The sequence below is a fragment of the Pseudomonas sp. BGI-2 genome (assembly GCF_004310295.1).
Taxonomy (GTDB): Bacteria; Pseudomonadota; Gammaproteobacteria; order Pseudomonadales; family Pseudomonadaceae; genus Aquipseudomonas.
On record NZ_SISB01000022.1, the window covers coordinates 1 to 107461 of the forward strand.

General features: G+C 58.4%; 97 protein-coding genes, 2 tRNA genes and 3 pseudogenes. 48 read left to right on the top strand and 54 right to left on the bottom strand.

The features are described from left to right. Positions 1-158 precede the first annotated feature (158 nt). The 13 genes from EYC95_RS16005 to hutC all read right to left on the bottom strand — a co-directional run bounded on the left by EYC95_RS16005 (position 159) and on the right by hutC (position 16083). Entirely contained in the window at positions 159-1106 is a 948-nt protein-coding gene (locus EYC95_RS16005; protein ID WP_131061231.1) for a choline ABC transporter substrate-binding protein, read from the bottom strand. Between the two features lie 246 nt (positions 1107-1352). Beyond that, a complete protein-coding gene (hutG, locus tag EYC95_RS16010) occupies positions 1353-2153 on the bottom strand; it encodes an N-formylglutamate deformylase (RefSeq protein ID WP_131061232.1) in 801 nt (266 codons plus the stop codon). Between the two features lie 10 nt (positions 2154-2163). After that, positions 2164-3369, bottom strand: coding sequence for an imidazolonepropionase (gene hutI / locus EYC95_RS16015; protein WP_131061233.1), 1206 nt, complete (start codon positions 3367-3369; stop codon positions 2164-2166). A 17-nt stretch (positions 3370-3386) separates the two neighbouring features. Then, the gene (locus EYC95_RS16020) at positions 3387-4796 is read right to left on the bottom strand and encodes an amino acid permease (RefSeq protein ID WP_131061234.1); all 1410 of its coding nucleotides are present in this window, start codon (positions 4794-4796) and stop codon (positions 3387-3389) included. Between the two features lie 72 nt (positions 4797-4868). Further along, positions 4869-6401: a histidine ammonia-lyase gene (gene hutH / locus EYC95_RS16025; protein WP_131061235.1), complete on the bottom strand. Its 1533-nt coding sequence runs from the start codon at positions 6399-6401 to the stop codon at positions 4869-4871. 133 nt (positions 6402-6534) lie between these two features. Beyond that, the gene (gene hutH, locus EYC95_RS16030) at positions 6535-8058 is read right to left on the bottom strand and encodes a histidine ammonia-lyase (RefSeq protein WP_131061236.1); all 1524 of its coding nucleotides are present in this window, start codon (positions 8056-8058) and stop codon (positions 6535-6537) included. A gap of 168 nt (positions 8059-8226) precedes the next feature. Next, positions 8227-9057, bottom strand: coding sequence for a glycine betaine/L-proline ABC transporter ATP-binding protein (locus EYC95_RS16035; RefSeq protein WP_131061237.1), 831 nt, complete (start codon positions 9055-9057; stop codon positions 8227-8229). After that, positions 9054-9905 (bottom strand): proline/glycine betaine ABC transporter permease, encoded by an 852-nt coding sequence (locus EYC95_RS16040; protein WP_053153259.1) that lies wholly within the window; start codon positions 9903-9905, stop codon positions 9054-9056. Before EYC95_RS16040 ends, EYC95_RS16035 begins: the two co-directional genes overlap by 4 nt. 70 nt (positions 9906-9975) lie before the next feature. Continuing rightward, complete coding sequence (locus EYC95_RS16045) at positions 9976-10944, bottom strand: ABC transporter substrate-binding protein (RefSeq protein ID WP_131061238.1); 969 nt, start codon at positions 10942-10944, stop codon at positions 9976-9978. 68 nt (positions 10945-11012) lie between these two features. Then, positions 11013-12485 (bottom strand): cytosine permease, encoded by a 1473-nt coding sequence (locus EYC95_RS16050; RefSeq protein ID WP_131061239.1) that lies wholly within the window; start codon positions 12483-12485, stop codon positions 11013-11015. A 165-nt stretch (positions 12486-12650) separates the two neighbouring features. After that, positions 12651-14339 (bottom strand): urocanate hydratase, encoded by a 1689-nt coding sequence (gene hutU / locus EYC95_RS16055; protein ID WP_131061240.1) that lies wholly within the window; start codon positions 14337-14339, stop codon positions 12651-12653. A gap of 467 nt (positions 14340-14806) precedes the next feature. Further along, positions 14807-15376 carry a HutD family protein gene (locus tag EYC95_RS16060; RefSeq protein ID WP_131061241.1) on the bottom strand — a complete coding sequence of 190 codons (570 nt, stop codon included), beginning with the start codon at positions 15374-15376 and terminating at the stop codon, positions 14807-14809. Further along, positions 15373-16083, bottom strand: coding sequence for a histidine utilization repressor (gene hutC / locus EYC95_RS16065; RefSeq protein ID WP_177326944.1), 711 nt, complete (start codon positions 16081-16083; stop codon positions 15373-15375). The genes EYC95_RS16060 and hutC overlap by 4 nt, the downstream gene beginning before the upstream one ends. 146 nt (positions 16084-16229) lie before the next feature. Here hutC and EYC95_RS16070 point away from each other — a divergent pair, with 146 nt between their 5' ends. Then, entirely contained in the window at positions 16230-17594 is a 1365-nt protein-coding gene (locus EYC95_RS16070; RefSeq protein WP_131061242.1) for a formimidoylglutamate deiminase, read from the top strand. 129 nt (positions 17595-17723) lie between these two features. On the opposite strand, the gene EYC95_RS16075 is transcribed toward EYC95_RS16070, so the two are convergent. Continuing rightward, positions 17724-18293 carry a lipocalin family protein gene (locus tag EYC95_RS16075; protein ID WP_131061243.1) on the bottom strand — a complete coding sequence of 190 codons (570 nt, stop codon included), beginning with the start codon at positions 18291-18293 and terminating at the stop codon, positions 17724-17726. Between the two features lie 31 nt (positions 18294-18324). Then, positions 18325-18579, bottom strand: a complete 255-nt coding sequence (locus tag EYC95_RS16080) for a hypothetical protein (RefSeq protein WP_131061244.1) — start codon at positions 18577-18579, stop codon at positions 18325-18327. A gap of 30 nt (positions 18580-18609) precedes the next feature. Between EYC95_RS16080 and EYC95_RS16085 the strand changes: the two genes are divergently transcribed. The 3 genes and pseudogenes from EYC95_RS16085 to EYC95_RS31075 all read left to right on the top strand — a co-directional run bounded on the left by EYC95_RS16085 (position 18610) and on the right by EYC95_RS31075 (position 20751). After that, positions 18610-18819: a hypothetical protein gene (locus EYC95_RS16085; RefSeq protein ID WP_131061245.1), complete on the top strand. Its 210-nt coding sequence runs from the start codon at positions 18610-18612 to the stop codon at positions 18817-18819. Between the two features lie 51 nt (positions 18820-18870). Beyond that, positions 18871-19893, top strand: a pseudogene (locus EYC95_RS31070) (cache domain-containing protein); the annotation flags it as partial. 93 nt (positions 19894-19986) lie between these two features. Further along, positions 19987-20751, top strand: coding sequence for a methyl-accepting chemotaxis protein (locus EYC95_RS31075; RefSeq protein WP_370694726.1), 765 nt, complete (start codon positions 19987-19989; stop codon positions 20749-20751). 125 nt (positions 20752-20876) lie between these two features. Here EYC95_RS31075 and EYC95_RS16095 read toward each other — a convergent pair whose 3' ends face one another. The 5 genes from EYC95_RS16095 to EYC95_RS16120 form a co-directional block, all read right to left on the bottom strand. Then, positions 20877-21479 carry a DUF924 family protein gene (locus tag EYC95_RS16095; RefSeq protein ID WP_131061247.1) on the bottom strand — a complete coding sequence of 201 codons (603 nt, stop codon included), beginning with the start codon at positions 21477-21479 and terminating at the stop codon, positions 20877-20879. 3 nt (positions 21480-21482) lie between these two features. Then, on the bottom strand, positions 21483-22493 hold the full coding sequence (locus EYC95_RS16100) for a class 1 fructose-bisphosphatase (protein ID WP_131061248.1): 1011 nt from the start codon (positions 22491-22493) through the stop codon (positions 21483-21485). 241 nt (positions 22494-22734) lie between these two features. After that, a complete protein-coding gene (locus EYC95_RS16105; RefSeq protein WP_131061249.1) occupies positions 22735-24108 on the bottom strand; it encodes a DUF3999 domain-containing protein in 1374 nt (457 codons plus the stop codon). Continuing rightward, a complete protein-coding gene (locus tag EYC95_RS16110; RefSeq protein ID WP_131061250.1) occupies positions 24105-27692 on the bottom strand; it encodes a DUF2339 domain-containing protein in 3588 nt (1195 codons plus the stop codon). Before EYC95_RS16110 ends, EYC95_RS16105 begins: the two co-directional genes overlap by 4 nt. Positions 27693-27980: 288 nt before the next feature. After that, on the bottom strand, positions 27981-30431 hold the full coding sequence (locus EYC95_RS16120; RefSeq protein WP_131061252.1) for a glycogen/starch/alpha-glucan phosphorylase: 2451 nt from the start codon (positions 30429-30431) through the stop codon (positions 27981-27983). 260 nt (positions 30432-30691) lie between these two features. Between EYC95_RS16120 and EYC95_RS16125 the strand changes: the two genes are divergently transcribed. Then, positions 30692-31132, top strand: a complete 441-nt coding sequence (locus EYC95_RS16125; RefSeq protein WP_131061316.1) for a YkgJ family cysteine cluster protein — start codon at positions 30692-30694, stop codon at positions 31130-31132. Between the two features lie 206 nt (positions 31133-31338). Here EYC95_RS16125 and typA read toward each other — a convergent pair whose 3' ends face one another. Together typA and thiI are read right to left on the bottom strand one after the other, a co-directional pair. Next, the gene (gene typA / locus EYC95_RS16130) at positions 31339-33159 is read right to left on the bottom strand and encodes a translational GTPase TypA (protein ID WP_131061253.1); all 1821 of its coding nucleotides are present in this window, start codon (positions 33157-33159) and stop codon (positions 31339-31341) included. Between the two features lie 139 nt (positions 33160-33298). Next, a complete protein-coding gene (gene thiI / locus EYC95_RS16135) occupies positions 33299-34753 on the bottom strand; it encodes a tRNA uracil 4-sulfurtransferase ThiI (protein ID WP_131061254.1) in 1455 nt (484 codons plus the stop codon). A 330-nt stretch (positions 34754-35083) separates the two neighbouring features. On the opposite strand from thiI, the gene glnA reads away from it, so the two are divergent. The 5 genes from glnA (at position 35084) to ntrC (ending at position 40666) form a co-directional block, all read left to right on the top strand. Beyond that, entirely contained in the window at positions 35084-36490 is a 1407-nt protein-coding gene (gene glnA / locus EYC95_RS16145; RefSeq protein ID WP_131061256.1) for a glutamate--ammonia ligase, read from the top strand. 300 nt (positions 36491-36790) lie between these two features. Beyond that, positions 36791-37300 (top strand): DUF4124 domain-containing protein, encoded by a 510-nt coding sequence (locus EYC95_RS16150; RefSeq protein WP_131061257.1) that lies wholly within the window; start codon positions 36791-36793, stop codon positions 37298-37300. After that, complete coding sequence (locus tag EYC95_RS16155) at positions 37297-37917, top strand: DUF4124 domain-containing protein (protein ID WP_131061258.1); 621 nt, start codon at positions 37297-37299, stop codon at positions 37915-37917. The genes EYC95_RS16150 and EYC95_RS16155 overlap by 4 nt, the downstream gene beginning before the upstream one ends. 230 nt (positions 37918-38147) lie before the next feature. After that, complete coding sequence (gene glnL, locus EYC95_RS16160) at positions 38148-39233, top strand: nitrogen regulation protein NR(II) (RefSeq protein WP_008024908.1); 1086 nt, start codon at positions 38148-38150, stop codon at positions 39231-39233. Then, on the top strand, positions 39230-40666 hold the full coding sequence (ntrC, locus tag EYC95_RS16165; protein WP_131061259.1) for a nitrogen regulation protein NR(I): 1437 nt from the start codon (positions 39230-39232) through the stop codon (positions 40664-40666). The genes glnL and ntrC overlap by 4 nt, the downstream gene beginning before the upstream one ends. A gap of 523 nt (positions 40667-41189) precedes the next feature. Here the strand turns inward: ntrC and EYC95_RS16175 are convergent. Beyond that, positions 41190-41630: a hypothetical protein gene (locus EYC95_RS16175; protein ID WP_131061260.1), complete on the bottom strand. Its 441-nt coding sequence runs from the start codon at positions 41628-41630 to the stop codon at positions 41190-41192. Here EYC95_RS16175 and EYC95_RS16180 point away from each other — a divergent pair. After that, on the top strand, positions 41629-42084 hold the full coding sequence (locus EYC95_RS16180; protein ID WP_007949025.1) for a tRNA (cytidine(34)-2'-O)-methyltransferase: 456 nt from the start codon (positions 41629-41631) through the stop codon (positions 42082-42084). The two genes, EYC95_RS16175 and EYC95_RS16180, sit on opposite strands and share 2 nt — an antisense overlap. Positions 42085-42214: 130 nt before the next feature. Here the strand turns inward: EYC95_RS16180 and secB are convergent, their stop codons facing one another. The 3 genes from secB to EYC95_RS16195 are packed head-to-tail and all read right to left on the bottom strand — an operon-like array spanning position 42215 to position 43411. Next, positions 42215-42700 carry a protein-export chaperone SecB gene (gene secB / locus EYC95_RS16185; protein WP_131061261.1) on the bottom strand — a complete coding sequence of 162 codons (486 nt, stop codon included), beginning with the start codon at positions 42698-42700 and terminating at the stop codon, positions 42215-42217. Between the two features lie 41 nt (positions 42701-42741). Then, the gene (grxC, locus tag EYC95_RS16190) at positions 42742-42996 is read right to left on the bottom strand and encodes a glutaredoxin 3 (RefSeq protein ID WP_131061262.1); all 255 of its coding nucleotides are present in this window, start codon (positions 42994-42996) and stop codon (positions 42742-42744) included. 1 nt (position 42997) lies between these two features. Beyond that, positions 42998-43411, bottom strand: a complete 414-nt coding sequence (locus tag EYC95_RS16195) for a rhodanese-like domain-containing protein (RefSeq protein ID WP_131061263.1) — start codon at positions 43409-43411, stop codon at positions 42998-43000. 418 nt (positions 43412-43829) lie between these two features. Here EYC95_RS16195 and gpmI point away from each other — a divergent pair, with 418 nt between their 5' ends. From gpmI to EYC95_RS16220, 4 genes are all read left to right on the top strand, one after another. Next, on the top strand, positions 43830-45359 hold the full coding sequence (gpmI, locus tag EYC95_RS16200; RefSeq protein ID WP_131061264.1) for a 2,3-bisphosphoglycerate-independent phosphoglycerate mutase: 1530 nt from the start codon (positions 43830-43832) through the stop codon (positions 45357-45359). Between the two features lie 240 nt (positions 45360-45599). Further along, positions 45600-46895, top strand: a complete 1296-nt coding sequence (locus EYC95_RS16210) for a murein hydrolase activator EnvC (RefSeq protein ID WP_131061265.1) — start codon at positions 45600-45602, stop codon at positions 46893-46895. A 34-nt stretch (positions 46896-46929) separates the two neighbouring features. Continuing rightward, a complete protein-coding gene (locus EYC95_RS16215) occupies positions 46930-48249 on the top strand; it encodes a S41 family peptidase (protein ID WP_131061266.1) in 1320 nt (439 codons plus the stop codon). A 1-nt stretch (position 48250) separates the two neighbouring features. Next, positions 48251-49018: a divergent polysaccharide deacetylase family protein gene (locus tag EYC95_RS16220; protein ID WP_131061267.1), complete on the top strand. Its 768-nt coding sequence runs from the start codon at positions 48251-48253 to the stop codon at positions 49016-49018. Between the two features lie 51 nt (positions 49019-49069). On the opposite strand, the gene EYC95_RS16225 is transcribed toward EYC95_RS16220, so the two are convergent. The 7 genes from EYC95_RS16225 to EYC95_RS16260 form a co-directional block, all read right to left on the bottom strand. After that, a complete protein-coding gene (locus EYC95_RS16225; RefSeq protein ID WP_131061268.1) occupies positions 49070-49825 on the bottom strand; it encodes an ABC transporter substrate-binding protein in 756 nt (251 codons plus the stop codon). Positions 49826-49903: 78 nt separating this feature from the next. Beyond that, a complete protein-coding gene (gene hisF / locus EYC95_RS16230) occupies positions 49904-50674 on the bottom strand; it encodes an imidazole glycerol phosphate synthase subunit HisF (protein ID WP_121731627.1) in 771 nt (256 codons plus the stop codon). Between the two features lie 9 nt (positions 50675-50683). Continuing rightward, a complete protein-coding gene (gene hisA, locus EYC95_RS16235; RefSeq protein WP_010464588.1) occupies positions 50684-51421 on the bottom strand; it encodes a 1-(5-phosphoribosyl)-5-[(5-phosphoribosylamino)methylideneamino]imidazole-4-carboxamide isomerase in 738 nt (245 codons plus the stop codon). A 42-nt stretch (positions 51422-51463) separates the two neighbouring features. Next, on the bottom strand, positions 51464-51721 hold the full coding sequence (locus EYC95_RS16240; RefSeq protein WP_008024930.1) for a DUF2164 domain-containing protein: 258 nt from the start codon (positions 51719-51721) through the stop codon (positions 51464-51466). After that, the gene (hisH, locus tag EYC95_RS16245) at positions 51722-52360 is read right to left on the bottom strand and encodes an imidazole glycerol phosphate synthase subunit HisH (RefSeq protein ID WP_131061269.1); all 639 of its coding nucleotides are present in this window, start codon (positions 52358-52360) and stop codon (positions 51722-51724) included. After that, positions 52360-52953, bottom strand: coding sequence for an imidazoleglycerol-phosphate dehydratase HisB (gene hisB / locus EYC95_RS16250; RefSeq protein WP_123367004.1), 594 nt, complete (start codon positions 52951-52953; stop codon positions 52360-52362). Before hisB ends, hisH begins: the two co-directional genes overlap by 1 nt. Positions 52954-53230: 277 nt before the next feature. Beyond that, on the bottom strand, positions 53231-54895 hold the full coding sequence (locus tag EYC95_RS16260; RefSeq protein WP_131061270.1) for an OFA family MFS transporter: 1665 nt from the start codon (positions 54893-54895) through the stop codon (positions 53231-53233). Positions 54896-55118: 223 nt separating this feature from the next. On the opposite strand from EYC95_RS16260, the gene EYC95_RS16265 reads away from it, so the two are divergent. The 6 genes from EYC95_RS16265 to EYC95_RS16290 all read left to right on the top strand — a co-directional run bounded on the left by EYC95_RS16265 (position 55119) and on the right by EYC95_RS16290 (position 60133). Next, positions 55119-55523: an acetyl-CoA sensor PanZ family protein gene (locus EYC95_RS16265; protein ID WP_131061271.1), complete on the top strand. Its 405-nt coding sequence runs from the start codon at positions 55119-55121 to the stop codon at positions 55521-55523. Between the two features lie 78 nt (positions 55524-55601). Beyond that, the gene (locus tag EYC95_RS16270; protein ID WP_131061272.1) at positions 55602-57833 is read left to right on the top strand and encodes an AsmA family protein; all 2232 of its coding nucleotides are present in this window, start codon (positions 55602-55604) and stop codon (positions 57831-57833) included. Beyond that, positions 57830-58897 carry an A/G-specific adenine glycosylase gene (gene mutY, locus EYC95_RS16275; protein WP_131061273.1) on the top strand — a complete coding sequence of 356 codons (1068 nt, stop codon included), beginning with the start codon at positions 57830-57832 and terminating at the stop codon, positions 58895-58897. The genes EYC95_RS16270 and mutY overlap by 4 nt, the downstream gene beginning before the upstream one ends. Then, positions 58894-59166: an oxidative damage protection protein gene (locus EYC95_RS16280; RefSeq protein WP_008149405.1), complete on the top strand. Its 273-nt coding sequence runs from the start codon at positions 58894-58896 to the stop codon at positions 59164-59166. The genes mutY and EYC95_RS16280 overlap by 4 nt, the downstream gene beginning before the upstream one ends. Before the next feature lie 103 nt (positions 59167-59269). Then, positions 59270-59345: transfer RNA gene (locus tag EYC95_RS16285), tRNA-Phe, on the top strand. Positions 59346-59671: 326 nt separating this feature from the next. Continuing rightward, positions 59672-60133, top strand: coding sequence for a DUF4234 domain-containing protein (locus EYC95_RS16290; RefSeq protein WP_131061274.1), 462 nt, complete (start codon positions 59672-59674; stop codon positions 60131-60133). Between the two features lie 37 nt (positions 60134-60170). Here the strand turns inward: EYC95_RS16290 and EYC95_RS16295 are convergent, their stop codons facing one another. Then, entirely contained in the window at positions 60171-60620 is a 450-nt protein-coding gene (locus EYC95_RS16295) for a carboxypeptidase regulatory-like domain-containing protein (protein WP_131061275.1), read from the bottom strand. A gap of 262 nt (positions 60621-60882) precedes the next feature. Here EYC95_RS16295 and EYC95_RS16300 point away from each other — a divergent pair. From EYC95_RS16300 to EYC95_RS16315, 4 genes and pseudogenes are all read left to right on the top strand, one after another. Further along, positions 60883-61942: pseudogene (locus EYC95_RS16300) on the top strand (YhcG family protein). 69 nt (positions 61943-62011) lie between these two features. Then, a complete protein-coding gene (locus EYC95_RS16305) occupies positions 62012-62986 on the top strand; it encodes an alpha/beta fold hydrolase (RefSeq protein ID WP_131061276.1) in 975 nt (324 codons plus the stop codon). Positions 62987-63024: 38 nt separating this feature from the next. After that, positions 63025-63441, top strand: a complete 417-nt coding sequence (locus EYC95_RS16310; protein WP_131061277.1) for a hypothetical protein — start codon at positions 63025-63027, stop codon at positions 63439-63441. Between the two features lie 6 nt (positions 63442-63447). Continuing rightward, entirely contained in the window at positions 63448-63900 is a 453-nt protein-coding gene (locus EYC95_RS16315; protein ID WP_131061278.1) for a hypothetical protein, read from the top strand. A 78-nt stretch (positions 63901-63978) separates the two neighbouring features. Here EYC95_RS16315 and EYC95_RS16320 read toward each other — a convergent pair whose 3' ends face one another. Together EYC95_RS16320 and gabP are read right to left on the bottom strand one after the other, a co-directional pair. Continuing rightward, positions 63979-64305, bottom strand: a complete 327-nt coding sequence (locus tag EYC95_RS16320; RefSeq protein WP_131061279.1) for a hypothetical protein — start codon at positions 64303-64305, stop codon at positions 63979-63981. Positions 64306-64667: 362 nt separating this feature from the next. Then, the gene (gene gabP / locus EYC95_RS16325; protein ID WP_131061280.1) at positions 64668-66068 is read right to left on the bottom strand and encodes a GABA permease; all 1401 of its coding nucleotides are present in this window, start codon (positions 66066-66068) and stop codon (positions 64668-64670) included. Positions 66069-66620: 552 nt separating this feature from the next. Between gabP and EYC95_RS16330 the strand changes: the two genes are divergently transcribed. The 17 genes and pseudogenes from EYC95_RS16330 to EYC95_RS16410 all read left to right on the top strand — a co-directional run bounded on the left by EYC95_RS16330 (position 66621) and on the right by EYC95_RS16410 (position 81266). Beyond that, a complete protein-coding gene (locus EYC95_RS16330; RefSeq protein ID WP_007897462.1) occupies positions 66621-67394 on the top strand; it encodes an ABC transporter ATP-binding protein in 774 nt (257 codons plus the stop codon). A 13-nt stretch (positions 67395-67407) separates the two neighbouring features. Then, positions 67408-68154 carry an ABC transporter substrate-binding protein gene (locus EYC95_RS16335; RefSeq protein WP_131061281.1) on the top strand — a complete coding sequence of 249 codons (747 nt, stop codon included), beginning with the start codon at positions 67408-67410 and terminating at the stop codon, positions 68152-68154. A 78-nt stretch (positions 68155-68232) separates the two neighbouring features. Next, positions 68233-68928, top strand: coding sequence for an ABC transporter permease (locus tag EYC95_RS16340; RefSeq protein ID WP_010464638.1), 696 nt, complete (start codon positions 68233-68235; stop codon positions 68926-68928). Next, positions 68925-69614 carry an ABC transporter permease gene (locus tag EYC95_RS16345; RefSeq protein ID WP_131061282.1) on the top strand — a complete coding sequence of 230 codons (690 nt, stop codon included), beginning with the start codon at positions 68925-68927 and terminating at the stop codon, positions 69612-69614. The genes EYC95_RS16340 and EYC95_RS16345 overlap by 4 nt, the downstream gene beginning before the upstream one ends. Then, complete coding sequence (locus EYC95_RS16350; RefSeq protein WP_131061283.1) at positions 69595-70824, top strand: methyltransferase; 1230 nt, start codon at positions 69595-69597, stop codon at positions 70822-70824. Before EYC95_RS16345 ends, EYC95_RS16350 begins: the two co-directional genes overlap by 20 nt. A 343-nt stretch (positions 70825-71167) precedes the next feature. Then, complete coding sequence (locus tag EYC95_RS16355) at positions 71168-71992, top strand: FkbM family methyltransferase (RefSeq protein ID WP_131061284.1); 825 nt, start codon at positions 71168-71170, stop codon at positions 71990-71992. Positions 71993-72070: 78 nt separating this feature from the next. Then, positions 72071-72146, top strand: a tRNA-Thr gene (locus EYC95_RS16360). Between the two features lie 171 nt (positions 72147-72317). Beyond that, positions 72318-72557, top strand: a pseudogene (locus tag EYC95_RS16365) (Arm DNA-binding domain-containing protein); the annotation flags it as partial. Between the two features lie 884 nt (positions 72558-73441). After that, positions 73442-74365 carry a LysR family transcriptional regulator gene (locus EYC95_RS16370; protein ID WP_131061285.1) on the top strand — a complete coding sequence of 308 codons (924 nt, stop codon included), beginning with the start codon at positions 73442-73444 and terminating at the stop codon, positions 74363-74365. 279 nt (positions 74366-74644) lie between these two features. After that, positions 74645-75670 carry a nucleoid-structuring protein H-NS gene (locus tag EYC95_RS16375; RefSeq protein WP_131061286.1) on the top strand — a complete coding sequence of 342 codons (1026 nt, stop codon included), beginning with the start codon at positions 74645-74647 and terminating at the stop codon, positions 75668-75670. Further along, a complete protein-coding gene (locus EYC95_RS16380; protein WP_131061287.1) occupies positions 75667-76857 on the top strand; it encodes an isocitrate/isopropylmalate dehydrogenase family protein in 1191 nt (396 codons plus the stop codon). Before EYC95_RS16375 ends, EYC95_RS16380 begins: the two co-directional genes overlap by 4 nt. Then, positions 76841-77554, top strand: a complete 714-nt coding sequence (locus EYC95_RS16385) for an RraA family protein (protein ID WP_131061288.1) — start codon at positions 76841-76843, stop codon at positions 77552-77554. The genes EYC95_RS16380 and EYC95_RS16385 overlap by 17 nt, the downstream gene beginning before the upstream one ends. After that, entirely contained in the window at positions 77551-78114 is a 564-nt protein-coding gene (locus tag EYC95_RS16390; protein ID WP_131061289.1) for a flavin reductase family protein, read from the top strand. Before EYC95_RS16385 ends, EYC95_RS16390 begins: the two co-directional genes overlap by 4 nt. 31 nt (positions 78115-78145) lie before the next feature. Then, positions 78146-78514, top strand: a complete 369-nt coding sequence (locus EYC95_RS16395; protein WP_131061290.1) for an antibiotic biosynthesis monooxygenase — start codon at positions 78146-78148, stop codon at positions 78512-78514. A 72-nt stretch (positions 78515-78586) separates the two neighbouring features. Next, the gene (locus EYC95_RS16400) at positions 78587-79558 is read left to right on the top strand and encodes a nitronate monooxygenase family protein (RefSeq protein WP_131061317.1); all 972 of its coding nucleotides are present in this window, start codon (positions 78587-78589) and stop codon (positions 79556-79558) included. Positions 79559-79626: 68 nt separating this feature from the next. After that, positions 79627-80400: a hypothetical protein gene (locus tag EYC95_RS16405; RefSeq protein ID WP_131061291.1), complete on the top strand. Its 774-nt coding sequence runs from the start codon at positions 79627-79629 to the stop codon at positions 80398-80400. Continuing rightward, complete coding sequence (locus EYC95_RS16410; RefSeq protein WP_131061292.1) at positions 80397-81266, top strand: DUF6282 family protein; 870 nt, start codon at positions 80397-80399, stop codon at positions 81264-81266. Before EYC95_RS16405 ends, EYC95_RS16410 begins: the two co-directional genes overlap by 4 nt. A gap of 43 nt (positions 81267-81309) precedes the next feature. On the opposite strand, the gene EYC95_RS16415 is transcribed toward EYC95_RS16410, so the two are convergent. The 4 genes from EYC95_RS16415 to EYC95_RS16430 all read right to left on the bottom strand — a co-directional run bounded on the left by EYC95_RS16415 (position 81310) and on the right by EYC95_RS16430 (position 86291). After that, positions 81310-82500, bottom strand: a complete 1191-nt coding sequence (locus tag EYC95_RS16415; protein WP_131061293.1) for an LLM class flavin-dependent oxidoreductase — start codon at positions 82498-82500, stop codon at positions 81310-81312. Between the two features lie 17 nt (positions 82501-82517). Further along, complete coding sequence (locus EYC95_RS16420) at positions 82518-83681, bottom strand: MFS transporter (protein WP_131061294.1); 1164 nt, start codon at positions 83679-83681, stop codon at positions 82518-82520. A 67-nt stretch (positions 83682-83748) separates the two neighbouring features. Further along, positions 83749-84723: an LLM class oxidoreductase gene (locus tag EYC95_RS16425; RefSeq protein ID WP_371928421.1), complete on the bottom strand. Its 975-nt coding sequence runs from the start codon at positions 84721-84723 to the stop codon at positions 83749-83751. 8 nt (positions 84724-84731) lie between these two features. Further along, positions 84732-86291, bottom strand: coding sequence for an MFS transporter (locus tag EYC95_RS16430; protein ID WP_131061296.1), 1560 nt, complete (start codon positions 86289-86291; stop codon positions 84732-84734). Positions 86292-86449: 158 nt separating this feature from the next. Here EYC95_RS16430 and EYC95_RS16435 point away from each other — a divergent pair, with 158 nt between their 5' ends. Further along, complete coding sequence (locus tag EYC95_RS16435) at positions 86450-87349, top strand: LysR substrate-binding domain-containing protein (protein ID WP_131061297.1); 900 nt, start codon at positions 86450-86452, stop codon at positions 87347-87349. 160 nt (positions 87350-87509) lie between these two features. Here EYC95_RS16435 and EYC95_RS16440 read toward each other — a convergent pair whose 3' ends face one another. The 3 genes from EYC95_RS16440 to EYC95_RS16450 are packed head-to-tail and all read right to left on the bottom strand — an operon-like array spanning position 87510 to position 89138. Next, a complete protein-coding gene (locus EYC95_RS16440) occupies positions 87510-88220 on the bottom strand; it encodes an SDR family NAD(P)-dependent oxidoreductase (RefSeq protein WP_131061298.1) in 711 nt (236 codons plus the stop codon). 43 nt (positions 88221-88263) lie between these two features. Beyond that, a complete protein-coding gene (locus EYC95_RS16445; protein WP_131061299.1) occupies positions 88264-88920 on the bottom strand; it encodes a DsbA family oxidoreductase in 657 nt (218 codons plus the stop codon). After that, a complete protein-coding gene (locus tag EYC95_RS16450) occupies positions 88917-89138 on the bottom strand; it encodes a 4-oxalocrotonate tautomerase family protein (protein WP_131061300.1) in 222 nt (73 codons plus the stop codon). The genes EYC95_RS16445 and EYC95_RS16450 overlap by 4 nt, the downstream gene beginning before the upstream one ends. A 332-nt stretch (positions 89139-89470) precedes the next feature. Between EYC95_RS16450 and EYC95_RS16455 the strand changes: the two genes are divergently transcribed. The 3 genes from EYC95_RS16455 to EYC95_RS16465 all read left to right on the top strand — a co-directional run bounded on the left by EYC95_RS16455 (position 89471) and on the right by EYC95_RS16465 (position 93763). Beyond that, positions 89471-90628, top strand: coding sequence for an AAA family ATPase (locus EYC95_RS16455; RefSeq protein WP_131061301.1), 1158 nt, complete (start codon positions 89471-89473; stop codon positions 90626-90628). Between the two features lie 228 nt (positions 90629-90856). Next, positions 90857-92409, top strand: a protein-coding gene (locus EYC95_RS16460; protein ID WP_131061318.1) for an IS3 family transposase whose coding sequence is annotated in 2 segments (ribosomal slippage) — positions 90857-91319 and positions 91319-92409 — 1554 coding nt in all. Because the reading frame shifts where the segments join, the coding sequence is not laid out codon by codon here. A 427-nt stretch (positions 92410-92836) separates the two neighbouring features. Next, the gene (locus tag EYC95_RS16465; protein WP_131061302.1) at positions 92837-93763 is read left to right on the top strand and encodes a LysR family transcriptional regulator; all 927 of its coding nucleotides are present in this window, start codon (positions 92837-92839) and stop codon (positions 93761-93763) included. Here EYC95_RS16465 and EYC95_RS16470 read toward each other — a convergent pair. The 7 genes from EYC95_RS16470 to EYC95_RS16500 all read right to left on the bottom strand — a co-directional run bounded on the left by EYC95_RS16470 (position 93680) and on the right by EYC95_RS16500 (position 98741). Next, complete coding sequence (locus EYC95_RS16470) at positions 93680-93997, bottom strand: AzlD domain-containing protein (RefSeq protein ID WP_131061303.1); 318 nt, start codon at positions 93995-93997, stop codon at positions 93680-93682. The genes EYC95_RS16465 and EYC95_RS16470 overlap by 84 nt on opposite strands. Continuing rightward, positions 93976-94692 carry an AzlC family ABC transporter permease gene (locus EYC95_RS16475; protein WP_131061304.1) on the bottom strand — a complete coding sequence of 239 codons (717 nt, stop codon included), beginning with the start codon at positions 94690-94692 and terminating at the stop codon, positions 93976-93978. Before EYC95_RS16475 ends, EYC95_RS16470 begins: the two co-directional genes overlap by 22 nt. Then, complete coding sequence (locus EYC95_RS16480) at positions 94689-95102, bottom strand: GNAT family N-acetyltransferase (protein WP_178083839.1); 414 nt, start codon at positions 95100-95102, stop codon at positions 94689-94691. Before EYC95_RS16480 ends, EYC95_RS16475 begins: the two co-directional genes overlap by 4 nt. 46 nt (positions 95103-95148) lie before the next feature. Beyond that, positions 95149-95898, bottom strand: coding sequence for a 2OG-Fe dioxygenase family protein (locus EYC95_RS16485; protein WP_131061305.1), 750 nt, complete (start codon positions 95896-95898; stop codon positions 95149-95151). A 231-nt stretch (positions 95899-96129) separates the two neighbouring features. Beyond that, positions 96130-97416: an OprD family porin gene (locus EYC95_RS16490; protein ID WP_131061306.1), complete on the bottom strand. Its 1287-nt coding sequence runs from the start codon at positions 97414-97416 to the stop codon at positions 96130-96132. Between the two features lie 240 nt (positions 97417-97656). Next, the gene (locus EYC95_RS16495) at positions 97657-98052 is read right to left on the bottom strand and encodes a nuclear transport factor 2 family protein (protein WP_131061307.1); all 396 of its coding nucleotides are present in this window, start codon (positions 98050-98052) and stop codon (positions 97657-97659) included. A 17-nt stretch (positions 98053-98069) separates the two neighbouring features. Then, positions 98070-98741 carry a DsbA family protein gene (locus tag EYC95_RS16500; protein WP_131061308.1) on the bottom strand — a complete coding sequence of 224 codons (672 nt, stop codon included), beginning with the start codon at positions 98739-98741 and terminating at the stop codon, positions 98070-98072. Positions 98742-98993: 252 nt separating this feature from the next. On the opposite strand from EYC95_RS16500, the gene EYC95_RS16505 reads away from it, so the two are divergent. Further along, positions 98994-101084, top strand: a complete 2091-nt coding sequence (locus tag EYC95_RS16505; protein WP_131061309.1) for a TonB-dependent siderophore receptor — start codon at positions 98994-98996, stop codon at positions 101082-101084. Positions 101085-101328: 244 nt separating this feature from the next. Here the strand turns inward: EYC95_RS16505 and EYC95_RS16515 are convergent, their stop codons facing one another. From EYC95_RS16515 to EYC95_RS16530, 4 genes are all read right to left on the bottom strand, one after another. Then, positions 101329-101541, bottom strand: a complete 213-nt coding sequence (locus tag EYC95_RS16515) for a hypothetical protein (RefSeq protein WP_131061311.1) — start codon at positions 101539-101541, stop codon at positions 101329-101331. A 245-nt stretch (positions 101542-101786) separates the two neighbouring features. Further along, the gene (gene aguA / locus EYC95_RS16520; protein ID WP_131061312.1) at positions 101787-102893 is read right to left on the bottom strand and encodes an agmatine deiminase; all 1107 of its coding nucleotides are present in this window, start codon (positions 102891-102893) and stop codon (positions 101787-101789) included. 4 nt (positions 102894-102897) lie between these two features. Beyond that, complete coding sequence (gene aguB / locus EYC95_RS16525) at positions 102898-103776, bottom strand: N-carbamoylputrescine amidase (RefSeq protein WP_131061313.1); 879 nt, start codon at positions 103774-103776, stop codon at positions 102898-102900. Positions 103777-104072: 296 nt separating this feature from the next. Continuing rightward, complete coding sequence (locus EYC95_RS16530) at positions 104073-106985, bottom strand: aminotransferase (RefSeq protein WP_131061314.1); 2913 nt, start codon at positions 106983-106985, stop codon at positions 104073-104075. A gap of 175 nt (positions 106986-107160) precedes the next feature. On the opposite strand from EYC95_RS16530, the gene EYC95_RS16535 reads away from it, so the two are divergent. Next, a partial coding sequence (locus EYC95_RS16535) for a GDP-mannose 4,6-dehydratase (protein ID WP_131061315.1) occupies positions 107161-107461 on the top strand: 301 nt, incomplete at its 3' end.

A 107461-nucleotide genomic window follows, 5' to 3' on the forward strand; every position in this document is an offset into this window, starting at 1 on the left:
GCGTAATCATCGAGTGCTGCGCGAGCATATTCGTAGCCCACAGGTGCATGTTCCTTCCTCGCCGACAACTGACTTCCAGCGATATCAGTATGGAAGAGAAAGGAACGGACTACCTATATCGCGAGCAGGCTCGCTCCCACAGGGTTTTGCGGTTACGGTCAGTTTTTCAAACTGGCCTGAACGGTCGCCACTCCATCCTTGCCATCAAAACCGGTGACACCGGCGAGCCAGCGCTGCAGATCCTCGGGATGATCACGCAGCCATTGCTTGGCAACGTCCTGAGGCGTTTTACGCTCCATGATCGGCACCATCAACTGGCTTTCCTGGGCGGCGGTGAAGGTCAGGTTTTCCAGCAGGCGATTCACATTCGGGCAGCGCTGGGCGTAGTCCGGGGAGGTCACGGTGGAGACGGTGGCGGCGCCTTCGTTCGGGCCGTAAACGTCTTCGCTGCCGATCAGGTAGGCGATCTTCATGTTGATGTTCATCGGGTGCGGGGTCCAGCCGACGAACACCACGAATTCCTTGCGATTCACCGCCCGTTGTACGGCGGCGAGCATCCCGGCCTCCCCGGACTCGATCAACTTGAAGTCCTTCAGGCCAAAGCGATTGGTCTCGATCATGGTTTTGAGGGTGGTGTTGGCGCCACTGCCCGGCTCGATGCCGTAGATCTTGCCGCCGAGCTGATCCTTGAATTTGGCAATGTCGGCGAAGGTTTTCAGGCCCGCTTCGGCGACGTACTCAGGTACGGCGAGGGTTGCCTGAGCGTCGGCCAGGCTCGGCTTGTCCATGACCTTCACTTGATTGGCGGCCACGAACGGCGCGATGTTTTTGTCCATCGCCGGTTTCCAGTAACCGAGGTAGATGTCCAGACGCTTGTCGCGGATGCCGGCGAAGATGATTTGCTGCACGGCGCTGGTTTGCTTGCTTTCGTAGCCGAGGCCGTTGAGCAACACATCGGCCATGCCACTGGTGGCGATGACGTCGGTCCAGTTGACCACGCCCATGCGCACGGCCTTGCAGGAAGCGTCGTCACGGGCCAAGACGCTGGTGCTCAGAAGAGCGGTGCCGCAGAGGATTGAGAGACAGCGGGTGAACAGTCTTTTCATTGGGAGGGTCTCGTGCGGCAGCGGATTATTATGGGCCCGGTGTCTTCATGCACCGTGCCCAGAACAATACGCAGCGTCGAGAGGGTAAAAGCGACCTGTAGCGACCGTGTTTTGCACGGTGGCGACAGTTTTTTGCACGATGATCGTTCCCACGCTCTGCGTGGGAATGCAGCCCGTGACGCTCCGCGTCACTGGACGCGGAGCGTCCCTTGAGGCATTCCCACGCGGGAGCGTGGGAACGATCAGTCACCGGTAGTGCTTCTGGCCCCAGGCCAGCAGCCCTTGCAGCAATTCCTTGAGCACCACCTGGGTCGGTGCCGCCAGATCCGGGCGGTAACGGAACGGCTCGAACTCTTCCATGTACGTGCACTGGCCCAACTCCAGTTGTACCGCATGGATGTTCTCGGCCGGATTGCCGTAATGGCGAGTGATGTGACCGCCCTTGAAACGACCGTTCAGCACATGGCTGTAGTCGCCGTGGCGCGCGCAGATGGCTGCCAGCTGAGTGGCCAACTGTGGATCGCAACTGGCGCCGTTAAAGGTGCCGAGGTTGAAGTCCGGCAGCTTGCCGTCGAACAGGTGCGGGATCACCGAACGGATCGAGTGCGCATCGAATAGCAATGCGTAACCAAACTCGGCTTTCAGTCTTGCCAGTTCCTGCTGCAAGGTGGTGTGGTACGGCGTCCAGATCTGCTCCAGATAAGTCGCGCGTTCTGCGGCCGATGGCTCATGCCCTTCGCGGAACAACGGAATACCGTCGAACAGCGTCGCCGGGTACAGGCCGGTGGTGGCGCCGACATACAAAGGCTTGTCGTCAGACGGTCGGTTCAGGTCGATGACAAACCGCGAGTACTCGGCGGCCAAGGTGCTGGCGCCCAGCTCGGCAGCAAATTCGTATAGCTGCGGGATGTGCCAATCAGTGTCCGGCAGGCTTTTCGCGTCGGGGATCAACCCCGCTTCCACCGCCGGAGTCAGGCGCAGACCGGCGTGGGGCATGCTGATCAGCAGCGGCACGCGGCCTTGTTTGAAGTTCAGAACCTTATCCACAACTGCTCTCCTAAACGCTCGTTTCGACGCCGTGACGCACGACGCGTTTTTCCAGGTCACCGCCCAGCCAGTACGACAGATCGGCCGGACGATCGATTTGCCAGGCGACGAAATCCGCGACCTTGCCGACTTCCAGCGAGCCGTGAGTCTCGGCCATGCCCAACGCGGTGGCAGCATGAATCGTTGCACCGGCCAGCGCTTCCTCCGGGGTCATGCGGAAACAGGTGCACGCCATGTTCAGCATCAAGCGCAACGACAGCCCCGGTGAGGTTCCAGGATTGAGGTCGCTGGCGATGGCGATTTTCACCCCGTGTTTGCGCAAGGCGTCCATCGGCGGCAACTGGGTCTCGCGCAGGAAGTAGAAGGCGCCGGGTAGCAACACCGCGACGGTGCCGGACTTGGCCATGGCGATGGCGTCGTCTTCGGTCATGAATTCCAGGTGATCGGCCGACAATGCGTGGTAACGCGCCGCCAGACTCGAACCGTGCAGGGACGACAACTGTTCGGCGTGCAGCTTCACCGGCAACCCGAGTTGTTGTGCGGTGACGAATACGCGCTCGACCTGGGCCGGCGAAAACGCCAGGTACTCGCAGAACGCATCCACCGCATCCACCAGACCTTCGGCGGCCAGGGCCGGGAGCATCTCGGCACAGATGTGATCGATGTAGTCGTCGGCACGGTCCGCGTATTCCGGCGGCAAGGCGTGAGCAGCCAGGCAGGTGCTGCGCACGCTGACCGGCAGTTCGGCGCCGAGACGGCGAATGACCCGCAAGATCTTGCGTTCGCTGGCCAGGTCGAGACCGTAGCCGGATTTCATCTCGACCGTGGTCACGCCGTCACGCATCAGGCTCTTCAGGCGTTTGGCGGCGCTGGCGAACAGTTCGTCTTCAGTGGCCGCGCGGGTGGCGCGTACGGTGCTGGCAATGCCACCACCGGCCGCTGCGATTTCGGCATAGCTGACGCCTTGCAGACGCTGTTCGAATTCACCGCTGCGGTTACCGCCGAACACCGTGTGGGTGTGGCAATCGATCAGACCCGGCGTCACCCAGGCCCCTTTTAGGTCATAGACCGCCGGGTATTCGCCCGCCGGCAGCTCACTGCGCGGGCCCACCCACTCAATGTGCGCTCCTGACGTCACGATGGCCGCATCCTCGATGATCGAGTAGACGCCTTGCGCCATGGTTGCGACGTGGCAGTGTTGCCAGAGAGTTTTCATCCGTGGCCTCCGTTAGGTTATCGATGAGAAAAAGAAGGTTCCCGCTCCACCGGTACTGCCTTCCCTGCCGCCGGTTTCACCCACGTCAGGTAGGCCAGCACCAGCAACACAATCCAGACCACGCCGACGATCAGAGCTGCCTGGGTGTCCGGGAAATAGCCCAGCACGCCGAAGATGAACAGCATGAAGGCAATCGCCGCCATCGGTGCATAGGGCCAGAACGGCACCGGGAATTTCAACTGTGCGACCTGCTCCGCGCTCATGGAACGACGCATGGCCACTTGGGTGAACAGAATCATCAACCAGACCCACACCGTCGCAAAAGTTGCGATGGAGGCGATCAACAGAAATACGTTTTCCGGAATCAGGTAGTTCAGCAACACGCCCAGCAGCAGCGCACTGCTCATCACCACTACCGTCAGCCACGGCACGCCATTGCGCGACAACCGGGCGAAGCCCTTGGGCGCGTGCCCTTGCAGGGCCAGGCCGTACATCATGCGGCCAGCGCCGAAGATGTCGCTGTTGATCGCCGATATCGCCGCCGAAATCACCACGATATTAAGAACAGTCGCCGCCGAACTGATCCCCAGATTGTCGAAAATCTGCACAAACGGGCTGCCCTGGCTGCCGATCTGCTGCCATGGGAAGATCGACATCAGCACGAACATGGTCAGCACGTAGAACAGCAAAATACGCAGCGGTACGGCATTGATCGCCCGGGGCAGCACGTGCTGCGGGTCTTTGGCTTCACCGGCCGTCACGCCGATGATTTCAATGCCGCCAAATGCAAACATCACCACCGCGAACGAAGCAATCAGGCCGCCCACGCCATTGGGCATGAAGCCGCCATGGCTCCAGAGATTGCTGATGTCGGTCGCCTGGGCGCCGGGCGCAGTGCTGATGCCGAACAGCATGATACCGAAGCCACCCAGGATCATCGCGACGATGGCCGCGACCTTGAGCAGCGACAGCCAGAACTCCATTTCACCGAAGACTTTGACGTTGCACAGGTTCAAGCCGCCGACCACCGAAACGATGCCCAGTACCCAGATCCAGCGGTCGACTTCCGGAAACCAGAAGCCCATGTAAATACCGAACGCGGTGACGTCGGCCATACCGACGATGACCATTTCAAACGCGTAGGTCCAACCGAGGATGAAGCCCGCCATCGGTCCAAGGTAAGTGCTGGCGTACTGGCCGAAAGACCCGGTCACCGGATTGTGCACCGCCATCTCGCCGAGGGCGCGCATGACCATGAACACCGCCGCGCCACCGATCAGGTAAGCCAGCAGTACCGCAGGCCCGGCCATTTGAATGGCCGAGGCAGAACCGTAAAACAGCCCGGTGCCGATCGCCGACCCCAGTGCCATGAAGCGAATATGTCGGGCAGAGAGCCCGCGTTTCAAACCCTTTTCTGGCTGTTGCATTGCTCGTCCCTAATTATTCTTATTGGCGGAAATGATCGTTCCCACGCTCCCGCGTGGGAACGATCAGCAGACTTACAGGCTAGGCAGCAATTTCGCCGGTACCAGCGCGTTCAGGCAACGGGTCGCCAACAACTCGCTCGCCGCGTTGATGTCCGGCGCAAAGAACCGGTCCTTCTCATAGAACGGCACTTCTTTACGGAGAATCGCCCGGGCCTCTTCCAGCTTCGAAGAAGTCTTCAAACCATCACGCAGATCCAGACCCTGGCACGCCGCCAGCCACTCAACCGCCAAAACGCCGCGAGTGTTTTCGGCCATTTCCCACAGACGCTTGCCGGCAGCCGGGGCCATCGACACGTGGTCTTCCTGGTTCGCCGACGTCGGCAGGCTGTCCACCGAATGCGGATGGGACAACGCCTTGTTCTCGCTGGCCAGTGCCGCCGCTGTCACCTGGGCGATCATGAAGCCGGAGTTCACGCCGCCATTGGCCACCAGGAACGGCGGCAGTTGCGACATGTGCTTGTCCATCATCAGCGAGATACGACGCTCGCTCAGGGAGCCGATTTCAGCGATGGCCAGGGCCATGTTGTCAGCGGCCATGGCCACTGGTTCGGCGTGGAAGTTACCGCCGGAGATCACGTCGCCTTCAGCAGCGAAGACCAGCGGGTTGTCAGAAACCGCGTTAGCTTCGACGACCAACACTTCGGCGGCTTGACGGAACTGAGTCAGGCAGGCGCCCATGACTTGCGGCTGGCAGCGCAGGGAGTACGGGTCCTGAACCTTTTCGCAGTTCTGGTGCGAGTCGGACACTTCGCTGCGCTCACCCAAAAAATCGCGGTAAGCGGCAGCGGCGTCGATTTGGCCTTTCTGACCGCGAGCGGCATGGATCCGTGCGTCGAACGGCGAGCGCGAGCCCAGCACGGCTTCGACGGTCAGGGCGCCAAGCGCCACAGCGCCAGCGAACAGGTCTTCACCTTCGAACAGACCACGCAGCGCGTAAGCGGTGGAAACCTGAGTGCCGTTGAGCAGCGCCAGACCTTCTTTCGCCGCCAGGGTCAGCGGGGTCAGACCGGCGACTTTCAGCGCTTCGGTCGCTTCCAGCCATTCGCCTTTGTAGCGAGCCTTGCCCTCACCCAGCAGCACCAGCGACATGTGGGCCAAAGGCGCCAGGTCGCCGGATGCACCGACCGAACCTTTCAATGGGATGTGTGGGTAAACCTCGGCGTTGATCAGGGCGATCAGCGCGTCAATGACCTTACGACGAATGCCCGAGAAACCACGGCTCAGGCTGTTGACCTTCAGTACCATGACCAGCCGAACCAGCGCGTCGCTGATCGGCTCGCCGACACCGGCGGCGTGGGACAGCACCAGCGAGCGCTGCAGGTTTTCCAGGTCTTCACTGGCGATACGGGTCGAAGCCAGCAGGCCGAAACCGGTGTTGATGCCATAAGCGGTGCGGTTCTCGGCGAGGATCTGTTCCACGCAGGCAACGCTGGCTTCAATCTGTTGCGAAGCGCTGTTGTCGAGGGTGATTTTGACCGGCTGCTGATAGATATCACGCAGTTGGGCAAGGCTCAGTTGGCCGGGAATAAGGTTTAACGCAGTCATTTTCGTGCTCCTTTTGAGAGTTTGTCTTCTTCTTAGGTGAAGAGTACTCACCAGACGCTCCGGAGATGTCCGTTGTCCGTCGCTTCCCACCTTTTGGGGGGCTGCGCCTTGGCACGCTGGTGTTTTGTGGAAATCAGTTCAGGTTCGGTAAAGCCTTGTGCAGCAAAATCGGGTCTTTCAACACGCTGGCAGCCGCCGCAATATCTGGAGCCAACCAACGGTCCTGATCGTAGGCCGGGACGCGTTCACGCAGCAGACGCCACGCGGCATCTGTGCCTGCGCCAAAACGTTGTTCTTTCAAAAATTCAAATGCCTGAGCCGCCAGCAAATATTCGATCGCAAGAATCTGCGTGCAGTTTTCCAGGGCGCGATGCAGCTTCAGCGCGGCGTTGGTGCCCATGCTCAAGTGGTCTTCCTGCAGGCCCGAGGTGACGTAGTTGTCGAGCACCGCCGGTTGCGCCAATTGGCGGTTTTCCGCGCACAGGGAAGCGGCGACGTACTGGACGATCATCATTCCGGAATTAACCCCCGGGTTAGCCACGAGGAATGCCGGCAAACCGCTGACATGCGGGTTGATCAAGCGGTCCAGGCGACGTTCGGCGATAGAGCCGATTTCCGCCATGGCAATCGCCAGCAAATCTGCCGCCATCGCGACCGACTGGCCATGCGGGTTGGCCTGGGACACCACTCGGAAGTCGTCCGGCGTACCCAGCAGCATCGGGTTGTCGGTGACAGAGTTGAGTTCGGTTTCGATCTGCTTTTTCGCGTGCTCAAGCTGATCGCGAGCGGCGCCGTGGACTTGCGGGATCGAACGGATGCTCAACGCATCTTGAGTGCGAATACCTTTGCTGCTGGCAATCACTTCACTGCCGTCGAGCAACGCCCGCAGGTTGATGCCGACTTGCTGCATGCCCGGGTGAGGCTTGAGCGCGATGATCTCGGCATCGAACGCAGCAATCTGACCGCGCTGGGCTTCGAAGCTCATGGCACCAATCACATCAGCCCATTGCACCAAACGCGTCGCGTCGGCGATTGTCAGGCAACTGAGGCCGGTCATGCACGGCGTGCCGTTGACCAGGCACAAACCATCTTTGGCGCCGAGCTGGACCGGCTGCAGACATTCTTCGGCCAGGGCTTGCTGCGCGGAAACGATCTGCCCGCGATAGCTCACATTGCCAACGCCCAGCAGCGCGATGCCGACGTGCGCCATGTGGGTCAGGTAACCCACCGAACCCTGGGACGGCACTTGCGGGGTGATGCCGCGATTGAGCAGCGCCAGCAGCGCTTCGACCACTCGACGATGAATGCCGGATTTGCCTTGGCTGTAATTGAGGATTGCCGCACACATGATCGCGCGGGTCTGCTCGTCGGCCAATGGAGCGCCAACGCCACAGGCGTGACTGAGCAACGTGTTACGCGACAGTTGGCTGAGTTGCTCGTCTTTGAGCGAGACATTGCACAACGCGCCAAGACCGGTGTTGACGCCATAGGCGCGCTCGCCGCTGGCGACGATGCGCTGGACGATGGCTTGGGCATTCTCGATCCGCGCCCAGGCTTGGGCAGACAGCTCAAGCTGTGCGCCATGGCGGGCTACGGCAACCACATCCTGCCAACGCAGGTGGTCGCCTGCGATAACGATTTTTTCAGCCTGGGACATCATTGACCTCGTGCGTACAACCTTAAAATTGATACAGCTTCACCAGCCTCTTCGCGGGCAAGCCTCGCTCCTACAGGTTTTGTGTCGCTCCCACATTTCTGTGGCAAATAAGAAACCTGTAGGAGCGAGGCTTGCCCGCGAAGGCGTCCGAACAGCCTCCGCAAACCTTTAAACCACCGCAGTCCGCCGCTGGACAAAGCGGTCGACATACTCATCCGCCGGCGAATGCAGGATCTCTCTTGGCGTACCCACCTGAATCAGGCGCCCGTCCTTGAGAATCGCAATCCGGTTACCAATCCGCACCGCCTCATCAAGGTCGTGGGTGATGAAGACGATGGTCTTGTGCAGGGTCTTTTGCAGCTCCAGCAACTGGTCCTGCATCTCGGCGCGGATCAGCGGATCGAGCGCACTGAACGCTTCGTCCATCAGGATGATGTCGGTGTCTGCCGCCAGGGCACGGGCCAGGCCCACACGCTGACGCATGCCGCCCGAAAGCTGGTGCGGGTATTTGTTTTCGTAGCCCTTGAGGCCCACGGTGTTGATCCAGTGCAGCGCGCGTTCGGAGCACATTTGCTTGCTCTCGCCACGCACTTTCAGGCCGTAGGCAACGTTATCCACCACGGTCTTGTGCGGCAGCAGGCCGAAGCTCTGGAACACCATGCTGATCTTGTGCCGACGAAATTCGCGCAGGGCTTCCATGTCGTATTGCAGGATGTCCACGCCGTCCACCAGGATCGCGCCGCTGGTCGGGTCGATCAGGCGATTGAAGTGGCGTACCAGCGTCGATTTGCCGGAACCCGACAGGCCCATGATCACGAAGATCTCGCCGGTAGCGATGCTCAACGACAAGTCGTTCACGCCGACCACGCAGCCGGTTTCGAACAGCACCTGATCTTTGGTTTTGCCCTGACCAATCATGGCCAGCGCATCCTTGGAACGGTTGCCGAAAATCTTGAAGACGTTTTTGACTTCGATCTTGCTGATGGCTTCGTTGCTCATTTGCTCACCTCATGCCGTGGCCGACCATACGCCTGAGTAATGCGGTCTATAACCACTGCCAGAATCACGATCGCCAGACCGGCTTCAAGACCACGTCCGACGTTGAGGGTCTGAATCCCCACCAACACGTCTTCACCCAGGCCACGGGCACCGATCATCGAGGCAATCACCACCATCGACAGGGCCATCATGGTCGTCTGGTTGATCCCGGCCATGATGCTCGGCAGGGCCAGCGGAAGTTGCACGCCAAACAGTTGCTGCCAACGGTTGGCACCGAAGGCATTGATCGCTTCCATCACTTCACCGTCGACCTGGCGAATACCCAGATCGGTCAAGCGGATCAGTGGTGGCGCGGCGTAGATCACGGTGGCGAAAATCGCCGGAACCTTGCCCAGACCGAACAGCATCAGCACCGGGATCAGGTACACGAAACTCGGCATGGTCTGCATGATGTCCAGCAGCGGCATCAGCACCGAACGCAAGCGATTGCTACGTGCCGAAAGGATGCCCAACGGGATGCCGATCAGCACCGAAATGACCGTCGCGACCATCATCAGCGCCAGCGTCTGCATCAGCTTGTCCCAGAGGCCGACAGCGCCTACCAAAAACAGCAGACCGACGATGACAGCGGTGGTCACGACCTTGCGGGTCGCGTGCCAGGCAACGCCCGCCACGATCGCCAGCATCAGCCACCAGGGCGCCGCACGCAGCAGGCCTTCAAGATTGACGATGGCCCACAAGAGGGTGTCGGAGATGCTGCGGAACACGTCGCCGTAGTTGGTGACCAGCGAATCGACCCAACCGTTGACCCAGTCGGCGATGGAAAAGGTAAAGCTTTCGGGAAACATAAGAGACTCTCAATCAAGGGGTTGCGATCAAGCGTCCGACTGCCGCTCAGGGCAGTCGGAGAGGCTCAACCTACAAGGCCGCGTCGATCTTTTTGGCTGCGTCTTCGCTCACCCATGCATGCCAGACTTCAGGATGTTCCTTGAGGAAGATTTTCGCCAGTTTTGGTGACTCGATCCGCTCTTTGGCCATACGCCCGAGATTCTGGTTGAGCAGGTCGATTGGCAGGTTGACCTTTTCCAGCACAGCCACCAGTTCCGGGGCTTGCTCGTGGAAGGTCTTGGACAGGCCGACCTTGATGGTCACGCGCTTGTCCACGCCTGGCTTCTCTTCGAGTTTAACCAGGTCCACCTGGCCCATCAGCGGGGTTGGCGACCAGTAGTAGAACAGGATCGGCTCGCCACGCTTGTAGCTCGACAGCACGGCGGCATCCAGCGCCGGGCCGGTGCCTGGGCGGAAGTTGGTGTAGGTGCTTTCCAGGCCGTAGCTTTTGAGCATTTCGCTGTTGTCCAGTTCACAGGTCCAGCCGGCCGGGCAGTTGTAGAAACGGCCCTTGGATGGCTCTTCCTGATCCTTGAACACGGCGGCGTACTTGGCCAGGTCGGCGATGTTTTTCAGGTCCGGCGCCTTGGGTTCCAGCTTGCGCTTGGCGTCGCCTTCGATCACGTAACGCGGCACGTACCAACCTTCGATCGCACCAACGACCGGAGCGCCGACACCGACCACTTTGCCGGCCTTCTCGGCCTTGTTCCAAACCTCGCTACGGCCGACCCATTCTTCGGCGAACACTTGAATGTCGTTGCTGCTCAGGGCGTTTTCCATGGTGATGGAGTTCCCTGGCAGGCTGTCGACCTTGCAGTCGTAACCTTTCTCCAGCACGACCTGCATCACGTCGGTCAACAGCATGCCGCTTTCCCAGTTCAGGCCGGCGAATTTCACCGGTTTGCCCGACTCGCACCAACCGGCTGCCTGAGTAGCGCCGGCACTGGCCAGCAGGCCCATGGAAAGCAATGTGGTCAGCAGGGTCTGATTCGATTTCATTGTGTGACGCTCCTAATCATGAATTGGCTTACGGCAGTCAAGAGGCATCCAGCCCTGTCCACGTCCAATCAGGCCTGCGCCGCAGCGCGACCGGCCCCGCTTTTTTTAGGTTGTACAACGCTGTCCTGCTCGACCGGCAGAATCAGTTGATTGGGTACGGCGCCATGCCATTTTTTTGCGCACACGTAATACAGGGCTGCGGGAAGCACCAGACCGATGATCCAGGAAATATCCACACCACCCAGGGCGTCTACCAGCGGACCGGTATAGAACTTGGTGGAGATGAACGGCAGTTGCACCAGTACACCGAAGACATAGACGCTGATACCGAGGGGGTTCCAACGGCCGTAGCGACCGTTCGGATCGACCAACGCCGGCACGTCATAGCGCTCGCGGGTGATGCAGTAGTAGTCCACCAGGTTGATCGCGCTCCATGGCGTAAAGAACGCCAGCAGGAACAGGATGAACGACTTGAACGCACCGAGGAACGAGTGCTGACCGAGCAGCGCGATCAGGGTCGCAGTACCGACGATGACCAGCACGAAGACCAGACGCTGCAAGCGCGTGACCTGCAGGTGACCACGGAAACCGCTGATGATGGTCGCGATGCACATGAAGCTGCCGTAGGAATTCAGCGTGGAGATGGTGACCTTGCCGAACGCGATGCTGAAGTACAGCAGCGCAGCGGTGGCACCGGTACCGCCCAAACCAACGATGTAGGCTACTTCGTGGCCGGCGAATTGCCCATTGGCCGTGGCGGCGGCAAACACGCCGAGGATCATCGCCACTTGTGCGCCAATCACCGAACCGGCGCCAGCGGCGAAAAAGGTTTTCACCGAGGACGTCTTGCTCGGCAGGTAGCGTGAATAGTCAGCCACATAAGGACCGAAGGCGATCTGCCAGGACGCCGCAAGCGACACCGCCAGCAGGAAACTGCTCCAGCTGAAGTGACGGATTTGCAGGAGTGCGCCAACGTCGGTCTGGCTCATCAGACGGCTGAACAGGTAAACGAAGGCGATCACACCAATGACACTGGCAACACGGCCAATCCAATGGATCACCCGATAACCGAGCACCGTGACCAGCACGATGACACTGGCGAAAATCAGGATGCCGACGCTGTCGCTGACGCCAAACAACTGGCCCAGCGCCTGACCGGAAAGCACGGTTCCCGTTGCCGTGAAGCCGAGGTACATCAAACAGACCAGCACGATCGGGATGGCCGCGCCATAAACCCCGAACTGTACCCGGCTGGAGATCATCTGCGGCAGGCCAAGCTTGGGCCCTTGCGCTGCGTGCAGCGCCATGACACCGCCGCCGAGCAATTGGCCGATCAGCAAACCGATCAACGACCAGAACACATCGCCACCGAGTACCACCGCCAATGCACCGGTAACAATCGCAGTGATTTGCAGGTTGGCACCCAACCACAGGGTGAATTGGCTCAACAGACGACCGTGTCTCTCCGCTTCCGGGATGTAGTCGATCGAACGTTTCTCGATCAACGGTTTACTGCCTGCACGATCGTCATTAACAGCCATTGTTCAACCTCTGTGGATTGTTATTAGGGGTTCAACGTGGAAACCGCTTTATGTGGGAGCGGGCTTGCTCGCGAAAGCGGTGGGTCAGCCAGCACAGATGTTGAATGTGCCGGCCTCTTCGCGAGCAAGCCCGCTCCCACATAAAGCAGCTCCACAGGTACTGCGTTATTTGCCGGTGATCATCGGCAGGTTCAGCCCTTGTTCCTTGGCGCAGTCGATCGCGATCTGGTAACCCGCATCGGCGTGACGCATGACACCGGTAGCCGGATCGTTGTGCAGTACGCGAGCGATACGCTCGGCCGCTTCGTCAGTACCGTCGCAGACAATCACCATGCCCGAGTGCTGGGAGAAGCCCATGCCGACGCCGCCGCCGTGGTGCAGGGAAACCCAGGTCGCGCCGCTCGCGGTGTTGAGCAGAGCGTTGAGCAGTGGCCAGTCGGACACGGCATCGGAACCGTCCTGCATGGATTCGGTTTCGCGGTTCGGGCTGGCGACAGAACCGGAGTCCAGGTGGTCGCGACCAATCACGATTGGCGCGGACAATTCACCGCTGCGAACCATTTCGTTGAACGCCAGACCGAGCTTGGCGCGCAGGCCCAGGCCAACCCAGCAGATACGTGCCGGCAGACCCTGGAAGCTGATGCGCTCGCGCGCCATGTCCAGCCAGTTGTGCAGGTGGGCGTCGTCCGGGATCAGTTCTTTTACTTTGGCGTCGGTTTTGTAGATGTCCTGCGGATCGCCCGACAGTGCAGCCCAACGGAATGGACCGATGCCGCGGCAGAACAGCGGACGGATGTAAGCCGGTACGAAGCCTGGGAAGTCGAATGCGTTTTCCACGCCTTCTTCTTGCGCCATCTGACGGATGTTGTTGCCGTAGTCGAAGGTCGGAATACCCATTTTCTGGAAGTCGAGCATCGCTTTAACGTGCACGGCCATCGATTGCTTGGCGGCTTTGACCACGGCAGCAGGCTCGGTCTTGGCGCGAGCGCGGTACTCGTCCCAGGTCCAGCCGGCTGGCAGGTAACCGTTGAGCGGGTCGTGGGCGCTGGTCTGGTCGGTAACCATGTCCGGGCGCACGCCGCGCTTGACCAGTTCCGGCAGAATTTCAGCCGCGTTGCCCAGCAGCGCGATGGAAATCGCCTTGCCTTCTTTGGTGTATTTTTCGATGCGGGCCAGCGCGTCGTCGAGGTCGGTGGCTTGCTCATCGACATAACGGCTGTTCAAACGGAAATCGATACTGACCTGCTGGCATTCGATGTTCAGCGAGCAAGCGCCGGCCAGGGTCGCGGCCAGTGGCTGAGCGCCGCCCATTCCGCCTAGACCTGCGGTCAGGACCCAACGACCTTTCAGGTCATCGTTGTAGTGTTGGCGACCGGCTTCGACGAAGGTTTCGTAGGTGCCTTGAACGATGCCCTGGCTGCCGATGTAGATCCAGCTGCCGGCGGTCATCTGGCCGTACATGGCCAGGCCTTTGGCGTCGAGTTCGTTGAAGTGTTCCCAGCTTGCCCAGTGTGGCACCAGGTTGGAGTTGGCAATCAGTACGCGCGGGGCGTTGCTGTGAGTCTTGAACACGCCGACCGGCTTGCCGGATTGCACCAGCAGGGTCTCGTCGTCGTTCAGGTTGGTCAGGCTTTCGACGATCTTGTCGTAGCATTCCCAGTTACGCGCCGCACGACCGATACCACCGTAAACCACCAGTTCTTTAGGGTTCTCGGCGACTTCCGGGTCGAGGTTGTTCATCAACATGCGCAGCGGCGCTTCGGTCAGCCAGCTCTTGGCGGTCAGCTTGTTGCCACGGGCAGCGCGGATTTCGACATTGCGGTATTTAGTAGGTTTCTGGGTATTGTCAGTCACGAAAAAGACTCCTCAGCGATCAATCCAAACCAACCCTGGCGGTGGGTAAGCCAGCTTGTGCGCATCGTTGCGCCACAAGCGAATCAGTGGACGCTGCGGAGAGTCTCAGTCGACTCATACGCATACGTCTTTACTTGTACATACAAGCATATGCAATCAAGCGGCCAACTTGCTGGAAGGCTGTTCAAGAAAAGTTTTGAAAGGGCTGGAAAGCGCATGGATCAAGGGTTTTGGCAAAGATGAAATTTTTCGGGGGGATTTTGCGAGAGGGATTACAGCTGTTACTTGAGCGGGGGTTTGCGCCACGCTGGGGCGTTCGGTAACAAGTTGGTGCGCATTTGGGAACGGATTTGCTCGGTGAAAAAGCTTCGCGGGCAAGCCTCGCTCCAGGTTTTGCGTCGATCACCAATAGTTGGATCGACATCAATCCTGTAGGAGCGAGGCTTGCCCGCGAAAGGGATTTTGAATCAGCGTGTGATCAGCTCAATCACACAGCACGAGCCGTTAATGGAGACTTCCAAAAGCCCGGTATTACCGTCAAGTTGCAGGCAATCATGGCGGCCAAGATGTGAGGCGCTGTTACCGACCTTCACTTCAAGCTCGTCGGTGACACTGAACACGAGCACAGTGCCCGCCGAGGTGAAAAACCGCTGCTCGCCGTCCAGCCTCTGCAACCGCGCGTTGTAACGCTGCGGCGCATAAATCAGGTTGAAATCGCGGATCGGCCCGCCGAGCAATGTGCAGGACACCTGGCTCTCGCCACTAAAGGCAAATGGATCGAGCGGTAACAATGAACGCGTGATCTGACCATCAACCGATAAGGTCATACCGTCGCCTTGCAGCACGGTGATGATCCGCTCGTAACCGGCGAACATTGAAAAGCCGCCCGACTCACCAATATCGGCAATCGACAGGCGCCAGCCGAAACCGTCGAGGCCTGTACCTGCATCACGGGTGATTTCTTCAGTGCTGCCGCCGCCGTTTTTCCACGGCATGCGCGGGTAATCTTTTGCGCGTAGAACCTTTACTTGACTCATTTATGAAAGCGTCCTTCCAGACGATGACGGGAACCAGGGTGGATCAAACGGGCGGCGGTCACCGGCTGACGACCGGACCAGGTGCGGCGACGAATCAGCAGGCACGGCTCGCCTTTCTCAATCTGCAGCAACTTGCATTCGCTGGCCTCGGCCAGAATCGCCTCGACCACATGCTCGCCTTCAGTCAGCGGCGCGACCTGGTTCAGATAGGCGTATGGCGTTTGCAGGGTGAAGTCCTGCTTGAGGTAGTCCGGCGCCACCAGCGCGTTGACGAAACGGTCTTCGATTTGTACCGGGATATCGTTTTCGAAATGCACGATCAGCGAGTGGAAAACTTTCTGGCCTTCGCGCATGTCCAGCGCCAAGGCGCGCTCGGAACCGGCGGCCTCTTCTTCGAGGGTGATGACCTTGCAGGTATGACGATGGCCACGGGAGGCGATTTCGTCGGCGATGTTGTGCACTTCAAACAGCGCGGATTGACTTTTCGGCTCGGCGACAAAAGTCCCGACACCTTGCATGCGCACCAACAGACCGTCGGCGGTCATCTCGCGCAGGGCACGGTTGATGGTCATGCGGCTGAAGCCCAGCTGGTTGACCAGCTCGCTTTCCGACGGAACGCGGTAGTGCGGCGGCCAGTTTCCACTGTCGATTTGCTGGGTGATCATCTGTTTGACGCGGGCGTACAAGGGCGCCGGGCTGTCGCCCATGTGTGCGGCCAACGGAGAGACTGCAGGCGGAGTCGGCACGGTTAATCCTTGTTCGTTTAGTAAAGGTTGCTAGCTTGCCGGAGTTTACCGAGCAGGCAAACGTCTGTATATGTATATACAAATAACACACGATGGGGTGCTGAACCATGTCCGCCTTCTTTGCCGAACGCGCGCTGCTGCCTAGTGGATGGGCCAATAATGTACGTCTTGAGGTCAGCGCCGATGGCGTGTTGACCCATATCCAGGCCGATTCCCACGCAGATGGCGCCGAACGGCTGAGCGGTCCGCTGCTGCCGGGCATGCCGAATCTGCACTCCCACGCCTTCCAGCGGGCCATGGCCGGGCTGGCGGAAGTGGCGGGCAATCCTAATGACAGTTTCTGGACCTGGCGCGACTTGATGTATCGCCTCGTCGGAAAAATCAGCCCGGAACAGCTCGGCGTCATCGCTCGTCAGCTGTACATCGAAATGCTCAAGGCCGGTTACACCTCGGTCGCGGAATTTCACTACGTACATCACGACACCAACGGCCAGCCTTACGCGGACCCAGCCGAACTGGCACTGCGCATCAGCCAGGCCGCCAGTTCTGCCGGCATCGGCCTGACGTTGCTACCGGTGCTCTACAGCCATTCCGGTTTCGGCGGCCAGGTCCCGAACGAAGGTCAGCGTCGCTTTATCAACAGCACCGAAAACTACCTCAAGCTTCAGTCGCGCTTGCAGCCGATCCTGGCGCAGCAACCGGCGCAGTCGTTGGGTTTGTGTTTCCACTCGTTGCGCGCGGTAACACCGCAGCAGATCAGCGAAGTGCTGGCGGCCAGCGACAAGCAGTGCCCGGTGCACATTCATATCGCCGAGCAGCAGAAAGAAGTCGATGACTGCCTGAGCTGGAGCGGTCGTCGCCCGCTGCAATGGCTGTACGAAAACACCGAGGTCGACCAGCGCTGGTGCCTGGTCCACGCGACCCACGCCAACCCGGAAGAAGTCGCGCTGATGGCCAAGAGTCGCGCCATCGCCGGTCTGTGCCTGACCACCGAAGCGAACCTTGGCGACGGAATTTTTCCGGCGGTGGATTTCCTCGCGCAGGGCGGACGCATGGGTATCGGGTCCGACAGCCATGTGTCATTAAGTGTGGTGGAAGAATTGCGTTGGCTGGAATACGGCCAGCGCCTGCGCGATCAGCGGCGCAATCGCTTGTATGGCGCGGATCAGCCGATGGTTGGCCGCACACTGTATGACGCAGCACTGGATGGCGGCGCTCAGGCGCTGGGCCAGCCGATTGGTGCATTGGAAGTCGGCAAGCGTGCGGACTGGCTGGTGCTGGACGGCAACGATCCGTACTTGGCAACAGCCAGTGGTGACGGGATTCTCAATCGTTGGCTGTTCGCCGGTGGCGATCGCCAGGTACGGGATGTGCTGGTCAATGGCCAGTGGGTTGTGCGTGACGGGCATCATGCCGGGGAAGAAGAAAGTAACCGCGCGTTCACCCAAGTCCTGCGCGACCTTCTGAGCTAACTCCCCCACTGATCGTTCCCACGCTCTGCGTGGGAATGCCTCAATGGACGCTCTGCGTCCGCTTTGGGACGCGGAGCGTCCCGGGCTGCATTCCCACGCGGAGCGTGGGAACGATCATTAGCGGAGTAATCAGTTCGAGGTCTTGGCCATCTGCGTATCCGACGCGCGCCAGATCAGCCGCGTGGTGTCGTAGCCCTGCTGACGCGCCTTGCTCAGCAGTTCTTCACGCACTACACCGTTAACCGACGGAGTTCGCGACAGCAGCCACAGATACTTGCGGCTCGGGTCGCCGACGATGGCGGTCTTGTAATCTTCGCTGACGTACAACACCCAGTATTCCCCCTTCGCCACACCCGGCAGCAATCGCGAGAACCAGGTATCGAACTCGACCCACAATTTGTCGGTCTTGCCCGGCACTTGCGGATAAGCCACGCCCTTGGCTTCTTCCCATTGCCAATCCGCCGTCAGGCAGCGGTTCAGCACCAACACGTTGCCGTCAGGCTTGAGCGTGTAATGGGCTTCAGATTGCGCGCAGTTGCGCTGGAAATACATCGGCAGACGGGCCAACTCGTACCAGGTCCCTTGGTACTTCTTAAGATTGACGCTGTTGTCAGTTTTCGGTGCCAACGGATCTACGCCGGAAGTGGCGCAGCCAGCCAAAACCAGGCCGGCTAAAAGGACTATCAGTAACCGTTTCATTGTTTTTCTCCCGTGGGCGCTTAGCCCCGGATTACTTCAGGCCTTGGCCGGAAAACATCAGCACTTGGTCACCGGCGTACTGCACGCTGATAAAACTGTTCTTGTCACCCCAGGTACAACTGGACATGCCGAGCGCGCCCGAGCAGTCGGTGGGTTTGCCCAGCAAGGTTTCTACCTCGGCCTTTGGCATGCCTGACGACAGCTTCGAGTAGTTTTCCTGATTGACCTTGCTGCACGCGGCCAACAACACGCAGAACGAAAGCAGGGCGATAGAACGCAGCGACATTGTGTAGCTCCTGGGGCGAAGGGGAATGGCATGACTGCCAAGCTGAAGCTTAGAAGAGAAAACCCCTGTCTGGTTCCGTGGCTGGCCGGCTATTTGTGGGCCGCTCGTCTGTCTTTCGTGAAATATCAGGAACTTTCGTTGGTTGTTGAGTGTTTCGTCGGTTTTCGTAAAAGCCGCCTAATCTTTGCCGCCGCTCAGTCGACATATAAGCAGCGCAAGCCCACGACTGTGGCAAATTGACGCCCCTCGCTGACCAGCCCCTCCGCGGTAGTGCATTTAATGACCAGAAACATGAAATTCAGCCACAAGATCCTGCTGGCAGCCGCCCTCGTGGTCGCCGTTGCGTTCGCCTGCTTTATCCTGTTCAACGACTACCGCCAGCGCCAGACATTGCGCAGCAGTACCGAATCATCGATGCAGGAACTCGGCAGCCTGACCACCAGTAACATCCAGACCTGGCTGGAAAGCCGCATCCAGTTGCTGCAATCGTTGTCCCAGCAGATCGCCGTGGACGGCAGCGTCCCGGCCAACCTCAAGCGCGCCATCGACTTGCCGGCCTACACCGGCAACTTCCAGTTGAGCTACTTCGGTGGCACTGACGGCGTGATGTTCTCGGTCCCGGCCGGCAATCGTGCGGCGGATTACGACCCCCGCGCCCGCGGCTGGTACAAGGCGGCCAACAGCGCGCAGCAGACCATCGTCACCGAACCGTATATCGCCGCATCGTCGGGCAAACTGGTGATCACCGTCGCCACGCCGGTCAAACATCAGAATCAAATGATCGGCGTCGCCGGTGCGGACATCGACCTGTCGAGCGTCAGCGCGATCATCAACTCGCTCAACTTCGGCGGTCACGGCCACGCGTTCATCGTCAGCGCCGACGGCAAGATCCTGATCCACCCGGACAGCAAACTGGTGCTCAAGAGTCTCGCCGAGGCCTACCCGAACGGCGCGCCGAAAGTCAGCCCAGGCATGAAAGAAGTCGATCTCGACGGCAAGACCCAGTTCATCTCCTTTACCCACGTCAACGGTGTGCCGTCGGCAGACTGGTACGTGGCGCTGGTGCTGGACAAGGAAACCGCGTTCTCGATGCTCAACGAATTCCGCACTTCGGCGATCATTGCCATGGTCATCGCCGTGGTGATCATCATCGCGCTGCTGGGCATGCTGATCAGCTTCTTGATGCAACCGCTGCTGACCATGGGCCGCGCCATGCATGACATCGCCGAAGGCGAAGGTGACCTGACCAAACGCCTGACCATTCATGGCCAGGACGAGTTCGGTGCGCTGGGCACCTCGTTCAACCGCTTCGTGGAACGTATTCACACGTCGATTCGCGAAGTGTCCTCGGCCACCGGCCAGGTCAACGAAGTGGCGCTGCGTGTGGTGGCGGCCTCTAACTCATCGATGTTCAACTCCGACCAGCAAGCCTCGCGCACCAGCAGCGTCGCTGCAGCGATCAACGAACTGGGCGCCGCCGCCCAGGAAATCGCCCAGAACGCCGCCCTCGCCTCCCAGCACTCGAGCGATGCCCGAGCGTTGGCCGAAGACGGTCAGCAAGTGGTAGATAAAACCATCGCAGCGATGCAACAGCTCTCGGCGAAGATCAGCGATTCGTGCGGCAACATCGAAACGCTCAACAGCAACACCGTGAACATCGGGCAGATTCTGGAAGTGATCACCAGCATCTCGCAACAGACCAATTTGCTGGCATTGAACGCAGCGATCGAAGCAGCGCGTGCCGGTGAAGCCGGCCGTGGTTTTGCCGTGGTCGCGGACGAAGTGCGCAACCTCGCCCACCGCACTCAGGATTCGGCGCAGCAAGTGCAGAAGATGATCGAGGAACTGCAAGTCGGCGCCCGTGAAGCGGTGAGCACCATGACCGACAGCCAGCGCCAGAGCGAAAGCAGCGTCGGCATCGCCAACCAGGCAGGCGAACGCCTGGGCAGCGTAACCCAGCGCATTGGTGAGATCGACGGGATGAACCAGTCCGTGGCGACAGCGACTGAAGAGCAGACCGCTGTGGTGGAGTCGATCAACGTCGACATTACCGAGATCAACACGCTGAACCAGGAAGGTGTGGAGAACTTGCAGTCGACCTTGCGTGCGTGTGCGGATCTTGAGCAGCAGGCGGCGCGGTTGAAGCAGTTGGTGGGCAGCTTCAGAATCTAAGGCGCTCTCACTGGCCCTTTCGCGGGCAAGCCTCGCTCCTACAGGATTGGTGCAGCATTTGAGACTGTGCATAACCTGTAGGAGCGAGGCTTGCCCGCGAAGGCGGCGTCTGCAACAACGAAGAGTTAGAACCGAGACCCAGGCCCGCTCAGAAACTCCATTTCCTCAGCTGTCGACTCCCTTCCCAACACCGCATTCCTGTGCGGAAACCGTCCAAACCGCGCAATCACCCGCTGATGCTTCTCGGCATAACTTAGGTAATCGGTAAACAGCTTCTGATCCGCCTCCGGCTGCTGCGCTACCAGATCGATATAGCGGGAAATCGCCTCGTTCTGCATCGCCAGATTCTCGCAGTGCTCAAACACCAAGTAGATAAACACCCGCTGGATCGGCCGCAACTGCCGATCGAAATCCGCAGCAATGCCTTGCGCCACCAGTGCCTGAGCCCTGAAATCGCCTGAAAAGGATTTTGGAGAGTCGCGATAGATCATTCGCGGGAGTTGATCGAGCAGCAGCACCAGGGCCAGCCAACCTTCGGGGCGTTGCGCCCAGTCGGTCAATCCGCCGGCCAGTGCCTGCTCGACCCAGTCCCCGAAACGCGTCTGCGCTTCGAGGTCCTGGCTGTCGCGCTTGCCGAACCATAACTTGCCCTTGTCAGCCGCTATTTCGTTGGGGGATTCGAGCGTTCCGAACCACCATTCGAGCAACGGCTGCCAGGGCGCGGTCATGGTTTATTCCTTGTGGTAAGCCGTGACGCGTGCGACTTCTTCTTTCGAGCCGAGGTACACCGCTACGCGTTGGTGCAGGCCTTCAGGCTGAATGTCGAGGATGCGCTGGTGACCGTCGGTGGAGGCGCCGCCGGCCTGCTCAACCAGGAACGACATCGGGTTGGCTTCGTACATCAGACGCAGCTTGCCCGGCTTCGACGGCTCGCGGCTGTCGCGTGGGTACATGAACAGACCACCACGGGTCAGGATGCGGTGCACGTCCGCGACCATCGCCGCGACCCAACGCATGTTGTAGTTCTTTTTCAGCGGGCCTTCATCGCCCGCCAGCAATTCGCCGACATAGCGTTGTACCGGTGCTTCCCAGTGACGCTGGTTGGACGCGTTGATCGCGAATTCCTGAGTGGACTCCGGGATCGTGATGTCTTCATGGGTCAGTACGAAGCTGCCCATTTCACGGTCCAGCGTAAAGCCTTTCACGCCATCACCCAGGGTCAGCACCAGCATGGTCTGCGGGCCGTAGATCGCATAACCGGCAGCGACCTGCTGGGTGCCTGGCTGCAAGAAGGCCTTTTCGTTCAAGGCTTCGTTCTGGCTCAGGTATTCGCTCGGGCAACGCAGCACCGAGAAGATCGTGCCGACCGGTGCGTTGATGTCGATGTTCGACGAGCCGTCCAGCGGGTCGAATACCAGCAGGTACGCGCCTTTCGGGTATTTGCCCGGGATCTGGTAGGCATTGTCCATTTCTTCGGACGCCATGCCGGCCAGGTGACCGCCCCATTCGTTGGCTTCGAGCAGGATCTCGTTTGAGATCACGTCGAGTTTCTTCTGCACTTCGCCTTGGACGTTTTCAGTGCCCATGCTGCCCAGAACGCCACCCAGGGCGCCTTTGGACACGGCGTGGCTGATTTCCTTGCAAGCACGCGCCACCACTTCGATCAGGAAACGCAGATCGGCAGGGGTGTTGTTGCTACGGGTCTGCTCAATCAAATAGCGACTCAGGGTAACGCGAGACATGGAAGGCTCCGGTGGAATGGGGGGCTAAAAACCCGCGCAGTTTAACGCGAGTCGAGGCGCATTTCCTCCTATCAGACGTGATACGCCCAAGAGAGTTCATGCACCGGGTTGAGCGTAGTTCGAAACGGACATTTTTACCGACCGAAGAACCGCATTCGCGAGCAAGTTCGCTCCCACAGGTTTGCGCATTCCACTGTAGGAGCGAGGCTTGCCCGCGAATGGCGCGCAGCGCCAGCCATTCTCAGGATTTGACCGGCGGTTTACGCAGCAAGCTGAACGCCATCGCCGCCAGGAATAAAACGCTCAACAACAACACCGCCCACAACCCGAACTTCTTCCAGTTCGCGTCCGTTGCCGCTGCTGCGGTCACCGTGGATGTGCTGCTCACCACCGCCGCACCTTCCACCGAAGCCTTGCCCAGCGCCGCCCACTTCGCCGCGCTGTAATCCGGAATCAGCGTCGACAACGACAGGTTCGCCGCCTTCACCGTCGCACTCCCGAGCGCCAGCGTATAAGGCCCCGCCCCGCGCGCCAGGAACACCAATTGCGTCGAGCGCACGGCAAACTTCACCGTCGGCGCTTCAGCGCCCAAGCCACCGCCGCGCTCATCCACGACAAGCTTCAACTGCTGCACGGTCTGCCCCGACAGCTGCAATTCGTTTTGCACCACGTCCTGGCCACTCTGGGTCAGGCGATAGAGCAAACCGCTGGTCAGCGGCTGCCACGGCAGACTGCTTTCGCGACGACCGGACAACGTCACCGGCGCCAGGCTGTTGGGCTGACTCAGCTCAATCTGCACCCGTTCGACATTCAGCCCCATCGGCAACTGCCACGTGTACTCCCCCGCCTTCACGCTGTTGCCCGCCAGCGGTTGCGACCAGACCAACGGCAGCGGCAGGCTGCGGGGGCTCGCGCTTTGCAACTGCGCGGACGTCAGCGCCGGCGCCGATTGCGGTGAATTCCACAGCAAGCGCAGGTAACGCGCCGATTGCCCGGGCAAGCCAACTTCATGCTGCTCGACCCGCTCGTCAGCAAACGTAAGCCGCGCCACCTGCCCTTCGCCCCACGACTGCCAATGCTGTAAGTCGTCGCTGGCCTCGATGGTGAAACGCTGAAAGCCATCGCGCTCGCTGGTCCAGTCAAGGATCAACTGCTGCAACGGCGCCTTGATGCCGCTGGCGTCGAGCAACCAGCCGCGCAGCACTTCTTCACCCGCCTCCAGCTGACTGGAAGGCTGCACTTCGACCAACGTGCCGTTCGCGCTCGATTGCACGCGTATGCCCGGCACGCGTTCCGTGGCGTCCGCCGAGGTGTACAGCGGGAACCATTTCACATCGGTCAACGTTCGATTTTCACGGGTTGACGCTGCTTCGCGAGCCAAGGCGTAGGCCTGCGCTTCGCCGACAGCGTTGAAGACCCGAACATCGCTGAGATCCGTTTGCCGCGCATTCAGTTGCACGGCCAAGGGCAATTCGAGACGATACCAAGGTCCCTCGCCGCTCAGCGACAACGGCACCTGTGTGGCGAAGTCCGCCGGTTTTTCCTGAGCGCTGGCGGACAGCGCCACACCCAGCGCAACAGCGCCCAACCAGCCCAGGTTCAGCTTCTGACTCAAGACGACACTCCTTCGGTTTCTGGGGCCGGCCTATCAGCATCCGGCGCAGCCTCGGCACGCTTGGGTGGCAGCGGAGCGAAATACCCCACCACCAGCAGCAACACGCCGACGCCGATAAACGACACGATCCGCGCAAGTCCGCCGCGGTTACTCAATTCGACAAAGAACAGTTTTGCCACCACCACGCCGATCAGCGCGGCACCGATCAGCCACACTTCGCGGCGATGGCGCAGATGGCCGCCGATCATCAGACTCAGCGCCATCAACGTCCAGACGATGGACAGACCGGCCTGCACCAGCATCGACTCAAGCAACGCATCCATCTCGAACGGCACACCGCCCCAATGGTGCGCGGTGCGCATCACCAACGCAGTGAAGAAAACAAACAGCGAACCCCCGGCGATCAGTTGGGTGGCGTGATCCACGTAGTCCTTGCGAATCGTCAGTTGCGCCACGGCGCTGCGGGACCAGACGTAGACGCCGAACAGCGCAAACAGCAGGCCCAGTTCCAACGGATTGATCAGCGGCACATACGGCAGAGGCTCGGCCGTGCCGTCGCTGACTATATTCGCCAACCAGAACCAGCCGAGCATCAGCACTGCCAACGGAGCCGCCGCGTAGAAGCGGTATTCGCGAGGATAGGCCGCCACTGGCCAAGGCCAATTGCGCGGCACCGCCATAAGCACCAGATACAGGCTCGGCAGGATCGCCCAACCCAGCCAGCGCCAGGCGTTGTACTGCTCGGACAACAGCAGCAAACCGTAACGCAGCTCCAGCGCCAGCACGCCGATCAACAGCCAGCAGCCGAGCACATGGGCGGTGCTCAGGGCGCGTGCCGGCAACATCGGCGCCAAGCGGCGCAGGGAGATGAAGTGCACGACGACCACCGCCGTCCACACCAGCCAGCCGAAGTTGGCGGCGGGGTGATAACGCGAGTGCCACGCAGCCAGCAGTACCAGACCGGCAGCAGGAATCAGCAATGTGCAGAGCAGGCCCAGCGCTGACCATTTCAAACGCAACGCCAACACCGTCCACAGCGCCACGCTCACCGCGGCAACAGCCAGCAGCAAGGTCGCTTGCAGATTCAGCGGTGCAAAGCGCAACACTTCGCTGATCCACGCCACCGCCCACCAACCCGCGCCCCACACCAGCAACACTTCGGACAAACGCTTCAAGCTCAGCACATCGAACGCCGAGACATGGTTGCCAAGCTGCAAGCGCCACGCCCCGACCATGGCGGCCAGGCCCAATACCAGCGGTGTCCAGAAGCCGCTATGGGCCAGCGGTTTCAAACCTTCGCTGGCCAGCGGCCCGAGCAGGTCCGGCCCGGCGAACAGGAATGCCGCGCCGCCAATCACCTGCAACAGCAGGCCGAAGACAAAACTCACACGCTGCTTGAGGTACAGACTGAGCCAAATGATAAACAGGCCACTGGCCGCCCACACCGCACTCGCGGTTTGCCATGGCAGCACGAACAGCACCGCCAGATTGATCAGCACCAGTCCGGCCAGCAACACCACCGACAAGCCGCGCAGCAGTCGAATGTCGTTGCGCACCATCTCATCGCGAGCAGCGAGCAACATGCCGGCGATCAACGCCAGGCCAATTAACGACGCGCTGAGCAAACCGCTCCAGCCCGCGCTGAACACGGCAGCCGACTCACCACTGGAACCTTGCAAGCGCAGCAGGAACAACGCACCACCGAGCAACTGCACGGCGAACGCGGTGAACAGGAACGTGCGCGATTGCAGACGCAGGCCGACAAACAACGTCGCCAACCCCGCCAGCGCCCAACTGATCGCGGTGCCGTGAGTCAGGAAGAACAACGGAGCCAGCAGATAGAGGAAGATCAGGCCGAGGCAGGCCAATACCGGCAGCCCTTTGCGTTCCCATGCCGATGTTTGTTCGGGCAAAGCTTTGCGCAATTGATAGAAGCTGAACAACAAGGCTGCGCCGAGCATCAACGCGCCCAGTGGAGCGCCGTCGAGCAAACTGCCGTCGCCGATCCGCAATTCGCTGACAAACGCCAGCGCCGAGCCCAGTTGCAGCAGCAAGGCAAACGCGCGAGCCAGCGGTCGTTGCTGACGCAGGCCATGCCAGAAAATACCAGCGCCTTCGACGGCCCAAGCGGCAGCCGTCCAGCGAGCATCGAGCCCCAACGGAATCGCGAGGCTGGCGAAGATTACGCCCAGCGCCAGGCAGGTTTCCGCGAGCAGCAATGCACGGCCGCCCATCAGCAACCGGGCCAGTCCCATGTAGATCATGCCCAACGCCAATGCGCTGAACGCCGCGGCAAACTCCAGGTGTTGGACCAACGCAAACTGCAAACCGAAACCCACCAGCGGCGGGCCGAACAGCATCGTGCCGTCGACGTAATCACCCTTACGCGCGGACCAGCGCAGCAGTGCCTCGCGACTGCCGTCCTCGGGGGCGTCGCTCATCTCCAGCAGCTTGCGTCGGGCGAACAGCAGGCCGATGGCCAGGTACATCAGGAAGAACAGGATCAGGAAGGGCTCGGTGCTCCACAGCAATTCCGGTGTGTAGGAGCGCAGGCCCCAGGCGAAACCGATGCCGAAGGTGCCGACGAAACCGATCAGGTTCAGCAGTCGCCAGGCCTTGAACCAGGCGATGGCGAGGATGCCGGCGTTGAGCAAGGCGAAATAACTGAACAGCGCGACGTGGTTGCCGGCGCCGGTCGATGTCAGGATCGGTGCGGCGAAACCGCCGAGTGCCGCGGCAACCGCCAGGCCCAACGCATCCTGAGTGATGGCGAGAATCGCCGAGAACACTGTCACCGCGACCAGCAGACCCAGCGCGGCTGTAGGATCGAGCAATGGATGCAGGCGCATCGCGGCAAACACCGTCAGGTACAACACGGCAATCCCGGTGCCTTGCAGCATCAGCGCGTAATTGCTGTTGCGTGTTCTGAGCCACCAACCCAGACCAAGCAAGCCCAATGCAGCCGCCGCAACCCCGGCGTAACGCAGTTCGATCGGCACCACCATGCCTTCGGTGGCATAACGCAGCAGGAACGCCAGACCGATGAACAACAGCACCACGCCGACCCGCAGCACGGTGTTGCCACCGAACAGCCAGTTGCGCGCGCCACTGATGGCCCGCTCGATGAAATTCGGGCCGCGAGGGATCGCAGGTTGTTGCGGTTCGCGGGCGACCGGTTCGGGTTTCCAGACATCGTCGGGCAGCGGACGGCTGGGTTGCGACGCCGTTGCGGCCATCGGTTCAAGTTCGGGTGGGAGCTCCCAGATCATCTCCGGGGATTCGAGAGGAATTTCATCCAGTGTGAATTCTGGAGACGGGGCGGCTTCGCTGGCAATCGGTTCGCTTATTTGCGGCGCTGTGACGCCAGACACCACCAGCAATGCCAGGCGTTGCTGCACCCCATTCAGCGCAACCTGCGCCTGCTCCAGCAGGCGGCGCTGCTCGGCCGCTTCTGAATCCAGGCGGCCGAGGCGAATGGCCTGGCCAATAACCAGCCCGAGCAACGCGCCCAACAGCGCATCGCTGAACGACTCATCGAGTGTCCAGCCCAGCACCAGCCCAATCAGCATGAACATCCATTGCATGGTCGATATCCCTAAGCAGCCCCGCTGCGGGGCGAATCCGGGCGAAGCAGCCTCTGCTCCAGTCTAGTGACCAGACACCCGGAATCCAGTGTGAAAGCAGATTGCATCTGCACCACAAATCCAATGTGGGAGCGGGCTTGCTCGCGAAGGGGCCATCACATTCAATATTGATGTTGAATGTGATGGCCCCTTCGCGAGCAAGCCCGCTCCCACAAGGGTCAAGTTGGCGCCTAGTATATCGATCAGGCCCAACGGACGTTGGGCCTTGCGCACATTTGTCGCTAAAAGTTACTCCAACGCCTTCCAAATCTCCGTGGCGTACTCGCGAATGGTCCGGTCGGACGAGAACCAGCCCATCCGGGAAGTGCTCAACACCGCCGACCGCCACCAGGCTTCAGAATCGTGCCAATGGGCTTCCACGCGCATCTGCGCGTCCCAGTAGGAATCGAAATCGGCGCAGACCAGGAAGCGGTCGTAGTCGATCAACGAATCGATCAAACCTGCGTAACGGGACGGATCATCCGGCGAGAACACCCCGCCGCGAATCGCTTGCAGCACGTCGTTAAGCCGATGGGACGCGGCAATGTCCGGCGTCGCATTGAACTCATGGTTCTGCTTGCGCGCTTCAACCTGCTGGGCGCTGAGGCCGAAGATGAACATGTGCTCGACGCCGATGCGCTCGCTCATTTCGACATTGGCACCGTCCAGCGTACCGATGGTCAGCGCGCCGTTGAGGCCGAATTTCATGTTGCTGGTGCCCGAGGCCTCGAAGCCTGCAGTGGAAATCTGCTCCGACAAATCCGCCGCCGGAATAATGCTCTCCGCCAGGCTGACGTTGTAGTTGGGCAGGAACACCACTTTGAGCAGGCCGCGCACCGTGGGGTCGTTGTTCACCACCCGGGCGATGTCGTTGGTCAACTTGATGATCAACTTCGCCTGGTGATAACTGGCTGCGGCCTTGCCGGCGAAGATCTTCACCCGCGGCACCCAGTCGATTTCCGGCTCGGCACGAATCGCCTGATACAAGGCGACGGTATGCATCAGGTTGAGCAGCTGACGCTTGTATTCGTGGATCCGTTTGACCTGCACGTCGAACATCGCCGCCGGGTTGACCGCGATCCCCAATCGTTCATGAATCAGGTAGGCCAAGGCTTTTTTGCTGTGCAGACGCTGCTCGGCGAAGGCTTTGCGGAACGCACTTTTCTCGGCGAAGGGCTCCAGTTCCAGCAGGCGTTCTTCTGCGTTGTCCAACAGATCCGGGCCGAGGGCATCGACCATCATCGACGTCAGTTCAGGGTTGGCCTGATAGAGCCAGCGGCGGAAGGTGATGCCGTTGGTCTTGTTGTTGATCCGCTCCGGGTAGAGCTTGTGCAGTTCGGAGAACACAGTTTTGCGCATCAGTTGCGTGTGCAGACCGGACACGCCGTTGACGCTGTGGGAACCGAGGAACGCCAGGTTGCCCATGCGCACGCGGCGGCCGTTGTCTTCTTCGATCAGCGACACCGCGCGCAGCACGTCGAAGTCGTGAATGCCTTTGGCGCGCAACGAGTCGATGTGCTGAGCGTTGATCAGGTAAATGATCTGCATGTGCCGAGGCAACATCCGCTCCATCAAACCGACTGGCCAGGTTTCCAGCGCTTCCGGCAACAGCGTGTGGTTGGTGTACGAGAGCGTGTCGACGGTGACCTGCCACGCGGCGTCCCACGCCACGTCGTAGACGTCGACCAATTGCCGCATCAGCTCAGCCACGGCAATAGAAGGGTGCGTGTCGTTGAGCTGGATCGCCGCGTGGTCACCCAGGGTCAGGACCGAGGTGTGCATGTTGCGATGGCGGCGCAGCAAATCCTGCAAGGACGCGGCGACAAAGAAGTATTCCTGGCGCAGACGCAATTCCTGACCGGCTTCGGTGCTGTCCGCCGGGTAGAGCACGCGGGAGATACTTTCCGCCCGGGCGACTTCTGCCACGGCGCCCAAGTGGTCACCGGCGTTGAAGCGTTCCAGGTGCAAATCTTCCATGGCACGGGCACGCCACAGGCGCAGCGTATTGACGCTCGCCCCGCGCCAGCCGACCACCGGCGTGTCGTAAGCAATCGCCCGTACGGTTTCCCCCGGGGACCAGACTTGCTTGGACTTGCCGGCCTCATCGGTCACGGTTTCGACACTGCCGCCAAAGCCGATCGGGTAAACAACTTCAGGCCGCTCAAATTCCCACGGGTTGCCGAAATCCAGCCAGTGTTCGGTCTGCTCCTGCTGCCAGCCGTCGACGATGGCCTGACGGAACAAGCCGTGTTCATAACGAATGCCGTAGCCATGGCCTGCGATGCCAAGGGTCGACATGCTTTCCATGAAACACGCCGCCAGACGACCAAGGCCACCGTTGCCCAAGGCCGCGTCGGGCTCCAGCAGGCGGATGCGCTCAATATCGACGCCGAGTTCGGTCATGGCTTCGCGGGCGACGTCGAGCAGGCCGAGGTTGCTCAGGCTGTCGTAGAGCAGCCGGCCGATGAGAAATTCCAGGGAGAGGTAGTAAACCCGTTTCTGACCTTTGCGGTAAATCTGCCGGGTGTGATCCATCCAGTGCTCGACCATGTGATCGCGCGCTGCCAGGGCGATGGCTTCGAACCAGTCGTGGTCGAAGGCGTGATCCGGGTCTTTGCCCACCGCGTAGGTGAGTTTGGTCAAGACGGCATCGCGAAATGCGGCCACCTCTGCTTCGCGAACAAGTGGTTCTTGAGTCATCGATAGGACCTCGAGCGAGCGTTGAGTTGTCTGAGCCTAGACGGTCTGACAGGCGGTCGGGGCTCTGGTTCGGCAGTTTTTCCTGATAGTGCGAGATAGGCCGGCATTACATTGTCATGTACTTGAATCAATGCAGGGGCCGTGCCGGATTAACGGTGTTATTTGGGTGACAGAGAAAAAATCTGGCGAAAGGTTGTTCAAAAATCCACCAGTCCCGGTATGATCGCGCGCCCTGATGCACACGCTGGTAACAACCGATGATGAAGTCCAACCTGATCGCTGCCGCAGAGATCGATCGCCTCGATACCTGGGCCAAATATTCTGCGCCGATGTGCGGCTCGTGTGTATCCAGCTGCTGCACGCTGCCGGTCGAGGTCAAGATCAAGGACCTGATCCGCATCGGCATCGTCGACGAGTTCGAGCGCGGCGAGCCAGCGAAGAACATTGCCAAGCGCCTGCAGAAGGAAGGGATCGTCGAGCGCTACAGCCAGAAAACCGAGATCTTCACCCTCCAGCGCATGAGCAACAACGATTGCCTGTACCTGGATCGTAAGAGCCGTCTGTGCACTATTTATGAAAAGCGTCCGGACACCTGCCGCAATCACCCGAAAATCGGGCCACGGCCGGGGTATTGCGCTTACAAGCCGAAAGAAGTGGCGCGTGAGACCAGCGAAAGCCGTCGCACCCTCGAAAAATTCTAAAGCCCCCTACATGATCGTTCCCACGCTCCGCGTGGGAATGCAGCCCGGGACGCTCCGCGCCCCAAAGCGGACGCAGAGCGTCCATTGAGGCATTCCCACGCAGAGCGTGGGAACGATCAACAAACACCGCACAAACCCCAGACAAACAAAAACGCCCCCGACCTTGCGGTCGGGGGCGTTTTTTTAAGCGCTAACTAAGTCGAGACTCAGTTACCGGCTTTCTTGGCAGCGCGGGTACGCTCGCTTTCGCCCAGGATCTTCTTGCGAAGACGGATGGACTTAGGAGTGACTTCGCACAATTCGTCTTCTTGAACGAATTCCAGAGCCTGCTCCAGGGTGAAGCGGATAGGCGGAACCAGAGCGATGGTTTCGTCTTTACCCGAAGCACGCATGTTGTCGAGCTTCTTGCCTTTGGTTGGGTTGACGCCCAGGTCGTTGTCGCGGCTGTTGATGCCGACGATTTGACCTTCGTACACGTCTTCGCCGTGGCCCAGGAACAGCTTGCCACGAGCCTGCAGGGTTTCCAGCGAGTAAGTCAGCGCCTTACCGGTAGCCACCGAAACCAGTACGCCGTTCTGACGGCCGGACATGTCGCCGGACTTCATCACGTCGTAACGGTCGAAGATCGAGGTCAGGATGCCTGCACCGGAGGTCAGGGTCAGGAACTCGTTACGGAAGCCGATCAGGCCACGAGCCGGGATGTTGTACTCAAGGCGCACACGGCCCTTGCCATCCGGAACCATGTTGGTCAGGTCGCCTTTACGGATACCGATCTGTTCCATGATCGCGCCCTGGGATTCTTCCGGCAGGTCGATGGTCACGTTTTCGTACGGTTCGTGCTTGACGCCGTCAACCAGACGGATGATCACTTCCGGACGACCAACACCCATTTCGAAGCCTTCGCGACGCATGGTTTCGATCAGTACCGAGAGGTGCAGCTCACCACGGCCGGAGACTTTGAACTTGTCGGCGGTGTCGCCTTCTTCAACGCGCAGAGCAACGTTGAACAGCAGTTCCTTGTCCAGACGTTCCTTGATGTTACGGCTGGTGACGAACTTGCCTTCTTTACCGCAGAAAGGCGAGTCGTTTACCTGGAACGTCATGGAAACGGTTGGTTCGTCAACGGTCAGCGGCTTCATCGCTTCGACGTTCAGTGGGTCGCACAGAGTGTCGGAGATGAACAGCTGGTCAAAGCCGCTGATGCAGACGATGTCGCCGGCAGCTGCTTCGTCAACGTCGATGCGGTGCAGACCGTGGTGACCCATCAACTTCAGGATACGACCGTTGCGCTTCTTGCCGTCAATGTCGATAGCCACAACTTGAGTGTTCGGCTTGACGCGACCACGAGCGATACGGCCAACGCCGATAACACCCAGGAAGCTGTTGTAGTCCAGTGCCGAGATTTGCATCTGGAACGGACCGTCACGGTCAACTTTTGGAGCTGGAACGTGGTCAACGATCGCCTGGTACAGCGGGGTCATGTCTTCCGCCATGGCGGTGTGTTCCAGACCGGCAATACCGTTCAGGGCCGAAGCGTAAACAACCTGGAAGTCCAGTTGTTCTTCGGTAGCACCCAGGTTGTCGAACAGGTCGAAGATCTGGTCCAGAACCCAGTCCGGACGTGCGCCTGGACGGTCAACCTTGTTGATGACCACGATTGGACGCAGGCCGGCTTCGAAAGCCTTCTTGGTCACGAAACGGGTTTGCGGCATAGGGCCGTCTTGAGCGTCAACCAGCAGCAGAACGGAGTCGACCATCGACATTACGCGTTCAACTTCGCCGCCGAAGTCGGCGTGGCCCGGGGTGTCCACGATGTTGATGTGGTAGCCGTTCCAGTTGATGGCGGTGTTTTTCGCCAGAATGGTAATACCGCGCTCTTTCTCCTGGTCGTTGGAGTCCATCACGCGCTCGTCGTTGAGCTCGTTGCGCTCCAGGGTGCCGGATTGACGCAAGAGTTTGTCTACCAGGGTGGTCTTACCATGGTCAACGTGAGCAATGATGGCGATGTTGCGTAGATTTTCGATCACTTGTGTATCTCGATCAGAGGATTCGGTGTGCTGACAGGTCGTGGCAGCGATTAACAGTAGAGTCAGGCCTTGCCGTTACAGCTTGACGGCAGAGTCGGGGGGCCGGTGACGCAGGCCACAGGCAAACAGCCCCGGGCTCTTAGCTCGGTCGATAAACGCGCACATTGGCATGCCCCTCACTGAGCAAATGGTGGGCATGCAGGCGACTCATCACGCCTTTGTCGCAATACAGCAGGTACTGGCGAGTAGGGTCCAGTTCCTTGAAACGAGCGTTCAATGCATAAAACGGCATCGTTTGTATGTCGATGCCAGCCAAGTCCAGCGGGTCGTCTTCAGCGGCGTCCGGGTGACGGATGTCGATGACGATCTGACCGGCCAGCGCTTCGCTGACTTCTTCAATCTGCACATCCTGGCCCAATTCGTCGATCACGCGATCGATCGGCACCAGTTTGGCGTTCTCGAGCGCACGCTCAAGTACTGCCATGTCGAACTGTTGTTCTTCGTACTCCACGCGCGGTCGCTTGGCGTGGGTCTTGGGGTTCACCGAGATGACCCCGCAGTATTCCGGCATGTGCTTGGCGAAGTCGGCAGTACCGATTTCGTTGGCCAGGTCGATGATGTCCTGCTTGTGACTGGCGATCAGCGGACGCAAGACCAGCTTGTCGGTCACGCAGTCGATCACGGACAGGTTCGGCAGTGTCTGGCTCGACACTTGGGAAATCGCCTCGCCGGTAACCAGCGCATCGATGTCCAGCCGATCGGCAATACGGGAAGCAGCGCGCAACATCATACGCTTCAAAACTACACCCATATGACTGTTATCGACTTTACCGAGAATTTCTCCCAGTACTTCCTCGAACGGCACACTCACAAATAACACGCGCTGGGAGCTGCCGTACTTCTTCCAGATGAAGTGCGCGACTTCCATGACGCCCAGTTCATGGGCCCGTCCGCCCAGATTGAAGAAGCAGAAATGGCTCATCAGGCCGCGGCGCATGATCTGGTAAGAGGCAACGGTCGAATCGAAACCGCCGGACATCAGCACAAGCGTCTGTTCCAGTGCACCCAGCGGATAACCGCCGATGCTGTTGTGCTGGCTGTGGATCACAAACAACCGTTTGTCGCGAATTTCGAGGCGAACTTCGATTTCCGGCTCTTTCAGCGAAATTCCGGCGGCGCCGCACTGACGGCGCAGTTGGCTGCCGACGTATTTCTCGACGTCCATCGAACTGAATTCATGCTTGCCGGCACGCTTGCAGCGCACCGAAAAAATCTTCCCGGCCAGCGCATCACCGAAGTGCTGTTTACACTTGGCGACGATGTCGTCGAAATCGCCCAGCGGGTATTCGTCGACCTGCAGGAAATGCGCAATGCCCGGCATGCAGCTCAGGCGCTCGGTCATCTCCTTCAGGGCTTTGGGCTCGCTGACGCGCGTTTCCAGCTCGAGATTGTCCCACACACCGTTCACCACCACAGCCGGGTCCAGGTCGCGGAGCACGGTACGGATGTTTTTGGCCAACTGGCGGATGAAACGCATCCGTACCGGGCGGCTCTTGATGGTGATCTCGGGGAAGACTTTTACGATTAGTTTCATGAAAACAGCGCGCGCTGGGCCAGCCGAAAAAGGGGGGCGCGGATTATAGCGGAAATTGCTCAAGGTTTAACCAGTTAATGTGCAGAAGGTTTTGCGCGCACCAAAACGGGTCATTTATTGATTTTGACGCTACATTGTAGGGCGAGATTTTCAGCTTACAGGCGCTTTGTACCTTTATAAGCGTGTTATTGGGGCAAAAAACCCATGGTGGGGCACTGGCATGCAATTTGCTCCCTTGTGAGGCAGGTTGCCTTGGCAGAGTATTCGCGCCGGCATCACCCATATTCCAAGGGCATCCACTACTAAGCCCGAAGCCACCCGGAGGACACTATGTCGAAGTCGGTTCAACTCATCAAAGATCATGACGTCAAGTGGATTGATCTGCGCTTCACGGACACCAAAGGCACTCAGCACCACGTGACCATGCCGGCTCGCGACGCGCTGGATGAAGCTTTCTTCGAAGAAGGCAAAATGTTCGACGGTTCCTCCATCGCTGGCTGGAAAGGCATCGAAGCTTCCGACATGATCCTGCTGCCGGACGACAGCACTGCCGTTCTCGACCCGTTCACCGAAGACCCAACGCTGATCATCGTGTGCGACGTCATCGAGCCGTCGACCATGCAAGGTTACGATCGCGACCCACGTGCGATCGCCAAGCGTGCCGAGGAATACCTGAAGTCGACCGGTATCGGCGATACCGTATTCGTTGGCCCGGAGCCTGAGTTCTTCATCTTCGATCAGGTGAAGTTCAAGTCCGACATCTCCGGCTCGATGTTTAAGATTTTCTCCGAACAAGGTTCCTGGATGTCCGACCAGGACATCGAAGGCGGCAACCATGGCCACCGTCCAGGTATCAAAGGCGGTTACTTCCCGGTTCCACCGTTCGACCACGACCACGAAATCCGTACCTCCATGTGCAACGCCATGGAAGAAATGGGTCTGGTCATCGAAGTTCACCACCACGAAGTGGCAACTGCCGGCCAGAACGAAATCGGTGTGAAGTTCAACACCCTGGTCGCCAAGGCTGACGAAGTTCAAACCTTGAAGTACTGCGTGCACAACGTTGCTGTCGCTTACGGCCGCACCGCGACCTTCATGCCTAAGCCTCTGTACGGCGATAACGGCTCGGGTATGCACGTTCACTTGTCCATCGCCAAAGATGGCAAGAACACCTTCGCTGGCGAAGGCTATGCCGGCCTGTCCGACACCGCTCTGTACTTCATCGGCGGCATCATCAAGCACGGTAAGGCCCTGAACGGCTTCACCAACCCGTCGACCAACTCCTACAAGCGTCTGGTCCCAGGTTTCGAAGCGCCGGTAATGCTGGCCTACTCGGCTCGCAACCGTTCCGCTTCGATCCGTATTCCTTACGTGTCCAGCCCTCGCGCTCGCCGTATCGAAGCCCGCTTCCCGGATCCAGCAGCCAACCCGTACCTGGCCTTCGCTGCCTTGGTAATGGCTGGCCTGGACGGCATCCAGAACAAGATCCACCCTGGCGACGCAGCTGACAAAAACCTGTACGACCTGCCGCCTGAAGAGGCGAAAGAGATCCCACAAGTTTGCGGCAGCCTGAAAGAAGCCCTGGAAGAGCTGGACAAAGGTCGTGCGTTCCTGACCAAAGGCGGCGTGTTCTCCGATGACTTCATCGACGCTTACATCGCTCTGAAAAGCGAAGAAGAAATCAAGGTACGTACCTTCGTACACCCACTGGAATATGAGCTGTACTACAGCTGCTGATCCGGTAGCGCTGCGGCACGCGGCGTGACAAAAAAGAGGCCTCCTTCGGGAGGCCTTTTTTGTGGCTGCGATTCTATGGCTGACAAAAATCCAATGTGGGAGCGGGCTTGCTCGCGAATGCGGTGTGTCAGTTACATAAATGCTGACTGATACACCGCATTCGCGAGCAAGCCCGCTCCCACAGGGGGTTTTGTGGCGTTTGAGGGTTTTTGGCAGTTCATGCCCAAATGTTTACAACTTGGGCCAACCGCCCCCTCTGACCTATGCTGCAATCCAACGCGTTCGTTTCTGGTCGATTTTATGGGTCGTGGTTTTCTATTCATCTTGCTGCTGATCGCCCTGCCCGCCGCAGCGCAGATCTATAAGTACACCGACGCCTCCGGCAACACCGCCTACAGCAATCAACCGCCCGACGGCGTCAAGGCTCAGCCGGTCGAGTTGCCACCGCTCAACAGTGTTGAGCGCCAGGCGCCTCCAGCTCCGTCTGCCGAAGCCAGCAACAGTGAACAACTGCGTAGCGCTTATGAGGTGCTGGAGTTGTCCGGTTTACCCACCGAAGAGGCCCTGCGTGCCAACAACGGCACGTTCACGGTCAGCGTCAAGATCAAACCGCGCCTTCAAGCGCCGCACCTGTTCAGGTTGCTGCTTGATGATCAGCCGTATGGGCAGTCGAGCAACGTACCAATTCTGCAACTGGTGAACATTGACCGTGGCGAACACAGCCTGGCGGTGCAGGTGATCGATGGCGAGAACATCGTTCAGCAGAGTCCGGCGGTGACGCTCACCGTGCAACGGGTGCATAAACCATGAGGTTGTGGCTGCTGATCGTCTGCCTGATCGCGCTGCCGGTAACGGCCGAGGTCTTTACCTACGTCGACGCTCAGGGCAACCGGGTCTACACCGACCAGCCGGGCTCGGGTAATGCCAAGCGCGTGCCGCTGGCGACGAGCAATCGCATGACCGCCAACCCGACGGGCGCGCGTCCCGTTATTGCCGAGCAGAAGAATGTAGAACGGCCGCTGTTCCATTACGACATGCTCCGCGTGCTGGTCCCGGAACCGGACGCTACGGTCCGTAGCAATGCTGGCGAGTTGATCGTCAGCGTTACCAACGAACCCGGCCTGCAACGGGGCCATCGCTACCGATTGCTGCTCGACGGCCAACCCACCGCTGAGCCCGGCCTCAGCCCGGTATTTGCCCTGAGCAACATCGATCGAGGCAGCCACAACCTGTCCGTGGAAATTCTCGACGAACAAGGCCGCACCGTTGAGCGCACGGCCAATCAACCTTTCCAGATGCTGCGCATTTCCCTCGCGCAGAAACGCAAGGTCAAACCTTGCGTCCTCACCGACTACGGCCAACGGCCGGAATGTCCGCTCAAAGACAAACCCGCAGAAGAAAAAAATCCGTTCCTGCGTTTCTTCTAACCTCGCTCAGGTTTGCGCACTATATTGGTGCAATAGGTTGCACCGTTCCCACATCTCAACCCATTTTGGTTCGAAAGTACCCGCGAAAGCTGGCAGAACGCCACGCAAACGAGCGTCAAACGCCCGTTTCAGGCTTTAAACGCTTCTTTTCGGAGCCTTGGTTTGGTTTTTGCATTTTCCTCGTATCGGCGCGTTATCCACGCGCATGCCCTGCTCCAAAAGAGGTCCTAATGACCATCAGTGACGCACTGCATCGTCTGCTTCTCGACAATCTGACCACCGCCACCATTCTGCTCGACGCCGAACTGCGCCTCGAGTACATGAACCCGGCGGCGGAGATGCTCCTGGCCATCAGCGGTCAGCGTAGCCATGGGCAGTTCATCAGCGAGTTGTTCACCGAATCCACCGAGGCGCTGAACTCCCTGCGCCAGGCGGTCGAGCAGGCGCATCCGTTTACCAAACGCGAAGCGATGCTCACCGCCCTCACCGGCCAGACCCTGACCGTCGACTACGCGGTCACGCCGATCCTCGCCAACGGCGCCACCATGCTGCTGTTGGAAGTCCACCCTCGCGACCGCTTGCTGCGCATCACCAAGGAAGAAGCGCAGCTGTCGAAGCAGGAAACCAGCAAGATGCTGGTGCGCGGCCTCGCTCACGAAATCAAGAATCCTCTCGGCGGGATACGCGGCGCGGCGCAATTGCTGGCTCGCGAGCTGCCGGAGGAAAGCCTGCGCGACTACACCAACGTAATCATTGAAGAGGCCGACCGCCTGCGCAACCTGGTCGATCGCATGCTCGGCTCCAACAAACTGCCGTCGCTGGCGATGTGCAACGTCCACGAAGTGCTCGAACGCGTCTGTCATCTGGTGGAAGCCGAAAGTCAGGGCTGCATCACGTTGGTACGCGACTACGACCCCAGCATTCCCGACGTGTTGATCGACCGCGAACAAATGATTCAGGCGGTGCTGAACATTGTGCGCAATGCGATGCAGGCCATCAGCAGCCAGAACGAGCTGCGCCTTGGCCGTATCAGCCTGCGTACCCGCGCCATGCGCCAGTTCACCATCGGTCACGTGCGTCATCGCCTGGTGACCAAGATCGAAATCATCGACAACGGCCCGGGTATTCCCGCGGAGTTGCAGGAAACCATCTTCTTTCCCATGGTCAGCGGCCGCCCGGACGGTACCGGGCTGGGCCTGGCCATAACCCAGAACATCATCAGCCAGCACCAGGGCCTGATCGAATGTGACAGCCACCCAGGCCACACCACGTTCTCGATCTTTCTGCCCCTGGAACAAGGAGCCACATCGACATGAGCCGTAGTGAAACCGTGTGGATCGTCGATGACGACCGTTCTATCCGTTGGGTCCTGGAAAAAGCCTTGCAACAGGAAGGCATGACCACGCAAAGCTTCGACAGCGCCGATGGAGTGATGAGCCGCCTGGCGCGCCAGCAACCGGACGTGATCATCTCCGACATCCGCATGCCGGGTGCCAGCGGTCTGGACCTTCTGGCGCGGATTCGCGAGCAACACCCACGGTTGCCAGTGATCATCATGACTGCGCACTCCGATCTGGACAGCGCTGTCGCGTCCTATCAGGGTGGTGCGTTTGAGTACCTCCCAAAACCGTTCGACGTCGACGAAGCGGTATCGCTGGTCAAGCGCGCCAACCAGCACGCTCAGGAACAGCAAGGCCTGGAAGTACCGGTCGCCTTGACCCGCACCCCGGAAATCATCGGCGAAGCGCCGGCGATGCAGGAAGTGTTTCGCGCCATCGGGCGCTTGAGCCACTCCAACATCACCGTGCTGATCAACGGCGAATCCGGGACCGGTAAAGAACTGGTGGCCCACGCTCTGCACCGTCACAGCCCGCGCGCGGCTTCGCCGTTCATTGCGCTGAACATGGCGGCGATCCCGAAAGACCTGATGGAATCCGAGCTGTTCGGCCATGAGAAAGGCGCGTTCACCGGCGCGGCCAACCTGCGTCGCGGGCGCTTTGAACAGGCTGACGGCGGCACGCTGTTTCTCGATGAAATCGGTGACATGCCGGCAGATACCCAGACCCGTTTGCTGCGGGTATTGGCCGACGGCGAGTTCTACCGTGTCGGCGGCCATGTGCCGGTGAAGGTCGATGTGCGAATCATCGCCGCGACTCACCAGAATCTGGAAACCCTGGTGCACGCCGGGAAGTTCCGTGAGGACTTGTTCCACCGCCTCAACGTCATCCGCATCCATATTCCACGGCTGTCGGACCGTCGCGAAGACATCCCGACCCTGGCCAAGCACTTCCTCGCCCGCGCCGCGCAAGAACTGGCGGTGGAGCCGAAGCTACTGAAAAGCGAAACCGAGGAATACCTGAAAAACCTGCCGTGGGGCGGGAACGTGCGTCAGCTGGAAAACACCTGCCGCTGGATCACGGTGATGGCTTCGGGTCGCGAAGTGCACATCAGCGACCTGCCGCCAGAGCTGCTGAGCCTGCCGCAGGACTCGGCACCGGTGACCAACTGGGAGCAAGCGTTGCGTCAATGGGCTGATCAGGCGTTGGCGCGTGGTCAGTCGAGCCTGCTCGACAGCGCCGTGCCGGCCTTCGAACGAATCATGATCGAGACCGCCCTGAAACACACCGCCGGCCGGCGTCGCGATGCCGCGGTGTTGCTGGGCTGGGGGCGTAACACCCTGACGCGCAAGATCAAGGAGTTGGGGATGAAGGTTGATGGTGGGGATGATGATGAGGCAGATGAGGGTTAAGCACTCGGTCTAATGTGGGAGCGGGCTTGCTCGCGAAGGCGTCATCACACTCAACATCGATGTTGAATGAAACACCGCTTTCGCGAGCAAGCCCGCTCCCACATTTAGGGCTCAGTGCACCGCACCAATGCACCGTGACCCGCAATCGCGCACGACAACTGATTCGAAACCCCGCCTGCTTCTGCAATAGAACCCATTCTTTAAAAACACGAAAGCCCCGGAATACGGGGCTTTCGACGTTTCAGCGCGACATTCTGTTTCAACTTGTTAAAACCTGGCACGCCCCCTGCAATAGTCCATTCAGTGATTCAGTTCACCACCCGGTTTCGGGGACCTTGGTACAGGCAGGCCGGGGATTCCCCTCTTTACATCGGGCTCACACCGCACTTGCGACGAGCCCACGCAGTTTTGGGGCCCTTGATACAGGCAGGTCAGGGGTTCCTTCTTTACACCGGGCTCGACGCAATGCGCGAGCCCTGCCGTTTTGGGAACCTTGGTACAGGCAGGCCGGGGATTCCCTCTTTTATTGCTCCCGGAGATGGATCTCCAGCCGCCAGCGGTCATCGACCTCGCTACCGGTCCACTCGCCCTGCAGTGGCCGGGCCGCCACTACCGTCAGCAACAACCCTCCATCACTCAAGCGCGTCCGCCAGTTCACGACCTTGTCGTTGAGCTTGAGCTGACCTTTCTGCGCCTTGCCTTGCGCCTCGAACAGCAACGCGAGGCTGCCGTCGACGAACTCGCCATGGGTCTTGGGTTCGTTGTTGAACCACACCACCAGCCCATCGTTCGTCACCTCGACCTGTTGCAATTCGCTGGGGTCAGGCGTGGTCAGGCGACCGATCATCAGCCCCACCATCAGTCCGACAATCGCCAGCGAAGCCATTACGCGCGGTAATAGTTTCGAACGTGGATCGACGGGCGGCGTAGAATGCCCGCCATCATTACCTTCGGAGCCGTGCATGTTTCACGTCATCCTCTTTCAACCAGAAATTCCGCCGAATACCGGCAACGTTATCAGGCTGTGCGCCAACAGTGGCTGCCACCTGCATTTGATCGAACCGCTGGGCTTCGAGATGGACGACAAGCGCCTGCGCCGGGCCGGCCTCGACTACCACGAGTATGCCACCCTGCAACGCCACGCGGACCTCGCCAGTTGCCTGGAGAGTCTCGGTCATCCACGGCTGTTCGCCTTTACCACCAAGGGCTCGCGACCGTTTCACGATGCCAGTTTTGCGGAGGGCGACGCGTTCCTGTTCGGCCCGGAAAGCCGTGGCTTGCCGGCCGAGGTGCTCGATGCACTGCCCGGCGAACAACGCCTGCGCTTGCCGATGCGTGAAGGCTGCCGCAGCCTGAACCTGTCGAACACCGTGGCGGTTGCCGTCTACGAAGGCTGGCGCCAGCTCGGTTTCAAATAACACCGCATAACAAATGTGGGAGCGGGCTTGCTCGCGAAGGGGTCATAACATTCAACATCATCGTTGACTGTTACACCGCATTCGCGAGCAAGCCCGCTCCCACATTGGACTTGCTTTGACTCAGGACCGCTTACTGAACGGTCGGAGTCTCGCCAGCCGCCTGCATGCGTTGCAGTTCTTGTGCGTACAGCGCGTCGAAGTTCACCGGAGCCAGCATCAGGGCCGGGAACGAGCCGCGGGTCACCAGGCTGTCCAGGGTTTCGCGAGCGTACGGGAACAGGATGTTCGGGCAGAACGCGCCGAGGGTGTGGCTCATCGAAGCGTCGTCCAGGTTCTTGATCAGGAAGATCCCGGCCTGTTGCACTTCAGCGATGAACGCCACTTCGTCGCCGTTTTTCACGGTGACGGACAAGGTCAGCACGACTTCGTGGAAGTCGCCTTCCAGCGCCTTTTGACGAGTGTTCAGATCCAGACCGACGCTCGGTTCCCACTGCTGGCGGAAGATCGCCGGGCTTTTCGGGGCTTCGAACGACAAGTCACGTACGTAGATGCGCTGCAAGGAGAATTGCGGTGCGGTGTCTTCTTCGCTAGCTGCAGTGTTCTGTTGGTCAGTCATCTCAGATCCTTTCTGATCTTGGGGTCTTACAGGGAAGGCGTTCAGGCCTGGAGCATGGCGTCGAGCTTGCCGGCGCGCTCAAGGGCAAACAAATCATCACAGCCACCGATGTGGCGCTCGCCGATCCAGATCTGCGGCACGGACGTACGTCCGGCCTTCTGGGCCATGGCGGCACGCACCTGTGGCTTGCCATCGACCTTGATCTCTTCGAAGGCCACGCCTTTGTTCTCGAGCAGGTACTTGGCTCGCGAACAGTAAGGGCAGTAATCGCTGGAATAGACGACGACGTTGCTCATATCACTTCACCAGCGGCAGGTTGTCGCCTTTCCAGCTGGAAATACCGCCGGACAGCTTGGCGGCGGTGAAGCCGGATTTCATCAGTTCGCGGGCATGGGTGCCGGCGGTCTGGCCCATGGCGTCGACCAGAATGATGGTCTTGGCCTTGTGCTTTTCCAGTTCGGCAACGCGAGCAGCCAATTTGTCGTGGGGAATATTCAACGCGCCAACAATGTGACCGGCGGCGAAATCCTTGACCGAACGAATATCGATCACAACGCCGGCGTCCTTGTTGACCAGCCCGGTCAGTTCACCGGTGCTCAGGCTGCGGCCGCCGCCTTGCATCTGATAAGCGATCAGCAACGCCAGCAGTACGACGAAGATACCGACGAGCAGATAGTGGTTAGTGGCAAATTCAATCAGGTGAGCAACCATCGAAGGAGGTTCCAGGGCGTTAAAATGTCGGCCAGTATACACAGCCACTATGGCGGGCCAAACCCCGTCCGGCGGTGACGCCGTCGGAACTTAGCTGTAGGACGTGTTGACCCTCAATTGCGAGTCGCGCCGCGCCCCGTAAATCGCAAGACTAGGCATGATGAGTGAGGTTTGGCGTTTCAAATGAACGACGAATAACGACGGATTGCGCTTTACGGGGCGTGGCCCTCCGGGTTTGCCCTGTGAGCGCGCCATGCTGCGTTGCGGGACTCGGCAAGGAAACGACCCTTACCCACGTCCCGCGCCTTGCCTGGCACGCTCACAGGGCAAACGCGACTCGCAATTGAGGGTCAACACGTCCTAAACTTGCCACTCCCTTTTCCATCGCCCTCTTTTAACTCAGCCACGAGTGGAATCCATGACTACCACGCCTAAACCTTTGGTCCTGATTATTCTCGACGGCTTCGGTCACAGTGAGAGCCCTGAATCCAACGCCGTGTTTGCGGCGAAGAAGCCCGTACTGGACCGTTTGTGGGCCACTGTGCCGAACGGCCTGATCTCGGGCAGCGGCATGGACGTCGGCCTGCCGGATGGCCAGATGGGCAACTCCGAAGTCGGCCACATGAACCTCGGGGCCGGCCGCGTGGTGTATCAAGACTTCACGCGCGTGACCAAATCGATCCGCGATGGCGAGTTTTTCGAAAACCCGACTATTTGCGCCGCTGTGGATAAAGCCGTTGCTGCCGGCAAAGCCGTGCACTTCATGGGCCTGCTGTCCGATGGCGGCGTTCACAGCCACCAGGATCACCTGGTTGCCATGGCCGAACTGGCCTTCAAGCGCGGCGCCGAAAAAATCTACCTGCACGCGTTCCTTGATGGCCGCGACACGCCACCGAAAAGCGCCCAGTCGTCCATCGAACTGCTCGACGCGACCTTCCAGGCGTTGGGCAAAGGCCGGATCGCCAGTATTGTCGGCCGTTACTTCGCCATGGACCGCGACAACCGCTGGGACCGCGTGTCCCAAGCCTACAACCTGATTGTCGATGGCAACGGCGAATTCAACGCTGCCACCGCACAGGAAGGTCTGCAAGCCGCTTACGAGCGTGGCGAGAGCGACGAATTCGTCAAAGCCACCTCCATCGGCGAGCCGGTGAAAGTCGAAGACGGCGACGCCGTAGTCTTCATGAACTTCCGGGCCGACCGCGCCCGTGAACTGACCCGCGTGTTCGTCGAAGACGGTTTCAAGGAGTTTGAACGTGCGCGCCAGCCGAAATTGGCCGGCTTCGTGATGCTGACCCAATACGCCGCCAGCATTCCTGCACCCTCGGCCTTCGCCGCCGGCAGCCTGGACAACGTGCTGGGCGATTACCTGGCGAAAAACGGCAAGACGCAGCTGCGCATCGCTGAAACCGAGAAGTACGCCCACGTGACCTTCTTCTTCTCCGGCGGTCGCGAAGAACCGTTCCCGGGCGAAGAGCGCATCCTGATCCCGTCGCCAAAAGTCGCCACCTATGACTTGCAGCCCGAGATGAGCGCCCCGGAAGTCACGGACCGTATCGTCGATGCTATCGAAAACCAGCGTTACGACGTGATCGTCGTCAACTATGCCAACGGCGACATGGTCGGCCACAGCGGCGTGTTTGATGCGGCGGTGAAAGCCGTTGAATGCCTGGACCTGTGCGTTGGCCGTATTGTTGATGCGCTGGACAAGGTGGGTGGCGAAGCACTGATCACGGCCGACCACGGTAACGTAGAGCAGATGGCCGACGAGTCCACCGGCCAGGCGCATACCGCCCACACCACCGAACCGGTGCCGTTTATCTATGTCGGCAAGCGTGACTTCAAGATTCGCGACGGCGGCGTGCTGGCGGATGTGGCCCCGACCATGCTGATGTTGATGGGCCTGGAAAAACCGGCGGAAATGACTGGCACTTCGATTCTGGTGTAATCGGTATCTCAGACACCACTAAACCCTGTGGGAGCGGGCTTGCTCGCGAATGCGGAGTATCAGTCAACGTTGATGTCGACTGACACTCCGCATTCGCGAGCAAGCCCGCTCCCACATTGGTTTGGCGGTGTTTTCACCCCCGAACCTACTCCAGTCATCACACAGCCCCAATTGGGCGTTTTTTTTGCGGCGCTTGGCGGGCATACTAGGCCGTCCCTTTCCTTGGTGTCGCCCGCCTCTATGCTTCGCGTCCTGATAGCCCTTGCTCTGACTTGCCTGCTCCAACCGGCCTTCGCTGACGAGCGCGCGCAAACCCAACAACAGCTGGACGCCACGCGTCAGGACATTGCCGAGCTGAAAAAACTGCTGGGCAAGCTGCAGGAAGAAAAATCCGGTGTGCAGAAAGACCTCAAAGGCACCGAGACCGAGATGGGCAAGCTCGAGAAGCAGGTCGATGCCCTGCAAAAAGAGCTGAAGAAAAGCGAATCCGAGCTGCAGCGTCTCGATGGTGAGAAAAAAAAACTCCAGAGCGCGCGCACTGAACAGCAACGACTGATCGCCATTCAGGCTCGTGCGGCCTATCAGAACGGCCGTCAGGAGTACTTGAAGCTCCTGCTGAACCAGCAGAATCCGGAAAAATTCGCCCGCACCCTCACCTATTACGACTACCTGAGCCAGGCCCGCCTGGAGCAGCTGAAGAATTTCAACGAAACCCTGCGCCAACTGGCCAATGTCGAAAAAGACATCGCCTTGCAGCAGGCGCAGTTGCTGGTGCAGAAAAGCAGCCTCGACAGCCAGCGCGATGAACTCGACAAGGTTCGCAAGGAGCGCCAGCAGGTCCTGGCCAAGCTGAGCGACGACGTGAAGGCTCGCGATCAGAAGCTGGCTGCCCGCGAGCAGGATCAGGCCGACCTGTCTAAAGTCCTTAAAACCATCGAAGAAACCCTGGCCCGCCAGGCTCGAGAGGCTGAAGAAGTGCGCCAAAAAGCGCTCATCGCCCAGCAGGAAGCCGAAAAAAAGCGATTACGTGAGGCTCAGGAACAGGCCGATGCCACGACTGATGCCCCACGCAAACCCGTTAAATCGACACCCGGCGCAATGGTTTCAAGTTCAGGCGAGACCTTCGGCGGTGCTTTTGCTTCAACTCGCGGCAAACTTCCATGGCCCGTCGATGGTCGACTGCTTGCGCGCTTCGGTGAATCCCGTGGCGACGACGCCCGTACCAAGTGGGACGGCGTGATGATCAGCGCCTCCTCCGGCAGCCAGGTGCACGCCGTGCATGGCGGTCGCGTGGTGTTTGCCGACTGGCTGCGTGGCGCCGGGCTGCTGGTGATTCTCGACCACGGCAACGGTTTTTTGAGTCTTTACGGTCACAACCAGACGCTGCTCAAGTCTGCGGGTGACGTGGTAAAAGCCGGTGAGTCCATCTCCACTGTCGGTAGCAGTGGCGGGCAGGACACACCAGCGCTGTATTTCGCTATTCGTCAGCAGGGTCACCCGAGTGATCCGGCGCAATGGTGCCGCGCGCAAGGATAGGCGTTGAGTCACCTACATTAGGAGTTCGTTCGACATGCTGCATTTGTCCCGCCTTACCTCGCTGGCTCTGACGATCGCCCTGGTGATCGGCGCGCCTCTGGCGTTCGCCGCTCAACCTGCCCCGGCTGTCGCGCCTGCGGGCACTGCTGCGACCACCAAGGCGCCGTTGCCTCTGGAAGAGTTGCGCACCTTTGCCGAGGTCATGGATCGGATCAAGGCAGCCTATGTCGAGCCGGTGGACGACAAGACCCTGCTGGAAAATGCCATCAAAGGCATGCTCAGCAACCTCGATCCGCATTCCGCCTACCTGGGGCCGGAAGACTTCGCTGAGTTGCAGGAAAGCACCAGCGGCGAATTCGGCGGCCTGGGCATCGAAGTCGGCGCCGAAGACGGATTCATCAAAGTGGTTTCGCCCATCGATGACACGCCGGCGTCCAAGGCTGGCATTCAAGCGGGCGATTTCATCGTCAAGATCAACGGCCAGCCGACTCGCGGCCAGAGCATGACCGAAGCCGTGGACAAGATGCGCGGCAAGATCGGCCAGAAAATCACCCTGACCCTGGTGCGCGACGGCGGTACGCCGTTCGACGTGACCCTGTCCCGCGCGATCATTCAAGTGAAGAGCGTCAAGGCGCAGCTGCTTGAGTCGGGCTACGGCTACATCCGCATCACCCAGTTCCAGGTCAAGACCGGCGAAGAAGTTTCCAAGGCTCTGGCCAAGCTGCGCAAGGACAACGGCAAGAAGCTCAACGGCATCATTCTCGACCTGCGCAACAACCCGGGCGGCGTGCTGCAATCGGCGGTGGAAGTGGTCGACCACTTCATCACCAAGGGCCTGATCGTTTACACCAAGGGCCGCATCGCCAACTCTGAGCTGCGCTTCTCCGCCACCGGCAAAGACGAAAGCGAAGCCGTGCCAATGGTTGCTCTGATCAACGGCGGCAGCGCCTCGGCTTCGGAAATTGTCGCCGGCGCCTTGCAGGATCAGAAACGCGCTGTGGTCATGGGCACCACCAGTTTCGGCAAAGGCTCGGTACAAACCGTGCTGCCGCTGAACAACGAACGCGCACTGAAGATCACCACGGCGCTGTACTACACGCCGAACGGCCGCTCGATCCAGGCCCAGGGCATCGTCCCGGACATCGAAGTGCGCAAGGCCAAGATCACCAACGAGCAGGACGGCGAGTACTTCAAGGAAGCCGATCTTCAGGGTCACCTGGGCAATGGCAATGGCGGCGCCGACAAACCGACCCGTTCCGGCGGCAAAGCCAAGGCCATGCCACAAGATGACGATTACCAACTGGCCCAGGCGCTGAGCCTGCTTAAAGGGCTGAGCATCACCTCTGGTCGCTGAGGTGCGCCTGCGGTTCTTGATCGGCCTGCTGTGCTGTCTGGCGGGTGTTGCTCATGCAGCGCCCGCCCCTCAAAAGGCCTACATCACTCTGATCATCGATGACCTGGGGCAGAACCTGCCCCGGGATCGTCGCGTGCTCGCCCTGCCCGGCCCGGTGACCGCGGCGATCATGCCCGACACGCCCCACGCCACCGAATTCGCCCGCGAGGCTCATCGCGCCGGCAAGATCGTCATCCTGCACATGCCCATGGACCCGGCCACCGGCCCGTTCGCCTGGCATCCCGATTTGCCCATCGACGAACTTGAGAAACGCCTGAACGCGGCGTTCAAGGTCGTGCCTTATACCGCCGGCATCAACAACCATATGGGCAGCCGCATGACCGCTCAACAACCGGCCATGGCCTGGTTGATGGCGGACTTGCAGCGCCGGCACAAGCTCTTCGTCGATAGCCGCACCAGCGCGCAGACGGTTGCGGCGGCCGAGGCGCAGAAGATCGGGTTGGCGAGCGTTTCGCGGGATGTGTTTCTGGATGATGAGCGTACTGAGGCGGCGATTTTTACGCAGCTGCAGACGGCGATCAGCTTGGCGAGAAAGCAGGGCTCGGCGGTGATGATCGGGCATCCGTATCCGCAGACGTTGGCGGTGCTGGAGCGGGAGTTGCCGAAGCTCAAGGCTCAGGGGATTGAGTGGATTGATATCAAGCAGATGATCAGTGTGCGCAGCAATCGAGCGACGGCTGCGCATGGAAAGGACGGCGTGTACCGTTAACCGCCAAACACCACATTAGATTGTGCAGGGCACAGGATTCAGTGTTGGGCTTTAGAGATACCGCGCCATGATGTCGTCCACCACGCCTTCCTTGCGCAGCTGATCCAGCGCGGCCTGAAGCTTGGCCACCACTTCATCCGGTACATCTTTGTTCAACGCCAGATAGAGCTCGGCGCTGTTGAAGCGCAGTACCGTTTTGAGGCCGTTAACGCCCTCTTGCCGCGCCAGATACCGTCCGGCCGGATCACCCGTCGCCCACAAATCAATCTGACCGCTGACCAGCTTCTTCGCATTGTCCTGATCGCGCAGCACAACAATCGGCTTCAACCCCTGCTTGGCCAGCGTCTCGGCAATCGCATCGCCCTTGTACGCACCAATCTTGTATTTGCGCGCCTGTTCCAGCGACTCAAGGCTGATCTTGCTGTCCGCCTTGGCCAGCATGATCCAGTCATCCGGGCCAATCGGACCGACCCATTTGAACAGCTTCTCGCGGTCCGGCAAGCGCGCCATCACGAATACGCCGTAACCGGGTTTCTCGAGGGCGAGTTTGTAGATTCGCTCCCAAGGGAAGCGCAGCGTCAGGCTGTAGGTGACGTCCGCACGCTTGAACATCTCGCGGACGATGTCCACGGCGATACCGTTGATGTTCTCGTCCTGAGCGAAGTTCTTGCCGTTCTTCGCCATGTTGTACGGCGGGAAATTTTCCGTCAGCAGCACCAGGTCGGTGTCGGGACTTTCTTCAGCGTGGACTCCATTGATGAGCAACAGAGAAGCGCTGGCGAGGACAAGAAGAAGGCGTTTGATCATGTCGGGCTACCGAAATCCATGGCGTGCCCAAGAGTGCCTTGAGCCCGCCATGCTGTCCACTGGCCTGCATTGATTTGTTTAGCGCATTACGATCCCGCGATGCGCCATGTAAGCCTTGGCTTCCTGCACGGTGTATTCGCCGAAGTGGAAAATACTCGCCGCCAACACTGCGCTGGCGTGGCCTTCGATGATGCCGTCGGCCAAATGCTGCAAGTTGCCGACGCCGCCGGAGGCAATCACCGGGATACCCAGTGCATCGCTGATGGCGCGGGTGACGCCCAGGTCGAAGCCGTTTTTCATGCCGTCCTGGTCCATGCTGGTCAGCAGGATTTCGCCGGCACCGAGGCCTTCCATTTTCTTCGCCCACTCAACGGCGTCGAGACCGGTGGGTTTGCGTCCGCCGTGAGTGAAGATTTCCCAGCGCGGGGTTTCACCCGGCAAAGAAACCTTCTTCGCGTCGATGGCGACGACGATGCACTGCGAACCGAAATGCTGCGCCGCTTCGCCAACAAACTCCGGGTTGAACACCGCTGCGGTGTTGATCGAGACCTTGTCCGCACCGGCATTCAGCAGGTTGCGAATGTCCTGCACAGTGCGCACGCCGCCGCCCACGGTCAGCGGGATAAACACCTGGCTGGCCATGCGCTCAACGGTATGCAGCGTGGTGTCGCGGCCGTCGACGCTGGCGGTGATGTCGAGAAAGGTAATCTCGTCGGCGCCTTGTTCGTCGTAGCGACGGGCGATCTCCACCGGGTCGCCGGCATCACGAATGTTCTCGAACTTCACACCTTTGACGACCCGGCCGTTATCCACGTCCAGGCAAGGGATGATGCGTTTGGCCAGCGCCATGGTCAGTCCTCAGCCTTTGTACGAATCGCAGAAAGCTTGCGCTTCAGCGACGTCGAGGGTGCCTTCGTAGATCGCCCGGCCGGTGATCGCGCCGATGATGCCGGGCGCCTTGGCGTCGAGCAGCGACTTGATGTCACCGAGGTTGTGAATACCGCCGGAAGCGATGACCGGAATGCGCGTAGCAGCGGCCAGCGCAGCGGTGAACGGTACGTTGCAGCCCTGCATCATGCCGTCTTTGGCGATGTCGGTATAAACGATCGCGGACACGCCATCAGCTTCGAATTGCTTGGCCAGGTCAATCACCTGAATGGTGCTGATTTCAGCCCAACCGTCAGTGGCGACAAAACCGTCTTTGGCATCCAGACCGACGATCACTTTGCCCGGGAACGCGCGGCAAGCTTCAGCAACGAAGGCCGGATCTTTCACGGCTTTGGTGCCGATGATCACGTAGCTCACGCCCGCTTTCACGTAGTGTTCGATGGTTTCCAGGGAACGGATACCGCCGCCGATCTGGATCGGCAGGTTCGGGTAGCGCTTGGCGATGGCGGTAACCACTTCGCCGTTGACCGGCTGGCCTTCAAAAGCGCCGTTCAGGTCGACCAGATGCAGACGGCGGCAACCGCCCTCCACCCACTTGGCAGCCATGCTCACCGGATCATCGGAGAACACTGTGGAATCTTCCATGCGGCCCTGGCGCAGACGAACACAGGCACCGTCCTTGAGATCGATAGCGGGAATAATCAGCATCTGGCAAACCTTCAAATTCGAGTGTTCAGCTTCGCTCGGAAATCAGTTTTTCTCGAGCGCCCACAAGTCGCTTTCGATGCTTTCGAACCTCTCTTTGAGGTGCGTCTGCACATCGAAAATCGCCCTGTTGTAATAGTGCGGCGCAATTTCACGGGTAAACAGCTCAAGGATTTCAGCCGCTTCGAACGAACCCAGGTCCAGTTCGAAGCGATCCTCCATGAAGCGTTTGATCTTGTGATTGGCCTCGTTCTCCTGCTCGGGAGTGAGGGTCAGGATCGGCGGCTTCTTCTTGACGGCCATTTACCAGCGACCGTCCCACGCAGCGAAGTTCTGCAGCAATTGCAGGCCATGGGTATGGCTCTTCTCCGGGTGGAACTGCACGGCGAAACGCGAGCCGTCGGCCAGCGCCGCAGCGAAATCGACACCGTAGTGACCGCCACCCACCACCTGCCGCGCATTGCCGGCAGCGATGTAGTAGCTGTGCACGAAGTAGAACCGCGCCAGGTCCGGAATGTTGTGCCACAGCGGGTGACTCACCGTCTGCTTCACTTCGTTCCAGCCCATGTGCGGGACTTTCAGGTGTTCGCCGTCTTCGTGCAGGTCTTTGCCAAAGAACCTCACCGCGCCCGGGAACAGGCCGATGCAGTCGACGCCGTCGTTCTCTTCACTGCTGTCGAGCAAGGCTTGCATGCCAACGCAGATGCCGAGGAACGGACGGTCCTGGCTGACTTCACGCACCAGCGAATCGAAGCCCAGGCGACGGATCTCCGCCATGCAATCGCGAATCGCGCCGACGCCGGGAAATACCACCCGGTCGGCTTCGCGAATCACCTCGGCATCGCTGGTGATCAGAACCTTGCCGGCACCGACGTGCTCGAGGGCCTTGGCCACCGAGTGCAGGTTGCCCATGCCGTAATCGATAACCGCGACCGTCTGCATTACAGAACGCCCTTGGTCGACGGCATCTGACCGGCCATGCGGTCATCCAGCTCTACGGCCATGCGCAGGGCGCGGCCGAAAGCCTTGAACACGGTTTCGATCTGGTGGTGGGTGTTGGTGCCACGCAGGTTGTCGATGTGCAGGCTGACGAGGGCATGGTTGACGAAGCCCTGGAAGAACTCCTGGAACAGGTCAACGTCGAAGCCGCCAACGGTGGCGCGAGTATAGGGAACATGCATCTGCAGGCCCGGACGGCCGGAGAAGTCGATCACCACGCGCGACAGCGCTTCATCGAGCGGCACGTAGGCATGGCCGTAGCGACGGATGCCTTTCTTGTCGCCGATGGCTTTGGCGAAGGCCTGACCCAGGGTGATACCGACGTCTTCCACCGTGTGGTGGTCGTCGATATGCAGGTCGCCCTTGCTGACAATATCCATGTCGATCAGCCCGTGACGGGCGATCTGGTCCAGCATGTGCTCAAGAAAAGGAACACCGATATCAAATCGGGCCTTTCCGGTGCCATCCAGGTTGATCGAGGCTTTGATCTGGGTTTCCAGAGTGTCGCGCTCGACTGACGCCTTACGTTCGGCCATCACCAGCTCCGCAAAATCATTGGGCGAAAAAGGCAACCATTATAGGGGCGCGGGCCGGAAACAGAAACACGAGAGGTGATATCCCTGACGGACAGGACCCCGTGTTTTCGGGGATATACATGTCAGTACAAGCGGACGAACACAAAAATTCGTGTTCATGAAGATCAAATAATGTGGGAGCGGGCTTGCTCGCGAAAGCGGAGTGTCAGGCAACATTGATGTCGACTGACACTCCGCTTTCGCGAGCAAGCCCGCTCCCACAGGGTGTTGCGCTTACTTAGTGGAAGAGGACTGCAGTTTTCTGCAGCGTCACCCAAACACCCCACGCCAACGGAATACCCACCACCAGCCACGCAGCCGCCGCCAATGGCTTGGTGCCTGCATCCGCTTTCCACTCCAGCACGGTGCTGGCATCAGCACCCTTGTCGTGGCCCAGCGCCTGTTCGGCGGCCAGTTCAGCGTCGGTCATGAAGTACTTGTCGGCCACCGGTCGAACCATGAGGTTGCACAGGAAGCCCAGCACCAGCAGGCCCGCGAGGATGTACAGGGTGATGTCGTAAGCCGCGGCGCGTTCAACGCCGATGCTCAGCTGATATTCACGCAGGTAGTTCACCAACACCGGCCCCAACACACCAGCCGCCGCCCACGCCGTCAGCAGACGACCGTGGATCGCGCCGACCATTTGCGTGCCGAACAGGTCCGCCAGGTAAGCCGGCACCGTCGCAAAACCACCGCCGTACATCGACAGGATGATGCAGAAGGCCGCCACGAACAGCGCAACGTTGCCCAAGTGACCGAGGTTTGGAATCAACGCGTACAGAGCAAAGCCCAGGGCGAAGAACACGAAGTAGGTGTTTTTGCGACCCAGGTAGTCGGAGAACGACGCCCAGAAGAACCGGCCACCAATGTTGAACAGACTCAGCAAACCGGTGAAACCGGCCGCAATTGCCGCGATCGAAGCCAGTTGCCCGGCGTCCAGTTGACCGAATGGCAAGTCAACACCGATCAATTTACCGCCAAACACTTCCTGCAACAGCGGCGAGGCCATGCCCAAGATGCCGATACCGGCCGACACGTTCAGGCACAGCACCAGCCACACCAGACGGAATTGCGGAGTTTTCCACGCCACATTCACGTGAACGTGACGGTGAGTGATCATCGCGTTCGACGCTTTCTTCGCCGGAGCGGTCCAGCCTTCAGGCTTCCAGCCGGTTGGCGGCACGCGGTAGGACAGTGCGCCACCGATCATGAACACGAAGTAGATCGCGGCCATCACCAGGAAGCTCTGCCATACGCCGACGCTGTCTGCCGAAGCGAAATGCCCCATCAAGGCTGCGGCCAGCGGAGCACCGACCATCGCGCCACCACCGAAACCCATGATCGCCATGCCGGTCGCCATGCCGCGCTTGTCCGGGAACCACTTGATCAAGGTCGACACCGGCGAGATGTAACCCAACCCCAGGCCGATACCACCAATGACCCCGGAGCCGATCCACATCAGCCAGATCTGGTGGGTATAGACCCCCAGCGCTGAAATCAGCAGACCACCACACCAGCACAGCGCCGATACGACGCCAGCCTTGCGCGGCCCGGCGTGTTCCAGCCAGCCGCCCCAGATCGCTGCCGAGCAACCGAGGAAGATGAAGAACAGGGTGTAGATCCAGCCGAGCATAGAGATCGGCCAGTCACATTGCGACGAGAACACTTGCGAGATGAAGCTCATGTCCGGCGCGCAAGCCACTGCCTTGGTCACGCCCAAGGCTTTGGACAGCGGCAACCAGAACACCGAGAAGCCGTAGGCCATGCCGATGCAAAGGTGGATGGCCAAAGCGGCCGGTGGTACCAGCCAACGGTTGAAACCGGGCTTGGCGATGATGCGTTCCTTTGACAGGAACGCGGGCTGATCGGCGTTGAGACCGTCCGCCGTGATGCTCGTGGTCATTGTGTATCCCCCAATTATTAGTATGGTTCGCCAGCCACTCTTCGACCCCAGCCTTATGCGCACGCATGACTGTCTTTTTCAGGTGAAGCTCCATTTTGGTGCGACATCACGTCGCAGAAGGACGGACGAACTGGCAGAGGTTACCATCTGTACGTGACAGAAAAACCAAAGTGATATCACCTTTATGTAAGTCGTCCGTTCTCGTACCACTGAAGGAACCGCCATGCCGATCATTGTCGAGCTGCTGCACGAAGCCACTTACCAGGATCAGCAAGACCTGCAAAAAATTTACCGCGACGCCCCGGACTGGCTGTTCGCCCCGTATTCAGGGGATGTACAGCTGATTGAAGGCTGCCTGGGCGATGGCACTATGATCGCCGGACGCTTCAATGATCGGCTGCTTGGGGCGGCTCGCTTGCAGCGCCAGTCTGATATTTGGCACTTGTCCCAAATATGCGTACGAAAAATTACCCGTCGTCGTGGCGTTGCCGAGCGCCTGGTGAACGAAGCGCAGAAAATGGCGTCGCAGTCGGGCGCGACATTGCGCTTGCTGGCGCCTGCCGGGCATCTCCAAGCACAGGCCCTGGCCGCCAAGCTGAAAGTGCCGCTGGATGTACTGCCGGCGTGATCGCTGACCGGTCGTCCGCTTCGGAGCGCTATACTCCCCGGCTAAATTTCGAATTCGACTAACTACAAGGACTCGCCCATGAAAGCGTTCGGCAAAATCCTGGGTCTGGTACTTCTCGGGCTGTTGCTGATCATTGTGGCGCTGGGCTTTGCCCTGACCCACCTCTTTGATCCCAACGACTATAAAAACGAGATTCGCCAGATTGCCCGCGACAAGGCCCACATCGAGCTGACGCTCAATGGCGATATCGGCTGGAGCCTGTTCCCGTGGCTGGGCCTGGAATTGCACGATGCCAGTGTCGCGACCCTGGCCAAGCCCACCGAGCCGTTCGCCGACTTGCAGATGCTCGGCCTGTCAGTGCGCGTGCTGCCGCTGCTGCGCCGCGAAGTGCAGATGAGTGATGTGCGCGTCGAAGGCCTGAACCTGCGCCTGAACCGCGACAAGGATGGCCACGGCAACTGGGAAGACATTGGCAAAGTCCCGGCGCCAGCCACCCCGGCCACCCCTCCAGCCACTCCTGGCGAACCTGCACCCGCGCCGGAAACCACCGCTCAGGTGGAAAAACCGGCCCAGCCGATTCGCCTGGACATCGACAGCCTGACCGTCAACAACGCCCGCGTTGAATACAGCGACGAGAAGACCGGCAAGCAGTTCAGCGCCGAAAGCATCCAGCTGAGCACCGGCCCGGTCCACGATTCGACCAACATTCCGGTCAAACTCACTGCGTTCCTCGGCACCAACCAACCGGTCCTGCGGGTGCGCACCGAGCTGAATGGCGAGTTGCGTTTTGAACGCGCATTGCAGCGCTACAAATTCGAAGACATGAAACTCTCCGGCGAAGTCGCCGGCGATCCGCTGCAAGGCAAAACCATGACCTTCGCCGCCCAAGGCCAGTTGCTGCTGGATAAAGCCGCGAACGTCGCCGAATGGACCGGCATCAAGATCTCCGCCAACCAACTGCGCGCACTGGGCGAACTGAAGGTCAACGACCTCGACAAGACGCCGCAAATCAGCGGCGGTATTTCGATTGCTCAGTTTGACCTGGCGAAATTCGTCGACAGCATCGGCCAGAAACTCCCGGCCATGGCGGAAGGCAGCCTGAGCAAAGTCGAGCTGGTCAGCCGTCTAGCGGGCACGCCGACCAGCGTGTCGTTCGACAACATCAACCTGAAAGTCGATGACAGCAGCTTCAGCGGCCGCATCGCCGTAGAGGACTTCGCCAAGCAATCGCTGCGCGCGACCCTCAAGGCTGACACCTTCAACGCCGATCGTTATCTGCCACCAAAATCCGCCGAGGCCAATAGCGCGACACAAGTGCGTCAGGCCGAAGTCGCCAGCACCGAAGCCGATGCCATGGCGGGCGCCGGCAGTACACCGCTGCCGAACGCACCGACCAAAACCGCGTGGAGCACTGAACGCCTGTTGCCGGTAGAACGCCTGAGCAAACTCGACGTGGACGCGGACCTGACCTTCGGCCTGCTGACCCTCGACAAACTGCCGATCCAGAACGCAGCACTCAAGGCCAACGGCCAGGGCGGCCTGCTGACCCTCCAGAACCTGCGCGGCGACCTCTACGGCGGCAACTTCGAAGCCAAGGGCATCCTGGACGTGCGCCAGGAAGTGCCGGCGCTGAGCATGCAGACGAGCATCACCAAAGTGCCTGTGGAAAAAATTCTCGAAAGACAAGGGAAAAATCCGCCGGTCAAAGGCCTGGTGACGCTCAACAGCGCGTTGACCGGCAGCGGCAATAGCCAGCAAGCACTGATCGATAGCCTCAATGGCAACGCCAGTTTCGTCATCAACAACGGCGTGCTGCTAAATGCCAATCTCGAGCAACAGCTGTGCAAAGGCATCGCCACCCTGAACCGCAAATCCCTTAGCGGCGAGCCACGGGGCAAGGACACGCCATTCCAGGAGCTCAAGGGCAACCTGACCTTCCGTAACGGCGTGGCCAGCAACCCGGACCTGAAAGTGCGTATCCCGGGCATGACCGTCAACGGTGACGGCGACGTCGACCTGCGGGTGCTGGGCATGGATTACCGCGTGGGCGTGATCGTCGAAGGCGACAAGAGCGACATGCCGGACCCGGCCTGCCAGGTTGGCGAGAAGTTCATCGGCATTGAGTGGCCGCTGCGCTGCCGCGGCCCGCTGGAACTGGGCGCCAAGGCTTGCCGCCTCGATAACGAACGCATGGGCCAGGTCGCGAGCAAGCTGGCGGGCGAAAAAATCAGTGAAAAAATCGACGAGAAGCTTGGCGACAAGGTCAGCCCTGAACTGAAAAACGCGCTGAAGGGGCTGTTCAAGCGATGAGAGCCGAGCAGTTTTCATCGGCGGTGCTGGACTGGTACGACCGCCACGGCCGCCACGATTTGCCTTGGCAACAAGGCATCACGCCGTATCGGGTGTGGGTCTCGGAAATCATGTTGCAGCAAACCCAGGTCAGCACCGTGCTGAATTACTTCGACCGCTTTATGGCCTCGCTACCGACGGTCGAAGCCCTGGCCGCTGCGCCGGAAGACGAAGTGCTGCACCTGTGGACCGGCCTCGGTTACTACACCCGCGCGCGCAATCTGCAGAAGACCGCGAAGATTGTCGTGGCCGAGTACGGCGGCGAGTTTCCGCGGGATGTCGAGAAGCTTGTCGACTTACCGGGCATCGGCCTGTCCACGGCCGGCGCCATCGCCAGCCTGAGCATGGGCCTGCGGGCGCCGATCCTCGACGGCAACGTCAAACGGGTCCTGGCGCGCTTTACTGCGCAAGAGGGTTATCCGGGGGAGCCGAAAGTCGCCAAACAGCTGTGGGCGAACGCTGAGCGCTTTACGCCCCATGATCGGGTCAACGCCTACACCCAGGCGATGATGGATCTGGGCGCCACACTTTGTACCCGCAGCAAACCGAGCTGCCTGCTGTGTCCGCTGGAAAAGGACTGCGAAGCCCACATGCTCGGCCTGGAAACCCGCTACCCGATCCCAAAGCCGCGCAAAGCCGTGCCACAGAAGCGCACGTTGATGCCGATGCTCGCCAACGGCGAAGGCGCGATTCTGCTTTACCGCCGCCCTTCCACGGGCTTGTGGGGCGGTCTCTGGAGCCTGCCGGAACTCGACGACCTCGACGACCTGCAACACCTGGCCACGCAGCACTCCCTGGAACTGGGCACGCAACAAGCGCTGCCGAGCTTGGTGCACACCTTCAGCCATTTTCAGTTGTCCATCGAACCCTGGCTGGTTCAGGTCCAGGAGGCCGGCCATCACGTGGCCGAGGCCGACTGGCTCTGGTATAACCTCGCCACCCCGCCGCGCCTGGGCCTTGCCGCCCCGGTCAAAACCTTGCTCGAACGCGCGGCCGCCGTATTGAACGCAGGAGAGTTGTCATGACCCGCACCATCATGTGCCGCAAGTACAAAGAAGAATTGCCCGCCCTGGAGCGCGCTCCATTCCCGGGCGCAAAAGGTCAGGACATTTTTGACCACGTCTCGGCCAAGGCCTGGGCCGACTGGCAAAAACACCAGACCCTGCTGATCAACGAAAAACGCCTGAACATGATGAACGCCGAAGACCGCAAATACCTTCAGGGCGAGATGGACAAGTTCTTTTCCGGCGAGGAATACGCCAAGGCTGACGGCTACGTTCCGCCAGCTGAATAATCCTGCTTTCTCGGGGGCCGGATCGTAAGCGACGGTAATAATTAAATATTTTTTGAAGACTTGCTTGACGACCCCCTGAAAAACCCGTTTAATGCGCCCCGTTGCCCAGATAGCTCAGTCGGTAGAGCAGGGGATTGAAAATCCCCGTGTCGGCGGTTCGATTCCGTCTCTGGGCACCAAATACCGAAAACCCTGAATCGCAAGATTCAGGGTTTTTTTATGCCTGGGATTTGATAACGACAGCCCACCGCAGCGCAGATGCCGAAAAACAATCACGCTTTACTACTCGGGCACGATGATGGCACCGTGCTATGATTTTGCGCGCGCATGGAATAAAGCCAACATTGATCCCGATGCTCCCGCATCCGAATCAGTCGATACAGGATAGAGACAGCGCAAGGAGTGCGTGCTTTTTACCCCTCCCCGCAAAACACTGCCCTCCCCCTGCTCGACGACAGCTTTCCAGGCACGCCCCCTTCTCGAAAGCCCTGAACATGGAACAGTTATGTCCGACATCAATGAACTGAAAGACAAGATCAACACCAAAACCTTGAACATGGTCCTGCTGTCGATTGCGACCGCCGGCATCTACTTGCTGTTGTGGTTGTACAAGAGCAACCAGAAGATCAACGAAACGACGAAAATCAAAGTGGTCGACGACACTTACGTTGTTTGGATCGCCGTCTGCCTTGGCTGGAGCGGCATGTTGTCGAACCTGGGCGACGTGTTGTTCGACTCACTTTCCGGCATTCTGCTGATCGCATTGAACGCGCTGTACGTCGTATGGGCCTTCAAGGCAAAAAATGCGCTGTCGGAATACGCCCTCAACGAGCACAAAATCGACCTGCGCATGAACGGGTTCTATACCTTCTTCCTGAACATTTTCTACGTAAATTACTGCATCAACGACTTGCCTGAAGAGCAGCGCAAACAACTGATCCTGCGCGGCCAGACGACGCAAGCCTGATCAACTGGCGAGGGGCAGTCTCGACAGACTGCCACCGTCACTCATCACCCTTCCAGTTGAACACCAGATTACGCACGCCAGCGCTGCCGACATCTGTCGTGTCGCGCTTTTCCTCACCATTACGAGTGGCGACCACGGTGTACTTGCCAGCCGGTAACTGGACATACACCAGAGGCCCGGCCTGACTGAGTGTCAGCACTGATCGACCTTGAACACTCTGAATCACCAATTCAACATCCGGTACATATTTGCCCTCCGGCCCAATGGAAAAGGTCATGTGCAGGTTGTAGCCGGTCGTTTGCTGAATGGCCTTCGCCTCATCCTCGCCAATACCGCCGGACAAGTAGGAAATCCCGTTCTGTTCCTGCCGCTGAATCTGCACGCCTGAACTGTCGACGGGCTCGAGGCTGGCGGCAACTGACATTGCAGAAAACATCAGCACACCGACGGTGGCGATGGGCAACATTAGGAAATGGATGGACTTCATGATGACGACTCCTGGGCTCCACAGCGCCCTCCTGGTCCTTCACTTTTGATTTCCCGGGCGACGGCCAAGTTTTAGATTGATTCGGTCTTGAGCTCACCGCGAAATGGACTACGCCTTGTATTCTCCTGTCTGTGCTGCCGTCGGCATGCTCCTGCAAAACGAATCCGGCATTTCCTTCTGGCTTCCCAGACGCGCCCTGCATCTTCGCCCTGCCCTCTCTTGTCATTCTCTTTCGCCTGTTCCTCCAGCCGCGGAAGACTTCATGAGCATTGTCAAAACCGAAAACACTCAAGACCCACAACTCGCCTCTCTCGTAGGCAACCTTGGCGAACTGATTCGTCAGGCGCGCCAGAAGGTGCTGCGAGCGGTCGATACCGTTCAGGTGCAAACGTGCTGGCAGATTGGACGGCACATTGTCGAGTTTGAGCAGGAGGGGGCACGACGGGCGGCATATGGGAAGCAATTGCTCGCAACGCTGGCGATGGTGCTGACATCGGAGTTTGGGGAGGGGTTCGATGAAACCAACTTACGGAAAATGCGACTGTTTTATCAGGCGTTTCCAATTCGAGACGCACTGCGTCTCGAATTGAGCTGGACCCACTATCGCAAGTTGCTACGAGTCGACAGTGACATGGCACGCAAGTGGTACATGGACGAAGCTGCCAACCAAAACTGGTCAAGCCGCGCTCTGGAACGCCAGATCAGCACTCTCTACTACGAACGCCTGCTTATGAGTCAGGACAAATCTGCCGTCATGACGGAAGCCATTACGAATATCCAGGCGATGAACGACAATCCCAGAGAGTTCGTCAGAGATCCCGTGATGCTGGAGTTTCTTGGTTTGCCCGATACCGGGGTGATACTGGAGACCGAGCTTGAACAAGCACTCATCGAGCAACTTCAGGGCTTCCTGCTTGAGCTGGGAAAGGGTTTTGCCTTTATCGCTCGACAACAGCGAATAAGCACCGAAGGGCAGAGACTTCTATATTGATCTGGTGTTCTACAACTACTTGCTGAATTGCTTTGTCATCTTCGACCTGAAGCGCGGCGAATTAACCCATCAGGATGTCGGACAGATGGACATGTATGTACGCATGTACGACGACCTTAAGCGCAAAGACACAGACGGTCCGACCGTTGGCATCATTCTTTGCGCTCAAAAAAACGAGTCAGTGGTGCGTTACTCAGTATTACAGGGGAACGAACAACTGTTCGCCAGCAAATACAAACTAGTGCTGCCAAGCGAAGACGAACTTCGCGCTGAACTGGACCGGGAACGGGCGGCAATAGAAGAGCGCCTGCTCGATCAAATCCGCCTATAAACACAGATGGATTGTCCACTGGCCGCACGAAGACTATCGTCGGCAACTACCCGAAAAGGCCAAACGTCGATGAATTTGCAGGACATGCCTTCACTGGCACCGACTCAAATCGAATTGTCGCTGAGCACCGACACTGCTGGCGAGCCATTCAAGGAGCCTGCCGCAGACGGCTTCATCCTCGGCGGTTTCACCTGGCAGCACGCCGCTCAGGACATCGCGCGCTCGGTGGTTATCATCAACGCGGCCACCTCTGTTCGTTGCCGACACTATTCGCGCTTCGCCGACTACCTGTTCGCCAACGATTTCGATGTCATCACCTATGACTACCGCGGCATCGGTGAGTCGCGCCCGACGTCGCTGAAAGGGTTGGAGGCGTCATGGTCCGATTGGGGCGCGCTGGATTTCGAGGCGATGCTCAAGCGCGCGCAGCGCGAATTCCCCGGCCAACCCATCGACGTAGTCGGCCATAGCTTTGGAGGCTGTGCAGCGGGCCTGGGAGCGTCGGGGCATTTGATTCGGCACTTGGTGACGGTCGGCGCGCAATTCGCTTACTGGCGCGACTATGCGCCCGCCCATCGCTGGCGGATGTTTGGCAAATGGCATGTGGTGATGCCGTTGATGACCCTGCTGTACGGCTACTTCCCCGGGAAACGTCTCGGCTGGCTGGAGGACACTCCCGCCGGTGTGGTTCGCGACTGGAGCACGCCCACTGCGCGCTACGAAACACGGCCCAGCGGTCGCCTCATGCACGCAAAAAACGGTCAGCTTCCCTTTTCCTCAGTCACCGCAAAAACCCTGGCCATCAGCATCAGCGATGATCCTTACGGTACGATCGCGGCCATTGAACGCCTGCTTGGCTACTTCACCGGCAGCACAAACACCCATCTGCGAATCGCCCCCGAAGACATCGGCGAAGAAGAAGTCGGACATTTCGCCTTTTTTCGCAGCGCATACCAAGCCACACTATGGCCCATTGCATTGTCCTGGTTGCAGACCGGCGAACTGGCCCCCGATACACCCGGGTGGCGAGTGCCACGCAACTGATCGACCCGCCCCTCTCATCGAATTACGGAACGACACCCATGGCATCCGCCAACAAGCAGAACAAACGCGCCACCCGCGCGAAAGCCAAGGCCAAGCAGAACCGCACCCAGCGGGCCGCCGCGCCGGTCGAGCTGGACCCGAACGACGATCGCATCGATTTTGAATCGGTTGACCTCACCGACCTGTTCAAAGAAATGATCGATGCCGAAAAAATCAGCCAACAAGCCATGTGTGCAGCTTTCCTCGAACACCCGCTGCTCGCGCTGGTGCTGGTGCAAGAAGGCGAAGAAACAGCTACAGACTTCATCATTGGCGCGCTGATCGAGTATCGCCAATGGTCCACCGAAGTCGACGAAGCCGGCGCCTTGGCCTGGATCGAGTCCCCAGCCTTCCAGGTTGATTACGTGGCGGCTTCCGAAGCCATCGCAGCCCAAAACCAACAGAAACCGAACTGAGTTCCCATGGCATCCCTGAACAAGCAGCAAAAACGCGCCAAACGCGCCAAGATCAAAGCCAAGCAAATCAACATTCACGGCCGAAAACCCGCCGCGCTGGACGATGACTTGGGCGAAATCGGCGAGCCGATCCCTGAGTACACCCTGGCGATGTTTAGCAAAATGCGCGACGCGGAAGCCACCAGCCGTAACGACATGCTGCTGACCCTGCTGTCGAACCTCGCCGAAATCATCAGCGACCATCCAGAACTGCTGGACATGGAAAACGCCGACAACGAAGCCATGGCCGCTACTCACCTGGCCGCCGACATGCTGATCGACTACCGCATGTGGGCCGACGGCATGGACCGCGATGCCGCACAGGCCTGGCTGACCGATCCGCAGTTCATCACTGATTTTGGCGATGCGCTGGATAGCTATCGTCAGTCGCTGGATGCGCAGGAAGAAAAGGGCGAATAACCACTCGCCCTCGAATGCAAAAACGGCCGCTTGTCATCACTGACAGCGGCCGTTTTTTGCAAGCCTGAAAAACAACAATCAGGCAGCAGCACCTTCCAGACGCGGAATTTCAAAGCCGATCTTGGCGCTGGCATAGCTCAGTTCGCCTTTGGCGATGGATTGAGCCTTGTAACCGGCAGCGATCAGGTCCTGCACGTACAGCTTGTTGTAGATGAACATGAAGACCAGGTTGCTGAGGCTGAACGTGAAGCAGGCCACGACGAACATGATCGCAGCCCACTTGAAATCACCACGGAACAATGCCGGGAAAAAGCCAAAGAAAAACACGGTCCACGAGAAGCCGATCGGCGCTTCTTTCATGGCACCGGTGTTAGGGTTTTTGAACACAACCGATGTAAACGCCATGCCTGTCTCCTTGATGCCCCAATGGGTTGGCTGAATGGCCGGGCTATCTCCATGCAGCTCTTTTAAACGGCAAGCACACGCAAACGCATCCGTGACTGACGTCAGATGAGGGAACAGGCAAGAAAGGGTCGGGGGGCTTTAGCCAGGAAGGCTGGGGGCGTCGAACAATCCATGTCCTGAAACTCCATCGCATCTCGCAACAGCGAGATACATATTCGACAAGAAGGCTACTATCTCGCCATCATCGTGTCCATCAGATAGCGGCTCGATCACTCGCCTGAATGAAAGCAAAAACGACCGCGATCATTTCTGATGGCGGTCGTTTCTGTGTTTCAACAGCGTTTGAGCTGAAGTCAGAAGACTCAGCGCGCTGCGGCTGCGATCAACTTCTCGTTGCGACGACGGCGCGCCACAAACAAGCCAGCAGCCACGACCAACAAGCTCAGCAGACCGGTCGCGAGGATTTCCACGCGATGGGCGTCCTGGAACAGCATGATGGTCAGGGCCACGACGATGAAGATGATCACCGCGTAGGTCAGGCCCGGAAACAGCCACATGCTGAAGGCGATTTTTTCACCGCGAGCCATACGCTGTTTGCGCATACGCAGTTGCGAAATTGCGATCACCAGGTACACCAGCAGCGCGATGGCGCCGGAGCTGGCCAGCAGGAAGTCGAACACCGCGGCCGGAGCCACGTAGTTGGCGAACACGGCGAGGAAGGCTGCGCCAGTGGACAACATGACGGCCCAGTACGGCGTGCCGCTTTTGTTGGTGCGCTGGGAAACGGCCGGTGCATCGCCGCGTTTGCCCAGGGAGAACATCATGCGCGATGCGGTGTACAGCGCCGAGTTCAAGCAACTGGTCACAGCAACGAGTACCACGATGTCGACGATCAGCTTGGCATTCGGGATGCCCATGCGCTCAAGCACGGTCTGGTAGGAGCCGACTGCGGCCAATACCGGGTCGTTCCATGGCACCAGGGCCACAACGATGAAGATCGACACGAGGTAGAACAAGCCAATCCGCCAGATCACCGAGTTGGTGGCCTTGGAGATTTGCTGGCCTGGGTTCTTCGATTCGGCGGCCGCGATGGTCACGATCTCGGTGCCCATGAAGGAAAACATGGTAGTCAGAATGGCGCCCAGTACCGCGCCCATGCCGTTTGGCAGGAAGCCCTGGGTGTCGAACAGATGCGAAACGCCGCTGACCTGGCTGTTCGGCAGAAAGCCGAAGATCGCCATGATGCCGAGGCCAATGAAGCCGATGATCGCGATGACTTTGACCAGGGCGAACCAGAACTCGAACTCACCGTAGTTCTTTACGCTGAACAGGTTGGTCACTGTCAGCAGCAAAGTAATGACCAGGGTGAAGGCCCAGATAGCGATGTTGGGAAACCAGGCATGCAGGATGGTCGCGGCGGCGTTGGCCTCCAGCGGGATCACCAACACCCAGAACCACCAGTACAACCAGTACAACCAGCCGATGGTGAAACCGGCCCAGTGACCGATCGCGCGATCGGCGTATGTCGAGAAGGAACCTGTATCTGGCGACGCGACGGCCATCTCGCCAAGCATGCGCATGACCAGCACCACCAGAGCACCGGCGGCGGCGTAAGCCAGCAGAACAGCCGGACCTGCGGCGGCGATGGCGTGGCCGGAGCCGACGAACAGGCCGGCGCCGATAACCCCGGCGATCGACAACATGGTCACATGACGCGGTTTGAGCCCCTGTTCGAGGCCATTGGAGCTTGGGGTACTGCTCATTGAAACTACCTTTGTAAGGGAAAGCGATTTGCATCCATCCCGTCTGGCGTTCCTTCTCGTAAAAAGAAACCAACAGGGCGTTCCGAATTCTGCACGCAATAATTGCGCCAAAATGTTTCAGCCTCCTCAAGCACGGGGCCTGTGGCGTGACCGGACAGTCATCGCAAGTCATTGAGATTAATGGCAATTCGCCAGAGCGTTACCCTGCGACCCACTTCAGGAACGAAACAGCGCAGCGGAAACACCCCCATAAATGAGCCGATGCACAATAAAAGTGCAGATCAGGAACGTTTGGCCGGTTAGCGCTTCCAACACCCCGTCAAAGCTGGCAACATCGCGCCCTTTTTTACACGACACCCGCGGGGCAGCTGGTTCAAACGGCTGTTCGGTTGATAGCAGCGCGACAGTCTGCTGTTCCGATGCGACAACCTGCCACATGCCACCCGTTTACCGCCCGTAGTGCTGTTGGCTGCCGTTCGAACGCTATGCTAGCTTGGCCGCCTCGCCAGGAAGGCCGCCAACAGCAGGAGCGAAATACTATGAGGAATGCACATGGCTGAGGCCACGCCCGCGCTTGAAATCCGCAACTTGCACAAACGCTACGGCCAGCTTGAGGTGCTCAAAGGCATCTCGCTGACCGCCCGCGACGGCGACGTGATCTCGATCCTGGGTTCTTCCGGTTCCGGCAAGTCCACATTCCTTCGTTGCATCAACCTGTTGGAAAACCCGCATCAGGGTCAGATCCTGGTGGCCGGCGAAGAACTCAAGCTCAAAGCCGCGAAAAACGGCGAACTGGTCGCAGCCGACGGCAAGCAGATCAATCGCCTGCGCAGCGAGATCGGTTTTGTGTTTCAAAACTTTAATCTGTGGCCGCACATGAGCGTGCTCGACAACATCATCGAGGCCCCGCGCCGGGTGCTCGGTCAAAGCAAAGCCGAAGCCATCGAAGTCGCCGAAGCCCTGCTGGCCAAGGTCGGCATCGCTGACAAACGCCACGCCTACCCCGCGCAACTCTCCGGCGGTCAGCAACAGCGCGCGGCCATCGCTCGCACGTTGGCGATGCAGCCCAAGGTGATCCTGTTCGACGAACCCACCTCCGCCCTTGACCCGGAAATGGTCCAGGAAGTACTTAATGTCATCCGCGCACTGGCCGAAGAAGGCCGCACCATGCTGCTGGTCACCCATGAAATGGGTTTTGCCCGTCAGGTTTCCAGCGAAGTGGTGTTCCTCCACCAGGGTCTGGTAGAAGAGCAAGGATCGCCACAGCAGGTGTTCGAAAACCCGCTTTCGGCGCGCTGCAAACAATTCATGTCCAGCAACCGCTAACGGAGCTACCCGCATGCAGAACTACAAAAAGGTCTTCCTGGCAGCCGCCGTCACCCTGGCCTTCAGCGCCGGTGCCATGGCCGAAACCCTGAAGATGGGCATCGAAGCGGCCTACCCGCCGTTCAACAACAAAGATGCCAGTGGCAATGTCGTCGGCTTCGACAAGGAAATCGGCGATGCCCTGTGCGCCAAGATGAAAGTCGACTGCACCGTGGTCACGTCCGACTGGGACGGTATCATCCCGGCCCTGAACGCCAAGAAATTCGACTTCCTGATCTCCTCAATGTCGATCACCGACGAGCGCAAGCAAGCGGTGGACTTCACCGACCCGTACTACTCCAACAAACTGCAATTCATCGCCAAGAAAGACGTCGACTTCAAAACCGACAAGGCTTCCCTGCAAGGCAAAGTGATCGGCGCACAACGTGCGACCCTCGCCGGCACCTGGATGGAAGACAACATGGAAGGCGTTGAAGTCAAACTCTACGACACCCAGGAAAACGCTTATCTGGACCTGACCTCCGGTCGTCTGGACGGCATCCTGGCGGACAAGTACGTCAACTACGAGTGGCTGAAAAGCGACGCCGGTCGTTCGTATGAATTCAAGGGCGACCCGGTGGAAGAAAGCGACAAGATCGGTATCGCTGTACGTAAAGGCGACACCCTGCGCGCGAAGCTGAACCTTGCCCTGAAGGAAATCGTCGAGGACGGTACTTACAAGAAGATCAACGACAAGTACTTCCCGTTCAGCATCTATTGATTCTGACTTGCCTGACTGGCGCCGTTCCCTGATGGCGCCAGTCCCTGGCATTGCCTGCTGCAAATTGAAAAGAAATCCATGACTATCGATCTCTACGGATTCGGCCCGGCGCTCGCCGCTGGCGCGCTGATGACTGTGAAACTGGCACTCTCGGCCCTGTGCCTGGGGCTGGTGCTCGGTCTGCTCGGCGCCTTGGCCAAGACTTCCCCGTACAAGCCGTTGCAATGGCTTGGCGGCACTTATTCGACGCTGGTTCGCGGCATCCCGGAATTGCTCTGGGTGCTGTTGATCTACTTCGGTACGGTCAACCTGATGCGTGCCCTGGGTGAGTTCTTCGGCAATCCCGACCTCGAACTGAATGCCTTCGCCGCCGGCGTGATCGCGCTGGGGTTGTGCTTCGGCGCCTACGCCACGGAAGTGTTTCGTGGTGCGATTCTGGCGATCCCCAAAGGTCATCGTGAAGCCGGCGTGGCGCTGGGCCTGTCGAAGTTTCGCATCTTCACCCGGCTGATCATGCCGCAGATGTGGCGCATCGCCCTGCCCGGCCTGGGCAACCTGTTCATGATCCTGATGAAGGACACGGCCTTGGTGTCGGTGATCGGCCTGGAAGAAATCATGCGTCACGCGCAAATCGGCGTGACCGTGTCCAAACAGCCGTTCACCTTCTATATGGTGGCCGCGTTCATGTACCTGGGCCTGACGATTCTCGCCATGACCGGCATGTACTTCATGGAAAAACGCGCCGCTCGCGGCTTCGCGAGGAGCACGCAATGAACTGGGAAGTCATCATCAAGTGGCTGCCGAAACTGGCTCAGGGCGCAACACTGACCCTTGAGCTGGTGGCCATCGCCGTCATCGCCGGGTTGCTGCTGGCAATTCCGCTGGGCATCGCTCGCTCGTCGCGCCTCTGGTACGTGCGGGCATTCCCCTACGGCTACATCTTCTTTTTCCGTGGCACGCCGTTGCTGGTTCAGCTGTTCCTGGTCTACTACGGCCTGGCGCAGTTCGACGCGGTCCGTAACAGCGCGATGTGGCCGTACCTGCGCGATCCGTTCTGGTGTGCCACGGCGACCATGACGTTGCACACAGCGGCCTACATCGCCGAGATCCTGCGCGGCGCGATTCAGGCGATTCCGCCGGGCGAGATCGAAGCGGCGCGCGCGCTGGGCATGTCCAAGCCAAAAGCGCTGTTCTACATCATCCTGCCCCGTGCTGCGCGAATCGGCCTGCCGGCCTACAGCAACGAAGTGATCCTGATGCTCAAGGCCAGTGCCCTGGCCAGCACCGTGACCCTGCTGGAACTGACCGGCATGGCTCGCACCATCATTGCCCGGACCTACCTGCCGGTGGAGATCTTCTTCGCCGCGGGCATGTTCTACCTGCTGATGGCTTACGTGCTGGTTCGTGGCTTCAAGCTGCTGGAGCGCTGGCTGCGCGTCGATGCCTGCCAAGGACGCTGATTCCTGCGTGTTGACGGGCGACGCCTTGCTCGCCCGTTTCGCGACGCTGGATGCTTTTCTGATTGAGCATCAGGCGTTGTGGAAACCTCGTCCGTTTACTCATCTGCAGCTTCCTTGGGAAGCGTCCTACCCGGAACTGGCGATTTGGCTACGCGGACGGTCGCTAGAGGAAGCGGAAAGCAGTCATAACCAACCTGGTTTGCTGGATGCGCCGGAGCCGTTTGCTTCGTTGGCGGCGCTGTCCTTTGAGCTGAGTTCGGTGGGTGAGTTGCCCGTGCATGCGCTGGAAGCGGCAGGGCATCGTTTGAATGTCGACGTGCCCGGGCGCAAGTGGCAGCAGATTGAAGCGTTCGCCAGTTGCTTGTCGTTTGCCTCGCCGCCCAAGCATTGGCTGGATTGGTGCTCAGGCAAAGGCCACTTGGGTCGGCGTTTGCTGCAACACGGACAACAACTGATGTGCCTGGAATACGACCCGGCGCTGGTTGCCAGCGGCCAGGCGCTCAGCCAGCGTCATCACATGCATGCACTGTATGTCGAACAGGATGTGCTTGCGCCTGACGCAGCTTCTTTATTGAACGCCGATCACACACCCGTCGCGCTGCATGCTTGCGGTGATTTACATGTGCGGTTGATGCAGCTCGCCAGTGCGGCAGGCTGTGAACAACTGGCCATTGCACCGTGCTGCTATAACCGGACCAGCCTTCCTGCGTATCAGCCGCTTTCCTCCGACGGTATGCGATCCGACCTACAACTCTCACTCGATGATCTCTCGCTGCCAATGAGCGAAACCGTCACCGCCGGTGCTCGCGTCCGGCGTCAGCGTGACACCTCGATGGCCCGGCGTCTTGGTTTCGATTTGCTGCAACGGCAACTGCGCGGTGTTGACGACTACCTGCCAACTCCTTCCCTGCCGAGTGCCTGGCTGGACAAATCCTTCGCCGATTACTGCCATCATTTGGCCGCACTGAAAGAGTTATCCACAATAGGCCCGCAAGATTGGTCCGCACTCGAAGCCGCCAGCTGGCAGCGACTCGCCGAAGTACGCAATCTGGAGCTGCTGCGCGGCCTTTTCCGACGCCCGCTGGAGCTTTGGCTGGTACTCGATCGGGCACTTTTCCTTGCCGATCAGGGCTACAGCGTTCGCCTAGGCACCTTCTGCGAAACCCCGCTCACGCCGCGCAATTTGCTGCTCCTGGCGGAACGCCCCTAAAAACCCTCAGCCTGTGGATAACTCTGTTGATGAAATTATCGTGGATCCAATATAAGCGCCTGTTTCAGGGGTGAAAGGCTACTGTTCGATTTTCGTACACATGATAAAAAACCGAGAAAAACAGGCATTTGCGTACAAATGAGAACGGGTCCGCAAAAAAGTCATGAGCGTCACTTCCGAGTACGCCCGTTGTGCATAAGCATTCGATCAAAAGACATAACCGCCGAATCCCGGTCGCGTTCGGCGGAAAATTGCGCGTTGCGATCACCCTTGATATACAGGCAGACAAGAGCGCCGACAGTGCGCCCACGAACAAGAAATCTCCGACAGACAGGAAGCCACAGTGACGTTCATTTCTTACGCACAGAATTTCGAAGACATACGCCTGTGGCGCGCCCTCAAAACCGTTGAAAACGGCTTTTACATCGACGTCGGCGCCAACCACCCCTCACACGACTCCGTGACCAAAGCCTTCTATGACCTTGGCTGGACCGGCATCAACGTCGAACCGATGCCCAATTATTACGACGCCTTGTCCCTAGAGCGCCCCAAAGACACCAACCTGCAATGCGTGGCCGGTGAAAGCGCCGACGACCTGACCTTCTATGGCATCGCCGGCACCGGCCTCTCCACCCTCGACCCCGCCATGGCGCAAATGCACAAAGACGCCGGCATGGACGTGCGCAGCCAAACCGTCAAATCCCGCACCCTGACCTCCATCTGCGAAGAACACGCCCAGGGCCGCGAGATTCACTTTCTGAAAATCGACGTCGAAGGCCACGAAGAAACCGTCCTGCGCGCCATGGACTTCACCCAATGGCGGCCGTGGGTGATCCTCATCGAAACCCCATGGGACCGCGACCAGGCCTGGGAAACCCTCGTCACCGACGCCAGCTACCACTCCATCCTGTTCGACGGCATCAACACCTATTACCTCGCCAACGAACATTTGAACCTCAAACCCGCCTTCGACATCCCACCCTGCAACCTGGACGAGTTCCAGTTCTGCAAAGGCCACAACTTCAGCCACCCCGTCAGCGACGCCGAACACCAGCTCGCCGCCGCCCTGCAACGCGCCGAACAGGCCGAAGCGCAGTTGCGCGCGATGCAAAACAGCCGCACCTGGAAAGCCCTTCAGAAACTCAAGAAAACCCTCCTTCGCGCCTGACTTGAAGCCTGCGTAAAAATAGTCTGAATTCAGGGGTTTACAGAACCATCCCAATCGCTATAATCGTCGCCCTAACACGCCGGTATAGCTCAGTTGGTAGAGCAACTGACTTGTAATCAGTAGGTCCCGGGTTCGACTCCTGGTGCCGGCACCATACAAGGTTTCAGAGAAGGCTTTCAAAATCTCTGGAACCCCGAAAAACCCGCCTTCTGGCGGGTTTTTTCGTTTTAGCGCTCCGTCAGACTCCGGTGAATCCTGGTGGATTCCAACCGGTTTAAGGGTAGAGTTTGGGGTAAAGGTCACTTCGATAAAAGGGAGTACCCTTATGTCGCGCACCACTGCCCCACTCTCTGATTCGGCTTGCCGCTCAACCAAGCCCACCGACCGCGCCTGAAAGCTTTTCGACGGCGACGGCCTCTACCTTCTAGTCCAACCCAATGGCCGCAAAGGCTGGCGGCTCCGTTACGTCGAACCTGACGGACGGGAAGGACCGACCTCGTTCGGCAGCTACCCCGTCATTGGCCTCGCCGATGCGCGCCGCAAGCGCTTGGAGATCAAGCAAATGCAGATGGAGGTTGTATCGTGCGGGGCACTTCTATAAATTTTTTGAAGCCGTACTCTTTTTTGATTAAGTCTGGATCTGAACAGAAAGTTTAAAAGCTTCTATCTTTGAATGAGAGAAATGAGTTTCGCCTAAGGTAATCCTCTGGAAAATCTCAAGTGCGGGGTTTCGGTCGCGACTCAGCCAACAGTGTATGGGGTGCACTGCAATGGGATAATCCCGCGTTCGGTGCGACTCAACACTCGCACAGCACAACGATAAAAAATCCAATAAGTAAATAATTATCAGTACCTAATAAACTCTTTCATTCGATTTAGCAGTGCCCCCCCCAATTCTAACTATAAGCAATTACTTTCAACCCATCACATCAATCCGCCTTTCCGATCGTCCACAGGAGCCTTATGAACAACTCAGTCAAGAATCGTACCTTCAATAGCAGGATCAACGAACAAGTAAAACAACACACTTGGAACATCGTATACCCTTAACTTATTCGTCTTAAGGTCAATGGCTCAAAGCCTCTCGATTCATGTTTATATTCTGATCGCGCCATTCTGGGGACCATTCAGATTACGCAATGACATAGCCGCCTCACCAGGGGAAGCAAAGCCCACGTCACACTACGCTAGCGTGGATCTCGGTCGAATATACAACCCAAAAATATGCCGCAAGAGGCAGAATACCGGACGTTTCTGTCCTGTATGATCCGACATTCCCGGTACACATCGACCACGCGCAAAGACCTAAGATCACGACGGACTCCAGCCTGCTCATTGGATGCGAATCGATGCTTAGATATCGCTGAGCTTCATTGGATAATTACTATGGGTCGGCTGCTTTCAGCGGTCTAGGGTTTTTACCGTTGCTATTTAAATAGGGAATACTAAATGTCGCTGGCAACCAGGAATAGAACTGCTTCGAATGCTGAGCCTGCCATCTTTAGCCAGAGCGCACCCCATTTTAACTGGGAAGATCTTCGCTACTTCGTGACGTTTTCACAAGTTAGCTCCTTGAGCGGTGCGGCGCGAATTTTGGGCGTTGAGCACGCAACAGTGTCTCGACGTATCGCGTCCCTTGAGAAATCCCTGAACGTAAAATTAGTTGATCGACGGAAGCGACTCTACGAACTTACGGCCGACGGACGCAAACTCGCAGAAATCGGATCACAAATAGAAACTCAGACGGAAGCTATTGAGCGACTGGCCGCCGCCGCCGCCCAGACCCTACAAATTGCCGAAGTTACGATTAGTGCCCCACCGTCCGTGACGTCTGAAAAGCTTATACCAAACCTTGGGCGCTTCCGAGCTAAACACCCGAGCATAGTTTTGCGCCTGCTAGGGGATAATCAGTATTCGTCGCTATCAACTTGCCAAACACATTTGTGCATCCGCTTTGCGAAGCCCCGCCAGATAGGCATTGTTGCCCGGCGAATAGGTTCTGCATCATTTTCATTCTACGGTGCAAAGACCTATCTTCAGGACCGCCGTCCAGAGCAATACGAGTTTATCGGTTATGAAACCGAAGCTATGACACTTCCTCAGAACGACTGGCTCAAAAAAATTGTCGGACATCGCCCATGCGTCCTCAAGGCGAAAACGGTTGATCTGCAGGTTCGGGCAGCAGAGGCGGGTGTAGGGATTGCGCTGCTGCCCAGCTTCGCAGTAGGACATCACTCACAGCTGTGCAAGCTTGAGCTTGCGGACCCGCTGATGGTGGATGTTTGGCTAGGTGTTCACGAGGACTTCCGTGCGATCCCTTCAATCCAGGCCGCCATGGATTACGTTGAGACCTGCTTCCTCAGCCGTGACTGAAAGCAATCACCTGAAGGCGCGCAAATTTGCAGGTGAATCGGCTCCGGCATGGGAAAAAATTCACAGGTACCGGTGATTATCGCGAATTTACAAACCTGCTTGTATTGACGAGGATCAATGGAGAGCACCTTAAAAGGTGTTTCGAAAAACCGAAGCGCAATCAGATCCGCTCGGACACGCTGATGAAGGCCATCGCTTACAAAAACAACAACTAGGATTTCGTGGCCTTTCTTCAAATTGTGCACACCTCGTTACTGCCATCAAAAGCAGGAGATTATCATGGGGAAAGTAAAAGTTCTCGACGTCACGCTACGTGACGGTGGGTATCGCAATAATTTCAACTTCACGGATGAACAGGCCCTGGTAATAACATCAAGCTTGGCAGAGGCCGGCGTTGATTTGTGTGAAGTTGGTTACTGCAGAGGGTCGTTCGCGCCCAAAGCGGAGCATGGACTCACTAGCAATATAAGCGCTGAGTTTATCGAGAAAGTTCGCCATGCTGGAGGTGGTCGAATTGAGCTTGCGGTGATGGTCCACCCAAAGAACGTTGGTGATCAGGATTTCGCCATGCTAAAGGAGCAAGGCGTCTCTATGATTCGAGTCTGCTTGCGCCGAGAGCAGTTGGCTGAAGGGCTTGCCACTCTTTCACTCGCTCGCGATTACGGCTTCAGTGTCAGCGCCAATGTCACTCATGTGACGACACAGACTCTCAGCGCCGTGATTGACACTTCCGTCCGAGCCGAAGGTGCTGGAGCAGACATCATTTGTTTTGCTGACTCTAACGGGCATATGCTCCCGAGCGATGTCGAGCGATTGATCAGTCGCCTCTCTAATCGACTTGCAGTGCCATTGGGTTTCCACGCTCATAACAATCTTTCGATGGCCTTGGCCAATGCTGCCGCCGCCATCGAATCAGGTGCCGAATATATCGACACCTCCATTTGTGGAATGGGGAAAGGTGCCGGCAACTTACATCTAAGTATGCTGGTCGCTTATCTCGAACGCATCGGCACTAGCCATGGGTTTGACCTCGTCAAAATTCTAGAACTGTCAAACCTGACAGCGGCTTCGATCCCATTCAATAACATTCCAAGTCCTCTCCTGGACATCATTATGGGGGCGTACAACTTCCCGTTCGACAGTGCAAAACGTATGCAGGAAACGCTCGAGCGCTTTCAGCTAACGTCCGAGTATCGTGCCCTTGAGATCATGCATCAGCAGGATCAGGTCGCACGCCTTGCTCCGAGAGCCATCGCGAACATCTACGGCAGCGCTACCAAGATTGCACAGGAGATAGCGGGATGAGCGACTTCCACACTCGCAAGCGCATTTGTGTCCTTCCCGGTGACGGTATCGGCATTGAAGTCATGAATGCCGCACTGCCCGTCCTTCAGGCTTTGAATCTGCCCTTCGATCTAGAGTTTGGGGACATTGGTTGGGAATGCTGGAAGCGAGAAGGCAATACCGTCCCGGATGAAACCTGGAAGAAAATCAGTGATTGTGACGCCACATTGTTGGGCGCTATCACGAGCAAACCCCTTGCCGAAACGGAAGCCGAGCTGCCCCCTCACCTTCAGGGGCAAAACCGCCGTTATGTCAGCCCTGTGATCCAACTCAGGCAGAACCTGGACCTTTACGCAAACGTGCGGCCAGTGACTGATATGACAGGCGAAAACCGATTCCGCTTCGTCGTCATCCGGGAAAACACTGAGGGGCTGTACGCCGGCCTGGATTTTGGCCGGATACCTGATGCGTTCTTGCCATTACTGGAAGAACGGGAGGCATTGGGCGCGCCATGGCACCGGGATGGCCAGGAGGACGCGACGATTTCAGTGCGTTTACAGACACGCAGCGGGCTTGAGCGCATCTTCGAATACGCTTTCGAATATGCGGCTAACCAAGGATTCGAGCGGGTCACGTTCGTAGACAAACCCATGGTACTTCGTCACAGCAGTGCCTTCGCGCGACGTGTATTTGAAGGTGTAGCTCAGAGATATCCCGGCATTGAGGGTGTGATCGAAAATGTGGATGCCGTAGCGCTGTGGATGGTGCAGCGCCCAGAGCGTTTCTCCGTTGTAGTGGCCGAGAATATGTTCGGAGACATCCTCTCCGATCTCGGTGCAGGCGTTATGGGTGGTCTGGGTTTCGCACCGAGTGGGAACTTCGGAAAGCTGGGGGCATATTTCGAGCCGGTTCACGGGAGCGCCCCTGCGCATGCAGGGCTCAACAAGGCCAATCCTAGCGCGATGTTCATGGCCATCGCGCTCATGCTTGAGCATTTGGGTTATCCGCAGGAAGCCCGGTACGTCACGGCTGCGGTCAGCCGGGTCTCGCGTTCAACTGTGCGCACCTATGACATGGGTGGCTCACACACCACGGCACAGGTTGGCGAGGCAATTATCGGCGAGTGCGTTTCTATGGCCGCGCTAACCTCGACGGAACGTCCCATCTCAAATTCACACCTGGGAGCAACACATGTTGAAGCCCTTTGAGTCGACCGAAATCTCTCAAACCTTGCTGGACGAATGCGAAAGATTGGACACCGCGTCTCTGTCCGACGCTTTGGATAGCCTGGAGGTTCCTGGTGGCCTGCTGGGTATCGGCACGCAAGTGCCTGGAACTCGCTGCGTGGGCATCGCTTTTACCGTGCAGTATGAACCGGTCGGGAATTCACACGGGTTCAAAAATGCTGCTAATTACATCGATCAGGTCCCGCGCGGAGCAGTGATCGTTAGCTCCAACGCGGGGCGCCAGGACTGCACTGTCTGGGGCGATATCATGACGCATTTCGCGGTGGCGAGAGGCATCAAAGGGACGGTGATCGATGGAGTGGCCAGGGATATCGATACGGTCGTCAAGCTCGGTTATCCCCTGTTCAGTCGCGGACGGTTCATGCAGTCAGCAAAAAACCGAACACAGCTAAAAGCAGTGCAGGTCCCGATTGAGATCGGTGACGTCACTGTCAATCCAGGAGACCTGATGGTCTGCGATGGCAGCGGCTGTCTTGTTATTCCGCAGCAGATAGCTGCCGAGGTCATTCGCCGTGCGTGCGCCGTAGAGCACACCGAACGGCAGATCATCGGGGCGATAACAACCGGGTCTTCACTTGAGGACGCTCGGAAGACCTACCGCTATGACCAGCCTTGGCTGGGTGCTGCTGAAAAGGTTGAAACGGAGCTGAGCCAATGAACCTTTCAAGTGAGTACTTAGCCAGTGCCAGCGCCTTAAGCGCGCCCCTGCAACAGCATTCCTTCACAGATAAGGGTTCGATCACTGACGCCTTCAAGAAAGCGATGCGTCGCCTGACCTCCACGGTCACCCTCATTGCGACTGAACATCAGGGCGTTCCTTTTGGAATGGCTGCAACCGCCGTAACGTCGGTATGCACCGACCCTTCGTCCATCCTTGTCTGTATCAACCACGGCGCAAGCATGTACTGGCCTCTCATTGACCATGGAAGGTTCTCGGTGAATCTGTTGCGGGTTGGCCAAGAGGATCTGGTGAAAGTCTTCGGTGGGGCAGTCAACGGCCCGGCCCGATTCGAAACTGCCGACTGGCAGCATTCCAACGGCCTGCCGTTTCTGCGAAGTGCACAAGCCTCACTTTTTTGCACCGTTGCTCAACGCATGAGCTACGGGACCCACGAAATAATCATCGGTCAAGTTGACGACGTTGTGGTGGCCGAAGCCATCACGCCATTGCTTTGGCAGGACGGAATGCCAACGGGATCAGTTCCCGTCTTCTCTTAAAACGCTCGTAACTCACTATTGGAAGATAACCATGAAAATGGAATTGTTTGACCCTCAATCTGTTTCGGACGACACCGCGGTTTACCTCGTGAATGTGGTGCATGTCCAAGAAGGCGCGCAGGACCTCGCCGTGAAAATTCTGGAAGACACGGTCAACTACGTCGCAAGAACGTACAGCGCTTTCCAGTGGAGCCGTTTGATGAAGAGTACGGACGGTAAGACGGTCATCAACCAAGCTCAGTGGAGTGATCGCGGGCAGTTCGAATCGCTCTTCACCGACGAGGAATTTCTATCGCGTTACTCGCGCTTGAAAGAAACGGGTACTTGGGAATACCACCTGTACACCGTCGCCACCTACATCACCCCCGCCACCGCCACCGCCCTCGAAACTGTTGGCTAGCTGCAACCGCGTGCGCAGCGCTTGGCGCTGCGTACCGCCCAAGCCTATCAATATTCGATCAAGGAAGAAGTTATGGTCGCAATTCATTCAGCGTTAACAACATTCCTGGGCATCCAGCACCCACTGGTTCTCGCACCCATGGGGGGAGCGTCCGGAGGACGGTTGGCGGCAGCAGTTTCAAACGCAGGTGGCCTTGGCCTGGTGGGAGCAAGCTACGGGGACCCTGACTGGATGGCTCAGCAGTTGCCGCTCATGCAAAATTTGGACAAGCCGTGGGGCATCGGGCTTGTCATGTTCACTGTCGCGAAACGTTTCGAGTTACTGCATTTGGCGTTGGATTATGGCCCGGACGTGGTAGCCCTGTCCTTTGGCGATGTCCGTCCATTTATCGAACCCATTCATCAAGCGAACGCGAAAGTGATCGTTCAGGTGCATGACGTTGACCAGGCGCTCTACGCCCTCGACGCCGGCGCCGATGCATTGATAGTGCAGGGTGCGGAAGCAGGGGGGCATAGCTTGCGCAGATCCTCCATGCCTTTATTCCCGGCAGTCCGGGATGCTGTGGGCGAGGATGTAATCCTGATCGGAACCGGTGGGATAGCTGACGGCCGGGGAATGGCCGCGGCGATGGCGCTCGGAATGGACGGGGTCATGATGGGAACGCGGTTCTTGGCGTCCGACGAAGCGCTCCCCTCAGAACGGGTGAAAAGCAGACTGGTCCACGCCGTCGCAAGCGATACCGTCAGAACCCGCATCTTTGATGACGTGCGCGGAATATCCTGGCCCGCGGAGTACAGCGGGCGAGCAATTGCGAACCACTTTTCCGAGTCATGGGTAGGCAATGAAAAGGCGTTCTCGGCCGCAATTGATCAGTTGCGGCCTCAGTACGAACAGGCCCTGGCAGAGGATGACATCGGTACTAAGGCTATTTGGGCAGGCGAGGTGGCAGATCTAATCAAAGACGTACAGCCAGCGCACTCAATAGTCGAGGCCACTATGAAAGGCTATGCCGACGTCGTAGCAAAGCTCGGTCTCACCCTCTAACCGGCTCCACTGATCACAATCGGCCCGCTTGTAAAAGTGGGCTTCGTTATTTCTGCAGGAGCAAAGCGATGAACCAGGACGTGCAATTCAAAGAGTATGGGGAAGGGAAATTGTCCGTTTTTGTTCTTTCCCCGGTCATGCCTGTGTGGGATGAAGGAGCATTTATCCAGCCCCTGATAGGCCACTTTCTCAGCGCAGGCTATCGGGTGGTGGTGTTTGATTCGCTCTCGATACCGGTTGTCGCAGGTGAGACTTTGAAAGCCTTTAGCGAGCGTTGGGCTGAGGTACTGCAACCTTGGGGCGTACCCAACGTACTTGTCGGCGTCGCGTTAGGCGGCGCGCTTGCCCTGGAACTGGTTAGCTCCTCTTCTCTTGCGTCCACGGCGGCTCTGCTGCTGCTCTCATCCCCGGCCAAAGCCAACGCGTTACTGGATGCCAGACTCGGGCGAATGGCAGAGCTTGCAAAGCTTGGCCAAGTTGAAGAAGCCAAGCGCCTATTGGATGCGCTCGTTTTACCCGAGGGCGGGGTTCCTCAGCAGACCGCAGAGAGTCAAAGTAACGTTCCCCTCGTGGTACAGGGGCAACGGCTAGTGCGTGGTTTTGGATTTTTGGCCGGTATCGATCTCAGTCACAGCCTGCAGAAATATCAAGGAAGGGTCCTGAGTATTTTTGGCGAGCGATCTCAACTTGTTACGCAGACGCACGCGATAGAAACCACCGGAAACAATCAACGCACACTCTGCATCAAGGGGGGAGGTATGCGACCTTTGGCTGACGACCTCGATTCGGTGCTGAGCGACGTCGACACTTTTCTAATACCCCTGTCGGAACGCGCGGCATGAACGATCTCAAAGGTAATAGCCACTCCCCAAGGTTTATAGACCTGCACTACCACGCGAATCCGGACGCGTTCATTCGCCGCCACGGAGCGATAGATGCCGGGAAGCTGTACGCAGCAGCAAAAGGCTGGGTCGTACTGAAAAATCACATGGGGTGCACTGCCGGGCAAGCCTGGGAGGCGCGCTCGCAGGGTTTTCCCGTCAGCGGCTCTTTGGTTTTAAACGAGATTGCAGGAGGTGTGGACTTCAGGGTCGTGGAGCGAAGCCTGTGTGTGCGCGGCGACGAACCGGGACGCTTCATTGTCCACTTTCCTACAGTGACAGGACGCAAGCACACCAGCACCCTCGCGCGTAATGTCAGCCATCCGCTCTTGCTAAGCAAACCGATCAAGCCCCTCCGCGTGACAACAGACGCAGGGCGACTAACGCCCCAGGCGTTGGATGTACTCAAGATGGCGTGTGACTACCCTCTTGTGATATCAACCGGCCACGCTGACGCGCGCGAGGTTCGTGCTTTAGTTGATGAATCCGTTCGGTTGGGCGTGCCACGTTTGATGCTCAACCAACCCGCTAATCCGCTGACTGATTTGAAGGCTGCCGAACTTTTAGAGATCGCCGCGGCGCCAAATGTGTATATCGAGCAGACAGCGCTGACCTATCTTTTAGGGTATCAACAAGAAGAGGATTTTCGCGAGGTGTTGTCGTCTGTCCCCAATGTTGTCTATAGCTCAGACTTGGGGCAAACGAGCCAGATGGACGTCAACGGCTGGCTCGAGCGAAGCCAACAGTGGTTTGATACGTTTGAACTCGATGTCTCTCGCCGCGCGGAAGTGACCCTTTCTAATCCGCAAAAGATGTTGGAAATCTAAGTTAGAGTTGGGCCCCTAGGCTAATTCGCCGGGGCCCCAACAGTTATGCCACTTCCACAGCCGCCCGCTCCTCTTTTGGCGCTGGTAGAGCATCTTTAAGGAATGGCTCGCGCAAACCTGCAGCCTCCATGAGTGGTTGAACGCCCGCCACGAAGTCCTTGATCCCTTGGTGGTAGTCCAACCATGTAAGCGCGATGCCGTCGATTCCCCAGTCTGAATATTTCCGGAAGAGCTCTACAATCTGTTCTGGCGTTCCTACCAACGGTACGCCAGCAAAGCCAGCCTTGAAGTGAAAACGGAACCGGACCGCATCTTCCGGCGTGAAGATTCCGGTCTGAATGCCCAGTTCGGTCGTGATGATGTCGCACCCTTCGTCGTCGCCCACTTGGTTTGCGTAATAATCAAGGTACGCTTCGGCTTCTTCCTGCGTGTCTTTCTGAACAACGTAGCCATAGCACCAAATTTTGAGGTCTCTGCCGAACTCGTTCTTGGCGAGATCCTTGTAGGAGGCGATCTGTTCACGCACAGCCGCTTCGCCATCCAAGTGCTTGATGATTAAGAACGCCGCATCACAATGCTCTGCGCAGAACCGCTTCCCGCGAGGGGAGCCGCCAGCGTTGATAAGGTAAGGCTTGTTGATTGGCTGCGGTTGAGAGATCGCGTCGCAGATCGTGAAATACTCCCCTTTGAAGTTAAAAGGGGTCTGCTGCTGCCAGGCGTTTTGCGCGATGTGCAACCACTCCTCAGCGTAGTCATATCGCTTGTCGTGTTCCATCATCTCGCCGCTGAACATCCTCATCTCAGCGCCATACCAGCCACACAAAATGTTCAGACCGAAACGCCCGCCGCTGATGTGATCGATTGTAACCGCCTGTTTAGCGGCGAACAGAGGGTGCACAGTCGGCAAATGCGACGTCGTGAACACCGCGATTTGATCAGTCAGTGCAGCGATACCCGCCGCCCACGTGTAGGTCTCGTAACACACACCACCGGTGTTATTGGCGCCACCAAATCCCTTCCAACGGCCGACCGGGATGAACGCTTCAAAACCTGCCCGGTCCGCATCCTTCGCGATCTCCAGATTGCCTGCCCAGTCATCCCCTCGAATCCGCTCTGGCGCATTCGTCACCGTACAACCACCCTCCGTGTTAGTGGAAAAAACCCCTAATTGCATCTTGTTGCGGCTGACACGCATTGGATTAGGTTTAGCAGGGTTGGACTTTGTAGAGCGCATGATGACCTCCTAGGTCGTCAGTAGTAGTGAACTTCTTCCTTGTTTCTTGCGACGAACCAGGCTGCGAGTAGCGCACAGCTAGCGAGCAGACCTGCCAATGTGTAAGCACCGACGGCCAAGTTAGTTCGGTCGATCAAGAAACCAGTGGCTACAGGCAGTAGGCCAGCGGGAACATAGCCGCCCATGTTGAGCAATGCATTTGCCTGCGCCCGCTTGTTGTCCGATACCCTCAAGGCTATTAACGTCAGCCCCCCCAGTTGCCCCAATCCCTGACCGGCACCGGCCAGCAACGCGGCGATAATCAGAACCGCGGGAGAGGAGATCGCTATCGCAGTGGAGATACCCAGCATCGAGGCGAAGGTCGCGGCAGCACTGAAATAGAAAATGTGTTCAACGGTTCGCCGACGCAGCACAATCTGTACGGCGAAAGCCGAGATAAACATTAGAAACGCAGTGGCACCTGCCATCAGCGGAGTTTTAATGTGGAGCAGACTTGCCAGTAGAGACGGTCCCAACGACAAGACAAAGGAAGTAGCTGTGATTCCCGGACCGAACAGCGCGACACCTAGCAGTATGTGAAGGCGATGATGTCGCTCTACCGAAGGGAACCTCCATCTGGCGCTGCCTGTTCGTTGGGTGTCATTCGCTCCGTTTGGCATCGTCCAGGCGATCAGAAAAGCGAGTGCAAGTATCCCCAACTCCAGGGTAAACACTTTTTCGATCGGCCGGCTGGCAAACGTGGCGAGGCTTCCAGCCAGCAAAGGCCCGAGGCCTGCACCCAGCACCATCGACATTGAGGCCACTAACGAAGATAGTCTTCGCCTCTGCACACCCCCCTGATCAACAACACTTGCCATCCCCGCGGAGACGATAATCCCCACGGCAATGCCTGTCAGTAGGCGTGCGAAAAGCAAGCCTTCAACCGATTCGGCGGACCTGAACAGCAATGCAGCCGACATAGCGCAGACTAGACCGGGCAGCAGTACCACCCTGCGACCGTAGCGATCAGATACTTGTCCAGCAATCAGCAAACTGAGCAACAGCCCCAAGATATAAGCCGCGAATATCAACGTGAGGGTTGACGATGCGAAACCGAGTTGCCCCTGCCACAAAACGTATAGCGGGGTCGCAGTATTGGACAAGATAAACACCGACACTACCATCCAACCAGCGAGCCACATACGTATGGGGCTCCGGGGCAGGTCGGTACTTTGGTTCAACAAATCTTGAGCAGACGGAGCGTTTCGATTAGACAAGGCTCACTCCCTGTGCCGGAAAAAACGGCAGCACGTATTCTGCAAGTTCCTGCAATACGTCCCTTGCAGGCCGTCGTAATGGCTTCAGGTTCAATGCGACATGTGAAACACCTTGCGCTTGTTGTCGCTGCCACAAGTCAATGAGCGCATTGCGGCCGGTGCTTATCCCTCGTCCAACCTTCAAGGGGGCGTCGGGGTTTTCTTCCAGGTTGAAGAATGTCGCATAGCCGTAGGGTTTGAACGTGTCAGGCTCAGTACAGGACTGCCATTGCTCAATCAAGTTGGGCAGGCTGCCAAAGTCGCTTTGGTGCCAAAGCCATCCATCCATATGCGATGCCAACCACTTCATGTCTTGCCCGCAACGGCCAACAGCGAGCATTGGCATTTGCGTGGACCATGGCTTTGGAAGCAAATCCAGCGTCCCGTCGAGCCTGCCATAGTGACAAAACTCATACTTGGGAAAAGACTGTTGGGTAGCGATACGCAAAATTTCGCAACCTTCTCTGAATCGCTCCGCTCGGTTGTCGAAGTCCTGGCCGAATGCTGGATACTCGCTGGGCCGATCTCCCGTTGAGAGTCCGAGTAGAAAGCGGCCCTGCAGTAGCACATCAAGGGTTGCGGCTTGCTTGGCGACCATCAAGGGATCGCGTAGCGTCAGTACCACCCCGGCAGTACCGATACAGATTCTTTGAGTGACCGCCCCTAAGTGAGCTGCGTACACCAAGGGATCAAACATCTGGCCCGCGTCTCCAAACTCCGGATCCAGCAGAGGCACGTCGCGTAGCCAGATCGCTGAGAAACCAGCGACGTCAGCTTGTCGGGCCAGATCAACATGATCTTGCATAGTCGGAGCCATGAGGTTGGGATATCCCTCCAGCGGCGCGATTAGGCCAAACGTAAGATGGCCTGGTGCGAACACACGGGAAAACGCAGGGTGAGCCTCATTGGATTCGCCGCTCGTTCGTATCCGCCCGATCACTCGCGGTCACCCACGATCACGGGACGGACTGCTTCTACTGGTTGATGATCATGCGCGCTAACTCGACCGAGCGTTGCGAACACAGCAACTGCCGTGAGCACGCTGCCAGCACCCAAGATGAAAAGCAGATGACGAAACGCGTTCGCGTACTCGTGGCGCAAAAGCTCTGACTGCCCTGGCAGTTGATTGCCGGCGTTCTGCAGATCGCCGAGCGCAGCCCGGCTGGATGCCTCCATTATCTGATGCGGTGCAAAATTCGTGGCGGCGTCGAATAACCCCCATTGAATGAAGGTCGCCAGCAACGCCCCGGCGACGGCGATGGCTATACCGTCGGCGGAAACGCGAACAGCGTTAAAAATCCCTGTGGCCATGCCAGCGCGTTCTTTTTCCACCACGCTAACGGCCATGCCATCCATCAAACCCCAAGGCAGGCCAATGCCGATGCCGATCAGCGCCATAGGCATTACCGCATTACTTACTCCGCTATCTAGCACGACGCCGAGCCAAAACAGCCCGACAGCCACCAGCATCAGCCCGACCGCCGAGAGCATCCCTGAGGTGTAGTGTCGCGCGAGCTGAGCAGCCAGAAACGGCACGAGCAGCAACGGTGCGGCCAGCGCGATCATCATCTGTCCGGTCTGCAAAGCACTCAGCCCATCGACTCCGATGAATCGCGCCGGGAGCATGATGATGAGGACGACAAAAAAGAATGCAGGGCTCGCTGCAAGAATCTGCACACCTACAAACTTGGATTGCTTGAACAGCGACAGGTCAAGCATAGGACTACTGGTTCGGCGCTCTATCATCACGAAGATGATAAACAGCAGGATCGCGCCGGCCACACTCCCCAAAACGATTGGGCTGGCCCAACCGTCCTCAGGCGCGAGGAGAATGCCATAGGTGAACAAGGTCAGTGCGGCCGTGAAGCTGAGAGCACCAGGCCAGTCCATACCATTGTTAGCCGGGTCTTTAGAATCAGTCGCGCTCACGCAGACAAGTATGAAGCCCGCTACGCCTATCAATGCCGTAGCGTGGAACGTCCATTTCCAGCCTGCGGAGTCGACCAGTAGCCCCGCTGCCAATGGGCCGAAGGCTAATCCAATGCCGAAAGTCGTCCCAAGTAGACTGAAAACCTTGGTGCGCTCAGCACCGTGGAAGACCTGAGCTAGAGACGACATGGCGCCAGCGAAAGCAGCTGCTCCGCCCAACCCCTGTACAAGCCTCAGGATATCGATCTGCAAGACAGTGGAAGAGAAGGGAATAGCGATGGTAGACAACACAAAGATGACTAGACCAATCAGCCATACCCGCTTGCGTCCATAGATATCCGTCAGACTCCCTGCCGCCATCATGGCGCTGCCATAAGTCAGGATATAGGCGTTGACAACCCAACTGAGCTCGACGGCAGATCCTCCCATGGCAGCGCTGATGGAAGAGAGGACAACTGCGGGCCCTGTGAAGCAAAGCGGGATGAGAACGCCTGTCAGGCAAGCTGCGAATAGCTGTATCCACTTCAATAACGGGGGAGCCGTCTGAACGCTGCGTGTTGAATTCATCTGAATGTTTCCCTGATTGGTGTGCGGAGGTGTTGGTCCTCGGCGCACGGTTGTCTGCGGTGATCGGCCCACCAAGAGGTTAGGGCTTGCGTCCGCAAACAAAAACAGGCCTATAATCCGAACATATCGGACATTGGTGTCCGTAGTGAGGACAGCCCTTGGAATCGCTTGGCAGCATTTCACTATTCGTATTGGTGGCTGAGACTCGAAGCTTTACAGAGGCAGGGAAACGACTAGGTATTTCATCCTCTGGCGTCGGCAAAAGTATTGGTCGGCTGGAGGACAAACTCGGTGTACGCCTATTCCAGCGCAACACCCGCAGTATTGCCCTGACGTTAGAAGGGTCACTGTTTCTCGAGCGGTGCCGACGGATACTGTCGGAGCTTGAAGCCGCAGAAATGGAGCTAAGCAATGCGCGTGAACAACCGAGGGGCAAATTGCGAATCAGCTTGCCTCTAGTCTGCGATCTTGTGATGCCAGCAATCATTCAATTCATGCGCACATACCCCGAAATAGAACTCGACATCGATTTTACTGATCGAATGGTCGACGTTATCGAGGAGGGCTTTGATGCTGTATTGCGGACAGGCGAGCCTAGTGACTCTCGGTTGATTTCTAAAAGACTGGGGGGGTTTCAGCTCCAGATTGTGGCGTCTGCGGACTATCTCGCACAGTACGGTGTACCCCAACGGCCAGCGGATCTTGCTACGCATTCATGTTTGTTACACAAGTTTCCTTCGACAGGGAAGATTGAACCATGGCCGCTACGCGTTGAGACCGGAGAGCCGGATTTCGAGCTACCTCAGACCATGGTGTGCAACACGACTGAAGTGATTGTCGATGTGGCACGTTCAGGTTTGGGAATTGCTTGCCTACCTGACTTCATGACTTCCAAGTCCATCAAAAACGGCGAACTGGTTCGGGTGTTAGCAGACTATACGGTTCACACTGGGGTGTTCAGGCTTCTATGGCCATCGAGCAAACATCTTTCTCTAAGACTACGGGCCTTCATAGATTTTATGCACAGTCATCTATTCACTAGCGACCTGCATGGATAGCTCCTTTATCTGCTTGCCGACGCAGCTCACCTTCACCTTCATAAAATCATTAATGGCAAATCGTTAAATATCCATTCGACTCCTGATGCCGCACCATACAAAACAAAGCCCTCGGAGAAATACGAGGGCTTTGTTGTTTTTGGCGTTTGGAAAAGCGGTCTTAGTGCCCCGCGCTCTGCCCACCATCCACATGCAGAATCTCACCAGTAACAAAGTTCGCGCTATCCAGATAAACAACAGCCTGCGCAATGTCACTGATCTCACCCATATGCCCAACCGGATGCAGATTCCCCAGCGCCTCATGAGTTTCTTCACCATGCATCGGCGTCTTGATGATGCCAGGTGAAACCGCGTTCACCCGAATCCCACGCTTGGCGTACTCGATAGCCAGGGACTTGGTCGCAGCGTTCAAACCACCTTTAGTCAGTGAAGCCAGCACCGACGGCACACCATCAATCGCGTGGTCGACCAGGCTGGTGGTAATGTTGACGACGTGGCCTTGGCCTTGTTTCTCCATCTCGGTGATCGCGAGTTGGGTGATGTAGAAGAAACCATTCAGGTTCACCGACAACACCGCCGCGTAGTCTTCAGGGGTGTAAGCGGTGAACGGCTTGGCAACGAAGATCCCGGCGTTGTTGATCAAGGTATCGATGCGGCCAAAACGTGCGATGGCTTCGCGGATCACTTGCTGGGCGACCGCCGGGTCGCCGATGTCACCCGCCACGGTGAGGATATCCGGGTCGGTGGACGGTTTGATCGAACGCGATGTGGCGACAACTTTGTAATCCAGATCACGGAACGCCTTGACCATGCCGGCGCCGAGGCCTTGGGATGCGCCGGTAATAACGATGACTTTTTTCGAATTGCTCATGATGAACCTCTACAAATAAATGATGGTTTGAAAAAGTAAGTAATCAGGCTTCGGCGGGGGCCTTGGCCATTTGTCTCAACATCTGTTCGTAGTACTCGACCGACTGCGAGCCGGACACCAGGTGTCGACCGTTATGCACCATGGCCGGGACCGAGTTGATGCCGTGCTGGCGGTAAAACGCTTCAAGCTCACGCACTTCTTCGGCAAACGCGCCGGACGCCAACACCTCTTGAGCAGCCGCCGCCTCCAGTCCCGCTTCAGCCGCCAGACGAACCAGCGTCTCGCGATTACTCGGGTTCTCGCCGTCGGCGAAATAGGCGCGCAGCAGGATCTTCTTCAGTGCGACCTGCCGCCCTTCCTGCAACGCCCACAACAGCAGCCGATGCGCATCAAACGTGTTGTAGAAGTGAGTGCGCTTCTCCAGATCAAACTTGAAACCCAGGGCCGCGCCACGTTCGATTTGCATCGCTTTGCCGGCGGCGACGTCTTCGGCAGTCCTTCCATATTTGCGCATCAAATGCTCGACCGCTTTTTCGCCGACTGCCGGCATGTCTGGGTTCAACTCGAAGGGCTTGTAGGTCAGCTCCACCGAAATCTCACCGGCCACGTTCTCTATCGCTTGCTCCAGCGCCGTCGCACCCAACGCACACCACGGGCACACCACGTCGGAGATGAAATCGATGGAGACGGACGCGGTCATGACTGGCCCTCCGCCTCAGCCAGTTGCTTTCGGTACTGGGTGGTGGTGATGCCGGCGTAGCCCCAGTTATCGGTGTCGACTTCTTCGATCACGATGTGGGTCAGGTGCGGATCCTTCTTCAGGACGCGTTCCAGGGTTTCAGTGATTTGGGCGATCACCTGAGCTTTCTGCTCAGAGGTAACGCCATCGCGGGTGATGCGTACGCTTACGAAAGGCATGAAGACTCTCCAGTGACCTTCCCTTCGGAATGAATGGGTAGGCGTTGGAGCTCAATGTATGGAGTTAGCTGGAGGGGATAAAGGTGGGGACGGGAACATCATTAATTACGTAGTGTAATAGGTGCGCGATTTCACGCCTGCTAGGCGTCGAAACTCCCTTTCAGCTCAATCATTCGTATGTCGTTGCCAAGCGACATGTCAGTCAGCATTCCTTCTCCGCTCAAAAAACCCTCAGAAACAGCGATCACACTGGCTTCAGGCTGTATTTGAACCTTTATGCTAAATTATGGTTGGCCAATAATTATGGCGTATCCATAAAAAGAGGTAATTGCATGAGCAGTATTTTTCAGCGCCCTGAATTGGCCGAAGAGATGGCGAACCAGCTTCTCAATCCAGGCGTTCTCGATGAAGGTTTGCGCTCAGGTCTGTTTTTATCCGGCCTGCGCAGAACTGGTAAAACGACATTCCTGAGGAGCGACCTGATCCCTGCGCTGGAAGATGCGGGTGCTCTGGTCATTTACGTCGACCTATGGAGTGACACGCTGGCCAATCCAGCGACACTGGTGCATGACGCCATCCGTAAAACCCTGCAGGAGCTCCAAACACCCGGCTCCGGTTTGCTCGAAATGCTCAAGCGCGTCAGCGGTGCTGATGTAGGCGTTGCTGGATTCAAGTTTGGTTTCAAACTCGACAGCATCGGAAACCCAGGTGGGCCAACACTGGCGCAGGCGCTGACAGAGGTTGTTGATCAGGCAAAAACCGACTTGGTGCTGATCATCGACGAAGTGCAGCACGCCATTTCTTCCGAGGATGGTAATCAGCTGCTTCTGGCACTCAAAGCTGCACGCGATGCGATCAATCCTCGACCAGGTACACCAGGTTACTTTCTATTTATTGGAACGGGATCGCACAGGGCGCAAGTCAGCGAACTCACGGCAAAGAGGAACCAAGCGTTTTCTGGTGCGACATCGACAGCGTATCCGGTACTGAAAGGGGATTACGTTGAATACTTGCTTAACCGGCTCGCTGCGACGGTGAAGAAAGAAAAGCTACCTTCACTCGAAGTCGCCATCGAAGCATTCAATACCTTGGGAAACCGGCCCGAGGAAATGCTCAAAGCGTTGCGACAACTCATGCAGCAAGAAGGTGACCCTGATCTTTTCCTACCGGTTATTGCCAGCACATTGCGCTCGGCGGCGGCCAGCATCGAACTTGAAAAAGTGGAGCTGTTAGGCAGCCTGGCTCAGGCTATTTTCAACAAAATCGCGTCTACGCAAGGCGATGCTCGGGGTATTTTCTCCATCGATGCTGCAGCTGAGTATTCGAAGACTGTGGGCCGGGAGGTGCGTGTAGAAGAGATTCAGCCGGTGGTGATTGCGCTGGTTGCTGAGAACATCATCATGCGGCGCGGGCATGGAATTTATGCGATTACGGACCAGTTTGTTCAGGAGATTTGGTTGGAAGAACGAGCGTTGATTGAAGCTAGCTAGCCGATTGGAGCGCCGATACCGTTGCTTGAAGACCAGGTGGTTTCACGCCCACGCCACCACCTAGCCACGATTGCGCATCCTTCCCCCTCAAGCCAACTTCAAACCGTCGCTGCCAATTCAGCGACCGGGCCTGAGAACTCGAATTCGATGTAGCCCCCGGTGTCAGGATAGTTGTCGCCTCTCCGAATTTTCCTGAAAAAGCATATCGGGGGCGGAAAGAGACTGGTCGTGCCGTACTATTCACCTGAACGCAAAGCCGCATTACTCAAGATGCTGCTTCCCCCGCTGAACCTGACGATGGCCGAGGTTTCCCGGCGTGAAGGGGTTAGCGAAATGTCTTTGTCCAACTGGCGCAAGAAGGTCAGTTCTGAAGGAAGCGCAGTGCCTGAAGACAAGCCACTCCCCGAGAACTGGTCTGCTGAAGCCCGGTTCGCTGTCGTCCTTGAAACCGCCGGTCTGTCGCAGCTCGAACTGGGTGAGTACTGCCGACGAAAAGGTCTGTACCCCGAACACGTCAGCGCCTGGCGCCAAGCCTGTATCACGGGGCAGCAGAGTGTTCAGAACCAACAAAAGGTCGACCGCGAACAGTCTCGCAAGGACAAGAAACGTATTCAGCAACTTGAGCGCGAACTGCTGCGTAAAGACAAGGCGCTGGCCGAGACCGCCGCGTTGTTGGTGCTGCGAAAAAAGCTCAACGATTACTGGGGGATCGACAACGAGGACACCTGACCTCTTTGCCGGAACGGCAGTTGTTGGTGGCTTGGTTGATCGAAGCCATCGTGGCCGGTGCTCGAAAAATCAGAGCGTGCCAGGAGGTGGGGCTGTCGCTCAGAACCTTGCAGCGATGGACGCAGAGTGAGGATGTTCAAGCCGATGCCCGCACAACCACCGTGCGGCCCACGCCGCGTAATGCGTTGAGCGAGATCGAACGACAAGCGATCGTGACGCTGTGTAACAGCCCGGCGTATGCCCATTTGCCGCCGAGTCAGATCGTACCGAGGCTGGCTGACGAGGGGCGTTATCTGGCGTCGGAAGCGACGTTTTATCGCATCCTGCGTGCAGCCGGTCAGCAACATCATCGGGGCCGTAGTCAGCGACCCAGACGGCATGCGGCACCGACAACGCATGTCGCCAAAGCGCCCAATCAGGTGTGGTCGTGGGACATCACGTATTTGCCGTCGCCGATACGCGGCAAGTACTACTACCTGTATTTGATCGAAGATATTTACAGCCGCAAGGCCGTGGGCTGGGAAGTTTACGAAGAAGAAAGCGGCGAAAAAGCGGCTGCGCTGCTGCAACGCAGCGTGATCGGCGAGCAGTGTTTACACGAGCCGCTGGTGCTGCACTCGGACAATGGTGCGCCGATGAAATCGCTGACGCTGTTGAGCAAGATGTACGACCTGGGCATCACGCCGTCCCGTGGCCGACCGCGAGTGAGCAACGACAATCCGTACTCGGAGTCGCTGTTTAGAACACTGAAATATTGCCCGCAATGGCCGCAGGAGGGTTTTGCCAGCTTGGACGCCGCACGCGCTTGGGTGAGAGATTTTATGCGTTGGTACAACAACGAGCACCGGCATAGCCGGATCCGCTTCGTGACACCGGCTGAGCGGCATCGAGGGCTGGACCACCAGATCCTGGCGCGGCAGCATGAACTGTACCAGCGAGCGCGCAAGAAAAGCCCGGAACGTTGGTCAGGCCAGACGCGGAACTGGGAGCCGATAGGAGCGGTGATGCTGAATCCGGATCGGGAGCAGCAGGACGAGAAAAGAGCGGCATAGTTGAACGGTTGACGCGACAACTACCTTGAAAAATGCTGCCGCCGTTGAATTGGGGCACCGTCGAACTGACCCCAAACGCATAAAAACGATTTTACTTGCTCAAAAACGATCATAAATCTGGCTTTTTGCACAAAAACGTTTCGAAACCGGACAATCTCACTGAGCCCTCACAACTGAACCCCCGCAATGCCGTCCCTTCCAACCAAAAAAATGCCCAAACCTCTCGGTCCGAGCATTTTTTTGACCCTGATCACCCATTCCTCCCCAAAAACCTCGACTCTATGTAAGCCTCCAGCCATCGGACGCAGCATCATTTCGCTACTAAACTCGGGACAAGCGTGTTCATGTGCAGGATTATAGCCAGCACGTATCGCCCAACCGGCCAGGTACTCAACAATAGCCAGCCCACTTTAGAGGGCATTACCCAATGGATAGCAGAACCTTACGCAACCTGATGCGCATTGTGCAGACCGGCTCTTTGTCGGCGGCGGCAGAGCATTCCTGTTTAACGGTGCAGGCGTTGGCCGCGCAGTTGAACAAGGTCGAAGAGCAGTTCGGTTTTCGGTTGTTTCGTCGCTCCAACAAGGGGTTGACCCTGACCCCGCAAGGCACGGAACTCACGCCTTACATGGACAAGGTGTTGGTCGCCACGCGGCAACTGGAAGAAAAAGTGGCCGCGCTGAAGGTGCCTGGGCAGCGTACGCTAAAGGTGGCGCTGAACACGACGCTGTCGGCTGACTTCAATCGGCGAATGATCGGACGCCTGATTGAGGTGTTTCCCGACTATCAGCTGGAGTTCAGCTACGCCGAGTCGATGGAAAACCTCAGCAAGCTGAAGAATGAAGACTTCGACCTGGCGGTGCTGATCGGCCCGCAGAAGCCGGGGTTGCCCAGCATCATCCTGCCGGAGGTCCAGGTACAGGTGGTCGGTGCGCATTGCGGTCAGGAACATGATCCGCTGGTGTTGCTCGGCAACAAGTTTCAGGTGCGTCCGGCGGACGATTGTCCGTATTCCCACAGCTTCCTGCGCTTTCTCGATGCCGGTCTGGGCAATTACGAGTCGGGCAATCGGATGGTTTACTCGTGCAGCGAAACCCTGACGTTGTCGTTGATCACACAAATGGACGGCCTCGGCATGGTCTCGCGGGATGCGGCCCAGCGTAACGGCCTGACCATTTTCCCCGGTTTCGAGGATGCCCTCGAAGTGCGGTTGGCGATCAACAATCCGGAGTTGTCGGGTCAGGCCTTGCACGATGTGGTCGACCTCCCGCTATATGAACGAGCCGAGCGCAATGTACGCAGCCGTTCCCACCGCAACGGAGAGAAAGAGGTTTTTGCTGAAATACGCACATAACAACGTCGGAATCGCGGCATAAAATTCCGGGCGATCGAGCTGCACGTGCTGATCCTTGATCAACAACGGCGTAAGGCTGATTGCAGCGACGATCGCCACCGGCAGGTATTCCAGCGCTCGGGCGACGAAGGGCGGCCAATGGTCGGTGTTCACTTGCAGCGGCAACGCGCGCGGCAGGAAGGTCACGGCCATCATCAGCGCGACGACCAGAATCAGGAACGTTTGGTCAGGCATACGCCCACCCCGCAGCCCACGAATGTGGCGATAAATACGTTGAAAGGCGAGCTGCCGACCAGGCTCAGCGCGCCCATGCAGGCGACGGCGGCCAGTGCGGCGATGAGCTTGTTACGTGTGTTGCACAGCGACACCAGCACGTAGAGCATCATCGCGGTCAGCGCGTAGTCGAGCTGATACTTGATCAAGTGCGCCGCGTACTGCGCACAAATCGCCCCCAGCAAACCGCCGAGCACCCACGAGGTGTGGCAATACAGATTGAAACCGATCAGGTAACGCACGTTGACGGGCGAGCCCTTGCCCAACTTGACGCTGTGAAAGGCGAACGACTCATCGGTCAGCCCGCCCGCGTAACACCAACGCTCAAACCGACTGAGCCCCATCGCCTGCAACGCTTTGGCCATATAGACCGACATCAGCATGTGCCGCGCATTGATCAGAAACGTGGTGAGGATGATGGTGGTCAGCGAAGCGCCGCTGGAAATCAGCGCCAGGGCGGCAAACTGTGAAGCGCCGGCATAGACGAACAGGCACATGGCGACCGGCAGCCACACGGGCAACCCGGCGTTCACCGCCATCAATCCGAACACAAACGACACCGTGAAGTAACCCGCAACTACCGGACTGGCCTCGGCGAAGGTGCGCGACGCGTGCGGTTCAACCATCAGCGGCTGGCTGCTGGAGGTCTCATTCATAGGTCCCTCTCAAATGTTCTTTCGCCGCGCGGTTCGCAAAAACCCTGGGCACTCCAAAAGCGTTGGCCGGCAAGGTTAGCATCGTCGACAAACAGGAACATCCGCAGCACGCCCACGCGTTTCATATCGGCCGACGCGGATTCAACCAGTCGTTGACCGACACCCTGGCTGCGATACAACGGGCTCACTGCCAAATGGTTGATCGTGCCGCGACTGCCGAGCATTCCGCCCAACACCGCGCCGACGATTTCGCCGCTGGCATCCAGTGCGATAAACGCGGTGGTGGTCTTCTGCACCAGCACACCGCGCAGGCATTTGGCGTCCTGCCATTCACAGAAAGACACTTCTTCGAATTGCCGAAAGAAGCGTTCCAGGCGCTGTGCATCCTTGGCCGTGGTGCGCCGCAGCATCACCGGTGCAGGGCACTCGGCGAGGCTGTCCACGGTGTTGTACTGTTCAGCGAACAATGTCGAAAGCGGTCCCGGGCCGCGAGAAAGAGATCGCCAGAATCTGCCGGTACGCCATGGCGTGAGAATGGGTATTGCGTGCCGGTGTCACGTAGTGACGCATGTCGCGATCGAGAAAGAAGGTGGTGTCGAGGATTTCCTCGTAGGTCGTCGATGCCACTTGCTCTTGATTTTGAGCTTCGTACAAACGGCTCTCCGCCCCTTCAACGTTATTGCGTCCCCAGAAGTGCACGCCGCTGAACGGATAACCGTCGCAGTGAATCCCTTCCGGGGTGATTTCCAGTTGTTTGCCAGGCTTGATCTCGATGCGGATCTGATGAATCTGGCATTGCCAGATTTCCTCGTGCAATTCGGGTGGCAAAACGTTTTTGTACACTTCGAAGTCGGTGTCGATCAGGCTGCGCATCACCGGTGAATTAATGATCTCGTCAGAGAAGTCCTGAAAGTGCCGCACCATTCCGCCGACGTAGCTGTTGTTGGCCTTGGACTGAACATAGGCGCGGTGTTCCAGCTGTTTCAGGTCGCGCGTGACCGGGTTGTACTCGAAATCGCTGTAGCGACGATAACGCATGCCCGCCTCGGCCTGACCGTAGTAACTGTCCGGTTCCATGTTTTCCCAACTTTTAGTCAGTCTGACGAAGTCGGCGAAATGACCGTAGAGATTGAAGTCACCACCCTGCACGTTGACATATTTGTCGCGCCGTAGCGATTCGCCCACTTCTCTGTTCAAAACGATCATTTTAAAAATCTCCGTGCAATTAGCAGCCTAATCTAGAGAGCACAGGATTTACGTCCATGAGAAAGAATTTGAGGCATATCAAGCGCTGCTTGAAACGAAGCATGACGTTGCTTTAATTCGACTTTTTATGATCGAAAATGGCCGTTTCATGCTTTTTTCAATGATTGTCAGGCGAAAAAAAACCCCGAACCAGTCGGGGTTTTTATCGAGTGTTGAACACTCAATCGATCATCAGAAGATGTTGATCGGATAATCCACAAACACTCGCACTTCGTTACCGCTGACGTTGTACTCGCTGGATTTCTGCGAGACACGCAGGATCGAGCTGCGCAGTTTCACGCTCAGGTCTTTGGCCGGACCGCTTTGCACGACGTACTTGAACTGGTTGAAGATTTCGCGCTCGGTGCCGCCTTCGCTGGTGGATGTGGTGATGTTGTCACCGCGCACGTAGGCGAAGTTGTAGCTCAACCCTGGAATACCGAAGGTGCTGAAGTCCAGGCCGTAGCCCAACTGCCAGCTGCGTTCGTCTTCGGCGTTAAAGTCGGACCAGTAGGAGTTTGCCAGGTAGATGGTATTGCCACCGTCGCCGACACGACCTTGATCTTTCTGGTAACCGCCGTAGGCGTAGCCCAGGTTGCTGTCGCCGGTGCTGCGCTGGTGAGCGAGGGTGAACGAGTGCGGGCCGGTGGCGAAGGTCGCTGCCAGGCTCCAGATCTTGTTGTCGTCGCCGGTGAGACCGTTTTCGCGGACGTAGGAATCATCCAGCTTGGTGCGATAGCCGTTGAAGTCCAGGGTCAGGGACTGATCCTTGTCGATCGGGAACACGTAGTTGGCGTTCACGTATTGCTTCTTCAGCACGTCTTCGACGTCGGATGCGTAGACCGCAGCCTTGAATTGTTCGGTGAACTGGTAGCTACCACCCAACACGTTGATCGACTTCAGGCCACCACTGTCACGGCCTTCAGCGCTTTTGCGCGATTCGGCGGTGAAGCGACCGGCGTTCAGCTCCAGGCCTTTGATCTCCTTGGAGGTGATCAAGGTGCCGGTGTAGCTTTCTGGCAGCAGGCGCCCGTTGTCGTAGCTCAGAACCGGCAGGGCCGGCATCTGGTCACCGTAGGTCAGCGTGGTGCTGGAGAGACGGAATTTGACCGCTGCGCCGCCCTTGGACAGGTCGTCAGCCGCGTTGCCGCTGTCGCCCTTTTTAAAGAAGTCGATGCCTTGAGCGCCGGTGCGACCCTTGCCGCCATCCAGACGCAATGCGTATAGACCGAAAGCATCCACCCCGACACCGACGGTGCCTTGGGTAAAGCCGGACGAGAACGTACCGATGGCCGCTTGGCCCCACTCGGCTTTGTCCGGGTTGCCATCTTTGTAATCACGATTGATGTAGGCGTTGCGCATCAGCACTTTGAGGCTGCTGTCTTCAACAAATCCCTTGGATTCGGCCTGGTCGTTAGCCATGGCCTGTGTAGCGCTCAACATCCCCAGAGCGATCAGGCTGATTCGCTTATTCAACATTTTGTTCTTTTCCTTATTACCGGTTGATACGCGCTGTGTCGAACGGCTGAAATGGCGCTATCGCACTCTTTTTTCACCCCAAAACAAAAAGGCCCGCCCACGAGAAAATCGTGGCGGGCCTTTTTATTATTTTGTGAGTCATGGCGGTTAGCCACAGGCGTTGGGCGAATGCTAGCCGCGCCCTTAACGACGTGTCAATTTCATGAATCGTCTATGAAAAGCTGACAATCGTCTAAGCAATTACTTGCCAGCGATCGCCAGTTGTACCGTATGGCTGTCGACGAACTGTTCGAAGTGCGTGACTTTGCCATCGGCCAGGGTCCACAAATGCGCAACGCGAGCGTTCATCGGAAGGCCGGTTGCCTTGTAGATTCCGCTGTAATTGCCGTACGCAAACACCTTGTCGCCCTGTGCTACGTAGTCCTCGATCTTCAACTGAAAATCGTCCCATTCAGTGGCCAGACGCTTGAACACGTTCTCGACGATGGCATCGAAACCGACGTAGGTGCCGGCGTAAGGAAAGCCTGCCGCCTCGGTCCAGCGGGCATCAGCGGCCAGGGCCGCAGCGGTGTTGCGTGCGTTTTCCTGGGCGTTGGCGCCTTCGTAGGTGCTTTTGATCAGGCTCAGATTGTCCATGGTGACTCCGGATGAATTCAAGGGGCACAGCCGTCGATGCCACAAGCTGGTACGGGGGCTGACGAGGTTTGTGCGGGAAGCGATTGGCATAACCATTGCGCGAACGCTTGAGGCTTGCCGAGCCAGGGTCCGATATCGACCAGGGTGAATTGGCCATCCTGTTCAAGGGCGAAGGTCGGAAAACCCTGTCCGCCGACCTTGGCCAAGAGTGCGCGGCTCTCTTTTATATGGCGATCGGTTTCGGCTTCTTTGAATGCCATCTGGAAGGCTTGAGATTCGAGGCCGATATCGTTGGCAAGCTCCAACAACACCGCTTCATCGGCGATGCGCCTACCTTCCACGTAATGAGCCGTCTGCAAACGCCCCAGCAACTCAAGTCCACGGCCCGCAATCTGTTCGGCTGCCAACACCGCAGCAATCGGCGGCGTGGAATCGAACACGGCCGTCTCATCGCGTAACAGACCTTCGAAATACGCTTCGCCAAATGGCTGGCCGGTGTACTCGGCGATACGTCGGTCGTGGGGCATCACGTAGTTGCGCAGTTTTGGGGAAACGGTTTGGCGGCTGGCGCCGCTCATCATCCCGCCACCGTGGGCGATTACCGCCAGCACGCCTTGGGCGGCTTGTACCAGCGGTTTGGCGCCGTAGCACCAGCCGCATAAAGGGTCGTAAATGTAGTGAAGGGTCATAGGAGACTCCGGCAACCATCAGGAAAACTCAGTGCCGGCAGACTAATCCTCGGACCGTTGCGGAAAAACGCTGAAATAGCTTTCAGACTGTTTCAGGAATCGGGCGAATGATCTCACCGAGATTCTGTAGAAATCTCGACACAACTCGAAACAATCAAACAACGGAACTTTTCAAGAATAATTAACTAAAGCAAATAACAAGCATTACCATTCGCGCCCTCGAATTCTTCCACCCTTTCGGATGCGCTTCAGATGCCTGCCCCCTTCCGCCTTACGCCCGTAACCCTTGGGCTTTCTGCCTTCCTGTCTGCCGGTTTCACCTGCGCCGCGACCACCGTTTTACCCGAAACCTCGATCAGTGCCGAAGCTGAAGCCGAAGACCCGCGTGTGAAGGAAACCAGCACCGCGACCCGCACCGCAACACCGGTACGCTACGTGCCTCAAGCCATCGATTCGATTAAAACCGCGAACGTCGTGGATTACGGCACCAATGATCTGGGCACTGCATTGAGCGGCATCCCCAACGTCAGCAGCGGCGCCGACACCCGTTTCGACAGCCTGCGCATCCGGGGTTTCGACGCCAGCAACGACTTCTATCTCGATGGCATTCGTGACGACAGCCAATACGTGCGCGACTTGCACAACATCGAGCGTATCGAAGTCCTCAAGGGCCCGGCCGCCGTGTTGTACGGCCGTGGCAGCCAGGGCGGGATCGTCAACCGGGTCAGCAAACTGCCCGAGTTCGGCCGTCGTTCGACCGTCGAAGCCCAAGGCGGCAGCGATGATTTGCGCAGCCTTTATGCCGACCTCAGCACCGATCCGTCGGAGAACATCAGCCTGCGCTTGAACATGGGCAACATGGATCAGAACAGCTTCCGCGATGGCGTCAGCGGCAACCGCCAACTGTTCGCGCCGTCGATGACCTGGCAACTGACGCCGGACCTGAACTGGCTGGTGCAGTACGAATACAGCCGCTACAACCGTACGCCGGATCGCGGCATCCCTAGGGTCAACGGGCGCCCGGCAGACGTAGGACGCGATACGACCTACGGCAGCGAGCACGACTTCATCGACGACAAGTCGCAATCCCTGCGCTCCAAACTCAGCTATGAACTCAGCGACAACTGGCAGCTGCGCCACACCCTGGGCGTGTTCAAGCTCGACAGCGATTTCGACAACACTTACCTGACCGGTTACACCCCGGCCACCAAGGTCACGCGTCAGCACTGGCAGCAGGATCTGACCACCCGCAATGTCTATAACAACGTCGAACTGGAAGGGGGTTTCAATACCTTCGGCCTGGAGCATCGCCTGCTGACCGGCATCGAGACTGGCAGCCAGCGCCGCGATCCGACCTTGTACAACGCGGCCACTTCCGGACCGGGCAGCTCACCAGTGCCGGCGCTGGACTTGTACAACCCGAATCGCGATTTGCGCCATACCGGGCGCATGCAGGTGTCCAGCGACAACCACACCGAAGTCGAAAGCCGTGCGGTGTATGTACAGGATCAATTGCGCCTGAACGATCAATGGCAACTGCTGGCCGGTTTGCGCTACGACACCTTCGACATCGAATCGACCAACAAGCTGCGCAACATTTCCGAAGATCGTGACAGCCACAGCACCAGCCCGCGTGTAGGCCTGGTCTGGACGCCGCTGCAGAATCACTCCTTCTATGCGTCCTGGACCAAGACGTTCTCGCCGGTGGGTGGCGGTTTGATCGGCATCACGCCGGGCGTTGCCGGCAACAGCAACGATTTGAGCCCGGAGCTGACCAAGCAAAAGGAAATCGGCGTGAAGAGCGACTGGCTCGACGACCGTCTGAGCACCACCCTGGCGATCTACGAACTGGAACTCTACAACCGCCGCACCAGCGATCCGCTCAACCCGACCATCACGTTGCTCTCGGGCCTGCAACGTTCCCGTGGCATCGAGCTGACCGGCACCGGCAAAATCGCCGGTAACTGGTACGTGCGTGGCGGCGTGGGCGTGCAGGACGCGACGGTCGAGAAGGACAACAACGGCTTTGAAGGCAAACGCATCAGCAACGTAGCCAAGCACAACGGCAGCCTGTTCCTGACTTGGAAACCGGAAATGGGCTGGTATGCGGAAACCGGGTTGACCCTGGTGGGCCAGCGTTATGCCGATAACCTCAACACCGTTGTGCTGCCGGGTTATGGCCGTTGGGATGCACTGGCCGGGTTCCGGCAGAAGGATTGGGACTTGCGCGCGGCACTGAACAACATCAGCGACAAGACCTATTACTCGTCGGCCACCAGCGCAGCACAGATTCAACCCGGCGAACCGCGCAGCCTCGTGGTGACTGGGACCTACAGCTTCTAAGTATCAATTCACCGGTGTGGACCACAAACAATGTGTCCACACCGATCACCTGTGGGAGCGGGCTTGCTCGCGAAAGCGGTAGTTCAGTCGACATCGATGCTGAATGATCCACCGCCTTCGCGAGCAAGCCCGCTCCCACAGGGTTCAATCGTGATGATGAGCCCGTATTCCACACAAAAACCATCACCCATAAAAAAGCGCCGCCATCCCGGCAGCGCTTTTATCAATCCTTTGTTTTTTCTTCTTATCCTTCCATCACATCCCACAACGCTTCCAGTTCCGCCTCGCTGAACAAACCAGCGGGGTAACGCTCGATCATCATCCGGCGCGGATCAGGTTCTCTGATCTGACGCGTTCCATTGGACTTCAACCAGTGCGCCAGGACCTGGAGCGATTCGCTATTGACTGCCAGGGGATGCAACGCCCGCTCGCTCACTACGTTCACTTCGGCGATCATTTCAGCGCTCTCTCCTGGTTCGTGAGCGGCTAACTTATCCAAGGTTTATGACAGAACATCGCAGTCCTCCCCCTCCCTGTTTTACACCTTGAGAGATACAAGAGCTGTGCCAATGTTTCTCAAGTGTCGACAAGCGGATACAAAGAAGCCCGCAGTCCTTTGGGGCTGCGGGCTTCTTGATTAACGGCGGGGATAAACTTGAGCCTCAGTGATTTTTCAACCGGTTCAGGCTGTTACAACCCCACTCACTCCTTGTGCGGCGCCGGTTGCTGTTGGGTAAGGCAGTGGATGTTGCCGCCTCCCAGTAACAGTTCGCGGCCCGGCACCATCACCACTTCGTGCTGCGGGAACAGACCCTGCAAAATCTCTTTCGCCGGACCGTCCAGCGGGTCGTCGAAACTCGGCGCGATAATGCCGCCATTGACGATCAGGAAGTTCACGTAGGAGCCGGCCAGACGAACGGTCGGATTACGCTCCTGAGTACCGTCCACCGGATCCACGCCAGCGCACTCTTCCTCGGTCGCATACAGCGGCCCCGGGATCGGCATCTTGTGCACCGTGAATGGGCGACCCTTGGCATCGGTGCTGATTTCCAGCACCTTCATTGCCGCCTGGCAGCGCGGGTAGTTCGGGTCCTGCGGATCATCGGTCCAGGCCAGCAACACTTCGCCCGGACGCACGTAGCAGCAGAAGTTATCCACATGGCCGTCGGTTTCGTCGTTGAACAGACCGTCCGGCAGCCAGATGATTTTATCCACAGCCAGATGGGCGCTGAGTACCGCTTCGATTTCTGCACGGTTCATGTGCGGGTTGCGATTGCGGTTGAGCAGGCATTCTTCGGTGGTGATCAGGGTGCCTTCGCCATCGACGTGGATCGAGCCGCCCTCAAGCACGAAGCCTTCGGTGCGATAACGCTGGCTGCGCTCGATCTCGAGGATCTTGCCACCCACTTGCGAATCGCGATTCCACGGCGAATACAAGCCACCATCAAAACCGCCCCACGAGTTGAAGTCCCAATTCACACCACGGACTTCGCCACTGTTATTGATGACGAATGTCGGGCCGGTGTCGCGAACCCAAGCGTCATCGCTAGACATCTCGACCACACGAATATTCGGCACGTCGAGGCGGGCGCGGGCGTTTTCGTATTGGCCGGCGGAGACCGCCACGGTAACCGGTTCAAAACGGGCGATGGCTTTGGCCACGGCCACGTGCGCGGCTTGCGCGGGTTTGCCGCCCAGGCGCCAGTTGTCCGGGCGCTCTGGCCAGATCATCCAGGTTTGGGTTTGTGGCGCCCACTCGGCGGGCATGTAGAAGCCGTCGGCGCGCGGGGTGCTGTTTAAAGTGGTCATGCGATCAGGACTCCAGGGAACCGTCGAGGGTTTTGATCGCATTGTATAGGTTCGGGCGACGATCGCGGAACGAACCCCACGCGCTGCGAATGTGCTCCAGTTCGTCGAGGTCGAAGCTCTGCACCAGCACACCTTCTTCGGTTTTATCGAGTTCCTGGACCTTCTCGCCGAACTGGTTGGCGATGAACGACGAGCCGTAGAACGTGATGTCGTAGCCGTCCTGTTCTTCGTTGCCGATGCGGTTGCTGGCAATCAGCGGCATCAGGTTGGCGCCGGCATGGCCTTGTTGCACACGTTGCCAGTGGTCACGGGACGAAATGGTTTTGTCGTGCGGCTCGCTGCCGATGGCGGTCGGGTAGAACAGGATTTCCGCACCCAGCAACGCCATGCTGCGGGCGCACTCCGGGAACCACTGGTCCCAGCAGATGCCCACGCCGATTTTCGCGTAGCGGGTGTTCCAGACTTTGAAGCCGGTGTCGCCCGGGTTGAAGTAATACTTTTCGTGGTAGCCAGGGCCGTCCGGGATGTGGCTTTTACGATAAATCCCGAGGTTGCTGCCGTCGGCATCGATGATCGCGATGCTGTTGAAACGCGCGCGGCCGGCCAGCTCATAGAAGCTGATCGGCAGCACCACTTGCAGTTCCTTGGCGACTTTCTGGAAGTGCTTGATGGCGACGTTGTCTTCGACCGTCGTGGCCAGTTGCAGGTAATCAGCGTTCGGCTTCTGGCAGAAGTACGGTGCCTCGAACAGTTCCTGGATCAGGATGATCTGCGCGCCTTTGGCCGCGGCCTCACGGACCAGTTTCTCAGCGGTCTCGAGGTTGGCTTCAAGGTCCCAGGAACAGGCCATCTGGGTGGCGGCGACGGTAACGATACGACTCATGAATCATCTCCGGGGCAAGTGCTGTGGGTCGAGGGTGGCATCGACCGATGACAGAAACGGGAAGCACGGGCGTGATGAGTCACGCCGTGAGCAATGGCGACTTTATAGCCGATAAAAATCGGCTTTCAAAACGATTATTCTTCCGTACGTCTAATTTAAAGCACTTAAACCCGATAACAATCGGTGTTTTTGAGGACGTCTCCGCGGGCAAGCCTCGCTCCTACAGGTCATGCGTCAATTTGAAATCGCGCAATTTCTGTAGGAGCGAGGCTTGCCCGCGAAGGCGATCTCAAGCCTTACAACCCTTCATCCAACACCTTCGCCAGCATGTCGACAAAGAAATCCACACTCCGCCGCGAGGTCACCATCGGCGGTTTGATCTTGAGCACGTTCAAATAATCCCCCGTCGGCTGCATGAAAATCCCCAACTCCCGCAACCGATCACACAGCGCCGTGGTTTCTTCGGTCGCCGGTTCAAGGGTGTCCCGGTTGCGGATCAGCTCGACACCCAGGTAGAAGCCGGAACCATGCACCGCGCCCAACAGCGGATGAATATCGATCAGCGCTTCAAGCCGCTCCTTGAAATAGCCACCCACGACCTGGGCGTTTTCCCAGAGCTTTTCTTCTTCCATCACATCCAGCACCGCCATGCCGATCTGGCAACTCACCGGACTGCCCCCCGCCGACGAGAAGAAATAGCCCTCGGCCTCCAGCGCTTCGGCGATTTCCCGGCGGGTGATCACCGCGCCCAGCGGCTGGCCGTTGCCCATGCCTTTGGCCATGGTGATGATGTCCGGCACCACGCCCTGCTCTTCGAAACCCCAGAAAAAGTTGCCCATGCGCCCGTAACCGACCTGAACTTCGTCGGCGATACACACGCCGCCCTGCGCGCGAACCAGCGCATAGACCTGTTTCAGATAACCCGGTGGCAGCGAGATCCCGCCGGCATTGCCGTACACCGGTTCGCAGATGAAACCGGCCAACTGGCGTTTCTGTTCAGCGATTTTCGCCAGGTTGTGTTCGACGCTGCGCACGTAGTCCGGCGCGCTGTCGAGCCCACGGAATTCGCCGCGATAGATATTCGGCGCGGTCACCGGATGCACCCAATCGGGACGGCTGCTCAAGGCTTTCGGATTATCGGCAATCGACGTCGAGACCGCGTCCGCGCCCACCGTCCAGCCGTGATAGGCCTCCAGCACGCTGAGCATGTCGCGACCGCCGCTGTAAGCCCATGCCAGACGAATCGCCAAGTCATTGGCCTCGCTGCCGCTGTTGACCAGGAACACCCGGTCCATGCCCTTCGGCGACAACTTCAGCAAGCGCTCGGAAAACTCGGCCACCGCGGCGTAGTTGAAACGCGAGTTGGTGTTGAGCAACGACCACTGACGGCTGGCCACCGCCGACATGCGCGGATGACCGTGGCCAAGCACCGCGACGTTGTTGAGCATGTCGAGGTAGGAACGGCCCTGCATGTCGATCAGGTGATTGCGCCAGCCGCGCTCGATGCGCGGCGGGTCGACGTAATAGTGCTTCTGGGTCCGCGCGAAACTGGCGTCGCGGCGCGCCAGCAATGTCTGCGAATCGAGTTCTGCTTCAGCATCGCAGGCCAGCCCCAGCAACGCCGCCGGTGATGGGCACAACGCTTGCCAGGCCAGTGCGCGAGACGGCGTGCAAAACAACGGCGCATTGAACGAAGCGCCTCGGCACAACTGCACAATCAACGGCCCGCTGACCGCACCCAGCACCTGACCTTTGACCAACGCTGCGCCGGTGTGCAGCGACGGCGTCACGCCCCACAACCGCACGCTCAATTGCGGACCGTCCAGTTGCAGAACCCCCACCGCCGGCTGATGAACCACACCGGCAAACGGCGATTCGACCGCCGTGCCGTTTGGCACGCGCAACTCCACGTGCAACGGGCACGTGTCGGGCTCGGCGGCGCGGTCCGGTCGGGTGCGGGACAAACGATATTGGCCATACCGACTGGCCGCCAGACCGTGAGCCGCCGCTGCTTCAGTCAGCAAGCGCTGATCAACGCCCTCCTGCTCCCAGTTACCGGCTTCAAAATGCGGGCTCAGCACGCCCAGATCGATCAAGGCAAATTCACGCCCCACCAGGCTCGGCAGCAACGGCGCGAAACCTTCGCTACCAATGCTCGGCAGTGTCTGGCCGACGCACGTCAAAATCGCCGCTTCCATCAATTCCAGCGGCAGCGACGTAGCAACGCGGAAGATCTCCCACTCGTGGGTCAGGTTGTCGCGGCTGTATTCATTACCCGGATCAATGCTGACTTGCTGTTCGCCACTGAGCACCAGCACCGCCGCACGCGCGACGATCAGCGGCCACAGCGCCAGCAGCTCTTCGTGGGTTAGCGGATTGACGGCGTGATAAGCCTGGACCGCCGGCAAGATATAGAACGGATCGCCACCGGCGTGATGCAGCAACGCCGCACAGGTGACCGAAAGATCGGTAATGCGCCAGGTGCGGATCAAGTCGCCGAAGTCGATCACGCCCTGCAACTGCCACTCGCGCTGCGAGTCCCGCTGCCAGACCACGTTGTCGTCGGTGATGTCCATGTGAATCGCCTGCACCGGCAATTTATCCACCAGCGGCTGCAAATGCCGCTCGGCCCGTTCGGCCGCCTCGGCGATCGACCGGCGTTGCGCGTCATCCTTGATGACTGGCAGCAAATGGCCAATCAGCGCGTTGGCGTGGCGGGCGTCCCATTGCAGTGTGCGCTCAAGGCCCGGATGCTCGAATGCGGCCAGCGCCAGGTCCATTTCGCCGCAGAGCCGACCGAAACCGGCCACCACCGAACCGGGCAGATGATCGAGGTGCGTCAGCGACTGGCCTTCGATGTAATCGAGCAGGCGCACATGCAGGGCCTGCCCACCGACTTCCAGCGTGAGCAGGTCTGCACCACTCTTGGAGGGAATCACTCGCGGCACATGCACGCCGGAGTGTTCCCCCAACTGCTTGATCCCGGCATGCTGGGCTTGCAGCTCCAGCGCCGAATAGTCGCCCCGGCAGATTTTCAGGACGAAACGCCCCCGGTCGCTGTCGACCCGAAAGTTGAGGTCCTGCTGGCTGCCCAGAGCGTGTAATTTTCCACTCAGCCCGTAATGCCCCTCCAGCAGCTCTAGTGCTTGCTCCGCAGACACTTGCGGGCTGGGCAAACTGGCGCGGTGAATCAACGTGGCAAGTGGCATACAACGACCCCTGAAATTTTATTAGGCACTTATATCGCCACTGCATCGACCGATAATCAACCCCCGTCGGCGCGGCAAAAGCCAAATACGACCAACAACCCTCTTGCACCGCCCTGCTCCTGCCGACAAGCTATGCTCATTCGCTTTATCGTCTTACAGAAAAAGGCTGGCCAACATGCGTATTCTCATCACCGGCGGTGCCGGTTTCATTGGCTCTGCCCTGATTCGCCACCTGATTCGGCATACTGAGCATGAAGTGCTCAATCTGGACAAACTGACCTACGCCGGCAATCTCGAGTCGCTGACCAGCATTGCCACCGACACCCGCTACGAGTTCGTCCAGGCCGATATCGTCGACCAGGCAGCCGTGAGCGCGGTACTGGCACGTTTTCAGCCTCACGCGATCATGCACCTGGCGGCGGAATCCCACGTCGACCGTTCCATCGACGGTCCGTCGGATTTCATTCAGACCAATA

What these genes read in the sequence shown, in the direction of transcription:
- EYC95_RS16005 (WP_131061231.1), bottom strand. Translation starts at nt 1,106, where the DNA reads ATGAAAAGACTGTTCACCCGCTGTCTCTCAATCCTCTGCGGCACCGCT.
- hutI (WP_131061233.1), bottom strand. Translation starts at nt 3,369, where the DNA reads ATGAAAACTCTCTGGCAACACTGCCACGTCGCAACCATGGCGCAAGGC.
- EYC95_RS16020 (WP_131061234.1), bottom strand. Translation starts at nt 4,796, where the DNA reads ATGCAACAGCCAGAAAAGGGTTTGAAACGCGGGCTCTCTGCCCGACAT.
- hutH (WP_131061235.1), bottom strand. Translation starts at nt 6,401, where the DNA reads ATGACTGCGTTAAACCTTATTCCCGGCCAACTGAGCCTTGCCCAACTG.
- hutH (WP_131061236.1), bottom strand. Translation starts at nt 8,058, where the DNA reads ATGTCCCAGGCTGAAAAAATCGTTATCGCAGGCGACCACCTGCGTTGG.
- EYC95_RS16035 (WP_131061237.1), bottom strand. Translation starts at nt 9,057, where the DNA reads ATGAGCAACGAAGCCATCAGCAAGATCGAAGTCAAAAACGTCTTCAAG.
- EYC95_RS16040 (WP_053153259.1), bottom strand. Translation starts at nt 9,905, where the DNA reads ATGTTTCCCGAAAGCTTTACCTTTTCCATCGCCGACTGGGTCAACGGT.
- EYC95_RS16045 (WP_131061238.1), bottom strand. Translation starts at nt 10,944, where the DNA reads ATGAAATCGAATCAGACCCTGCTGACCACATTGCTTTCCATGGGCCTG.
- EYC95_RS16050 (WP_131061239.1), bottom strand. Translation starts at nt 12,485, where the DNA reads ATGGCTGTTAATGACGATCGTGCAGGCAGTAAACCGTTGATCGAGAAA.
- EYC95_RS16060 (WP_131061241.1), bottom strand. Translation starts at nt 15,376, where the DNA reads ATGAGTCAAGTAAAGGTTCTACGCGCAAAAGATTACCCGCGCATGCCG.
- hutC (WP_177326944.1), bottom strand. Translation starts at nt 16,083, where the DNA reads ATGGGCGACAGCCCGGCGCCCTTGTACGCCCGCGTCAAACAGATGATC.
- EYC95_RS16070 (WP_131061242.1), top strand. Translation starts at nt 16,230, where the DNA reads ATGTCCGCCTTCTTTGCCGAACGCGCGCTGCTGCCTAGTGGATGGGCC.
- EYC95_RS16075 (WP_131061243.1), bottom strand. Translation starts at nt 18,293, where the DNA reads ATGAAACGGTTACTGATAGTCCTTTTAGCCGGCCTGGTTTTGGCTGGC.
- EYC95_RS16080 (WP_131061244.1), bottom strand. Translation starts at nt 18,579, where the DNA reads ATGTCGCTGCGTTCTATCGCCCTGCTTTCGTTCTGCGTGTTGTTGGCC.
- EYC95_RS16085 (WP_131061245.1), top strand. Translation starts at nt 18,610, where the DNA reads ATGACTGCCAAGCTGAAGCTTAGAAGAGAAAACCCCTGTCTGGTTCCG.
- EYC95_RS31075 (WP_370694726.1), top strand. Translation starts at nt 19,987, where the DNA reads ATGTTCAACTCCGACCAGCAAGCCTCGCGCACCAGCAGCGTCGCTGCA.
- EYC95_RS16095 (WP_131061247.1), bottom strand. Translation starts at nt 21,479, where the DNA reads ATGACCGCGCCCTGGCAGCCGTTGCTCGAATGGTGGTTCGGAACGCTC.
- EYC95_RS16100 (WP_131061248.1), bottom strand. Translation starts at nt 22,493, where the DNA reads ATGTCTCGCGTTACCCTGAGTCGCTATTTGATTGAGCAGACCCGTAGC.
- EYC95_RS16110 (WP_131061250.1), bottom strand. Translation starts at nt 27,692, where the DNA reads ATGCAATGGATGTTCATGCTGATTGGGCTGGTGCTGGGCTGGACACTC.
- EYC95_RS16120 (WP_131061252.1), bottom strand. Translation starts at nt 30,431, where the DNA reads ATGACTCAAGAACCACTTGTTCGCGAAGCAGAGGTGGCCGCATTTCGC.
- EYC95_RS16125 (WP_131061316.1), top strand. Translation starts at nt 30,692, where the DNA reads ATGAAGTCCAACCTGATCGCTGCCGCAGAGATCGATCGCCTCGATACC.
- thiI (WP_131061254.1), bottom strand. Translation starts at nt 34,753, where the DNA reads ATGAAACTAATCGTAAAAGTCTTCCCCGAGATCACCATCAAGAGCCGC.
- glnA (WP_131061256.1), top strand. Translation starts at nt 35,084, where the DNA reads ATGTCGAAGTCGGTTCAACTCATCAAAGATCATGACGTCAAGTGGATT.
- EYC95_RS16150 (WP_131061257.1), top strand. Translation starts at nt 36,791, where the DNA reads ATGGGTCGTGGTTTTCTATTCATCTTGCTGCTGATCGCCCTGCCCGCC.
- EYC95_RS16155 (WP_131061258.1), top strand. Translation starts at nt 37,297, where the DNA reads ATGAGGTTGTGGCTGCTGATCGTCTGCCTGATCGCGCTGCCGGTAACG.
- glnL (WP_008024908.1), top strand. Translation starts at nt 38,148, where the DNA reads ATGACCATCAGTGACGCACTGCATCGTCTGCTTCTCGACAATCTGACC.
- ntrC (WP_131061259.1), top strand. Translation starts at nt 39,230, where the DNA reads ATGAGCCGTAGTGAAACCGTGTGGATCGTCGATGACGACCGTTCTATC.
- EYC95_RS16180 (WP_007949025.1), top strand. Translation starts at nt 41,629, where the DNA reads ATGTTTCACGTCATCCTCTTTCAACCAGAAATTCCGCCGAATACCGGC.
- EYC95_RS16175 (WP_131061260.1), bottom strand. Translation starts at nt 41,630, where the DNA reads ATGCACGGCTCCGAAGGTAATGATGGCGGGCATTCTACGCCGCCCGTC.
- secB (WP_131061261.1), bottom strand. Translation starts at nt 42,700, where the DNA reads ATGACTGACCAACAGAACACTGCAGCTAGCGAAGAAGACACCGCACCG.
- grxC (WP_131061262.1), bottom strand. Translation starts at nt 42,996, where the DNA reads ATGAGCAACGTCGTCGTCTATTCCAGCGATTACTGCCCTTACTGTTCG.
- EYC95_RS16195 (WP_131061263.1), bottom strand. Translation starts at nt 43,411, where the DNA reads ATGGTTGCTCACCTGATTGAATTTGCCACTAACCACTATCTGCTCGTC.
- gpmI (WP_131061264.1), top strand. Translation starts at nt 43,830, where the DNA reads ATGACTACCACGCCTAAACCTTTGGTCCTGATTATTCTCGACGGCTTC.
- EYC95_RS16210 (WP_131061265.1), top strand. Translation starts at nt 45,600, where the DNA reads ATGCTTCGCGTCCTGATAGCCCTTGCTCTGACTTGCCTGCTCCAACCG.
- EYC95_RS16215 (WP_131061266.1), top strand. Translation starts at nt 46,930, where the DNA reads ATGCTGCATTTGTCCCGCCTTACCTCGCTGGCTCTGACGATCGCCCTG.
- EYC95_RS16225 (WP_131061268.1), bottom strand. Translation starts at nt 49,825, where the DNA reads ATGATCAAACGCCTTCTTCTTGTCCTCGCCAGCGCTTCTCTGTTGCTC.
- hisF (WP_121731627.1), bottom strand. Translation starts at nt 50,674, where the DNA reads ATGGCGCTGGCCAAACGCATCATCCCTTGCCTGGACGTGGATAACGGC.
- hisA (WP_010464588.1), bottom strand. Translation starts at nt 51,421, where the DNA reads ATGCTGATTATTCCCGCTATCGATCTCAAGGACGGTGCCTGTGTTCGT.
- EYC95_RS16240 (WP_008024930.1), bottom strand. Translation starts at nt 51,721, where the DNA reads ATGGCCGTCAAGAAGAAGCCGCCGATCCTGACCCTCACTCCCGAGCAG.
- hisH (WP_131061269.1), bottom strand. Translation starts at nt 52,360, where the DNA reads ATGCAGACGGTCGCGGTTATCGATTACGGCATGGGCAACCTGCACTCG.
- hisB (WP_123367004.1), bottom strand. Translation starts at nt 52,953, where the DNA reads ATGGCCGAACGTAAGGCGTCAGTCGAGCGCGACACTCTGGAAACCCAG.
- EYC95_RS16260 (WP_131061270.1), bottom strand. Translation starts at nt 54,895, where the DNA reads ATGACCACGAGCATCACGGCGGACGGTCTCAACGCCGATCAGCCCGCG.
- EYC95_RS16265 (WP_131061271.1), top strand. Translation starts at nt 55,119, where the DNA reads ATGCCGATCATTGTCGAGCTGCTGCACGAAGCCACTTACCAGGATCAG.
- EYC95_RS16270 (WP_131061272.1), top strand. Translation starts at nt 55,602, where the DNA reads ATGAAAGCGTTCGGCAAAATCCTGGGTCTGGTACTTCTCGGGCTGTTG.
- mutY (WP_131061273.1), top strand. Translation starts at nt 57,830, where the DNA reads ATGAGAGCCGAGCAGTTTTCATCGGCGGTGCTGGACTGGTACGACCGC.
- EYC95_RS16280 (WP_008149405.1), top strand. Translation starts at nt 58,894, where the DNA reads ATGACCCGCACCATCATGTGCCGCAAGTACAAAGAAGAATTGCCCGCC.
- EYC95_RS16290 (WP_131061274.1), top strand. Translation starts at nt 59,672, where the DNA reads ATGTCCGACATCAATGAACTGAAAGACAAGATCAACACCAAAACCTTG.
- EYC95_RS16295 (WP_131061275.1), bottom strand. Translation starts at nt 60,620, where the DNA reads ATGAAGTCCATCCATTTCCTAATGTTGCCCATCGCCACCGTCGGTGTG.
- EYC95_RS16305 (WP_131061276.1), top strand. Translation starts at nt 62,012, where the DNA reads ATGAATTTGCAGGACATGCCTTCACTGGCACCGACTCAAATCGAATTG.
- EYC95_RS16310 (WP_131061277.1), top strand. Translation starts at nt 63,025, where the DNA reads ATGGCATCCGCCAACAAGCAGAACAAACGCGCCACCCGCGCGAAAGCC.
- EYC95_RS16315 (WP_131061278.1), top strand. Translation starts at nt 63,448, where the DNA reads ATGGCATCCCTGAACAAGCAGCAAAAACGCGCCAAACGCGCCAAGATC.
- EYC95_RS16320 (WP_131061279.1), bottom strand. Translation starts at nt 64,305, where the DNA reads ATGGCGTTTACATCGGTTGTGTTCAAAAACCCTAACACCGGTGCCATG.
- gabP (WP_131061280.1), bottom strand. Translation starts at nt 66,068, where the DNA reads ATGAGCAGTACCCCAAGCTCCAATGGCCTCGAACAGGGGCTCAAACCG.
- EYC95_RS16330 (WP_007897462.1), top strand. Translation starts at nt 66,621, where the DNA reads ATGGCTGAGGCCACGCCCGCGCTTGAAATCCGCAACTTGCACAAACGC.
- EYC95_RS16335 (WP_131061281.1), top strand. Translation starts at nt 67,408, where the DNA reads ATGCAGAACTACAAAAAGGTCTTCCTGGCAGCCGCCGTCACCCTGGCC.
- EYC95_RS16340 (WP_010464638.1), top strand. Translation starts at nt 68,233, where the DNA reads ATGACTATCGATCTCTACGGATTCGGCCCGGCGCTCGCCGCTGGCGCG.
- EYC95_RS16345 (WP_131061282.1), top strand. Translation starts at nt 68,925, where the DNA reads ATGAACTGGGAAGTCATCATCAAGTGGCTGCCGAAACTGGCTCAGGGC.
- EYC95_RS16350 (WP_131061283.1), top strand. Translation starts at nt 69,595, where the DNA reads ATGCCTGCCAAGGACGCTGATTCCTGCGTGTTGACGGGCGACGCCTTG.
- EYC95_RS16370 (WP_131061285.1), top strand. Translation starts at nt 73,442, where the DNA reads ATGTCGCTGGCAACCAGGAATAGAACTGCTTCGAATGCTGAGCCTGCC.
- EYC95_RS16375 (WP_131061286.1), top strand. Translation starts at nt 74,645, where the DNA reads ATGGGGAAAGTAAAAGTTCTCGACGTCACGCTACGTGACGGTGGGTAT.
- EYC95_RS16380 (WP_131061287.1), top strand. Translation starts at nt 75,667, where the DNA reads ATGAGCGACTTCCACACTCGCAAGCGCATTTGTGTCCTTCCCGGTGAC.
- EYC95_RS16385 (WP_131061288.1), top strand. Translation starts at nt 76,841, where the DNA reads ATGTTGAAGCCCTTTGAGTCGACCGAAATCTCTCAAACCTTGCTGGAC.
- EYC95_RS16390 (WP_131061289.1), top strand. Translation starts at nt 77,551, where the DNA reads ATGAACCTTTCAAGTGAGTACTTAGCCAGTGCCAGCGCCTTAAGCGCG.
- EYC95_RS16395 (WP_131061290.1), top strand. Translation starts at nt 78,146, where the DNA reads ATGAAAATGGAATTGTTTGACCCTCAATCTGTTTCGGACGACACCGCG.
- EYC95_RS16400 (WP_131061317.1), top strand. Translation starts at nt 78,587, where the DNA reads ATGGTCGCAATTCATTCAGCGTTAACAACATTCCTGGGCATCCAGCAC.
- EYC95_RS16405 (WP_131061291.1), top strand. Translation starts at nt 79,627, where the DNA reads ATGAACCAGGACGTGCAATTCAAAGAGTATGGGGAAGGGAAATTGTCC.
- EYC95_RS16410 (WP_131061292.1), top strand. Translation starts at nt 80,397, where the DNA reads ATGAACGATCTCAAAGGTAATAGCCACTCCCCAAGGTTTATAGACCTG.
- EYC95_RS16415 (WP_131061293.1), bottom strand. Translation starts at nt 82,500, where the DNA reads ATGCGCTCTACAAAGTCCAACCCTGCTAAACCTAATCCAATGCGTGTC.
- EYC95_RS16420 (WP_131061294.1), bottom strand. Translation starts at nt 83,681, where the DNA reads ATGTGGCTCGCTGGTTGGATGGTAGTGTCGGTGTTTATCTTGTCCAAT.
- EYC95_RS16430 (WP_131061296.1), bottom strand. Translation starts at nt 86,291, where the DNA reads ATGAATTCAACACGCAGCGTTCAGACGGCTCCCCCGTTATTGAAGTGG.
- EYC95_RS16440 (WP_131061298.1), bottom strand. Translation starts at nt 88,220, where the DNA reads ATGAGCAATTCGAAAAAAGTCATCGTTATTACCGGCGCATCCCAAGGC.
- EYC95_RS16445 (WP_131061299.1), bottom strand. Translation starts at nt 88,920, where the DNA reads ATGACCGCGTCCGTCTCCATCGATTTCATCTCCGACGTGGTGTGCCCG.
- EYC95_RS16450 (WP_131061300.1), bottom strand. Translation starts at nt 89,138, where the DNA reads ATGCCTTTCGTAAGCGTACGCATCACCCGCGATGGCGTTACCTCTGAG.
- EYC95_RS16455 (WP_131061301.1), top strand. Translation starts at nt 89,471, where the DNA reads ATGAGCAGTATTTTTCAGCGCCCTGAATTGGCCGAAGAGATGGCGAAC.
- EYC95_RS16465 (WP_131061302.1), top strand. Translation starts at nt 92,837, where the DNA reads ATGGATAGCAGAACCTTACGCAACCTGATGCGCATTGTGCAGACCGGC.
- EYC95_RS16470 (WP_131061303.1), bottom strand. Translation starts at nt 93,997, where the DNA reads ATGCCTGACCAAACGTTCCTGATTCTGGTCGTCGCGCTGATGATGGCC.
- EYC95_RS16475 (WP_131061304.1), bottom strand. Translation starts at nt 94,692, where the DNA reads ATGAATGAGACCTCCAGCAGCCAGCCGCTGATGGTTGAACCGCACGCG.
- EYC95_RS16480 (WP_178083839.1), bottom strand. Translation starts at nt 95,102, where the DNA reads ATGCTGCGGCGCACCACGGCCAAGGATGCACAGCGCCTGGAACGCTTC.
- EYC95_RS16485 (WP_131061305.1), bottom strand. Translation starts at nt 95,898, where the DNA reads ATGATCGTTTTGAACAGAGAAGTGGGCGAATCGCTACGGCGCGACAAA.
- EYC95_RS16490 (WP_131061306.1), bottom strand. Translation starts at nt 97,416, where the DNA reads ATGTTGAATAAGCGAATCAGCCTGATCGCTCTGGGGATGTTGAGCGCT.
- EYC95_RS16495 (WP_131061307.1), bottom strand. Translation starts at nt 98,052, where the DNA reads ATGGACAATCTGAGCCTGATCAAAAGCACCTACGAAGGCGCCAACGCC.
- EYC95_RS16500 (WP_131061308.1), bottom strand. Translation starts at nt 98,741, where the DNA reads ATGACCCTTCACTACATTTACGACCCTTTATGCGGCTGGTGCTACGGC.
- EYC95_RS16505 (WP_131061309.1), top strand. Translation starts at nt 98,994, where the DNA reads ATGCCTGCCCCCTTCCGCCTTACGCCCGTAACCCTTGGGCTTTCTGCC.
- EYC95_RS16515 (WP_131061311.1), bottom strand. Translation starts at nt 101,541, where the DNA reads ATGATCGCCGAAGTGAACGTAGTGAGCGAGCGGGCGTTGCATCCCCTG.
- aguA (WP_131061312.1), bottom strand. Translation starts at nt 102,893, where the DNA reads ATGACCACTTTAAACAGCACCCCGCGCGCCGACGGCTTCTACATGCCC.
- aguB (WP_131061313.1), bottom strand. Translation starts at nt 103,776, where the DNA reads ATGAGTCGTATCGTTACCGTCGCCGCCACCCAGATGGCCTGTTCCTGG.
- EYC95_RS16530 (WP_131061314.1), bottom strand. Translation starts at nt 106,985, where the DNA reads ATGCCACTTGCCACGTTGATTCACCGCGCCAGTTTGCCCAGCCCGCAA.